The 108,623-nt window shown below is 70.3% G+C and carries 111 protein-coding genes and 2 pseudogenes; 63 read left to right on the top strand and 50 right to left on the bottom strand.

What is annotated here, in order from left to right:
* Positions 1-153: 153 nt before the first annotated feature.
* Together IEX89_RS05105 and IEX89_RS05100 are read left to right on the top strand one after the other, a co-directional pair.
* A complete protein-coding gene (locus IEX89_RS05105; protein WP_188910312.1) occupies positions 154-2,043 on the top strand; it encodes a M3 family oligoendopeptidase in 1,890 nt (629 codons plus the stop codon).
* A 445-nt stretch (positions 2,044-2,488) separates the two neighbouring features.
* Positions 2,489-7,735 (top strand): hypothetical protein, encoded by a 5,247-nt coding sequence (locus tag IEX89_RS05100; protein WP_188910310.1) that lies wholly within the window; start codon positions 2,489-2,491, stop codon positions 7,733-7,735.
* Between the two features lie 36 nt (positions 7,736-7,771).
* Here IEX89_RS05100 and IEX89_RS05095 read toward each other — a convergent pair whose 3' ends face one another.
* Genes IEX89_RS05095 through IEX89_RS05080 form a run of 4 tightly spaced genes read right to left on the bottom strand, consistent with a single transcriptional unit; the run spans position 7,772 to position 10,645 of the window.
* Positions 7,772-8,611 carry an SAM-dependent methyltransferase gene (locus IEX89_RS05095; RefSeq protein ID WP_188910308.1) on the bottom strand — a complete coding sequence of 280 codons (840 nt, stop codon included), beginning with the start codon at positions 8,609-8,611 and terminating at the stop codon, positions 7,772-7,774.
* Between the two features lie 50 nt (positions 8,612-8,661).
* Entirely contained in the window at positions 8,662-9,168 is a 507-nt protein-coding gene (locus IEX89_RS05090; protein WP_188910306.1) for a MaoC/PaaZ C-terminal domain-containing protein, read from the bottom strand.
* A complete protein-coding gene (locus IEX89_RS05085; RefSeq protein WP_188910304.1) occupies positions 9,165-9,425 on the bottom strand; it encodes an acyl carrier protein in 261 nt (86 codons plus the stop codon). The genes IEX89_RS05090 and IEX89_RS05085 overlap by 4 nt, the downstream gene beginning before the upstream one ends.
* Positions 9,422-10,645 carry a YbfB/YjiJ family MFS transporter gene (locus IEX89_RS05080; protein ID WP_188910302.1) on the bottom strand — a complete coding sequence of 408 codons (1,224 nt, stop codon included), beginning with the start codon at positions 10,643-10,645 and terminating at the stop codon, positions 9,422-9,424. Before IEX89_RS05080 ends, IEX89_RS05085 begins: the two co-directional genes overlap by 4 nt.
* Positions 10,646-11,051: 406 nt before the next feature.
* On the opposite strand from IEX89_RS05080, the gene IEX89_RS05075 reads away from it, so the two are divergent.
* The gene (locus tag IEX89_RS05075) at positions 11,052-13,187 is read left to right on the top strand and encodes a S8 family serine peptidase (protein ID WP_188910299.1); all 2,136 of its coding nucleotides are present in this window, start codon (positions 11,052-11,054) and stop codon (positions 13,185-13,187) included.
* Between the two features lie 93 nt (positions 13,188-13,280).
* On the top strand, positions 13,281-13,823 hold the full coding sequence (locus tag IEX89_RS05070; protein WP_188910297.1) for a hypothetical protein: 543 nt from the start codon (positions 13,281-13,283) through the stop codon (positions 13,821-13,823).
* A gap of 9 nt (positions 13,824-13,832) precedes the next feature.
* Here IEX89_RS05070 and IEX89_RS05065 read toward each other — a convergent pair whose 3' ends face one another.
* Positions 13,833-14,924: a DUF2336 domain-containing protein gene (locus tag IEX89_RS05065; protein WP_188910295.1), complete on the bottom strand. Its 1,092-nt coding sequence runs from the start codon at positions 14,922-14,924 to the stop codon at positions 13,833-13,835.
* Between the two features lie 184 nt (positions 14,925-15,108).
* On the opposite strand from IEX89_RS05065, the gene IEX89_RS05060 reads away from it, so the two are divergent.
* Both IEX89_RS05060 and IEX89_RS05055 read left to right on the top strand, forming a co-directional pair.
* The gene (locus tag IEX89_RS05060) at positions 15,109-15,531 is read left to right on the top strand and encodes a GNAT family N-acetyltransferase (protein WP_188910293.1); all 423 of its coding nucleotides are present in this window, start codon (positions 15,109-15,111) and stop codon (positions 15,529-15,531) included.
* A gap of 34 nt (positions 15,532-15,565) precedes the next feature.
* Positions 15,566-16,090 carry a GNAT family N-acetyltransferase gene (locus tag IEX89_RS05055; RefSeq protein WP_188910291.1) on the top strand — a complete coding sequence of 175 codons (525 nt, stop codon included), beginning with the start codon at positions 15,566-15,568 and terminating at the stop codon, positions 16,088-16,090.
* A gap of 165 nt (positions 16,091-16,255) precedes the next feature.
* Here IEX89_RS05055 and IEX89_RS05050 read toward each other — a convergent pair whose 3' ends face one another.
* The 3 genes from IEX89_RS05050 to IEX89_RS05040 form a co-directional block, all read right to left on the bottom strand.
* Entirely contained in the window at positions 16,256-16,726 is a 471-nt protein-coding gene (locus IEX89_RS05050; RefSeq protein ID WP_188910288.1) for a GNAT family N-acetyltransferase, read from the bottom strand.
* Entirely contained in the window at positions 16,723-19,488 is a 2,766-nt protein-coding gene (mutS, locus tag IEX89_RS05045) for a DNA mismatch repair protein MutS (RefSeq protein WP_188910286.1), read from the bottom strand. The genes IEX89_RS05050 and mutS overlap by 4 nt, the downstream gene beginning before the upstream one ends.
* A 115-nt stretch (positions 19,489-19,603) precedes the next feature.
* Positions 19,604-20,605 (bottom strand): MaoC family dehydratase, encoded by a 1,002-nt coding sequence (locus tag IEX89_RS05040; protein WP_188910284.1) that lies wholly within the window; start codon positions 20,603-20,605, stop codon positions 19,604-19,606.
* Positions 20,606-20,749: 144 nt separating this feature from the next.
* Between IEX89_RS05040 and IEX89_RS05035 the strand changes: the two genes are divergently transcribed.
* A complete protein-coding gene (locus IEX89_RS05035) occupies positions 20,750-21,238 on the top strand; it encodes a flavodoxin family protein (RefSeq protein WP_188910282.1) in 489 nt (162 codons plus the stop codon).
* Positions 21,239-21,256: 18 nt separating this feature from the next.
* On the opposite strand, the gene hrpB is transcribed toward IEX89_RS05035, so the two are convergent.
* Positions 21,257-23,728: an ATP-dependent helicase HrpB gene (hrpB, locus tag IEX89_RS05030; RefSeq protein WP_188910280.1), complete on the bottom strand. Its 2,472-nt coding sequence runs from the start codon at positions 23,726-23,728 to the stop codon at positions 21,257-21,259.
* Positions 23,729-23,855: 127 nt separating this feature from the next.
* Between hrpB and IEX89_RS05025 the strand changes: the two genes are divergently transcribed.
* The gene (locus IEX89_RS05025; protein WP_188910278.1) at positions 23,856-24,449 is read left to right on the top strand and encodes a hypothetical protein; all 594 of its coding nucleotides are present in this window, start codon (positions 23,856-23,858) and stop codon (positions 24,447-24,449) included.
* Positions 24,450-24,636: 187 nt separating this feature from the next.
* Here IEX89_RS05025 and erpA read toward each other — a convergent pair whose 3' ends face one another.
* Entirely contained in the window at positions 24,637-24,963 is a 327-nt protein-coding gene (erpA, locus tag IEX89_RS05020) for an iron-sulfur cluster insertion protein ErpA (protein ID WP_188910276.1), read from the bottom strand.
* An 80-nt stretch (positions 24,964-25,043) separates the two neighbouring features.
* Here erpA and IEX89_RS05015 point away from each other — a divergent pair, with 80 nt between their 5' ends.
* Complete coding sequence (locus IEX89_RS05015) at positions 25,044-26,258, top strand: deoxyguanosinetriphosphate triphosphohydrolase (protein ID WP_188910274.1); 1,215 nt, start codon at positions 25,044-25,046, stop codon at positions 26,256-26,258.
* A gap of 11 nt (positions 26,259-26,269) precedes the next feature.
* Positions 26,270-28,132: a bifunctional 2',3'-cyclic-nucleotide 2'-phosphodiesterase/3'-nucleotidase gene (locus IEX89_RS05010; protein WP_188910272.1), complete on the top strand. Its 1,863-nt coding sequence runs from the start codon at positions 26,270-26,272 to the stop codon at positions 28,130-28,132.
* A gap of 123 nt (positions 28,133-28,255) precedes the next feature.
* Here IEX89_RS05010 and cydB read toward each other — a convergent pair whose 3' ends face one another.
* From cydB to IEX89_RS04995, 3 genes are all read right to left on the bottom strand, one after another.
* Complete coding sequence (gene cydB, locus IEX89_RS05005) at positions 28,256-29,299, bottom strand: cytochrome d ubiquinol oxidase subunit II (RefSeq protein WP_188910270.1); 1,044 nt, start codon at positions 29,297-29,299, stop codon at positions 28,256-28,258.
* Positions 29,300-29,312: 13 nt separating this feature from the next.
* Complete coding sequence (locus IEX89_RS05000; RefSeq protein WP_188910268.1) at positions 29,313-30,764, bottom strand: cytochrome ubiquinol oxidase subunit I; 1,452 nt, start codon at positions 30,762-30,764, stop codon at positions 29,313-29,315.
* Between the two features lie 183 nt (positions 30,765-30,947).
* Entirely contained in the window at positions 30,948-32,495 is a 1,548-nt protein-coding gene (locus IEX89_RS04995; protein ID WP_188910266.1) for a phospholipase D-like domain-containing protein, read from the bottom strand.
* Between the two features lie 201 nt (positions 32,496-32,696).
* On the opposite strand from IEX89_RS04995, the gene IEX89_RS04990 reads away from it, so the two are divergent.
* Positions 32,697-33,239 (top strand): hypothetical protein, encoded by a 543-nt coding sequence (locus IEX89_RS04990; protein WP_188910264.1) that lies wholly within the window; start codon positions 32,697-32,699, stop codon positions 33,237-33,239.
* A 55-nt stretch (positions 33,240-33,294) separates the two neighbouring features.
* Here the strand turns inward: IEX89_RS04990 and IEX89_RS24225 are convergent, their stop codons facing one another.
* Positions 33,295-33,456, bottom strand: a complete 162-nt coding sequence (locus tag IEX89_RS24225; protein WP_210317580.1) for a hypothetical protein — start codon at positions 33,454-33,456, stop codon at positions 33,295-33,297.
* Between the two features lie 171 nt (positions 33,457-33,627).
* On the opposite strand from IEX89_RS24225, the gene purS reads away from it, so the two are divergent.
* Both purS and purQ read left to right on the top strand, forming a co-directional pair.
* On the top strand, positions 33,628-33,867 hold the full coding sequence (gene purS / locus IEX89_RS04985) for a phosphoribosylformylglycinamidine synthase subunit PurS (protein WP_188910972.1): 240 nt from the start codon (positions 33,628-33,630) through the stop codon (positions 33,865-33,867).
* Positions 33,867-34,553 carry a phosphoribosylformylglycinamidine synthase subunit PurQ gene (purQ, locus tag IEX89_RS04980; RefSeq protein ID WP_188910262.1) on the top strand — a complete coding sequence of 229 codons (687 nt, stop codon included), beginning with the start codon at positions 33,867-33,869 and terminating at the stop codon, positions 34,551-34,553. The genes purS and purQ overlap by 1 nt, the downstream gene beginning before the upstream one ends.
* Positions 34,554-34,584: 31 nt before the next feature.
* Here the strand turns inward: purQ and IEX89_RS04975 are convergent, their stop codons facing one another.
* The 8 genes from IEX89_RS04975 to ftsE all read right to left on the bottom strand — a co-directional run bounded on the left by IEX89_RS04975 (position 34,585) and on the right by ftsE (position 41,956).
* Positions 34,585-35,412 carry a carbohydrate kinase family protein gene (locus IEX89_RS04975; protein WP_188910260.1) on the bottom strand — a complete coding sequence of 276 codons (828 nt, stop codon included), beginning with the start codon at positions 35,410-35,412 and terminating at the stop codon, positions 34,585-34,587.
* A 2-nt stretch (positions 35,413-35,414) separates the two neighbouring features.
* A complete protein-coding gene (locus IEX89_RS04970; RefSeq protein ID WP_188910258.1) occupies positions 35,415-36,257 on the bottom strand; it encodes a carbohydrate ABC transporter permease in 843 nt (280 codons plus the stop codon).
* Positions 36,250-37,137, bottom strand: a complete 888-nt coding sequence (locus tag IEX89_RS04965) for a carbohydrate ABC transporter permease (RefSeq protein ID WP_188910256.1) — start codon at positions 37,135-37,137, stop codon at positions 36,250-36,252. The genes IEX89_RS04970 and IEX89_RS04965 overlap by 8 nt, the downstream gene beginning before the upstream one ends.
* Complete coding sequence (locus IEX89_RS04960; RefSeq protein ID WP_188910254.1) at positions 37,137-38,399, bottom strand: extracellular solute-binding protein; 1,263 nt, start codon at positions 38,397-38,399, stop codon at positions 37,137-37,139. Before IEX89_RS04960 ends, IEX89_RS04965 begins: the two co-directional genes overlap by 1 nt.
* Positions 38,400-38,539: 140 nt before the next feature.
* On the bottom strand, positions 38,540-39,307 hold the full coding sequence (locus IEX89_RS04955) for a lysophospholipid acyltransferase family protein (RefSeq protein WP_188910252.1): 768 nt from the start codon (positions 39,305-39,307) through the stop codon (positions 38,540-38,542).
* Between the two features lie 57 nt (positions 39,308-39,364).
* Complete coding sequence (locus IEX89_RS04950; protein ID WP_188910249.1) at positions 39,365-40,051, bottom strand: YdcF family protein; 687 nt, start codon at positions 40,049-40,051, stop codon at positions 39,365-39,367.
* 184 nt (positions 40,052-40,235) lie between these two features.
* On the bottom strand, positions 40,236-41,282 hold the full coding sequence (locus tag IEX89_RS04945) for a cell division protein FtsX (protein WP_244645099.1): 1,047 nt from the start codon (positions 41,280-41,282) through the stop codon (positions 40,236-40,238).
* Between the two features lie 8 nt (positions 41,283-41,290).
* Positions 41,291-41,956 (bottom strand): cell division ATP-binding protein FtsE, encoded by a 666-nt coding sequence (gene ftsE / locus IEX89_RS04940; RefSeq protein ID WP_188910968.1) that lies wholly within the window; start codon positions 41,954-41,956, stop codon positions 41,291-41,293.
* Positions 41,957-42,100: 144 nt separating this feature from the next.
* On the opposite strand from ftsE, the gene IEX89_RS24345 reads away from it, so the two are divergent.
* From IEX89_RS24345 to IEX89_RS04925, 3 genes are read left to right on the top strand one after another with little or no spacing between them, the layout of a single operon-like run.
* Complete coding sequence (locus IEX89_RS24345; protein ID WP_188910248.1) at positions 42,101-42,928, top strand: zinc-ribbon domain-containing protein; 828 nt, start codon at positions 42,101-42,103, stop codon at positions 42,926-42,928.
* Positions 42,929-42,943: 15 nt separating this feature from the next.
* Positions 42,944-43,507, top strand: a complete 564-nt coding sequence (gene hpt, locus IEX89_RS04930; protein ID WP_188910246.1) for a hypoxanthine phosphoribosyltransferase — start codon at positions 42,944-42,946, stop codon at positions 43,505-43,507.
* A 48-nt stretch (positions 43,508-43,555) separates the two neighbouring features.
* Positions 43,556-43,921 carry a response regulator gene (locus tag IEX89_RS04925; protein WP_188910244.1) on the top strand — a complete coding sequence of 122 codons (366 nt, stop codon included), beginning with the start codon at positions 43,556-43,558 and terminating at the stop codon, positions 43,919-43,921.
* 22 nt (positions 43,922-43,943) lie between these two features.
* Here IEX89_RS04925 and IEX89_RS04920 read toward each other — a convergent pair whose 3' ends face one another.
* Together IEX89_RS04920 and IEX89_RS04915 are read right to left on the bottom strand one after the other, a co-directional pair.
* The gene (locus IEX89_RS04920) at positions 43,944-44,201 is read right to left on the bottom strand and encodes a hypothetical protein (RefSeq protein WP_188910242.1); all 258 of its coding nucleotides are present in this window, start codon (positions 44,199-44,201) and stop codon (positions 43,944-43,946) included.
* Positions 44,202-44,344: 143 nt separating this feature from the next.
* Positions 44,345-45,760: a malonyl-CoA decarboxylase gene (locus tag IEX89_RS04915; RefSeq protein WP_188910240.1), complete on the bottom strand. Its 1,416-nt coding sequence runs from the start codon at positions 45,758-45,760 to the stop codon at positions 44,345-44,347.
* A 233-nt stretch (positions 45,761-45,993) separates the two neighbouring features.
* Here IEX89_RS04915 and IEX89_RS04910 point away from each other — a divergent pair, with 233 nt between their 5' ends.
* Positions 45,994-47,055, top strand: coding sequence for a lysylphosphatidylglycerol synthase domain-containing protein (locus IEX89_RS04910; RefSeq protein ID WP_188910238.1), 1,062 nt, complete (start codon positions 45,994-45,996; stop codon positions 47,053-47,055).
* On the top strand, positions 47,052-48,452 hold the full coding sequence (locus IEX89_RS04905) for an ATP-binding protein (protein WP_373290550.1): 1,401 nt from the start codon (positions 47,052-47,054) through the stop codon (positions 48,450-48,452). Before IEX89_RS04910 ends, IEX89_RS04905 begins: the two co-directional genes overlap by 4 nt.
* Before the next feature lie 5 nt (positions 48,453-48,457).
* On the opposite strand, the gene IEX89_RS04900 is transcribed toward IEX89_RS04905, so the two are convergent.
* The 9 genes from IEX89_RS04900 to IEX89_RS04860 all read right to left on the bottom strand — a co-directional run bounded on the left by IEX89_RS04900 (position 48,458) and on the right by IEX89_RS04860 (position 57,495).
* Entirely contained in the window at positions 48,458-49,543 is a 1,086-nt protein-coding gene (locus IEX89_RS04900; protein WP_188910236.1) for a zinc-binding metallopeptidase family protein, read from the bottom strand.
* 48 nt (positions 49,544-49,591) lie between these two features.
* Complete coding sequence (locus tag IEX89_RS04895) at positions 49,592-50,536, bottom strand: 2-hydroxyacid dehydrogenase (RefSeq protein ID WP_188910234.1); 945 nt, start codon at positions 50,534-50,536, stop codon at positions 49,592-49,594.
* Between the two features lie 3 nt (positions 50,537-50,539).
* Positions 50,540-51,856, bottom strand: a complete 1,317-nt coding sequence (gene deoA / locus IEX89_RS04890; RefSeq protein WP_188910233.1) for a thymidine phosphorylase — start codon at positions 51,854-51,856, stop codon at positions 50,540-50,542.
* A gap of 1 nt (position 51,857) precedes the next feature.
* Positions 51,858-52,658, bottom strand: coding sequence for a deoxyribose-phosphate aldolase (deoC, locus tag IEX89_RS04885; protein ID WP_188910230.1), 801 nt, complete (start codon positions 52,656-52,658; stop codon positions 51,858-51,860).
* Between the two features lie 12 nt (positions 52,659-52,670).
* The gene (locus tag IEX89_RS04880; protein ID WP_188910964.1) at positions 52,671-53,468 is read right to left on the bottom strand and encodes a purine-nucleoside phosphorylase; all 798 of its coding nucleotides are present in this window, start codon (positions 53,466-53,468) and stop codon (positions 52,671-52,673) included.
* Positions 53,469-53,491: 23 nt separating this feature from the next.
* Entirely contained in the window at positions 53,492-53,917 is a 426-nt protein-coding gene (locus IEX89_RS04875; RefSeq protein WP_188910228.1) for a cytidine deaminase, read from the bottom strand.
* A gap of 2 nt (positions 53,918-53,919) precedes the next feature.
* Complete coding sequence (locus tag IEX89_RS04870) at positions 53,920-54,825, bottom strand: ABC transporter permease (protein ID WP_188910226.1); 906 nt, start codon at positions 54,823-54,825, stop codon at positions 53,920-53,922.
* A 3-nt stretch (positions 54,826-54,828) separates the two neighbouring features.
* Positions 54,829-55,941 carry an ABC transporter permease gene (locus IEX89_RS04865; protein ID WP_188910224.1) on the bottom strand — a complete coding sequence of 371 codons (1,113 nt, stop codon included), beginning with the start codon at positions 55,939-55,941 and terminating at the stop codon, positions 54,829-54,831.
* A gap of 168 nt (positions 55,942-56,109) precedes the next feature.
* Positions 56,110-57,495, bottom strand: coding sequence for a leucyl aminopeptidase family protein (locus IEX89_RS04860; protein WP_188910222.1), 1,386 nt, complete (start codon positions 57,493-57,495; stop codon positions 56,110-56,112).
* A 210-nt stretch (positions 57,496-57,705) separates the two neighbouring features.
* Between IEX89_RS04860 and IEX89_RS04855 the strand changes: the two genes are divergently transcribed.
* Complete coding sequence (locus IEX89_RS04855; protein WP_188910220.1) at positions 57,706-58,731, top strand: GNAT family N-acetyltransferase; 1,026 nt, start codon at positions 57,706-57,708, stop codon at positions 58,729-58,731.
* Positions 58,732-58,738: 7 nt separating this feature from the next.
* Here the strand turns inward: IEX89_RS04855 and IEX89_RS04850 are convergent, their stop codons facing one another.
* From IEX89_RS04850 to IEX89_RS04835, 4 genes are all read right to left on the bottom strand, one after another.
* On the bottom strand, positions 58,739-59,113 hold the full coding sequence (locus IEX89_RS04850) for an HVO_A0114 family putative DNA-binding protein (RefSeq protein WP_188910218.1): 375 nt from the start codon (positions 59,111-59,113) through the stop codon (positions 58,739-58,741).
* Positions 59,110-59,553 (bottom strand): toxin-antitoxin system TumE family protein, encoded by a 444-nt coding sequence (locus tag IEX89_RS04845; RefSeq protein ID WP_210317579.1) that lies wholly within the window; start codon positions 59,551-59,553, stop codon positions 59,110-59,112. The genes IEX89_RS04850 and IEX89_RS04845 overlap by 4 nt, the downstream gene beginning before the upstream one ends.
* Positions 59,554-59,624: 71 nt before the next feature.
* Positions 59,625-61,823, bottom strand: coding sequence for a 3-hydroxyacyl-CoA dehydrogenase NAD-binding domain-containing protein (locus tag IEX89_RS04840; RefSeq protein ID WP_188910216.1), 2,199 nt, complete (start codon positions 61,821-61,823; stop codon positions 59,625-59,627).
* A 20-nt stretch (positions 61,824-61,843) separates the two neighbouring features.
* Complete coding sequence (locus IEX89_RS04835; protein ID WP_188910214.1) at positions 61,844-63,052, bottom strand: acetyl-CoA C-acetyltransferase; 1,209 nt, start codon at positions 63,050-63,052, stop codon at positions 61,844-61,846.
* A 202-nt stretch (positions 63,053-63,254) separates the two neighbouring features.
* Between IEX89_RS04835 and IEX89_RS04830 the strand changes: the two genes are divergently transcribed.
* On the top strand, positions 63,255-63,920 hold the full coding sequence (locus IEX89_RS04830; RefSeq protein ID WP_188910212.1) for a hypothetical protein: 666 nt from the start codon (positions 63,255-63,257) through the stop codon (positions 63,918-63,920).
* An 86-nt stretch (positions 63,921-64,006) separates the two neighbouring features.
* Here the strand turns inward: IEX89_RS04830 and IEX89_RS04825 are convergent, their stop codons facing one another.
* Positions 64,007-65,785 carry an acyl-CoA dehydrogenase C-terminal domain-containing protein gene (locus IEX89_RS04825; RefSeq protein WP_188910210.1) on the bottom strand — a complete coding sequence of 593 codons (1,779 nt, stop codon included), beginning with the start codon at positions 65,783-65,785 and terminating at the stop codon, positions 64,007-64,009.
* A gap of 231 nt (positions 65,786-66,016) precedes the next feature.
* On the opposite strand from IEX89_RS04825, the gene IEX89_RS04820 reads away from it, so the two are divergent.
* The 3 genes from IEX89_RS04820 to IEX89_RS04810 are packed head-to-tail and all read left to right on the top strand — an operon-like array spanning position 66,017 to position 70,231.
* On the top strand, positions 66,017-66,733 hold the full coding sequence (locus IEX89_RS04820; protein WP_188910208.1) for a hypothetical protein: 717 nt from the start codon (positions 66,017-66,019) through the stop codon (positions 66,731-66,733).
* Complete coding sequence (locus tag IEX89_RS04815) at positions 66,730-67,278, top strand: hypothetical protein (protein WP_188910206.1); 549 nt, start codon at positions 66,730-66,732, stop codon at positions 67,276-67,278. Before IEX89_RS04820 ends, IEX89_RS04815 begins: the two co-directional genes overlap by 4 nt.
* Positions 67,241-70,231: a calcium-binding protein gene (locus IEX89_RS04810; RefSeq protein ID WP_188910204.1), complete on the top strand. Its 2,991-nt coding sequence runs from the start codon at positions 67,241-67,243 to the stop codon at positions 70,229-70,231. Before IEX89_RS04815 ends, IEX89_RS04810 begins: the two co-directional genes overlap by 38 nt.
* Here the strand turns inward: IEX89_RS04810 and IEX89_RS04805 are convergent.
* Entirely contained in the window at positions 70,194-71,150 is a 957-nt protein-coding gene (locus IEX89_RS04805; RefSeq protein WP_210317578.1) for a DMT family transporter, read from the bottom strand. The genes IEX89_RS04810 and IEX89_RS04805 overlap by 38 nt on opposite strands.
* Positions 71,151-71,319: 169 nt before the next feature.
* On the opposite strand from IEX89_RS04805, the gene IEX89_RS04800 reads away from it, so the two are divergent.
* Positions 71,320-72,486, top strand: a complete 1,167-nt coding sequence (locus IEX89_RS04800; RefSeq protein ID WP_188910202.1) for an acetyl-CoA acetyltransferase — start codon at positions 71,320-71,322, stop codon at positions 72,484-72,486.
* 19 nt (positions 72,487-72,505) lie between these two features.
* Here IEX89_RS04800 and IEX89_RS04795 read toward each other — a convergent pair whose 3' ends face one another.
* Positions 72,506-73,342, bottom strand: a complete 837-nt coding sequence (locus IEX89_RS04795) for a protein-disulfide reductase DsbD domain-containing protein (RefSeq protein ID WP_188910200.1) — start codon at positions 73,340-73,342, stop codon at positions 72,506-72,508.
* A gap of 229 nt (positions 73,343-73,571) precedes the next feature.
* On the opposite strand from IEX89_RS04795, the gene IEX89_RS04790 reads away from it, so the two are divergent.
* Together IEX89_RS04790 and IEX89_RS04785 are read left to right on the top strand one after the other, a co-directional pair.
* Positions 73,572-74,153: a YqgE/AlgH family protein gene (locus IEX89_RS04790; RefSeq protein WP_188910198.1), complete on the top strand. Its 582-nt coding sequence runs from the start codon at positions 73,572-73,574 to the stop codon at positions 74,151-74,153.
* A 140-nt stretch (positions 74,154-74,293) separates the two neighbouring features.
* Positions 74,294-75,679, top strand: a complete 1,386-nt coding sequence (locus IEX89_RS04785; protein ID WP_188910196.1) for a glutamate--cysteine ligase — start codon at positions 74,294-74,296, stop codon at positions 75,677-75,679.
* Positions 75,680-75,731: 52 nt separating this feature from the next.
* Here IEX89_RS04785 and IEX89_RS24720 read toward each other — a convergent pair.
* Positions 75,732-75,908 (bottom strand): annotated as a pseudogene (locus IEX89_RS24720) (DUF6894 family protein); the annotation flags it as partial.
* A gap of 341 nt (positions 75,909-76,249) precedes the next feature.
* On the opposite strand from IEX89_RS24720, the gene IEX89_RS04780 reads away from it, so the two are divergent.
* Positions 76,250-76,723, top strand: coding sequence for a hypothetical protein (locus IEX89_RS04780; protein ID WP_188910194.1), 474 nt, complete (start codon positions 76,250-76,252; stop codon positions 76,721-76,723).
* A gap of 68 nt (positions 76,724-76,791) precedes the next feature.
* Positions 76,792-77,727, top strand: a complete 936-nt coding sequence (locus IEX89_RS04775) for a DMT family transporter (protein ID WP_188910192.1) — start codon at positions 76,792-76,794, stop codon at positions 77,725-77,727.
* Between the two features lie 21 nt (positions 77,728-77,748).
* Here the strand turns inward: IEX89_RS04775 and IEX89_RS04770 are convergent, their stop codons facing one another.
* Positions 77,749-78,012 (bottom strand): accessory factor UbiK family protein, encoded by a 264-nt coding sequence (locus IEX89_RS04770; RefSeq protein ID WP_188910189.1) that lies wholly within the window; start codon positions 78,010-78,012, stop codon positions 77,749-77,751.
* 230 nt (positions 78,013-78,242) lie between these two features.
* Here IEX89_RS04770 and lgt point away from each other — a divergent pair, with 230 nt between their 5' ends.
* The 3 genes from lgt to pgeF are packed head-to-tail and all read left to right on the top strand — an operon-like array spanning position 78,243 to position 80,970.
* Entirely contained in the window at positions 78,243-79,106 is an 864-nt protein-coding gene (gene lgt / locus IEX89_RS04765; RefSeq protein ID WP_188910187.1) for a prolipoprotein diacylglyceryl transferase, read from the top strand.
* On the top strand, positions 79,103-80,188 hold the full coding sequence (locus IEX89_RS04760; protein ID WP_188910185.1) for a class I SAM-dependent methyltransferase: 1,086 nt from the start codon (positions 79,103-79,105) through the stop codon (positions 80,186-80,188). Before lgt ends, IEX89_RS04760 begins: the two co-directional genes overlap by 4 nt.
* An 11-nt stretch (positions 80,189-80,199) precedes the next feature.
* Entirely contained in the window at positions 80,200-80,970 is a 771-nt protein-coding gene (gene pgeF, locus IEX89_RS04755; RefSeq protein WP_188910958.1) for a peptidoglycan editing factor PgeF, read from the top strand.
* Between the two features lie 6 nt (positions 80,971-80,976).
* On the opposite strand, the gene IEX89_RS04750 is transcribed toward pgeF, so the two are convergent.
* From IEX89_RS04750 to IEX89_RS04730, 5 genes are all read right to left on the bottom strand, one after another.
* Positions 80,977-81,735, bottom strand: coding sequence for an SDR family oxidoreductase (locus IEX89_RS04750; protein ID WP_188910183.1), 759 nt, complete (start codon positions 81,733-81,735; stop codon positions 80,977-80,979).
* Positions 81,736-81,801: 66 nt separating this feature from the next.
* Positions 81,802-82,401 (bottom strand): glutathione S-transferase family protein, encoded by a 600-nt coding sequence (locus tag IEX89_RS04745; RefSeq protein WP_188910181.1) that lies wholly within the window; start codon positions 82,399-82,401, stop codon positions 81,802-81,804.
* A gap of 79 nt (positions 82,402-82,480) precedes the next feature.
* The gene (locus IEX89_RS04740) at positions 82,481-83,326 is read right to left on the bottom strand and encodes a 23S rRNA (adenine(2030)-N(6))-methyltransferase RlmJ (protein WP_188910179.1); all 846 of its coding nucleotides are present in this window, start codon (positions 83,324-83,326) and stop codon (positions 82,481-82,483) included.
* A complete protein-coding gene (gene trpE, locus IEX89_RS04735; protein WP_188910177.1) occupies positions 83,323-84,843 on the bottom strand; it encodes an anthranilate synthase component I in 1,521 nt (506 codons plus the stop codon). The genes IEX89_RS04740 and trpE overlap by 4 nt, the downstream gene beginning before the upstream one ends.
* Entirely contained in the window at positions 84,843-86,747 is a 1,905-nt protein-coding gene (locus IEX89_RS04730) for a peptidylprolyl isomerase (RefSeq protein ID WP_188910175.1), read from the bottom strand. Before IEX89_RS04730 ends, trpE begins: the two co-directional genes overlap by 1 nt.
* A 171-nt stretch (positions 86,748-86,918) precedes the next feature.
* On the opposite strand from IEX89_RS04730, the gene IEX89_RS04725 reads away from it, so the two are divergent.
* Positions 86,919-87,434: a disulfide bond formation protein B gene (locus IEX89_RS04725; RefSeq protein ID WP_188910174.1), complete on the top strand. Its 516-nt coding sequence runs from the start codon at positions 86,919-86,921 to the stop codon at positions 87,432-87,434.
* A gap of 4 nt (positions 87,435-87,438) precedes the next feature.
* Here the strand turns inward: IEX89_RS04725 and IEX89_RS04720 are convergent, their stop codons facing one another.
* Together IEX89_RS04720 and IEX89_RS04715 are read right to left on the bottom strand one after the other, a co-directional pair.
* Positions 87,439-88,008 (bottom strand): HNH endonuclease, encoded by a 570-nt coding sequence (locus IEX89_RS04720; protein ID WP_244645097.1) that lies wholly within the window; start codon positions 88,006-88,008, stop codon positions 87,439-87,441.
* Positions 88,009-88,241: 233 nt separating this feature from the next.
* Positions 88,242-88,469, bottom strand: coding sequence for a hypothetical protein (locus tag IEX89_RS04715; protein WP_188910172.1), 228 nt, complete (start codon positions 88,467-88,469; stop codon positions 88,242-88,244).
* Between the two features lie 558 nt (positions 88,470-89,027).
* Here IEX89_RS04715 and rpsL point away from each other — a divergent pair.
* The 31 genes from rpsL to rplQ all read left to right on the top strand — a co-directional run bounded on the left by rpsL (position 89,028) and on the right by rplQ (position 108,044).
* On the top strand, positions 89,028-89,399 hold the full coding sequence (rpsL, locus tag IEX89_RS04710) for a 30S ribosomal protein S12 (RefSeq protein ID WP_029032354.1): 372 nt from the start codon (positions 89,028-89,030) through the stop codon (positions 89,397-89,399).
* Between the two features lie 36 nt (positions 89,400-89,435).
* A complete protein-coding gene (gene rpsG, locus IEX89_RS04705) occupies positions 89,436-89,906 on the top strand; it encodes a 30S ribosomal protein S7 (protein ID WP_188910170.1) in 471 nt (156 codons plus the stop codon).
* Positions 89,907-89,942: 36 nt separating this feature from the next.
* Complete coding sequence (gene fusA / locus IEX89_RS04700; protein WP_188910162.1) at positions 89,943-92,024, top strand: elongation factor G; 2,082 nt, start codon at positions 89,943-89,945, stop codon at positions 92,022-92,024.
* Positions 92,025-92,081: 57 nt separating this feature from the next.
* Positions 92,082-93,272 carry an elongation factor Tu gene (gene tuf, locus IEX89_RS04695; protein ID WP_188910160.1) on the top strand — a complete coding sequence of 397 codons (1,191 nt, stop codon included), beginning with the start codon at positions 92,082-92,084 and terminating at the stop codon, positions 93,270-93,272.
* A gap of 104 nt (positions 93,273-93,376) precedes the next feature.
* Entirely contained in the window at positions 93,377-93,685 is a 309-nt protein-coding gene (rpsJ, locus tag IEX89_RS04690; protein ID WP_029031924.1) for a 30S ribosomal protein S10, read from the top strand.
* Between the two features lie 49 nt (positions 93,686-93,734).
* Entirely contained in the window at positions 93,735-94,484 is a 750-nt protein-coding gene (gene rplC / locus IEX89_RS04685; RefSeq protein ID WP_188910157.1) for a 50S ribosomal protein L3, read from the top strand.
* A complete protein-coding gene (gene rplD / locus IEX89_RS04680; protein ID WP_188910155.1) occupies positions 94,484-95,104 on the top strand; it encodes a 50S ribosomal protein L4 in 621 nt (206 codons plus the stop codon). The genes rplC and rplD overlap by 1 nt, the downstream gene beginning before the upstream one ends.
* On the top strand, positions 95,101-95,397 hold the full coding sequence (locus tag IEX89_RS04675) for a 50S ribosomal protein L23 (protein ID WP_188910153.1): 297 nt from the start codon (positions 95,101-95,103) through the stop codon (positions 95,395-95,397). Before rplD ends, IEX89_RS04675 begins: the two co-directional genes overlap by 4 nt.
* Before the next feature lie 16 nt (positions 95,398-95,413).
* A complete protein-coding gene (gene rplB, locus IEX89_RS04670; RefSeq protein WP_188910151.1) occupies positions 95,414-96,253 on the top strand; it encodes a 50S ribosomal protein L2 in 840 nt (279 codons plus the stop codon).
* Between the two features lie 10 nt (positions 96,254-96,263).
* The gene (rpsS, locus tag IEX89_RS04665) at positions 96,264-96,542 is read left to right on the top strand and encodes a 30S ribosomal protein S19 (RefSeq protein ID WP_188910149.1); all 279 of its coding nucleotides are present in this window, start codon (positions 96,264-96,266) and stop codon (positions 96,540-96,542) included.
* Position 96,543: 1 nt separating this feature from the next.
* Positions 96,544-96,921: a 50S ribosomal protein L22 gene (gene rplV / locus IEX89_RS04660; protein ID WP_188910147.1), complete on the top strand. Its 378-nt coding sequence runs from the start codon at positions 96,544-96,546 to the stop codon at positions 96,919-96,921.
* Between the two features lie 10 nt (positions 96,922-96,931).
* Entirely contained in the window at positions 96,932-97,675 is a 744-nt protein-coding gene (rpsC, locus tag IEX89_RS04655; protein ID WP_188910141.1) for a 30S ribosomal protein S3, read from the top strand.
* Positions 97,676-97,699: 24 nt separating this feature from the next.
* Positions 97,700-98,113 (top strand): 50S ribosomal protein L16, encoded by a 414-nt coding sequence (rplP, locus tag IEX89_RS04650; RefSeq protein WP_188910139.1) that lies wholly within the window; start codon positions 97,700-97,702, stop codon positions 98,111-98,113.
* 11 nt (positions 98,114-98,124) lie between these two features.
* Entirely contained in the window at positions 98,125-98,340 is a 216-nt protein-coding gene (rpmC, locus tag IEX89_RS04645; protein WP_188910137.1) for a 50S ribosomal protein L29, read from the top strand.
* A gap of 12 nt (positions 98,341-98,352) precedes the next feature.
* Positions 98,353-98,595, top strand: coding sequence for a 30S ribosomal protein S17 (gene rpsQ, locus IEX89_RS04640; protein WP_188910135.1), 243 nt, complete (start codon positions 98,353-98,355; stop codon positions 98,593-98,595).
* A 159-nt stretch (positions 98,596-98,754) separates the two neighbouring features.
* Positions 98,755-99,123 (top strand): 50S ribosomal protein L14, encoded by a 369-nt coding sequence (rplN, locus tag IEX89_RS04635; RefSeq protein WP_188910133.1) that lies wholly within the window; start codon positions 98,755-98,757, stop codon positions 99,121-99,123.
* Positions 99,123-99,440 carry a 50S ribosomal protein L24 gene (rplX, locus tag IEX89_RS04630; RefSeq protein ID WP_188910132.1) on the top strand — a complete coding sequence of 106 codons (318 nt, stop codon included), beginning with the start codon at positions 99,123-99,125 and terminating at the stop codon, positions 99,438-99,440. Before rplN ends, rplX begins: the two co-directional genes overlap by 1 nt.
* Complete coding sequence (rplE, locus tag IEX89_RS04625) at positions 99,433-99,993, top strand: 50S ribosomal protein L5 (RefSeq protein ID WP_188910129.1); 561 nt, start codon at positions 99,433-99,435, stop codon at positions 99,991-99,993. Before rplX ends, rplE begins: the two co-directional genes overlap by 8 nt.
* 39 nt (positions 99,994-100,032) lie before the next feature.
* A complete protein-coding gene (gene rpsN, locus IEX89_RS04620; RefSeq protein WP_188910128.1) occupies positions 100,033-100,338 on the top strand; it encodes a 30S ribosomal protein S14 in 306 nt (101 codons plus the stop codon).
* A gap of 12 nt (positions 100,339-100,350) precedes the next feature.
* Positions 100,351-100,749, top strand: coding sequence for a 30S ribosomal protein S8 (gene rpsH, locus IEX89_RS04615; protein WP_188910120.1), 399 nt, complete (start codon positions 100,351-100,353; stop codon positions 100,747-100,749).
* A 34-nt stretch (positions 100,750-100,783) separates the two neighbouring features.
* Positions 100,784-101,317, top strand: coding sequence for a 50S ribosomal protein L6 (gene rplF, locus IEX89_RS04610; protein WP_188910118.1), 534 nt, complete (start codon positions 100,784-100,786; stop codon positions 101,315-101,317).
* Between the two features lie 11 nt (positions 101,318-101,328).
* Complete coding sequence (gene rplR / locus IEX89_RS04605; RefSeq protein WP_188910116.1) at positions 101,329-101,691, top strand: 50S ribosomal protein L18; 363 nt, start codon at positions 101,329-101,331, stop codon at positions 101,689-101,691.
* A gap of 197 nt (positions 101,692-101,888) precedes the next feature.
* Positions 101,889-102,449, top strand: a complete 561-nt coding sequence (rpsE, locus tag IEX89_RS04600; protein ID WP_188910114.1) for a 30S ribosomal protein S5 — start codon at positions 101,889-101,891, stop codon at positions 102,447-102,449.
* A gap of 11 nt (positions 102,450-102,460) precedes the next feature.
* A complete protein-coding gene (gene rpmD / locus IEX89_RS04595) occupies positions 102,461-102,646 on the top strand; it encodes a 50S ribosomal protein L30 (protein ID WP_188910112.1) in 186 nt (61 codons plus the stop codon).
* A 13-nt stretch (positions 102,647-102,659) separates the two neighbouring features.
* Positions 102,660-103,136: a 50S ribosomal protein L15 gene (gene rplO / locus IEX89_RS04590; protein ID WP_188910110.1), complete on the top strand. Its 477-nt coding sequence runs from the start codon at positions 102,660-102,662 to the stop codon at positions 103,134-103,136.
* A 134-nt stretch (positions 103,137-103,270) separates the two neighbouring features.
* Positions 103,271-104,611 (top strand): preprotein translocase subunit SecY, encoded by a 1,341-nt coding sequence (gene secY, locus IEX89_RS04585; RefSeq protein ID WP_188910108.1) that lies wholly within the window; start codon positions 103,271-103,273, stop codon positions 104,609-104,611.
* 98 nt (positions 104,612-104,709) lie between these two features.
* Positions 104,710-105,300 (top strand): adenylate kinase, encoded by a 591-nt coding sequence (locus tag IEX89_RS04580; RefSeq protein WP_188910106.1) that lies wholly within the window; start codon positions 104,710-104,712, stop codon positions 105,298-105,300.
* A gap of 229 nt (positions 105,301-105,529) precedes the next feature.
* The gene (rpsM, locus tag IEX89_RS04575; RefSeq protein ID WP_188910104.1) at positions 105,530-105,898 is read left to right on the top strand and encodes a 30S ribosomal protein S13; all 369 of its coding nucleotides are present in this window, start codon (positions 105,530-105,532) and stop codon (positions 105,896-105,898) included.
* A 78-nt stretch (positions 105,899-105,976) separates the two neighbouring features.
* Positions 105,977-106,366: a 30S ribosomal protein S11 gene (gene rpsK / locus IEX89_RS04570; RefSeq protein ID WP_188910102.1), complete on the top strand. Its 390-nt coding sequence runs from the start codon at positions 105,977-105,979 to the stop codon at positions 106,364-106,366.
* Between the two features lie 117 nt (positions 106,367-106,483).
* Positions 106,484-107,500 (top strand): DNA-directed RNA polymerase subunit alpha, encoded by a 1,017-nt coding sequence (locus IEX89_RS04565; RefSeq protein ID WP_188910100.1) that lies wholly within the window; start codon positions 106,484-106,486, stop codon positions 107,498-107,500.
* A 124-nt stretch (positions 107,501-107,624) separates the two neighbouring features.
* Positions 107,625-108,044, top strand: coding sequence for a 50S ribosomal protein L17 (rplQ, locus tag IEX89_RS04560; protein ID WP_188910098.1), 420 nt, complete (start codon positions 107,625-107,627; stop codon positions 108,042-108,044).
* A 144-nt stretch (positions 108,045-108,188) separates the two neighbouring features.
* On the opposite strand, the pseudogene IEX89_RS04555 reads toward rplQ, so the two are convergent.
* Positions 108,189-108,506: pseudogene (locus tag IEX89_RS04555) on the bottom strand (endonuclease domain-containing protein); the annotation flags it as partial.
* Positions 108,507-108,623 lie beyond the last annotated feature (117 nt).

Below are 108,623 nucleotides of genomic sequence, written 5' to 3'. Positions count from 1 at the left end.
TAAGAGGGTGTTGACGCGGGGCGACGGGGTTGTGGATGGCGGGTGCCATCGTCGCGCGCAGCCGATGGCCGCGGAGGCGATGGTTGCGCCCCGGCGCCGGGCGGCCAATATGGCGACGACGCTCACGCTCTCGATCACGGGGACGAACACCGCATGACGATCCACCGCCAGATCCGCCACACGGCCGCCGCCGCACCGGAGGCTCTCTCCGGCCGGGCCTTCTCGCCGAGCGTCGCCACGGCCGCCGCCGAGGCGACCGAGTTCGGGACGCTGCCCGAGTGGGATCTCGGCCATCTCTATCCCGGCATGGACAGCACCGAGTTCGCCCGCGACCTCGCCGCCGCCAAGGACGAGTGCGCGGCGTTCGCGCAGGCCTATCGCGGCAAGCTCGCGGAGATGGCGGCGGGCGAGGGCGCGGCGCAGGCGCTGCACGACGCCATCGCGCGCTTCGACGCGCTGGAGGACCTGCTCGGGCGGCTCATGTCCTATGCCGGCCTCGTCTATGCCGGGGACACCACGGACCCGAAACGCGCGAAGTTCTACGGCGACACGCAGGAGCGGCTCACCTCCGCCACGGCGCAGCTCCTGTTCTTCACCCTCGAGCTCAACCGCCTCGACGACGCGCGGGTGGACGCGCTGGTGCGCGAGGCGCCGCTCTCGCGCTACCGCCCCTGGATCGAGGACCTGCGCCGCGACAAGCCCTTCCAGCTCGAGGACCGCATCGAGGAGCTGTTCCACGAGAAGTCGGTGACCGGGCGCGGCGCCTGGAACCGGCTCTTCGACGAGACGATCGCCTCGCTGCGCTTCGAGGTCCGCGGCGAGGAGCTCGCCATCGAGCCGACCCTCAACAAGCTGCAGGACCGCGACGAGACCGTGCGGCGCGACGCGGCGATGGCGCTCGCCGACACGTTCCGCGAGAACCTGCGCACCTTCACGCTGATCACGAACACGCTCGCCAAGGACAAGGAGATCTCGGATCGCTGGCGCGGCTTCACGGACGTCGCCGACCAGCGCCATCTCGCCAATCGCGTCGAGCGCGAGACGGTGGAGGCGCTCGTCGCCGCCGTGCGCGAGGGCTATCCGCGCCTGTCGCACCGCTACTACAAGCTCAAGGCCAAGTGGTTCGGCCGCGAGACGCTCGCCTTCTGGGATCGCAACGCGCCGCTTCCCAAGGTGGAGCAGCGCACCATCCGCTGGGACGACGCCCGCGACACCGTGCTCGAGGCCTATGCCGGCTTCTCGCCGAAGATGGCCGACATCGCCCGGCGCTTCTTCGACGAGGGCTGGATCGACGCGCCGACGCGCCCCGGCAAGGCGCCGGGCGCCTTCGCGCACCCGACCGTGCCCTCCGCGCACCCCTACGTGCTGCTCAACTACCAGGGCAAGCCGCGCGACGTGATGACGCTCGCCCACGAGCTCGGGCACGGCGTCCACCAGGTGCTCGCGGCGCCCCAGGGCGCGCTGATGGCGCAGACTCCGCTGACGCTGGCCGAGACCGCGAGCGTCTTCGGCGAGATGCTCACCTTCCGCCGCCTCCTCGACCAGACGACGAAGCCGGCCGAGCGCCGCGCCATGCTCGCCGCCAAGGTCGAGGACATGATCAACACGGTGGTGCGCCAGATCGCCTTCTACGAGTTCGAGCGCAAGGTGCACCTCGCGCGGCGCGAAGGCGAGCTGACGACGGAGGATCTCAACGCCGCCTGGATGTCGGTCCAGGCGGAATCGCTGGGGCCCGCGATCACGCTCTCGGAGGGCTACGAGACCTACTGGGCCTACATCCCCCACTTCATCCACTCGCCCTTCTACGTCTACGCCTACGCCTTCGGCGACTGCCTCGTGAACTCGCTCTACGGCGTCTACGAGAACGCCGCCGACGGATTCGTCGAGCGCTATTTCGAGCTCCTCTCCGCCGGCGGCACGAAGCATTACGGCGAGCTCCTCGCCCCCTTCGGCCTCGACGCCACGACGCCCGAGTTCTGGGACATCGGCCTGTCGATGATCGAGCGGCTGATCGGGGAGCTGGAGGCGATGGAGGCCGCTTGAGCCGACGGCAGGTCCGTACGATTTCCTGCTTGAACGCGTAATCTCGGAAACCCGCTCCGCCGACCCGAGCGGACTATCGTGTCCTGCGTCCGTCTCTTCGCCGACCCGTGCCGCGAGGCGGCGACAGGCTGCGCGGCGAGACCGAACGCCGGACACGGTGACCGGGCCGAGCTTCGTGACGAGCGCACCTCGCGACGCTCCCGAGCGTTGCGGCGATGCTGGCCGGATCGACGCATATCGGTCCGTGATCGCCCACGACCAGCCTTGAACGCCGATGCATCGGCGCGCAACCAGGCCTTCCGACCACAAAAGTTTTTCGCATATACAGATCAGAATTATATTATTTCAAGTTATTTGACTGTTATTAGATTCATATATATAGTTAAAGATAATGCAAAACTGATAGACGCTAAATGCGTCAATCATCTTATCAGGAGTTGCCCCGATGGTGATCATGGGTCCTCACTTCAGCGATGCCGAAACCGATCGACCGAACCACGACACGTTCGTTCAGCCGCACTTCACGCTTGCGCAGAGCATCGGCAACGAGAGTGGCGGTACCGGCTTCTGGGAGTGGCTGGCAGGGCTGGGTGTCGCCGCCATCGGGGCGGCTGGACAAGGCGTGCAGGACTTCGTCACCTTCTTTCAACAGCGATCGAGAGAAAGCTTCACGGGCGACGAAGCTCAATCGACGTGGAATGCTCTGGTCGACCTCGTCGGTTCTGCGAATGTCGGCACCAATTCAGCCGGCAATCCGACTATATTCGGCCCAGACGGGCGCCCACTCATGGCCTACACCAACGAAGGAATTGTAGTAGACCAAAATATGACGCTTGGTCAGCTATCAGCATTACTGGAGAGGAGCAGTCCCGGCAGGACCGTGACGGTGCCAGATCTAGATCTGTCGACACCCATCGATGGCAATTTTGTCGTCGATGGACCGCTCTGGCCTCGATCGCCGACGGAGATCCGTGCCGACACCGTTTTCCAGCAGCTGACGAGCGGGCTTTCGCCGGAGGACGTGCAGCTGGTGCGAGAGCTGATCGGGCGGCAGTGGCAAGAGGACACACAAGATCCCGCAAAATCTCCCGGAACACTGCAGCAATTTATCGCGAACCTCCTCACGACGAATTCCGAGACAGGCGAATTGGCCTGGAGCAACGTCGCCGACGAGATACTGTCCGAAGCAGTCGCGCAGCGGCGTTCCGAGGCCGCGAGAAGCGTCTTCGGAGAAGAGCCGTCTGCCGAACAAATGTATGCGGTCGAACGAGCGACGACGGAGCAAATCATTGGTCCGGACGGCATGTTCTACGTCGCACGTCAAATGCAACATCTTCAGAGCATGATCGCCGACCCGAGCAGCGCAAACCCGCTCGTGCAGCGTACCTTCGAGTTCGTGAACAGTGCCGGTGACACGGGATCGAGCGCCGGTAGTGGGTCTCAGGTCGACGGTCAAACTAGAGGTAGCGAATACGACAAGCCTGCTCCAGAGATCGAGCCGGTGACAGTTCCGGCACGTGTCTTTACGCTACCGTTCATGCCGAAGAAAGAACTTGCCGGATACAGCAGAATGGCAGTCATGGCGAACAGTGCAGGTGACTGGTATTTCAACGGAAACACGAATCTGATCAAAATCGATCAAGATGTAAGCAATGAGATTGTTGGGCGCTTCAATCACAGAACGAGAGTCGGTGATAAATTTGAAACATTCGGACATGACTGGTCCCATCTGTGGGGATTCATGGGCATTCTCAACCCAATCGAAGCAGTCAAGTTGGCGGGGGGGACGAATTATCCGAATACGTGGATAAATATGATGCAAAACAACCTTTCGGAGAAGGATCAGCTGCCTCGCTCGACGCTTCATGCCGAAGATGTGAATGATGGTCTCTGGAATGCGATGCGCCCGATCATCGAAGACGTCGTCAATTCGATGGCCGGCACGAAGTATCAGCATCCAACCTCGCTCGCCTTTTTCGATGCGCGGCAGAGAACCGGCGGCGGTAGCGTGAGCATCGAGATCGAACCGGGTACAAAGCTCTTCGAGCAAGCAGAGCAGTTGCAAGCCGAGGGGTTTGGGAATATAGAGCTCCGTAATGGCGAAAATGGAGCAGATGATTACTATGTATATTCACCGAAAGATAATGCTGTTTCATACTACACGCGCGAATTCACGATGACTCTCTTGAACAATCCCCAAATACTCCAAGAAATGAAGAAAAATGTCGAGAATACAGTAATTTGGACTGCGCAGGCGGTCATCGCAGAGAAAGAAGGTCTGCCCCCGCCCCCGCCGCTGCACCTGTATCTCTCGCAGAGTGCAACCAAGGAGCTGCTCGGTGCCACGATGCGTGCCATGGAAGCCAAGATGGCGGATCACGGTCCGCAGCCGAGCCTTCTGCAAGTGTATACGATGTATCGCGATTTATACATGCGGCAAACGACTTTCGACCCGACGGTCGTACAAAAGGAAGACGAGTCCATCCTCGCGAGCGCGGGTGTCTCCGACATCGACCCGGAGCTCTACGGCTTCGGGGGCGACGGGTTGGACATCACATCCGACAAGTTCATCCCGAGCGAGCATCTGCGGGTGGACGAGCTCGGCAAGATGACGATCGCGACGGAGGGGTTGACGGTCGCCGGCGTGAACGACGCGGCCAACTTCATGACGAAGGTGCTCGGCATGCCGGCGCACGAGGTGGCCAAGGCGATGGGGCTGCCGATCAACGACGTGGTGACCGGCTTCGAGCAGGATCTGGGCCGCATCCGCAACAACCCGCATTTCAACGCGATCCTCACGAACTTTCCCGACGGGCCGATCAAGAAGGCGATCCTCACGGGCATCGTGGGAGCCGACATCGCCAACGACATCGTTACGATCGGCGATCCCGGCTCGGTGCAGGACGTCATCAAGGACGGCCTGTTCCTGGGCATGCAATTCGCCCCTCCGCACGTGCGCGACGAGCTGGGCCTCGTCGCGAGCGCGCTCGATACCTACGTCGCGAGCCAGCTGCAGCCGGGCTTCGTCCTGACGCCGGACGGCCTCCTGTCCATGTCGGTGGGCGACCGCCTGCTGCCGGCGCCCGGCGTCGACCCGATCGCGCACGGTGCGCTCGTCGACCAGGGCCTGACACCGCTCGAGGCGCTCGACGAGCTCTCGACGCCCGCGGCCGAGAGCGCCAAGAAGGCGATCGCCGAGGCTCAGTTCCAGCAGGGCTTCGCCTTCGTCGCCGACAGCGTCGCCTACCTGGCCCCCGAGACGCAGAAGGTCGTCGACGTGGTCAAGGCGGGCGTGGGCGTGTGGCTCAACCCCGACCCCACGGCGATCGGCACGCTCGCCAACGCGTTGATCGAGGCCACCGGGCTGCCCAAGGAGCTCAAGATCGCGGTGGGCCTCGCGGTGGCGCTCGGCGGCGCAGGCACCTGGATGCTCGCGGGCGCCCTCTCGGAGGTCCTGTTCGGCGAGGAGCCGCCGAAGACCTTCCCCATCGGCCAAGCCAACGTCTTCGAGGGCGCGGGCCTGTCCGAGCTGATGTTCGACCCGACCACGGGCAAGATCGAGATCGAGGGTCCCGATGGGAAGACGCACCGATTCGACCCGGCCGAGGGCGTGTCGACGCTCGCCTCCGCGGAATACGGCGCGGGCGGCGTAGCGGGCCGGCTGATCTTCACGGCCCACGAGAACGACATCGAGGAGGGCTTCGACCTGACGCGCGACTTCGCGGGGGTGGAGTACATCCAGGCCGGCTTCGCGGCGGACCTGGATTTCGAGGCGATCAAGAACGGGGCGGGCGTGCGCTGGCACATCGAGAGCCCGGACGCGCTCACCACCGTCAACGAGCACGGTGTCGACGTGCACGTGGCGATGCTGATGTCCTCGCCCTTCATCGATCCGAGCCAGACGACGCTGGAGGATCTGGAGAACGGGGACAACCGTGGCTTCTTCATGCTGACGGGCAACCTGCTCGCCAACGGGACGCCGATCATCGACGTGCCGGCGGGCACGGTGTTCTCGGCCTCGCCGACGCCCGGAGGCGAGGCCGTCCCCGTTCCCACGGCGGGCTGGAACGCCACGGCGCTCGTGACCACGGGGCGGCTGCGCTTCGCGGCGGAGTTCCTGGCGCGACCGGAGAACATGGGCTCGGCGCACTTCCCCGACGCGGTGACGGCGGACAAGAGCGACGCGCAGCTGGGCAAGGAGTTCCTCGATTCGGGTCGCTCGAGCGTCTACCACGTGGACGTGGTGCGTCCGCAGGCGCCGGAGGGAGCCGCGCCGGAGACGGTGCCCTCGCCCTATGCCGGGCTCTACCGCCTCAACCCGGACGCCACGGTGAGCGTGGAAGTGCAGAACGTGCTGCGCTCCAACGAGATCGTGACGCGGCCCGACGGGTCGCGTGATCCGGCGCCGGGCGCGAAGGTCGAGCAGATCCTCCCGCCTGTCACCTTCACCAACGAGGACGAGGCGCGCCGCTTCCTCTCGGAGGTTCCCGACCTGCTCGCGTGGATCGCCTCCGATCCGGAACGCGCGCCGCTGCTCGATACGTCGGCGGGGCTGCGCAGCGCCTACGATCAGATGATGGGCGTGAAGCTGGCGAACCCCGACGGGGATGCGGGGATCGTGTTCGACGCGATGGCGTACATGCGGGCGAACCCGGACGTGGGGGCGGCCTTGAACTACGACGCCCTCAAGGCGACGAAGCATTACGTCGAGTTCGGCCGCCACGAGGGCCGCGACATGGGCCTCTACGAGGTCGCGGGCGAGGACGGGACGCAGACGGTGCTGCGCACCCGGATGGAGAACGTGCCCGGGGCCGCGCTGCAGATGGCGGCCGAGCAGTTCGCCGTGGACGAGAACGGGCAGGCGATCGGGGTGATCGACCCGCTCTGGTCGAACCTGCAGGCGATCGGCGGGATGCCGTTGCCGCGGATCGTGTTCCGGGACCAGGGCCAGGCGCAGGACTTCGCGGCGCGCATCGACGACGTCATGGCCTGGATCGCCTCCGACCCGTCGCGGGCCGGGATGCTGTCCGCCGAGGGCGGTCTTCTCGCCGCCTACGAGGCGGTGGCGGCGGGCGAGGTCCCGAGCTTCGACGCCGAGGCCTATCTCGCGGCCAATCCGGACGTGCGCGAGACGCTGGGGTCGAGCGCGGCCATGGCGGCGATGCACTATGTCGAGTTCGGGATCGCGGAGGGCCGGCCTCTCGCCCCGCCGCAGCCGGCGCCTCTGGTGACGCGTCTCGACGGCACGGCTCTGGCGACGCCGACCCTCGACGATTCGGCGTTCGCGGCCGACTTCGCGGCGCGCCTGCCGGAGATCCTGGCGCTGGTGGCCTCCGATCCCGCCCGCGCGGCGGCGATCGGCGATCCCGCGACCCTCGCGGGCGCCTATGCCGACCTCCTGGCCGGTGCCGCCCCGAGCTTCGACGCGAGCGCCTATCTCGCCGCGAACCCGGACGTCGCCGCGGTGCTCGGAGAGGACCCTGTGAAGGCGGCCATGCACTACATCGAGTTCGGCATGGCCGAGGGGCGGTCGATGGGAGCGCCCGCGGGATCGGCCGACATCGTGGAGCCCGGGAGCGGTGACCAGCTGATCCCCGGCTTCCTCGGCGGCTCCGCCGGCATCGGCCTCCCGGCGCTCGTGGTGTCGAACGACGATCTCGTCCCGGGAGACGCCGAGCAGCTCACCGCCTGAGGCGCGCGCCCGAGGCGGCGACGGACAGGGTCGGCGCTAGGTGGCGCCGCCCGCTCCCGGCTCGGCCACCACGAGCCAGGAGCGGGCGGCGCCCGTCACCTCGCGCGGCTGGGGCGTGTAGGGCCAGCGGCCTTCGCCGGCGCCGGGCGCGCCCGGCTCCTTCACCACGAGGGGCGTCCAACCCGTGGTCTCGAGGAAAGCCTCGGGCTCGTCGGTGCCGAAGCGCCACGGGTTGCCGTCCGCCTCGAGCGTCGCCAGGAAGGCGCGGGTGAAGGGGCTGCGCAGGAGCGCTGCGCTCGTCATGTCGACGACGAGCCGGCTGCCCGGCGCGCTGAGGCTCCGGCAGGTGGAGAGCACGTGCCGGGCCTGGTCGTCCGTGAGGAAGAAGAGCAGGCCCTCGACGAGCCACAGCGTCGGCGCCTGAGGATCGAAGCCCGCGCTCTTCAACGGCTCCACCCAGTCCACCGCGAGATCGGCGGGTACGGGTGCGCGCGCCACCCGCGCGGTCGCGCCGAGCGTGGAGAGCCGCCGCGCCTTCTCGTCGAGGAGCGGGGCGTGGTCGACCTCGTAGACCCGCGCGTCCGCCGGCCAGTCGAGCCGGAAGGGGCGCGTGTCCATGCCCGCCGCGATCATCGCGACCTGGCGCAGGTCGGGCGCCTGCGCCAGCGCGGCGGCGGCCTGATCGTCGAAGAAGCGCGTGCGGATGACGACGAAATCCTGCACGCCCGCGCCGCGATAGCGCTCGATGAGGCGGAAGCCGTCCGGCTCGGAAAGGGCGCGGGCGAGGGGATCGGAAAACAGCGCGTCCTCGGCGCGCTCGGTCTCGAGCGCGCGGATCGCGGCGGTCCACTGCGCTGTGTAGGATACCGGCTGCATCGTCCTGGCTCCTCGAATGGCGGATGTCGCGGGGAGAGCGTCGGGTGCGCTCAACGTGTGGGATCGGTGGACGCCGGGCGGCGCAGCATGCGGGCGAGGAGGACGAGCGTCATGACGGGCTTCGTCTCGCCCTCGCGCAGGAGGCTGCCCAGCTTCTTCACGGTGACGAGGTCCTTGCGGAAGGGGTTGGGCACGATCTCGCCGACCTCGCACCGGCCGTGGAGGACGTCCCCCGGGCGAACCGGCGCGTGCCAGCGCAGGCTCTCGAGCCCCGGCGAGCCCTCCACCTTCGCGCCCTCGAGCATGGCGCGCACGTAGAGCCCCATCCAGATCGCGCCCGTGTGCCAGCCGCTGGCGACGAGGCCGCCGAAGAAGGAGGCCGCGCCAGCCTGCGCATCGAGATGATAAGGCTGGGGATCGTAGGAACGGGCGAAGGAGACGATCTCCTCCGCCGTGACCCTGTGCGCGCCGAGCGAATGCACCGCGCCCGTGACGTAGTCCTCCGCGTGCGGCAGCCGGTGCACCGGCGCGCCCGGCTCGGCGAAGCCGTCCGTCACGGGACGGCCTCCGCGCCGGACGACACGCCCGCGAAGAACGTCGCGCGGATGCGGTCGATGGTGCGGAACTGCTCGATGTCCACGGTGTCGAGCGGAATGTCGCGCTCGCACAGCTCCGAGACCAGCAGCACGAAGTCCACGAATTGCAGGGAATCGACGTAGCGGCCCTCGATGAGGTCGGTGTCGTCGGCGAAGGGGCGCTTCTCGCGCTGGCGTTCCTCGATGAAGGCGCGGATGCGGGCGATGGGGTCGCTCATGTCGGGTCTCCCGGTCGAGAGGGGGGCTGCTCGGCCGCGCGCGGGCTCACGAGCGGCAGGATCGCCGCGGCGCCGAGCAGGCAGGCGCCGAAGCCGAGGGATCTGGAGAGGCCGCTCGCGTCGCCGATCAGCCCCGCGGCGACGGGGCCGATCGCCTGGCCGAGCGCGAAGAGGATCGTGAAGAACGTCATGCCCTTGGCGAGATCGGCGGGGGGCATGGCGCGCCGCACGACGAGCGCGACGGAGGCCGGGGCGATGAAGACGCCGAGCCCGAAGGCGAGCGCGGAGACGACGAGGGCGAGGGCGGAGGTGTCGAGGAGGAGGATGCCCGTCCCCGCGAGGCAGGCGGCGCAGCTCGCCGCGAGGGTGTGCCGCGGGTCCCAGCGCTCCAGCGCCGGCCGCCAGGCGAAGGGCGAGATCGCGACCGCAGCGCCGAGCACGAGCCAGATCGCGGTGGCGCCGTGCCAGGACCAGCCCTCCTCGCGCAGGAAGGCGAGGATGAAGGTCATGTAGACGATGTAGCCGGCCGCGAAGAGGAAGTAGCTCGCGAGCGGCCTGAGCAGCCCCGACAGGGAGAGCGGGCCCGGGCGCGCGTCGCTCGCCGCGCCGCCGCTCCCCCGCCGCGCCTCGACGAGCGGCCAGGCCGAGAGCGCCACCGCGAGCGCGCCGAGCGCGAGCCAGGCCTGCGGCCAGCCGCCGACGCCGGTGGTCGCGAGGAGCGGGTTCACGGCGAGGCCGGCCGCCGCGATGCCGATGCCGGCGCCCGCGAAGAACAGGCCCGTCGCCGTGCCCATCACCTCGGGCCGGCCGCGATAGCGCATGGCGACGAGCGCGCCGCCGCAGGAGAAGGCCCAGGCCGCGCCGATGCCGGCGAGGAGCCGCGTCGCCGTCAGCCAGATCTCGTCGGCGAGGAGCCCCGTCGCGAGGAGGCTCGCCATCGTGAGCCAGAGCCCCGAAGCGAACAGCCGCGCCGGCGCGACGCGGCGCAAGAGCACGTATCCGGCGGCGGCGCCGATCACGTAGCCCAGCGCGTTCGCCGTGTTGAGCCAGCCGGCCTGCGTGTAGGTCCAGCCGAGATCGTCCTGCATGGCGGGCAGGACGAGGGCGTAGGCGAAGCGCGCGAGCCCGTTGCCCACCGCCACGGCGAGCCCCAGCCCGAAGGCCGGCCACAGCGAGACGGCCTTGTCTGGAGCGGAGGCTGAGAGGGCGGGCGCGGACATGCGACGACGGTATGTCGCAGGTATGATGCCTGTCAATGATTGTGTTAGCTGACGCTAGGTCATTTATGCATTGCGGCATGGCGGAGCGCGGACGCGCGCCTCACGGTATCGCCGCGCTCCGCTCAGGAGGTGCCCAGGCCTCGTCGTTTGCGGGTGGAATGGTTATCGCCGTAGAAATCATCACGGTAAACAGTAAGTTGATACGATACGACGGCTTTTCCGGCTAATTCAAATCGGACTTCAATGCGGATCTGCAAGTATCTGCCTCGGGACACGGGGAGGCGGATCAATGCAGAGCGATCTCTTTACCACGACGTTTGCTTCTCTGGCTGGGCGGGCGTCCAGCGGGAACCTGCCTTGGCATCTGCTGAACGCGCGCAACGGAGTCGATCTCCGGGTGACGCCCGTGTGGGAGGATCACCTCGGCGCGGGCGTGCGCGTCGGCATCTTCGACGACGGCTCGCGCGTGGCGAATTCCGCGCTGAGCAGCGCCTTCTCCACCGGCTCCGGCGGGGTCGACGGGCGGCACGCGACGGCGGTCGCGGGGATCGTCGCCGCCGACGGGCGCGGCGGCGCCGTCGGCATCGCGCCGCTGGTCGAGGGACGGTTCGTGCAGGTCCTCGGCACGTCGATGCTGCAGATCAGCCAGGCGATGAACGATCAGGACGGCTTCGACGTCGTCAACCATTCCTGGGGCTGGACGCGCGACCTCTACGTCGACCGCACGGACCCGCTCTTCTCGACCTTCTTCGCGGGCATCGACGAGGCCGCGCGCGAGGGGCGCGGGGGGCTCGGCACGATCATGGTCGCCGCCGCCGGCAACGACGGCGCCCGCGGGGGCGACGCCAACCTCTCCCATTTCCCCAGCGACCGAAAGGTGATCGCTGTCGCCGCCGTCACTGATGCGGGAACGGTCGCCGACTTCTCGAACACGGGCGCCTCGATCCTCGTCTCGGGCCTCTCCGGCGGTGGCGCGCGTGGCATCACCACGACCGACATCGCCGGCTCGGAGGGCTATTCCACCGGCGACGTCACGGATCGCTTCAGCGGCACCTCCGCCGCCGCGCCGACGGTGACGGGCGTCGTCGCGCTCATGCTCGACGCCAATCCGGCGCTCGGCTGGCGCGACGTGCAGGAGATCCTGGCGCTCACGGCACGCGGCGTGAGCGGCACGCGCTTCGTGGAGAACGAGGGCACCGGCTGGAACGGCGGCGGGCTCGCCTTCTCGACGGACGCCGGCTTCGGCCTCGTGGACGCCCGCGCGGCGGTGCGCCTCGCCGAGACCTGGAGCGCGCGCTCCACCTCCGCCAACGAGGCCTCCCTCGCCGGCGAGATCGACGTCGCCGCGACGCCGCTCGTCACGGGTGCGACCGTCGTCCTCGACGTCGCGCTCTCGGGCGCGGCCCTGCTCGCCGAGACCGTGGAGCTCACGCTCGAGGGCGTGCACGGGCGCATCGGCGATCTCCTCGTCGAGCTCGTCTCCCCCACGGGCACCGTCGCGAGCGTGCTCGACAGCACGCGGCTCACCGCCGCCTTCGACGGCTGGACCTTCGCGGTCAACGCCTTCCGCGGCGAGATCGCGAACGGCACCTGGAGCGTGCGCGTGACGGACCGCCTCGGCGGGACCGACGGCGTCCTCACCGGTGCGCGCATCGAGGCCTACGGCCGCGCCGAGGACGAGAACGACGTCTACGTCTACACCGATCGCTTCTCCGAGCTGCGCGGAGGCGATCGCGGCACGCTCGTCGACGGCGCGGGCCACGACGTGCTCAACGCCGCTGCCGTCTCGTCCGATCTCGTGATCGACCTCGCGCCGGGCGCGACCTCGCGGATCGCGGGGCGGGACGTCACCATGGGCTCGCAGACGCTGATCGAGGACGTGTTCGGCGGCGACGGCGACGACACGATCTCCGGCAACGACCTCGACAACCTCATCGTGGGCGGCCGCGGCGACGACACGCTCTTCGGCCACGGCGGCAACGACGTGATCCGTCCCGGACAGGGGGACGCGACCATCGACGGCGGCGCGGGCTTCGACACGGTGCGGATCGACGGCGTGCGCGCCGACTGGGAGGTCGTCCGCGCGCCCGACGGCGCGCTCGTCGCGACGGGTCGCGAGGGTGCGCGCATCGAGATGGTGTCGATCGAGCACGTCACCTTCGGCGACGCCGAGCTCGTGATGCCGACGACCTCCGCCCAGCTGCAGGTCGCCGACCTCTACGTCTCGATCCTCGGGCGCCCGGCCGACGGCGCGGGGCTCGCGGGCTGGAGCACCGGCGTCGAGCGCGGCACCCTCGGCCTCGCCGACGTCGCGCAGGCGCTGATGGAGAGCGCCGAGTTCGGCGCGCGTGCCCTCGATGCGAGCGGGATCGTGTCCGGCCTCTACCGCGAGGCGCTCGGGCGCGAGGCCGCATCCGCGGAGGTCGCTTCCTGGCTGGACGCGGTCCGCGAGGGTGGGCTCTCGCTGGCCCAGGTCGCCGCCCATGTGGTCTCTGCGCCCGAGACGAGCGGGCTGAACGCGCCTGTGGAATACTGGCTGTGAGGGCGCGCAGGCGGCGCGCGCCCGCGATGCGTGCTTGCGTGCGCCGCTGGAGCGGTCGATAAGGAAGGAAGACTTCTTTCCTGCGAGGACGCGATGATCGCTCGTCATGCTCGGATCGTGGCGACCCTGGTCGCCGCCCTCGCGCTCGGCGCCTGCGGGCAGACCGCAGCGGACGTCTCCCGCTCCCTCGACCGGCAGGCGATGCAGGCGCAGATCGGGCGCGATTATCTCGCCGTCACAGCCCGCGCCGCGCCGATGTTCCTCGCCCCCGACGCTCCGGCGCCCTACGGCGAGCCCATCGGTACGACGGTCCTGCCCGACGGGGACGTCCTCCACCGCCGCCTCGCGCGGTCCGTGGGCGAGCGGTCGTCGACCGATTTCCTCGGGATCGTGAGCACGAGCAGCGAACGGATCGTCTACCGGCTCTACTATTTCAAGGTCGACGAGACCGGCACGATCGTCGATACGGCCAACGGCATCCTGCGCGGCGAGCAGTCCGATTGCGTCGGCTACGTGGGCGGGCTGTTCCAGCGCTGCGAGGATCCCGGCGCGCTCGCGCGCGACATCGCCTTCTTCGACACGCTGGTGCGCACGCGCGCGGGCGCGCCGCTCTCCGCCTGGGGGCTCGACGGCTGAGCGCCGGTCTCAGCCGCGCGACCGCTCCTTCGCCACGGCCGCGCGCAGCACGCGGCGCGCGGTGGCGGGGCCGAGCCGCTCGAAGGTCGAGCGCGCGTCCTCCGCGAGCACGTCGGGCAGGGCCCGGCCGAGCTTGGCGTGGAGGAGGTGGTGCACCGTCTTCCAGCGGAAGTCGCAGGCGCGCGCGATGACGAGGATCGGCGCGTAGGTCGAGGCATGGTAGGCGCGTGCCACGAATTCCACGGGCACGCCCTGCATCACCGCCATGACGCACAGGGTCTCGGCGATCTTGCCGTCGAGCAGGGCGCCGAGCGCGTCGAGCTCGGCGAGGCCGGTGTCGCCGGCGCGCTCCTGAACGCTCGTCATCGCGTCGGTGAACTGGCCCAGCAGCGTGCGCTTGTCGCCCTTCTCGGCGATCTCCCCGCCGATGCGCGAGACCAGGGCCTCGATCAGCTCGGGATCGGCGCCCGTCTCCCGCGAGAGCGTCTCGCGCACTCGCGCGCGCGCCTTCGAGACGAGGGTCGCGACGCGCCCGGCGAAGGCGTCGTCGCGCGAGGCGAGGGCGCGCACCAGCGCGTCGTCGGTCTGGGCGCGGGCGACGAGGATCGCCGTCCCGTCCGGAGAGAAGGTCGCGCCGGGATTGCCGGCGGCGGTGGCGACGACGCGCCTCCCGCCGCGATCGAGCAGCACGTCGGTGACGCTCTCGGGCACGTGGGCGCGCTTGGCGATGGCGCACAGATGGTCCTGGCCCTTGGCGCGCGCGATGGCGAGGAGCGCATCGACGTCGAGGCGGCTCGAACGCTCGAGCACGGGCCCCGCCACGCGGATCTCGTCGTCGGTGCCGAAGAGGAAGGTGACCTTGCGCGGCGCGTTGGGGCAGTCCGCGAAGCGCTCGGAGAGGGCGACGCGGGCACGGAACGTCAGATCGCCGACGAGCTTCTCGAGCACGTCGTCGAAGAGCGCCACGTGCTCCTCCGAGAGCGCGGGCGCGCGCTCGAAGAACAGCTCGGCCAGCCGCTCGCCCGCCAGCGCGCGCTCCGCCGTGTCGCGGGCGGCGAGCGCGCCGTCGAGATCGGCCAGCGTCGTTCGATCGACGGACATGCGCGGTTCACTCCCTTCCGCACCGACGTTAGGGCAAGATGGTTAACGCTTCGCGACCGCGATCGGCGAGCCCGCGGCGCGCGTCCATCCGGGGAGGGCACGCGTGTGGCAAGGCGGCGACAGCGCCCGCGCGCGCCGGGTGCTACGCACGATCGCTCGCACCGCACGCATCCGGAGCCGCCCCGTGCCGACGATTCGCCAAGCCCGCGCCGAGGACCTCTCCCGCATCGCCGAGATCCGCCTCGGCGTGACCGAGAACCGCCTCGCCGATCCCACCGCGATCTCGGACCAGGAGGTGTTCTGGTATCTCGGCCAGGGCGTCTTCCTGGTGAGCGAGGACGATGCCGGCCGGCCGCAGGGCTTCGCCTGCGCCAATCCGCTCAACGGCTACGTCTGGGCGCTCTTCGTCATCGATCCCGAGCAGGGCAAGGGCCACGGTACGGCGCTGCACGACGCGATGCTGGCTTCCTTGAAGAACGCGGGTCATGCGCAGGCCTGGCTCGCCACCGGCGCCGGCACCAAGGCGATCGGCTTCTACGAACGCCGCGGCTGGCGGATGACGGGGACCGGGCTCGACGGGCAGGCGGTGCTGGTGCGCGCTCTCTGAAGGGCGTCCCTCCTCCCGATCGGGCTCGCGTCCCATGCTCCACGATCTCTCCCGCATCCCGGTCCTAACGACCGAGCGCCTCGTCCTGCGCGGCTTTCGCGCGGACGATCTCGGCGCTTTCGCCGCAATGCTGGCGGACCCCGCGGTCGGGGCACCCAAGGGCTTCCCCGCCGGCGCCGATCGCGGGCAGGCATGGGCCGGCCTCGCCAACGTGCTCGGCCATTGGGCGCTCCGAGGCTTCGGGCTCTTCGCGGTGACCCTCGGGGAGGACGGGACCTTCGTGGGCGCCGTCGGCCTGATCGCGCCGGAAGGCTGGCCTGCGCCCGAAGCGACCTGGACGATCGCGCGCCCGCACCAGGGCCGCGGCTACGCCCGCGAGGCCGCGGCCGCCGTGCGCGACCACGGCTTTCACGCGCTTCGACTCGAGCGCATCGTCAGCTTCGTTCCGCCGGGCAACGAGCCCTCCCGCAGGGTCGCCGCCGCCATCGGCATGCGCGCGGAAGGGACCGTTCGGGTATTCGGCGACGAGGCGGAGATGTGGGTGGTGGAGGCGGGGTGAGCGGGCACGCGCGCCGTGTCTCCCTCCCTGTAGGGGAGGGGAATGCCGCCGCAGGCGGCTAGGGGTGGGGTCCGCCGGCTGATCGAGCGGCGCCCGAGTTCGGCTCCGCCGAGCACGCGTTCCGCGTGCCCCATCCGTCACCGGCTGCGCCGGCGCCACCTTTCCCTACAGGGAAGGAGGAGAGAGGACGTGCTTCTCCATGTACACCCGCCGCATCGGCGGCTCGCCGGCTTCGTGGGTGGCCACGTAGCCGTGGCGGGCGTAGAGGGCGATGTTGTCGCTCATCAAGGCGTTGGTGTAGAGGCGCAGCCGCGAACGCCCGAGGCGGCGCGCCTCGTCCTCGGCGAAGGCGAGGAGGCGGCGGCCGAGCCCCGTGCCGCGCAGGTCCGGGCGCACGGCGATCGTCTCGACGAGCAGCGCGTCGGGCTCCGCGACGAGCCGGGCGACGGCGGCGAGCGCGCCGCGCGCATCCTCGAGAACCGACACCTCGCCCGCCGCGACGCAGGCCGGCCAGTCGTGGCCCATCGGCCCGGGCTCGCGGCCGAGCCTCGGCACGTGGATCGCGAAGGCGGCGCGCACGAGATCGCGCACGGCGAGGCCCTCGTCGGGGCGTGCGGGGCGCAGGCCGTTCGTCACGACGCGCCCACCTTCGCCGCCGCCTTGAGCGCGTAGAGCGCCTCCAGCGCCTCCTTCGGCGTCATCTCGTCGGGATCGAGCGCCCCGAGGACCTCGCGCAGCGCGTCGCGCGCGGGCTGAGGAGGCGCCGGCGCGGGTGCGCGGCGAACGGGCGCGGCGAAGAGGGGGAGGTCGTCGAGGCGCGCGGCGCGGGGATGCTCGCGCTCCGTGCGCTCCAGCTCGGCGAGAATCTCGCCGGCACGCGCGACGACGCTCAAAGGAAGGCCCGCGAGCTTGGCGACCTGGAGCCCGTAGGAGCGATCGGCCGCGCCCTTCACCACCTCGTGCAGGAAGATCACCTGGCCCGCGTGCTCGGCGACCTTGAGCGTCAGCGTGTCGATGCGCGCGAAACGCTCGGTGAGCCGCGTCAGCTCGTGGAAATGGGTGGCGAACAAGGCCCTGCAGCGATTGTCCTCGTGCAGGTGCTCGATCGCGGCCCAGGCGATGGAGAGCCCGTCGAAGGTGGCTGTGCCGCGGCCGATCTCGTCGAGGATGACGAGGGAGCGGCGCGTCGCCTGGTTCAGGATGGCGGCGGTCTCCACCATCTCCACCATGAAGGTCGAGCGCCCGCGCGCGAGGTCGTCCGCCGCGCCCACACGCGAGAACAGCCGGTCGCACACGCCGACATGGGCGCGCGAGGCGGGGACGAAGGCGCCCATCTGCGCCAGCACGACGACGAGGGCGTTCTGGCGCAGATAGGTGGACTTGCCGCCCATGTTGGGGCCGGTGATGACGGCGATCGCGCCCGCATTCTCGCCCGAGAGATCGCAGGCGTTGGCGATGAACGGCTTGCCCTCGCGGGCCAGCGCCGCCTCGACGACGGGGTGGCGTCCGTCCTCGACGAGGAAGGCGAGGCTGTCGTCGACCTTGGGGCGCGACCAGGCGCGCTCGCTCGCGAGATCGGCCAGAGACGCGGCGACGTCGATGGCCGAGAGCGCGTCTCCCGCAGCCAGGATCGTGGGGCGCTCGGCGGCGAGCATCGCCGCCAGATCCGTGAAGATCGACAGCTCGATCGCCACCGCCCGCTCGGACGCGGACGCGATCGCCCGCTCGAGCTCGCCGAGCTCCAGCGTGGTGAAGCGCATGGCGTCGGACATGGTCTGGCGGTGGATGTAGTCGCCCTTGAGCGGCCCGCGCAGCAGCTCCTCGCCGAAGGCCGCTGGGACCTCCAGGTAATAGCCGAGCATCGCATTGTGCTTGATGCGCAGCGTGCGGCAGCCGGTCTCCTCGGCGTAGCGCGCCTGCAGCCCGGCGATGAAGCGGCGCGAATCGCTGCCGAGCGCCCGCGCCTCGTCGAGGGCGGCGTCGATGCCTTGCGCGACGAAGCCGCCGTCGCGCTTGGACAGCGGCAGCTCGTCCGCCAACGTCTGCGCGAGGCGCGCCTCGAGCACCGGGTCGAGATCGCGCAGCGCGCGGCAGGCGGCCTCGATCTCCGCGGGGAGATCGCCGGCCTCGCCGAGGAGCGCGGCGATGCCCTTGGCGGCCGCGAGCCCGTCGCGCACGGCGGCGAGGTCGCGCGGCCCGCCGCGATCGAGCGCGAGCCGGCCGAGCGCGCGCGACATGTCCGGCGTCGAGGCGAGCCGCTCGCGCAGGCGATCGCGCAGGAGCGTGTCCTCGACGAGGCGGGCCACCGCGTCCTGGCGCGCGCGGATCGCGGCGATGTCGGTGAGCGGGCCCGCCAGCCGCTCCGCGAGGAGGCGCCCGCCGCCGGGCGTCAGGGTGCGGTCGATGGCGGCGAGGAGCGAGCCCGCGCGCTCGCCGGACAGCGTACGGGTGAGCTCGAGATTGGCCCGCGTCGCCGCGTCGATGACGAGCGAGCCGCTCGCGTCCTCCCGCGCCGGCGGGCGCAGCGCCGGGCGCGCGGCGATCTGCGTGCGCTCGACATAGGCGAGGACGGTGCCGGCGGCGGCGATCTCCGCGCGGGTGAACGCGCCGAAGGCGTCGAGCGTCGCGACGCCGAAGGTCTCCTTGAGGCGCCGCTCGGCGGAGGCGGCGTCGAGGCCGTCGCGCGGAAGCGGATAGAGCGGCGCGCCGATCTCGCGCCACACGCCCGCGAGATCGGGATCGTCGTGGAGCGTGTCTGCGAGCACGATCTCGCGGGGCTCGAGCCGCGCCAGCGTCGGGCCGAGCCCGGCGCGGGCGGTCTCCACCACCTGGAAGACGCCCGTCGTGATGTCGACGGCGGCGATGCCGTAGGCGTGCTCGTCGTCGGACACCTTGCGGCGCGCCACCGCGACGAGGAGCGAGGCGCGGGCGGGCTCGAGCAGGCGCTCCTCGGTGATGGTGCCCGGCGTCACGAGCCGCACCACGTCCCGGCGCACGACGGCCTTGGCGCCGCGCTTTTTCGCTTCCGCAGGGTCCTCCATCTGCTCGCAGACCGCGACCCGGTGGCCGAGCCCGATCAGGCGCTGGAGGTAGTCGTCGGCGCGCTCGATGGGCACGCCGCACATGGGGATGTCCTGGCCCAGATGCTTGCCGCGCTTGGTCAGGACGATGCCGAGCGCCCGCGAGGCGATTTCCGCGTCCTCGAAGAACAGCTCGTAGAAGTCCCCCATCCGGTAGAACAGAAGGCTGTCGGCGTTGGCCGCCTTGATCTCCACGTATTGCGCCATCATCGGCGTGACGCGCTCCTCCGCGGCCGGCGTCGCGGCGGCGGGCGCGCGCTTGCGAGGGGCCGGCGCGGGAGGAGGCTCGTGCGTGCGGAGCGCGGGATCGGCGGTCATGACGATGAGGTGTACCAGCGCCGATCCCACGAGGGGAGGGGGCGGGGCGCCCCGCAGGGCGGGCGTCCACAGACACGGCGCCGCGCTTCGCCGGGCGCGAAGCTTGAAGCCGGCCTCAGGCGCCCGCGCCCTCCCAGAACACGGCGCCGTCGAAGGCGAGCACGGTCTCGCCGTCCTGGTTCACGCCCTCGTTGCGATGGCGCACGAGCCCCCAGCCCGGGCGTGAGCGCGCGGCGCGCACGTCGACGATGGTGGAGGTGTAGGTGATCGTGTCCCCGGCATAGACCGGGCGCGACCAGGCGAGGTTTCGGAAGCCGGGCGAGGCGCCCAGCCGCACCGGGATGCGCCCGGCCGCGCGGGCGGCGTCCTCCTGGCGCCTGCGATGCGCGACGAGGGTGCGCATGAAGGCGGCGTTCGTATGCCAGCCCGACGCGCACAGCCCGCCGAACCGGCTCTTCGCCGCCGCCTCCGCGTCGACATGGAAGAGCTGTGGATCGAAGGCGTGGGCGAAGGCGACGATCTCGTCGGCCGAGAAGCAGTGCGTGCCGAGCACCTCGCGCGTGCCGGGCACGAGCGCCTCGAAGGGAAGGGCGGGAGCGGCCTCCTCCAGAGCGAGCGGCTCGGGCGTCGACGTGCCGGTGGGGCGTGCCATCGGCGAGGGCGCCGGCGCGTCGCGGCGGCCGAAGAGGATCCAGTTCACCTGCTCGAGCAGCGTCTCGTCGCGCTCGTCGACGAGGCGGAAGCGGAAACGCACGAGCCCCATCTGCGGCTTCGAGCGCGAGGCGCGGGTCTCGAGCACCTCGTGCGCGCCGCCGATGCGCGTGCCCGGCAGGACGGGCGCGCGCCAGCGCACCTCCTCGATGCCCGGTGCGCCCAGCGAGGTCGCGTCGAGGATGAACGCGTCGGCGATCATGCGCATCAGGATCGCGCAGGAATGCCAGCCCGAGGCGATGAGCCGCCCCGCGAAGGTCTCCCGCGCCGCCGCCGCGTCGAGATGGAAGGGCTGCGGATCCCAGTCGTGCGCGAAGGCCACGATCGCCGCCTCGTCGAGGAGAACGGGCGCGTAGCTCATGGTGTCGCCGGGGCGAAAATCCTCGAAGGCGAAGCGGGGCGTCATGGCGGCGGGTCCGGCGAGAGGAAGGTGCTTTGCGTTCCTGCCATGCCTCGGGCCCGTGCGACAGGCCCACCGACGACGCAAGGACTTGCGCAGGGCCGCCGACCCGTGCCCACTTCCGCACCGGGGGGATCTGGAGGTGAGGCCATGGCCGGCATCCTCGTCGCCTATCATTCCCGCACCGGGCACACGCGCCGCGCGGCGGAGCGCTTCGCGGCGCTCGTCGGAGCGGACCTGACGGAGATACGCCCGCGGGCGCCGGAGCGCTATCGCGGGGCGATCGGGCTCGTTCGCGCCGCCTGGGGGGCGCGCCGCGCGCGCCCCTGCGCGATCGAGCCGATGGAGGCGCCGATCGAGCGCTACGAGCTCGTCGTCGTGGCGACGCCGATCTGGGCGGGGCACGTGACGCCGCCGGTCCGCGCCTTCCTGAAGGCGAACCGCGACCGGCTGGCGGACTACGCCACTCTCTACACCCATGGCGGCGGGCAGAGCGAAGCCGGCGAGGACATGGCGCGCCTCTGCGACCGCTCGCCGCGCGCCGTCGTCGACCTGCGCAATCGCGAGGAGGGCACGCCCGCCTACGACGACAAGCTCGCCGCCTTCGTCCGCGAGCTCGCCGTCGCCCCGCCGGGCTAGGTGTCGCGTCCGAGGCGGTCACGTGCCGCGCGGCTTGGCGCGCGTGGTCGGCGCGGCGCTCGCGGGATCCTCGGGCCAGGGGTGCTTGGGGTAGCGTCCGCGCATCTCGGCGCGGACCTCGGCCCAGGAGCCGCGCCAGAAGCCCGGGAGGTCGCGGGTCACCTGGATCGGGCGATGGGCCGGCGAGAGCAGCTCGAGCACGAGCGGGCGGCGTCCGCCGGCGAGGGAGGGGTGTGTCGAGAGCCCGTAGAGCTCCTGCACGCGGATGGCGATCGAGGGCTCCTCGCCGTCCCAGTCGACGGCGACCGACGAGCCGGTGGGCGCGCGCCAATGCGTCGGCGCCTCCGCGTCGAGGCGCCGGGCGAGATCCCAGGGCAGGAGCGCGCGCAGGCCCTCGATCAGGTCTCCCGGCTCGATCTGCGCGAGCGCCGTCTTTCCCGCGAGCATGGGCGCGAGCCAATCCGCGATCGTCTGCGTCAGCGCCGCGTCCGAGACGTCGGGCCAGGGCTCGCCCTCCGCGGCGCGCAGGAAGGCCATGCGCCGGCGTAGCTGCGCCGCCCCCTTCGACCAGGGCAGCGCGTCGAGGCCGAGCCGCGCGACGCCGCGGGCGAGGATCTCCGCCGTCTCTGGCGCGGCGGAAAGCGAGATCGGCCGCTCGGACAAGACGACGGAGCCCAGCCGCCGCACGGCGCGCCCGCGCACGGCCCGCGCCTTCGCATCGAAGGCGACCTCGTCGCGAGAGACGATGCGCTCGGCATGGAGCGCCTCGATCTCGTCGGGCGTGAGCGCCGCCGCGGCCAGGACCCGGGCGTTGCCCGCCGCGCCCGCGATCTCGGCCACCGAGAGGAGCGGCTCGCGGGCGAGCGCGAGATGCGGCTCCAGCGCCGCGCCGCGACCGTTGGCGAGGACGACCTCGCCGGGGCGTCCGCGGGCGCGCGCGATGCGGTCGGGATAGGCCAGGGAGACGAGCGCGCCGATCGACAGCCCGTGCGCCTCCCGCGGCGCCACCCCGCTCGTCGCCTCGCGGGCCCAGCCCTCGGCGAGGCGGCGCATGTCGGCGGCGCGCCCGCCACGCTCGCGCACGAAACGGTCGAGGCGATGGGAGAGATCGACGTCCTCCCCGCCGAGCCCGCGCTCGACGAGGAGCGCGGCGACCTGCGCCGCACGTGCCGCTTCTCCCGCGTCCGCGGCACGGATCAGCATGGCGGCGAGCCGCGGCGGCAGCGGAAGCGCCCGCAGGCGCGCGCCGAGGGGGGTGAGGCGGGCATCCGCGTCGAGGGCGCCGATCTCGGAGAGCAGCGCACGCGCCTCCGCCAGAGCGGGCGCCGGCGGCGGATCGAGGAAGGCGAGCGAGGCGGGGTCCGTGACGCCCCAGGCGGCGCAATCGAGGACGAGGGAGGAGAGGTCGGCGGCCAGGATCTCGGGCGTCGAGAAGGGCTGGAGCGCTCCGGTGCCTGCTTCCTCCCACAGGCGATAGCAGATGCCGGGCTCGGTGCGCCCCGCGCGCCCGCGCCGCTGGTCGGCGGAGGCGCGCGAGACGCGCACCGTCGCGAGCCGGGTGAGCCCCACGGCCGGCTCGTAGACCGGCACGCGCGAGAGCCCCGAATCGATCACGACCCGCACGCCCTCGATGGTGAGCGAGGTCCCCGCGATTGCCGTGGCCAGCACGACCTTGCGCCGCCCGGCGGGAGCGGGCGAGACCGCGCGATCCTGCTCGGCGCGCTCCAGCGCCCCGTAGAGCGGCGCGATCTCCACCGCGGGATCGCGCACGCGCTCCGCGAGCAGGGCCGCGGTACGGCGGATCTCGGCCTGGCCGGGCAGGAAGACGAGGAGCGAGCCGGCTTCTTCCGCGAGCGCGCGCACGACGACGCTCGCGATCGCCTCCTCGATGCGCTGGCGCGGATCGCGGCCGACGTGACGGGTCTCGACGGCGAAGGCGCGGCCCTCGGACGAGACGACCGGCGCCTCGTCGAGGAGCGCCGCCACCCGTGCGCCGTCGAGCGTCGCCGACATGACGAGGAGGCGCAGGTCCTCGCGTAGCCCCGCTTGGGCGTCGCGCGCGAGGGCGAGGCCGAGATCGGCGTCCAGCGAGCGCTCGTGGAACTCGTCGAAGAGCACCGCTGCGACGCCCTCCAGTGTCGGGTCGTCGAGGATCATGCGGGTGAAGACGCCCTCGGTGACGACCTCGATGCGGGTGCGGGCCGAGACCTTGGTGCCCAGCCGCACGCGCAGGCCCACCGTCTCGCCGACCCGCTCCCCCAGCGTCTCGGCCATGCGCTGCGCCGCGGCGCGCGCGGCGAGGCGGCGGGGCTCGAGCACGATCAGCTTGCCGCCCGCGGTCCAGGGCTCGTCGAGGAGGGCGAGGGGCACGCGCGTCGTCTTGCCCGCGCCGGGCGGCGCCACGAGGACGGCGCTCGACCGCTCGCGGAGCGCTCGGTCGAGGTCGGGCAGGGCCGCGTCGATGGGCAGAGGCGTGTCGAAGGCGCGCATGGCGCGGTGATGGCGCGGCGGGCGGCGGGGATCAAGTGGCGCGACCGCGTGGCAGCGCCGGAGCCTGTCGTCGCCGGCTCCGCCGCGTGCTATATGCTCGGGCAATCTCCCATGGAGCGAAAGGCGTATGAAGGACCTTCGGCGTCTGCCCCTGTCCCAGGTGAAGGGCCCCACCGGCGTCGACGGCGTCCGCCCCGGCGACCGGCAGGATATCGACGAGCGCGAGGCAGCGCGCGCCTTCCAGCAGGCGCTGCGGCACGAGTACCTGGATCATCATCTCGTCAAGCGGCGTGCGCGCGACGTGGTCGTCGGCTTCGAGGAGCGGGTGATCGTCTCCGGCGAGCGGGCGGCGGAGACCATGTCCTACCTCGAGGACCTCGTGCGGATCTCGCCCACCTTCCGCGGGGTGATGGATGCTTCGCTCGCGCAGAACGACACGATCTGGATCCGCGTCGGCTGGGGCGGCGGCTATTCCTGGGCGACGATCGGCGCTCAGGACGAGAAGGTCTACATCAACCTCGAGCAGGGCGATCTCCTCGACCTCCTCATCCACGAGTGCGGGCACGCGCTCGCGAAGCTGGAGGACGGCCCGCTCGGCGGCTTCGGCCCCAACCAGCGCTTCCAGGCGGTGGTCAAGCGCGAGATGGAGATGGCCGGCGCGGAGCTGAAGGCCTACGGGCTCGAGGTCCGCCAGGAGCCGGGGCCGATGCGCGAGGGGTGAGGGCCGCTTCCCTCCCTGTAGGGGAGGGGAACGCCGCCGGAGGCGGCTAGGGGTGGGGTCCGTCGCCTGCCGGCGAAGCGCCGCATTCGGCTCGCCGAACACGCGTTGCGCGTGCGCCATCCGTCACCGGCTTTCGCCGGCGCCAGCTTCCCCTATAGGGCCAGCTTCCCCTATAGGGAAGGAGACTTCAGATCGTGAAGCTCACGCCGCAGCCGCAGCTCGCCTGGGCCTGGGGGTTCTCGATCTTGAAGGACTGGCCGATCAGGTCGTCGACGAAGTCGATGACGGCGCCCTCCATGTATTGCAGCGACATCTCGTCCACGAGCACGCCCGCCCCGTCGCGCTCGACGACGACGTCGTCGTCCTGGCGCGCGGCGTCGACGTCGAAGGCGTACTGGAAGCCCGAGCAGCCGCCGCCCTGGACGGAGATGCGCAGCATCGAGCCTGCGGGCTCGTCCTTCATGATTTCGGCGATGCGGCGCGCCGCGCGCTCCGTCAGCTCGATGCCGGCCATCTCGTCTCGTTCCTCGAACTTGCCAAAGCCATTGCCCGGAATGTAAGTCGAGGAGGATCGCACCGCAACGGGGAGGGGTCATGCGCTCGGGCGGCGACAGGTGGCGGGCCCCATGGGCCTGCGATCCCGGCGCGAGCCGCGGGCGCCAGCACGGGGCGAGCGCGTCGCCGACGCGCTCGGAATTCCAGCGCGACCGCGACCGCATCATCCATTCCTCGGCCTTCCGACGCCTCAAGCACAAGACGCAGGTCTTCGTCTTCCACGAAGGCGACCATTTCCGCACGCGCCTCACGCACACGATCGAGGTGGCGCAGATCGCCCGTGCCATCGCCCGCTCGCTGGGCCTCGACGAGGATCTGGCGGAGGCGCTCGCGCTCTCCCACGATCTCGGCCACACGCCCTTCGGGCACACCGGCGAGGACGCGCTCGACGACCTGATGGCAGGCCATGGCGGCTTCGACCACAATGCGCAGGCGCTGCGCATCGTCACGCGGCTCGAGCGGCGCTACGCCGAGCACGACGGGCTCGACCTCACCTGGGAGACGCTCGAGGGGCTCGTGAAGCACAACGGTCCCCTCGTCGACGAGGCCGGGCGCCCCCGCGAGCGCTACGCCGCCCACGGCGTGCCGGGTGCGATCCTCGATTTCGACCGCGAGTTCGGCCTGGAACTGTCGACCCACGCCTCCGGCGAGGCGCAGGCCGCGGCCATCGCCGACGACATCGCCTACGACGCCCACGACATCGACGACGGCCTGCGCGCGGGGCTGTTCTCGGTGGACGACCTGAAGGCGATCCCCTTCCTGGCCGAGCTCCTGGCGGAGGTGGACGGGCGCTATCCTGGTCTCGAGACGCCGCGGCGCATCCACGAGCTGGTGCGGCGCGTGATCACGCGCATGGTCGAGGACGTGATAAACACGAGCGAGGGCCGCCTCGCCGAGGCCGCGCCGCAGAGTGCCGAGGACGTTCGCCGCGCCGGGCGCACGCTGGTGGGCTTCTCCCCCGCGATGGCGGCGGCGGACCGGGCGATCAAGGGCTATCTCTATCCCAACATGTACCGGCATCCGAAGGTGAAGGCGGTGCGCGCCGACGCCGATCGGATCGTGCGCGACCTGTTCGCGCGCTTCACCGCCGAGCCCGCGGCGATGCCGGAGGAATGGCGCGCCGGGCTCGACGGCGCCGAGGAGGGGCGCATCGCGCGGCGCGTCGCCGACTACATCGCCGGCATGACGGACAGCTACGCGCTCACCGTCCATAGCGCGCTGTTCGGCACGACGCCGAACCTGAAGCTCCGCTGAGGCGCCCCCGCATGCCACGCCTGCGCCTCGTCGCGACCTCCGATCTCCACGCCCACGCCCAGCCCTGGGACTATCTGCGGGACCGCCCCAACCCGCGCACCGGGCTCGTCGCGGCCGCAGCCGCGATCGCGATCGCGCGCGAGGAGGCGGCGCGCGACGGGGCGGCTGTCCTCCTCGTGGACAACGGCGATCTCCTGCAGGGCGCGGCGCTCGGCGATCTCGTGGGGAGCGCCGGGCTCGGCCCCGGCGAGAGCCACCCGATGATCGCCTGCCTCGACGCGCTGGGCTGCGACGCGGCGGGGCTGGGGAACCACGAGTTCAACTACGGCCTCGCCTTCGCCGAGGCGGCCTACGGGCGCGCCTCCTTCCCGGTCGTATGCGCCAATCTCGCGCGCGCGGACGGGTCGGCGCTCCTTCCCGCCTTCACGATCCTGGAGCGCGCCGTGCCCGGCCTCGCGCGCAAGCTTCGCGTCGGCGTCACCGGCGTCGTGCCGCCGCAGGTGCTGATGTGGGACAAGGCGCTCGTCGGCGACGAGCTTTGCGCCGAGGACATGGTGGACGCGCTGGCGCGCACCGTGCCCGCGATGCGCACGGCGGGCGCGGACCTCGTGATCGCGCTCTGCCACGCGGGCATCGCGGAGGGGCCGCGCGTGGGTGGCGAGGAGAACGCGGCCCTGTTCGTGGCGCAGATCCCCGGCATCGACGTCGTCGTCGCGGGCCATCTCCACCGCGTCTTCCCGGGCGGGCGCGACTTCGCCCACATTCCGGGCGTCGACGCCGATGCCGGCCGGCTGCACGGCGTGCCGGCGGTGATGCCGGGCTTCTACGGCTCGCATCTGGGCATCGTCGATCTCGATCTGGAGATGACGGGAGAGGACGGCATCCGCGTCGCCGCCGCGCGTTGCGAGGCCCGTCCCGTTCCGCCGCTCGCCGAGCCCGCGCCGCCCGCGGCGGCGGCGCTCCTCGACCTCACGGCGGACGTCCACGCCCGCACGCTCGCGCATGTCCGAAAGCCGGTGGGCGAGACGCGCGCGCCCATCGACACCTATTTCACGGCGCTCGGCGAGGATCGCGATCTCGCGCTGCTGTGCGCGGCGCAGGAAGCTTTCGTGCGTCGGGCGATCGCCGGGAGCGACCTCGCGGCGCTGCCGCTGCTCTCGGCCGCCGCGCCCTTCCTCGCGGGCGGTCGCAACGGGCCCGCGGGCTACGTCGACATTCCCGCCGGGCCGCTGGCCATGCGTGACCTCGCGGCGCTCTACCCCTATCCGAACGCCGTGTGCGCCGTGCGGCTCACCGGGGCGCTGGTGGTCGCCTGGCTCGAGCGGGCGGCGGGGCTCTTCGCGACGATCGACCCGCACGCCGCGGGCCCGCAACGCCTCGTCGATCCGCTCTTCCCCTCCTACCATTTCGACATGATCCGCGGGCTCGCCTACACGATCGACCCGACCGTGCCCTCCCGGTTCGACCGCGACGGGGATCTCCTGAACCCGGACGCGCGGCGGGTGCGCGACATCGCCATCGACGGGCGCCCTCTGCGCGAGGTCGACGTCGTGCTGGTGGCGACCAACACCTACCGCGCCGGCGGGGGCGGGCGCTTCTGCGGCGGACGGCTCGAGACGGTCTTCACCTCGACGACGCTGGTGCGCGAGGCGCTCCACGCCCACGTCGAAGCCGAGATCGCCCGATCCGGCGCGCTCGCGCTGGAGGAGCGCCTCGCCTGGCGCCTCGCCGATCTGCCCGATACGGCCGAGATCCTCTACGCCACCGGTCCCGGCGCGCGGGGGCGCGAGCCCGCGGACCTCGTGCTGGAGGATCGCGGGCTCGACGAGCGGGGGTACCGCGTCTACCGCCATCGCGGACGGCGCGGGCCCTGACGCACCGTCCTCACACGCCGACGATGATCGCGCGAAGGCCGTAGACGACGGCCATGAAGACCGCGCCGCCGGCGACGTAGAGCCCCACGAACCAGGCGATCCGGCGTCTCGTCTCGGCGCGCATCAATGGTATCCGCTCTCTTCGAGCGTCTCCGCGACCTTGCCCCGGAAGACCCAGTAGACGTAGACCGTGTAGGCCAGGATCACCGGGATCACGATGGAGAACCCGACGAGCGCGAAGAGCTGGCTGTTGACCGTGTTCGCCGCCTGCCAGATCGTGATCGAGGGCGGCACGATGTAGGGGAAGAGGCTCACGCCCAGCCCCAGGAAGCCGAGCAGGAAGAGCGCGATCGTCAGGAAGAAGGGCGGGTAGTGCCGCCCGTTCTCGAGCGTGCGCCAGATCATGAAGGCGACGAGCGCCGTCAGAAGCGGGATCGGCGCGAGGTAGAGGATGTTGGGCATGGCGAACCAACGCGCCTCGATCTCGACGCCGAGGAAGGGCACCCACACGGACACGATCGTCATGGCGAGGATGGTACCGAGAAGGTAGCGCTTGGCCTTGCGCCGGGCCCAGAGCTCGAGGTCGCCCGTCGTCTTCATCACGATCCACGTCGCGCCCAGAAGCCCGTAGCCGGCGACGAGGCCCACGCCCGTCATCATGGCGAAGGGCGTCGCCCAGTCGAACGTGCCGCCGGCGAACTCGCGCCCCGTCACCTCGAAGCCCTGCACGAAGGTGCCGAGCACGACGCCCTGGGCGAAGGTCGCGACGATCGAGCCGTAGTGGAAGGAATTGTCCCACAGGAACTTCGAGGCGTCCGCCTTGAAGCGGAACTCGAAAGCCACGCCGCGGAAGATCAGCGCCAGCAGCATCACGATGATGGGGATGTAGAGCGCCGGCATGAGGAGCGCGTAGGCGAGGTGGAAGACGGCGAAGAGCCCGCCGCCGCCGAGGATGAGCCAGGTCTCGTTCCCATCCCAGATCGGCGCCACCGAGATCATCATCCGGTCGCGCCAATTCTCGCGCTGGGCGGGGCGGAAGAGGATGCCCACGCCGAGATCGAAGCCGTCCATGATGACATACATGATCACGGCGAGCGCGATCAGCCCCGCCCAGATCAGCGGCAGCCAGAGCGCGAGGCCGTTGAGGCCGTCGGCATATCCGTACATGTCTGCCTCTCCTCTATTCGGCGGGGGTGCGGGCGCGGTCGCCCTCGCGATCGGGCAGGCGCTCCTCGGCGGCGGAGAAGGGCCGCTTGGGGCGCTCGGCCGCGGTCTGGCCGGGCATGACCTCGTGCTCGTCCGGCCCGCGGCGCAGGAGCTTGAAGAGGTAGTAGGTGCCCGCCGTGAAGACGATCGCGTAGACGACGAAGAAAGCCACGAGCGAGCTCGCCACCGCGCCGGTGGTGACGGGCGAGACCGCGTCGATCGTGCGCAGGAGCCCGTAGACCACGTAGGGCTGGCGGCCGATCTCGGCGGTGAACCACCCCGTCAGCACGGCGATGAAGCCCGACGGCAGCATGGCGACGCACGTCCACAGGAAGGCGGGGCTTTCCGCGAGGCGGCCCTTGAGGCGCAGGTACACCGACCAGATGCCGACGAACAGCATCAGCATGCCGATCGCCACCATGACGCGGAAGGAGTAGAAGACAGGCCAGACCGGCGGGCGCATCTCCGGCGGCACCTCCTTCAGCCCCGGCACGACGCCGTCCCACTCGTGGGTGAGGATCAGCGAGCCGAGCTTGGGGATGCCGATCTCGAAGCTGTTCTCCTCCGCTTCCTCGTCGGGAATGGCGAACAAGAGCAGCGGCGCGCCGGCCTGCGTCTCCCAATTGCCCTCCATCGCGGCGAGCTTGGTGGGCTGGTAGGCCAGCACGTTGAGGCCATGGAGATCGCCCAGGAAGATCTGCACGGGGGCGAAGATCGCGGCGAAGGCGGTCGCCATCGACAGCGAGCGGCGCGCGCCCTCCATCCGGAGCGTCTGACCCATGGCGAGCCCCTGCCTACGCCCGCGCAGCAGCATGTAGGCGGACATCCCCGCCACCGCGAAGGCGGTGGTCAGGTAGCAGGCCATGACCATGTGGGCGAAGCGGTTGGGGAAGGACGGGTTGAAGACGATCGCGAACCAATCGACCGGGACGGCGACGCCGTTCTCGATCGCGAAGCCCGCTGGCGTCTGCATCCAGGAATTGGCGGACAGAATCCAGAACGCCGACATCAGCGTGCCCAGCGCCACCATGCAGGTGGCGAAGAAGTGCAGCTTGTCGCCGACCTTGTTCCAGCCGAACAGCATGATGCCGAGGAAGGCCGCCTCGAGGAAGAAAGCGGTGATCACCTCGTAGGCGATGACGGGCCCGAGCACGTTGCCGGTGAAGTCCGAGAAGCCCGACCAGTTCGTGCCGAACTGGTAGGACATCACGATGCCGGAGACGACGCCGAGCCCGAAGGAGACGGCGAAGACCTTCACCCAGAACTTGTAGAGGTTCTTGAAGACCGGGTTGCCCGTGCGCAGCCACCGGAATTCCAGCGCCGCGAGCCAGCTCGCGAGGCCGATGGTGAAGGCCGGGAAGATGATGTGGAACGCCACCGTGAACGCGAACTGGATCCGCGACAGGATGAAGGCGTCGAATTCCATGGGGTTCCCCTCACGTGCTCGACGGCGCACGCCCGGGATGGGGCGCGCGAGGACGAACGCGACGCGTCGGGGGCCGCATCCGCGTGTCTGCCGAACGACGCTGGGGAGGCGTCGGTTCCTAGCGTGGCCGCGCGACCGTCGGACGCGCGGCCGAACGGCACGCGCTTCGGGGCCGTTCCTCCCTCAGTCCGGTCGGCGCAGGCGATCGAGCAGGCGGCGCGTCTGCGCGGCGAGGCGCTGCTCGGCGAGGCGCACGCGCCTGCGTCCGCGCACGAGGCGGATGAAGAGCGCGAGCGCGATCCAGCCGAGCGTGACGGAGACGGTGAAGCCGAGGATGCCGGGCCACAGCGCCACGGCGACCGCCGCCACCGCCGCCATGGCGGCGAGCGTCGCGGCCGACGCCGCCTCGAGCCGCGAGAGCGGCTTTCGTTGGGCGATCGCCGAGACGACGACGCGCCCGATGGAGGCCGCGCTCTCCCGCCAGCGCCCTTGCGCGAAGCGGCGCGCGAGGCTGCCCGAGCGCGCATCGAGGGAGACGGGCCGCGGCAGGGCCGGCGCGCCGCGCTTGTCGGCGAGCACGATCTCGGTGGCGCCCGCGAGATCCTGCGCGAACATCGCCTCCATGGCGGCGCCGAAGCCGGGATCGTCGACGACGACGTCGAGCTCGTAGTTCCCGAACCAGCTCGCCGGGTTGAGGTTGGTCGAGCCCACCCGCGAGAGCCGGCCGTCGAACACGGCCGTCTTGGCGTGGAGCATGGGCCCGGTCCACTCGTAGACGCGCACGCCCCCCTCGATGAGCTCGCGATAGGCGGTGCGCACGAAGGCGGGCAGCGTCGGCACGTCGTTGGCGCCGGGCACGAGCAGGCGCACGTCGACGCCGCAGCGCGCGGCGTCGAGGAGCGCCTCGCGATAGGCGCGGGTGGGGAGGAAATAGCTGTCCGTGAGGAAGGCGCGCGAGCGTGCCGTGGCGAGGGCGAGGAGATCGAGCCGATAGAGCCGCCGGTCTCCCGGGCGGCCGTGGGCGATGCGGACCGGCACCGCATCCGGTGGCGCGAACGGCGAGAAGTCGCCGACGTGGACCTCTCCCCCATGCGCGGGCGTGGCCGCATTCTCGGGGAGCGGCGGGTCGTCGTCGCCCTCGGCCTCCGCCCAGGTCTCCGCGAAGGCGGCGTCGAGCCCCGCGACCGCGGGACCGGCGAGCGCGATGCCGGTGTCGCGCCAGGGCGCGACCCCGTCGCGGCCGGTCCAGTGGTCGGAGACGCACAGGCCCGAGACGAAGCCGCGCGTGCCGTCGACGGTGAGGAGCTTGCGATGATCGCGCACGAACCAGTGCGGCCGCGAGGGCCGCAGCGGCCCGTAGACGCGCACCGCCACGCCCGCCTCGCGCAGCGCTCGCCGGTAGCCGCGCGAGCTGCGCGCCGCCGAGCCGAGCCAATCGTAGAGGAAGCGCACGCGCACGCCGGCGCGGGCGCGCTCCATCAGCGCCTCGGCGAAGACGCGGCCGGTCTCGTCGTCGGCGACGATGAAATTCTCGAAGTCGATCCGCTCCCGCGCGCCGCGTATCGCCGCGAGCCAGGCGGGGTAGTTCTCGCCGCCGTCGCGCAGGAGCCGCAGGTCGTGCGCCGGCGCGCCGGGATCGGCGAGGACGCGGCCGAGCGCGTCGGCGAGGCCGACGGCGGGCCAGGACGACCCGACGGGAGGGACGGAGGAGATCACGCTGGCGTCGTCCATGGGAGTTCTTCCGGCACCGCGCGCCCGCGGCTCTTCCCATAACGCGCGAGAGGCCCGCCGGGTCTCACCCTCGTGGTCTCGCTGTGCCGGCGCTCGAGCCATCGCCTCGCGCGACCGTGTGACGCGCGCGCCCCGCGCGACGGGAAAAGCGCCCGCCCGCTCTGGCGGTCGGTGCGCGAGCGTGCTTTCGTCCCGGGCACCATGCCGCGTTTCCGACTCACCCCTCTCGCAGCGGGCCTCGCCCTTCTCGCCCTCGCGGGATGCATCGCGGGCCCGCGCCTCGTCGCGGGCCTTCCCGACGAGGGCGGCTGGCTCGTGCTGCCGGTGCAGAACTGGGCGGCGGTCGAGCGCGGCGAGCCCGAAGGCGTCGCCGCCTGCCTGACGGACGAGTGCCCGGAGCGGCTGATGGTCTCCGTCCTGCGCCTGCGGGGCGAGGCCGCGGCGGAGGTGCGCGCCGTCCTCGCCGATCCCCAGCGCCTCGCCCGCTTCATCGCCGAGCGCGATCGTACGGACGAGAACGAGGAGCGCCGTGGGATCGAGACGCGCATCGAGACGCGCCCGCTCGCCGTCGGCGGCCTGCGCGGCTTCGCCGTGACCATCGGCGCCGCCGCGACGGGCCGCGTCGCCCACGGCGCGACGCTCGCCCGCGAGGAGGGCCGCGAGGTACGCCTCGCCCTCGTCGTCGGCGACGACGCCGCCGCCGTCGAGGCCGCCCTGCGTCAGGTGGCCGAGGAGGCGTTCTAGAGGGTGGCTGATCCCCCAGCGCAGGGCCGTCAGGCGGCCTCTCGGAGGAGGCGTTTCACGTGCTCCGGGTCTTCTTGCGCCCAGGTTTTCGGCCGCGCGCTCCGTCATCCGGAGCTTTGGCGATCGCATGCAGCCTCTCGGGAGGGGTCTCCCCCCGAGCGATGTCGATCGCTTCGCGCAAGCCCTCCGCGATCTTCTCGAAGGCGCGCCGTGCCATGTGCCGCTCCTGCCCGACGAACTACACCGCTCCCCCAGCGCCCCGAGGATACCGCCTCTCGCGAAAGGCTGCGACCATCATTTGCCGACGAGCACGACCTCGCCCTTGCCCTGCGAGCCGGCGCGCTCTAAGCCGTCCTCGACAGACCGCAGGATCAGGACCCGCGCAATGATGAAGGCCCGCGTCACCGTCACCCTGAAGACCGGCGTGCTCGATCCGCAGGGCAAGGCCATCGAGGGGGCGCTCGGCTCGCTCGGGATCGAGGGCGTCGCCTCCGTGCGGCAGGGCAAGGTGTTCGACATCGAGCTCGACGCCGGCGACGAGGCCTCCGCCAAGGCCGCGCTGGAGCGCGCCTGCGAGCGGCTCCTCGCCAACACCGTCATCGAGAACTACCGGGTCGAGCTCGTCTGATGCGCGCCGCGATCGTCGTCTTCCCCGGCTCCAACCGCGACGCGGACATCGAGCGGGCGCTCGTGCGCGCGGGTGCGCAGACCGTGCGCGTCTGGCACGCGGAGCCGGAGCTTCCCGCGGGCGTGGACCTCGCGGTACTGCCCGGCGGCTTCTCCTACGGCGACTACCTGCGCTGCGGCGCCATCGCCGGGCGCGCGCCCGCGATGGAGGCTGTGCGCCGGCACGCGGAGCGCGGCGGCCTCGTGCTCGGCGTGTGCAACGGCTTCCAGATCCTGTGCGAATCGGGGCTCCTGCCCGGCGTGCTCATGCGCAACGCCAACCTGCGCTTCCTCTGCCATCGCCAGCATCTGCGGGTCGAGCGCACGGACACCGCCTTCGCCTCCGCCTACGCGAAGGGCCAGGCGATCGACGTGTGCATCGCCCACGGCGAGGGCAATTACTTCGCCGATCCGGATACGCTCGCGCGGCTCGAGGACGAGGGGCGCGTCGCCTTCCGCTATTGCGATGCGGACGGCTCGTTGACGAAGGACGCCAACGTCAACGGCTCGATCAACGCCATCGCCGGGATCTACTCGCAGAACCTGCGCGTGCTCGGCATGATGCCCCATCCCGAGAACCTCGTGGACGGCCTCGTCGGCGGCACGGACGGGCTCGGCCTCTTCGAGAGCCTCGCCAAGGCCGCCTGACGCGGGCGGGCCGACGCGGGCGGCCCGAAACTCACCACGACGTGCGCGCCTCGAGCAGGAGCGCCGTGCCCGCGGAGGCCTCGGCGCAGGCGTCCGCGACGGCGCGCCCGCGGGCCAGCGCCAGCACCAGCGCGCCCGCGAAGAAATCGCCCGCTCCCGTCGTGTCGAGCCCCGAGATGGGCCGCACCGGCACCTCCGCCGCGACGCCGTGGGCGTCGAGGACGCGGATCGGGCGCGGGCCGTCGGTGAGGACGAGGCGCTCGACGCGCCCGCCCGTCGCCCTCGCCGCGGCGCGCCACACTTCATCCGGCGCGACGTCGGGGCGCTCGTCCGCCGAGGCGATCACGAGAGGCGCGGGATGCGTCGCCTCGGCTTCGCGCCCGCCATGGACGAGGGGCAGCTGCGCGAGGATCGGCCCGCCGGGGCGTACGAGCGCGGGCGCGTGCGTCGGCATCGGCGCGTGCGTGTTGACGTAGAGGCCGTCGAAGGGCGCCGTGCTCGCGTCCGGCCAGGTCGCGGCGGCGCCGGCGCCGGGCTCGAACAGGATCGTGCGTCGCCCGTCCGGCTCGACGAGGATCTCGAGGGGCGTCGTGCGGGGATGATCGCGCACGATCGTCTCCGTGCGGATCTCCCGCGCGCGGACGTCGGCGAGGAGCTGGTCGCCGCGCGCGTCGGGCGCGATGCGCGCCGAGAGCACCGCCTCCCCGCCGAGCCGCGCGATCGCGGCTCCCGCATGATACCCCGCGCCTCCGGTCCGCTCCGTCACCGAGGCGAGCGGATGCCGGCCTCCCGGGCGAAGCGCCTCGCGCAGGACGAGGACCCGATCGCAATTGGCGTTGCCGACGACGAGGATGCGCATGCTCACCTGTTCGCGAAAGCCCGCTCGATGGAGCGCCGTGCGACGAGGAAGACGACGAGGACGGGCAGGATGGCGAGGCTGTTCACCGCCATCAAGGGCCCCCAGCTCGATTGTGCGCCTTCGATGTCGGAGAACAGCGCCACGCCCACCGCCAGCGTCTTGTTCTCGACGCTCGCGAGCGTGAGCTGGCCCCACAGGAAGATGTTCCAAGCACCGAGGAAGGCGAAGGCCGCGAGCGCGGGCACGACGTGCGCGACGTTGGGAAGGGCTATGTCGACGAACTGGCGCAGGAAGCCCGCCCCGTCGAGGCTCGCCGCCTCGAACATCTCGGGCGGCAGCGCCTTCATCGCCTGCCGGAAGAAGAAGACGTAGAAGCCGATATAGGGGATCGAGGGCACGATCAGCGCCGGCAGCGTGTCGACGAGGCCGAGCCGCACGACGGCGAGATAGGTCGGTACGATCACCATCACCGTCGGGAACGCCATGGTCACGATCACGAAGCCGAAGGCGGCGTCGCGCCAGCGGTGGCGCCCCCGGGCGAAGGCGTAGGCCGCGGGAAGCGACAGCGCGAGCTTGCCGGCGGTGACCGCCGCCGCCGCGAGCAGCGAGTTCCACAGCCAGCGCCAGATCGGGTAGGCCTCGCTCGCGGCGGCGAAGTTCGCGAGCGTCGCCTGCTCCGGCCAGAGCCGGAAGGGGCGCGCGAGGATCAGGTCGTTGGGCGTGAAGGCTGCGGCGAGCATCCAGACGAGCGGGAACAGCGTCGCCGCCGAGGCGATGGCGAGCGCGCCGTGGACGAGGAGGCGCGCCGTGCGCCGGCGGCGTTCGGCGGCGGCGACCTCACGCATAGGTCACCCGCCGCTCGACGAAGCGGAACTGCACGAAGGTGAGCAGCGCCACGATGGCGATCGTGACGAGCGCGACGACGCTCGCCTGCCCGAACTGGAAGAAGACGAGCCCCTTCTGCCAGAGGAGATAGGGCAGGTTCGTCGTGCGCTCGAAGGGCCCGCCGCCGGTGAGCACGTCGATGATGCCGACGATGTCGTCGAGCGTGGTGAAGACGGTGGTCACCAGGATGAAGAAGGCGGTGGGGGAGGCGAGCGGGATGTCGATGTCGCGCACCCGCCGGAAGAAGCCCGCGCCGTCGATGCGCGCCGCCTCGATCTGCTCCCTGGGGATCGTCATCAGGGCCGCGTACCAGAGCACGAGGTTGAGCCCGAAGGTCTTCCAGAAGGTGACGACGCAGACCACCCAGAGCGCCGCGCGCGCATCCGTGTGCCAGCGCGACGGAGGCAGGCCGATGGCGATCAGCATCTCGTTGAGGACGCCGTTGATCGGGTTGAGAAGCGGCAGCCAGACCGCGCCGGCGACGGAGAAGCTCACCAGCGTCGGCGCGAACAGGCATGCGTAATAGACGGGTGCGAGCCGCGAGCCCGCGATCTCGCGCAGGCCGAGCGCGAGGAGGAGCGGGACGACGACCTGCGCCGGGACCAGCACGAGGCAATAGACGAGCGTGTTCCAGGCGGCGACCCGGAAGGCGGGATCGCGCCAGACGGCCTCGATGTTGGCGAGCCCCGCATAGGAGAACGCGCGCGTCGCGGGGTGATAGTCGAGCACCGCGAGGAGGCCCGAGGCCGCGATCGGCAGGTAGAGGAAGACGGCGACGGCGAAGAATGCGGGGGCGACGAGCCCCGCCGTCTGCAGGCTTCCGCCGTGGGCGCCGCGCATCAGGCGGAGACGAGCGCGGTGATCTCGTCCTGCGCCCGCGCCATCGCCTCCGGGATCGGGTCGACGCGCTCGAGCATGCGCGAGACCCAGTTGCGCCAGGCGTTCTGCGCCTCGAAGCCGCGGGTGCCGGGCCAGATCGTCTCGGCGGTGAGCCCGTCGGCGAGCTGCGCCTGCGCCGCCGCGATCAGCGGCGTGACCGGCGGGATCTCGTGGATCGAGGAATTGAGGTAGCCCACGCCCGACCAGAGCTCCTGGCCCTCGCGCGAGGCGCAGAACTCGAGGAAGCGCATCGCCGCCTGCGCCTGCTCCGCATCCTGCGCGTAGACGCCGAGGAAGTTGCCGCCGCTGTTCATGCGGCGCTCGCGACCCGGCACGCCGGGAAAGCGCGTCGTCGCCACCTCGAACGGCGCCGATTGCGGGTACGCGATCACGCGCGTCGAGCTCGTCGTGACGATGGAGAGCGCGCCGGAGACGAAGGCGGCGTCCTGCTCGCGGCTGCCGACGGGGATCCACAGGCCCTCGTGCGCGGGCGCGCAGAACAGCTCCATGCCGGCGATGGATTCCGGACGGTCGAGACCCACCGTGCCGGTCTCGTCGATGACGGCGCCGCCGGCGTTCTGGACGTAGGACTGGCTCGTCCACTCGTTGTTCGACAGCGAGAGCGCCGAGCGGAAGGTCGGATGCGCGCCGCCGCCGAGCGCCGCGTCGAGGGCGCGGGCGCGCTCGTAGAGCCAGTCGGTGTCGATGGTCTCGGGGATCGTCTCCTCGAGCCCGGCCGCGCGCCAATGCTCCATGTTGATGAAGGTGATCGGCGTCGACATCGCCCACGGCACGCCGACGAGCGCGTCGTCGACGGTGACGAGGGGATGGACCGAGGGAACGAAGTTGGCGATCAGCGCCTCGGCGGCGTCGGCGTCGATCTCGCGCAGGTCCCGGGCGCCGAGCGTGCGCTTGGCGTAGTAGCCGAACTTCCAGCCGGTGGTCATCAGCGCCGGAGGGCGGCCGGCGGAGATCGCGGCCAGCGTCTTGGCGGTGGCCTCCTCGTAGTTCCCGTCGAACTGGTTCACGGCCTCGACGCCGAGCTCCTTCGCGTTGAAGGCGTCGACCACGGCCTGGAAGGCGGTCTCCGGCCCGAAGTTCGAGGAGATCACGATGCGCGCGTCGCTCGCGCGCACGGCCTCGGCGCGCAGGATCGCGGGTGCGGCGACGCCGGCGGCGAGACCGGCGAGGAGCGAGCGGCGGGTGAGCGGGAGCGTCTTCACGGGCGAGGCCTCCTGTCTGGCGGACGGCCTCACCTCTAGCGTCCATCGGCAACGTTAATATGACAATAATTTATAGCTAGCTCATCATTCAATGCATGAATGTATCGCGAGCATCGCCCCACCCGAGGTGACGCGGAGCGTCAGGTCCGCGGCCGCTCGTCGACCGTCCCGGGCGAGCCCTCTTGAGCGAGCTCGGCGCGGCCTTCGGCGAGGAGGCGGTTCGAGGCCGCCTCGATCGTCGCCTGCAGCTCGGCGAAGAAGACCTCCTTCGGCTTGCCCGGCAGGATCGGCGGCATGACCTCGACGACGATCGTGCCCGGGCGGCGCAGGAACTTGCGGCGCGGCCAGTAGAGGCCTGAATTGAGCGCGATGGGCAGCACCGGCGCGCCGAGCCGGTCGTAGAGGTGCACGATCCCCCACTTGTAGGCCGGCTCCGCGCCGGGCGGGCGTCGCGTGCCCTCGGGAAAGAGGATGATCTGGCGCCCGTCGGCGAGCGTGCGCTCCGCGGCGACGGCGAGATCGGCGAGCGCGGCGGAGCGGCCCTTGCGGTTGATCGGCACCGAGCGCGCCTTCCAGGCGTACCAGCCGAAGAACGGGATCCACATCAGCTCGCGTTTGAGGACGAACGCAGGGTCGTCGAGGATGACGAGGAGCGCGAAGGTCTCCCACAGGGACTGGTGCTTCGACGCGACGAGCATGGCTCCCGGCGGGATGTTCTCGAGCCCGCGCCACTCGACCTTCGTGCCCGCGACGACCCGCAGCAGCCACAGGGAGGAATGCGCCCAGACCCGCGCCACCTCCCGGAAGGCGCCGCGCGGCATGGCGAGCGTCGGCAGGATCACGATCATCCAGACGATCAGGTTCACGTAGTAGAGCGTGTTGAAGGCGAGCGAGCGCAGGACGAGCATCGGGAGCTTTCGAGCGGGTGCGGGTGCGCCGCTCTTCTAGCCCCTCGCGCCGGCGAATCAAATCGCCGCGGCGATCGCCGGTGCGCTCGGGCGCTGGAAGCCGCTCATCATGTGGGCGGCGGGCGAGCGCTCGGGGTCGCCCTCCACGGCGGTGCGCAGCCACACGGCGATGAACTTGAGGTACTCGATGCCGAGCAGCCGCGCCGCATTGGGATCGCGCCACCATTCGTCGGTGTCGAGGCCGGCGGGCGCGACGGCGTAGGGAACGAGGACGAGGTCCGGCAGCGCGTTCTCGAGCTCGAGCAGCGTGCGCGGCATGTGGTAGTTCGAGGTGACCACGATCAGCGAGGAAAAGCCCCGCTCCTCGGCCCAGCGGCGGGTCTCTATCGCGTTGCCGATCGTGTTTCGGGCGCGGTGGTCGAGATCGACGCAGCAGCCCAGGAGGTCCTCGCGGCCGGGATTGAGGCGAGCGATCTCCTCCACCGTCGTGGTCTCGTGCACGCCCGAGATGAGCAGCCGCCCGCCCTTGCCGCGGGCGAGGAGGTCGAGAGCGTCGGTGACGCGCTGGGAGCCGCCGGTGAGCGCCACGATGGCGTCGGCGCGCTCGGGCTCCACCATGTGGCGCTCGAGCGTCGCGGCGAAGACGAGAAAGCCGAGGCCGACGACGAGGGCGCCCAGGAACGCGCCACCGACGAGCGTCCCGGCGAGCCGGCGCGCGAGCGAACGACGCGGGCGAGGCTTCATCAGAGCCGTCTCCCCCCCGTCGAGGATTTCAGCGGACGCCGGGCCCGCGGCAGCCATGCGCGTGTGTCGAGCCATGTCACCGCACGAGGATAGCCTCGATTGCGGCAGCCCGGTGACCACCCTGCGGCTTTCGCGCGAAGCCGTGCCGGCGCGCTCATTGCCGGCGCGCTCATGGCCGACGCAATCATTGCGACGCGCCCGCGAGCATGCGCTTCACCGACAAACCCGAGACGATCGCGGTGACACCCGAGACCGCGAGCGCGATGACGACGATGACGGCCGCCCCCCGCCAGCCGACCTCGAAGCCGCCGAACAGCGCCTCGATCTGATCGCCCGCGGGCGAGGCCCGCCAGGAGGCGGAGAGCCGGCCGAACAGCGCGAACAGGAGAACCGCCAGCCCGCCGCCGATCGCGGCGCCCTTGAGCCCCATGCGCAGGAAGCGGTTCTGGAACTCGCGGGCGATGAAGCCGTCGTCGGCGCCGACATAGTGCAGCACCTCGACGATCTCGCGATTGCCGGCCATGGCGCCGCGGGTGGCGAAGGCGACCGCGAGACCCGCGGCGACGAGGACGAGCACGACGAGCGCGACGCCGACGGCGACGACCGTGTTCGCCATGGCGGAGAGCCGCGCGATCCATTGTCCGTGATCGTCGAGGCTCGCGCCGGGTATGTCGGCGAGCGCGGCGCGCAAGGCGGTGAAGTCCGGGTCGGCACCGGGCTCGAGGCGAACCACGACGAGGCGCGGCACCGGCAATTCCCCCAGATCGAGGCCGGCGCCGAGCCAGGGCTCGAGCAGCTGCGCCGATTCCTCGGCGCTGTAGGGCTCCGCCGCCGCGACGCCCGGCGTCTCGCGCGCCAGCGCGGCCGCCTGGGCGACCAGCGCCTCGATGTCGATCTGCGCGCGCGGGCGGATCTGGATCGTCGCCTCGCGCGCGACGCTCGCGCGCCAGGCCGAGGAATTGGCCGCGACGATCTCGGCGGCCCCCGCGCACAGCGCCGCGAGGAAGGTGAGAATGGCGATCACCGCCATCAGCGCGCGGCTCGCGGCGGAATCGACCGGCACGAGGGGCGCGTCGCGCGTCAGCGCCGGCGTCGCGACCGAGGAGGGCTCGATCACCCGGGCCTGCGGCGCGCCGTGGCCGATGTCGAGGGGCGTCTGGCGGGGATCGGAGGCGTCGAGCGGGTCGAGGGCGTCCTCCTCGAACGGGTCGGGCGTGTGCGTGCGGCGCATGCGTCGTCCTACTCGTCGATGAGGAGATGGCCGTCGCCGAGCACCAGCCGGCGCGCGTCGACGAGATCCATCAGGGTGAGGTCGTGGGTGGCGATGACGACCGAGGTGCCCAGCCGGTTGAGCTCGATGAACAGCCGCAGCAGCCGCCGGGCGAGGCCGGGATCGACGTTGCCGGTGGGCTCGTCGGCCAGCAGCAGCTCGGGCTGGGTGATCAGCGCCCGCGCGATCGCCGCGCGCTGCTTCTCGCCACCCGAGAGGACCGGCGGCATCACGTGCATGCGACGCCCGAGCCCCACCCAGTCGAGGAGCTCGGTCACCTCGGCGCGATAGCTCGCGTCCTCGCGCCCCTGCACGCGCAGCGGCAGCGCCACGTTCTCGTAGAGGGTGAGGTGGTCGAGGAGGCGGAAGTCCTGGAAGACGACGCCCATGCGTCGCCGCAGCCCCGTGAGCCCCTCCTTGTCGATGCGGCTCACCTCCTCGCCGAAGATGGTGACGAGCCCGCGCGTCGGCGCGATCGACATCAGCATGAGGCGCAGGAGCGTCGTCTTGCCCGCGCCCGAAGGCCCGGTGAGGAACTGGAACGAGCGCGGGCCGATGGAAAAGGTGAGGTCGCGCAGGATCTCTGGGCCGAGCCCGTAGCGCACGCCCACGTTCTCGAAATGCACGACGGGAATGTCCTCCGCATCCGTGTCGAGGAGCGGCGGCGGAGCATCGTCGTCGAGATCGTCGAATTCGTCCTTCACGCGCCCTTAACCGAAACGCTCGCCAATGGGAGGGCCGCACCCGCACCGAGCGGGGCGCGCCCGACCTGATTCGCCATGCTGATCACCTGTCCGTCCTGTGCAAGCGAATACGTCATCGACCCGGCGCATTTGAGGCCGAACGGCCGAACGGTGCGCTGCGCGTCGTGCCGCACGACGTTCTTCGCCGAAGCCGAGCCGGAGACGGACGAGCTGATCTACGACGCGCCCGAGATCGAGGACGATGCGGCGGACGCCGCCGCGGGGCTCGGCCAGAACGACATCGACGCCGCCTTCGCCATGGCGGAGGCGATGGAAGGCGGGAAAGACGACGAGGATCCCGACGGGCCCGATCTCGTGGTCGACGCGCAATCGCGCCGCTCGCGGCCATCCGTCGCGGCGGCGCGCGGGAAGATCGGGGCGAAAGGCGCCTCCGTCCTCGCGGGCCTGCGCGCGCGCCTGCGCCCGGCGCCGATCGCTGCGGCCGTCGTCGTCCTCGCGCTCGCCGGCGTGCTCGTCGCCCGCGAGAGCGTCGTGCGCGCCGTGCCGTCCACGGCGGGGCTCTTCCGCATGGTGGGGCTCGAGGTGAACCTCGCCGGCGTCGCCATCGCCGAGGTGGTCTCCACCCGCTTCGAGGAGGGCGGGCAGCGCGTGCTCGAGGTGCAGGGCGTCCTCGTCAACGTGACGGGAGAGGCGCGCCCGGTGGCGCCGCTCGCCTTCTCGCTGCGCGACGCGACGCACACGGCGCTCTATTCCTGGACCGTCGAGCCGCCCCGCGGCGATCTCGCGCCGGGGGAAAGCGCGCCCTTCCGCGCGCGCCTCGTTGCGCCGCCGGCCGAAGCGCGGCAAGTATTGGTCAGATTCGCGCCCGTTTCCCAGGCCACCGTCGCCGGGACGAGCCCCTGACGAGAAGGTCCCATCATGCCCGAGACACGCGTGCGCGTGCTGTTCGACGAGGAGACGATCGCCAAGCGCTGCGAGGAGCTCGCCGCCGAGATCGTCGCCGCCGCGCCGAAGGACCTCCTGGTCGTCGCCGTCCTCAAGGGAAGCTTCATGTTCGCCGCGGACCTGATCCGCGCGCTGCATCGCGTCGGGCTCCAGCCGCAGGTGGAGTTCATGCACCTGTCGAGCTATCGCGCGGCGACGGTGTCGTCGGGCCAGGTGACGATCCTGCGGGACGTCGAGAGCGCCATCGAGGGGCGCGACGTGCTGCTCATCGACGACATCCTCGAATCCGGCCGCACCCTCGTCTTCGCCAAGGACCTGCTCGCCGCCCGCGGCGCGCGCCGGGTGCTCTCCACGGTGCTGCTCGAGAAGCCGGGCAAGCGCGCCGTGCACATCGACGCCGACTTCGTCGGCTTCCGCTGCCCCGACATGTTCGTCGTCGGCTACGGGATGGACATCGCGCACTCCTATCGCCAGCTTCCCTTCGTGGGCGTGATCGACACCGCCTCGAGCGCGCCCGACCTGTTCGAGCCCAAATGACGGCCCGGGCGTGACGCGACACCGAGAGAAGAACACACGAGGCCTGCCATGGCGATGATCCTGCTCGTCGACGACGAGGAGCCGGTGCGCGGCTTCCTCAAGCGCGGCCTCGAGCTCGACGGCCATTCCGTCGAGACGGCCGAGAACGGCGCGGACGCGCTCGAGATGCTCGTGGCCGAGGGCGCCGCCTACGACCTCCTCGTCACCGACATCCGCATGCCGATCATGGACGGCATCGCGCTCGCCCTCTCGGCCAAGCGCGAGCGCCCGGACCTGACGATCCTCCTGATGACGGGCTACGCCGAGCAGCGCGAGCGCGCCCGCAACCTCGACGCCATCGTCACCGACGTCCTGACGAAGCCGTTCTCGCTGCAGGACGTGCGGGACGCGGTGGCGAAGGCTTTGGCGGGGTGAGAGGACCGGCTGAGCCGCCTCCTCAATGCCGCGGAGCCGTCGAGAACCCTCCGGAGCGGATGCGGTCGACGAGGCTCTGGGCGTAGTCCGCCGCCGCGTCCTCGCCGTAGGTGGAGACGAGCTCCTCGAAGCCGGAGAAGATCGCCGCGTGCGCCAGGCAGTCGGGGTCGAGCCCTTCGAGCCGGCCTTCGGCGAAGGCTTCCGCCAGGAGGTCGAGCGCGAACCGCTTCTCCGCGGCTGCGAGCTCGTCGTGTTCGTCGTGTCTCGGTTGTTGATTCATTGCCCGTCCGGTCCCGCTCCCGCGCGGTATCGAGGGGACCCTATGAGATTCGCGCCGGGGCGCGAAGACATGGTTTACGAAAGGGTTAACGCGCTCCACCGGATATGTGGAAAAGCCTTGCGGGAAAACGGCTGCACACGCGCTCAGCCGCTCTCCTTCGCCGCCTCCCGCTCCGGGCTCCTCGCGTCGGGCGACGGCGTGCCGCGCGCCGGCGTCAAGGCGCGCGTGCCCTTGGCGAGGCGGCGAACCTCCCCCGAGATCGCGACCTCGCCGCGCTCGGCATAGGCCTCGTGATTGCGCTCGATCGTGTCGAGATCGTAGAGATAGTTGACCATCGTCCCCGCCGCCTGGGAGAGGCCCTTCTCCGAGAGGTCCCCGAAGGCGTTGACACGCTCCAGCCGCGCGCCGTTGCCGAGATGGAAGCGGGCCACCGGGTCGAGCGGCTTGCCCGAGGGGCCCCGGGCGCGGGCGAGATAGGTGGCGCAGGCGGCGCGCAAGGGCTCGCGCAGAGCCTCGCGAGCGGGCTCGCGGGTCTCGAAGCCGTCGGCCCAATGGGCGGCGAGCGCCGCGCGCTCCTCCTTCGAGAGCGCCGGGTCGGTATCGTCCGCGAGCGTGCGCCGCAGCCAGGCGGCGAAGCCGGGAACCGGCGAGAGGGTGGCGAAGGTGCGAAGCCCCGGCAGGTCGCGGCGGAGCTCCTCCACCACCTGCTTGATCAGGAAGGAGCCGAAGCTCACCCCCGCGAGCCCTTTCTGGCAGTTCGAGATCGCGTAGAACACCGCGATCGTCGCGTCGTCGGCGGAGACCGGCGTGCGCGCCGGCGCCAGGATGCCGGCGATGGCGCCGGGGATCTCGCGGGTCAGCGCCACCTCGACGAAGATCAGCGGCTCCTCCGCCAGCGCGGGATGGAAGAAGGCGTAGAGCCGCCGGTCCGGCGGCGCGAGGCGGCTCTTCAGGTCCTCCAGGTTCTCGATGCGATGCACCGCTTCGTAGGCGACGATCTTCTCCAGCACGTTGGCGGGGCTCGTCCAGTCGATGCGCCTCAGCGCGAGGAAGCCGCGGTTGAACCAGGAGGCGAAGAGGTGGCGAAAATCGGCGTCGACATCGGCGAGCGCCGGCTCCTCGGCCATGAGCGCGAGCACGTCCTCGCGCATGCGCACGAGGGCGAGCGTGCCGCCCGGCGCGCGGTTGAGCTTGCGGAAGAGGTCCTGCCGGCGCGGCTCGGCGGCGAGATGCAGCGCCATCGCCATGCGCGGGCCCGGCGCTTGGGCGTAGGCCTCGATGGCGTGGGCGATGCGCTCCTCCACCGGCCCGAAACGGCCCGCCAGGAGGACGAGGAAGCCGCGCCGCACGGGAAGCGGCGCCGCCGCGTAGGCCGCGAGCAGGTCGCCCGCGCGCGCCACGCTCGTCGCCTCGCCGACGCCCGACAGGAGGTCCTCGGCGAGTGCCGCCAGCGCCTCGGCGCTGCGCGGCTCGACCCGCCCGCCGGAGACGAGCGAGCGTCCGCGCTCGGCGATCTGCTGGAGCATGTCGGTGAAGAACGAGATCGTGCCGCCGGCCATCGGCTCCCCCTTCGCGCGCCTCGGTTTCGTCGGCGCCCTCGCTCGTGCCGTCCCCGCCCGCGCGGGAGGATAGGCGAGGGGGCCGGCCTCCGCCATGCCGCGGCGGCTCCTCCCTTCGGCGGAGGCGGCGCATTGCAAGCCGCGTCCGCCCGGCCTATGTGACGCGGCAGGCACGCGCCCAGCCGGCGAGACTCGTCGCGTCGGCCGCACACAGACGGACCTCCTTCTTGCGGATGAGCGACGAGACCAAACCCGACGGCGCGCCGGACGAGGCCGCCGGGCCACCCCGCGCCGAGGCGCGGCCGACGGGCGCCGTCAACCGCATGCCGCAGGGCTCGCGACGCTTCGCCTGGATCGGCACGGCGCTCGGCGTCGTGCTCTTCGCGGCCTCCATCGCCTTCCTCTGGCACGTGGTCTCGGATCTCGACTGGGCCGAGCTCAAGCGCGCTTTCGTCGCGGCCAGCGCCGAGCAGCTCTGGGCGGCCATCGGCTTCGCCACGCTCTCCTACGCGCTGCTCACCTGCTACGACGCGCTGGCGCTCAAGCAGCTGCACTTGCGCGTGCCCTACCGCACGACGGCGCTCGCCTCGTTCACGAGCTACGCGGTGAGCTTCAACCTGGGCTTTCCGCTCCTGACGGGCGGGACCGTGCGCTACTGGATCTACGCGCCCAAAGGCCTGCGGGCGAGCCGGGTGGCGAGCCTCACCGTCATCGCCGGCATCACCTTCTGGCTCGGCATGGGCCTCGTCCTGACCTGGACGCTGCTGTCGGAGGCCGGCGCCGTCGCCGCCCTGACGCGGCTCGGCTCGCTCATCGTCCAGGCCATCGGTATCGGCGTCGGCGTCGCGCTCGTCGCCTACATGGCCTTCGTCTCCATCAAGCGCCGCGGCGTGACGATCCAGGGCTGGCGCCTCGAGCTGCCGGGCTTCCGGCTCTCGCTGGGGCAATCCTTGATCGGCGCCGCCGAGGTCTGCGCGGCGAGCGCCGTGCTCTACGTGCTGCTGCCCGCCGGCCACGGCATCGGCTTCGAGGTCTTCCTCGCCGTCTACGTCGTCGCGGTGATGCTCGGCATCGCCTCGCACGCGCCGGGCGGGCTCGGCGTGTTCGAGGCGACGATCCTCATCGCGCTCTCGCATCTGCCGCGCGAGCAGGTGCTCGGGGCGCTGATGCTGTTTCGAATCTGCTACTATTTCCTCCCGTTCGTCCTGGCCTTGGCGCTGCTCGGCGCGTATGAGATCACGCGGCGCCTGAAGGCCCTGCGCACCGTGCTGGAGCCGGAGGAGCCGCTGGCGTGACGTACGCGTCGACGCAACCCGAGCACGAAGGCGACGACCAGGGGATGGATCGGCCTAATCTCGAGGGACCGGACGAGGACGAGAGCGGCGTCGCCCGCGACCGCGCCTCGCGTCGTGCGGTCGCCTCGGGGGCGCTCATCGCGACGGGCCTGCTCTTCCTCGTCGCCGCCGCCACCGAGGGCGTGAACCTCTGGCTCGTCGTCTCGATTCCCGTGGCGGTCGCAGCCGCCGCCGTCGCCGTGGGCGAGCGGGTCCAGGCGCGACGCGTGAAGAAGCTCGTCGCCGCCGGCCGGCGCCTCGCCATCGTCGAGGCGCTCCTCGAGAACATCCCCGATCCCGTGGTGATGGTGGACCGGCGCGTCATCGTGCGCGAGACGAACGGCGCCGCCCGCGCGCTCCTGCCGGCGATCCGGCTCGGCCACCCGCTCTCCTTCGCGCTGCGCACGCCGCAGGTGCTCGACGGCGTCGAGGAGGCGCTGCGCACCGGCGAGCGGGTGCGCGTGGAATACGCCGAGCGGGTGCCGACCGAACGCGTCTTCGAGGTGATGATCGGTCCCCTCGACATGGAGGCCGAGCGCTCCGAGAGCGCCGGCATCGAGCGGCCCGCGAGCGAGCGCAGCGTCGTCCTGTTCTTCCGCGACCTGACCTCCGCGCGCCGCCTCGAGACCATGCGCGTCGACTTCGTGGCCAACGTGAGCCACGAGCTGCGCACGCCGCTCTCCTCGCTGCTGGGCTTCGTCGAGACTTTGCAGGGGCCCGCCAAGAACGACGCGAACGCGCGCGAGCGCTTCCTCGAGATCATGCGCGTGCAGGCCCAGCGCATGAGCCGGCTCATCGACGACCTGCTCTCGCTCTCGCGCATCGAGCTGCGCGCCCACGTCGCGCCGCAGACGCCGCTCGACGTCGCCGCCGTCGCGCGCCAGATGATCGACACGCTCACCCCGCTCGTCCGCGAGAAGGGGGTTGAGATCGTGTTCTCCGCGCCGACCGAGCCGGCGCGCATCGCGGGCGAGCGCGACGAGCTCCTGCGCGTCGTCGAGAACCTCGTCGAGAACGCCGTGAAATACGCCGATACCGGCAAGAGGGTGGAGGTGTCGGTCTCGCGCGGACGCGGGGAGGCCGGCGAGACGATCCGGCTCGCCGTGCGCGACCATGGCCCGGGCATCGCGCCCGAGCACCTGCCGCGCCTCACCGAGCGCTTCTACCGCGTCGACGTCGCCGCGAGCCGCGAGAAGGGCGGCACGGGGCTCGGCCTCGCCATCGTCAAGCACATCGTCGCGCGCCATCGCGGGCGCCTCGTCATCGAGAGCGAGCCGGGCGAGGGCGCCCTCTTCGCAGCGGACTTTCCGGCTCTCCCGCCGGAGGCGGCGAAGATGCCGGCTCCGGCGGCGGAATAGGGCCTTCAGCCCGACGCCGCCACGGCGTGGACGCGGGCGTGGACGAAGGCGAGCTTCTCCACCGCCGCCGGCGCGACGGTGAAGGGGTAGAGATCCGCCTGGCCCATGGAGCGATTGAGCGCGTTCACCGCGAAGGTGAGCGGGCCCCAGGCGTCGACGAGGCGGGCGAGATCGGGCTCGTGATGCGGATCGAAGGGGATCGAGGTCGCGAGCTCCTCGCCGCCCGGCAGCTTCGGGCGTAGGCGCAGGCCGAACGTGCCCGCCGTCTCCAGCGTATCGACCATGTGCAGGTAAAGCGCGAAGGTCTCCGCCCAGTCCTCCCACGGATGCGCGCTGGCATAGGCGCTGACGTGGCGCTGCTCCCAATCCGCCGGCGGGCCTTCCGAATAATGGCGCTGGAGGGCGCTACCGTAATCGGTCCGCTCGTCGCCGAAGAGAGCCCGGAAGCCGTCGAGGGCGCCGGGCTCCTGGACGAGCTTCGTCCAGTAGTAGTGTCCCACCTCGTGGCGCAGGTGCCCGAGCAGCGTGCGATAAGGCTCGCCCATGGCGCTGCGGCGCGCCTCGCGCTCGCTGTCGTCGGCTTCCGCGATGGCGATGGTGACGAGCCCGTCGGCATGGCCCGTCATCACGCCCGGCTCGTCGTGGACGGGTGAATCCGCCAGGAAGTCGAAGGCGAGCCCGGCCGGGTCGTCCGGCCGCTGGGTCAGGGGCAGGCCGAGATTCATCAGCGTGTAGAACAGCCGCTTCTTGGCGGCTTCGAGCTTGCGCCAGCGGCCGGCATTCGTGTCCTGCGTCAGGTCGGGAATGGTGCGATTGTGGCGGCAGGCGATGCAGAAGCGACCGTCGCCGGCCTCCTCCTCCGGGACGAGCCAGGTGCAGGCGCCGTAGGCGGCGTTGGCGCAGAAGAGATGGCGCGCCGGCCGCCCCGGACCCGCATCGTCGCCGACGGGCACCCACGCCTCGCCGTCGAGGCGCAGCGCCGCGAGGCGGCGCTCGCGCGGCAGGAATCCGAGCCGCGTCCCGCAGGAGGGGCAGGCGCTCTCCTCGAATTGCAGCGGCGCGCCGCAGACGGCGCAGGCGAAGAGCTTCATGACGGAGTGTCCCAGGTGTCGGCGCGGAAGGGCCGCACCAGGAGAACTCTAGTACCCCGCCTGCGGGTCCACCACGTTCGTCAACGCGCCGCCGCTCTCCAGCCGGGCGATCTGGTCGGCGATGAGCCGCGAGATCGTGTCCGGGTGGCTCATGGCGGCGTTGTGGGGCGTGACGATCACGCGCGGATGGGTCCAGAGCGGGCTCTCGGCGGGCAGGGGCTCCACCTCGAACACGTCGAGGGAGGCCGCCTTCAGCACGCCCGATTCGAGCGCGGCGAGGATGTCGCCCTCGACCTGCAGGCCGCCGCGCCCGGCGTTGATCAGGATGGGGCCGCCCAGCGGGCCGTCCTTCGCGAGCTTGGCGAAGAGGTCGAGGTTCAGGATGCCGCGGGTCGCCTCGGTGAGCGGCAGCAGCACGACGAGGATGTCGGTGCGCGCCAGGAAGGCGTCGAGCCCCTCCTCGCCGGAATGCGTCTCCACGCCGTCCATCGTCCGGCCGGTGCGCGACCACCCCGCCACTCGGAAGCCCATGGTGCGCAGCTTCGCGGCCGCGTCGCGACCGAGCTCGCCGAGCCCCATCACGCCGACGCGCACGTCGCCCGCGCAGGGCTGGAAGCGGTCGTCCTCCCACGTGCCGGCGCGCTGCTGGGCCATGTAGCGCGGCAATTGGCGCATGTGCGCGAGCGCGTGGAGCACGACGTACTCGCTCATGCGCGTCGTCAGGTCCGCGTCGACGACGCGCACGACGGGCGCGTCCGGCAGGCGCGGATCGGCCATGATGTGGTCGACGCCGGCGCCCAGCGAGAAGATCGCGGCGAGGTTCGGCAGGCCCGAGAGCGCGCCGTGCGGGTGCTTCCAGGAGACGACGTAATGCACCTCGCGCCGATCGAAGGGCTCGTCCAGGGTGACGACCTTGCGCTCGGGAAAGAGGCGCTGGAAGCGCTCCACCCAGGACGGGACGTCCCAGCCTTCGATCGCCACGAGGATCGACATGGATCAGCCCTCCACCCGTTCGAGCACCGGCGCGGCGCCCGCCGCCGGTCCCTCGCCGACCCGGTAGGCCGCGCGGAGCGCGCGGGCCGCCGCCTCCGCGGAGGCCGCGTCGCGGGCGTGGACGAGGGCGAGCGGGCGGCTCGCATCCACGGTGTCGCCGACGGCGGCGAGATCGGTCAAGCCCACGGCGGGGTCGATCGTGTCCTGCGCCCGTGCCCGCCCGCCGCCGAGCGCCACGACGGCCATGCCCACCGCGCGGGTCTCGATGCGGGTGATCGTGCCGGACGCCTCGGCGTGGACCGGCATCGTGACGGCGCTCTTCGCGAGATGCGCGTCCGGCCGCTCGAGGATGTCCTTCGGCCCGCCGAGCGCCGCGACCATCTTGGCGAAGGCCTCCGCCGCGCGGCCCGACGACACCGCCTCCTCCATCATCGCGGCGCCCGCCTCGCGATCGGCGGCGAGGCCGCCGAGCAGCAGCATCTCGGCGCCCAGAGCGACGGTGACCGCGTGGAAACGCGGCTCGCGGCGCTTTCCGGTGAGGTAGTCGATGCAATAGGCGACCTCGACCGCGTTGCCGGCGGCGGACGCCAGCGGCTGGTCCATGTCCGTGAGAACCGCGTGCGTGCGCAAGCCCGCGCCGTTGGCCACGGCGACGAGGCTTTCCGCCAGCGCGCGGGCGTCGTCGCGCGCCACCATGAAGGCGCCCGAGCCCACCTTCACGTCCATGGCGAGACCCTGGAGGCCGGCGGCGAGCTTCTTCGACAGGATCGAGGCGGTGATCAGGTCGAGGCTCTCCACCGTCGCCGTCACGTCGCGGATGGCGTAGAGGCGCTTGTCCGCGGGAGCGAGGTCCGCCGTCTGGCCGATGATGGCGCAGCCGGTCTCGCGCACGACCCTTCGGAAGGTCTCGATGTCGGGCTGCGTGACGTAGCCTGGAACGGAATCGAGCTTGTCGAGCGTGCCGCCGGTATGGCCGAGCCCGCGCCCCGAGATCATCGGCACGAAGCCGCCGCAGGCGGCGATCGCAGGGCCGAGCGGCAGCGACACGCAATCGCCGACGCCGCCGGTGGAATGCTTGTCGAGGACGGGGCCGGGCAGGTCCCAGGTCAGCACCTGGCCCGAGGCCATCATCGCGCGGGTGAGCGCCACGCGCTCGTCGAGCGAGAGCTTATTGAAGAAGATCGCCATGGCGAGCGCCGCCGCCTGGCCCTCGGTGACCCGCCCGTCGACGAGGCCCGCGACGAAGGCTTCGATGTCGGCGGCGGCGAGCGTCCCGCCGTCGCGCTTGACGCGGATGATCTCCTGAGGAAGCAGCGTCATCTCAATAGCTCCCGCCCTGCGGCGCCGGCGCATCGCCGGACGACGCTCCGCCGAGCGCCGCGACGAGGGCACCGTGCAGCCCGCTCGCGCCGAAGCGGAAGGTCTCGGGCCGCGCCCAGCCCTCGCCCATGATCTCGGCGGCGAGGTCGAGATAGGCGCGTGCCTGGTCGAGCGTACGGATGCCGCCCGACGGCTTGAGGCCGACGCGACGGCCGCCCGGGGCGGCCTCGATCGTCTCCAGCATGATCCGCGCGGCCTCCGGCGTCGCCGAGATCGGCGTCTTGCCGGTGGAGGTCTTCACGAAATCCGCGCCCTCGGCGATGGCGAGCGTGCTCGCGCGGCGGATGGCGTCGGCGTCCTTCAGCTCGCCCGTCTCCAGGATGACCTTGAGCACGCGCTCGGCCGGCACGCGCTCGCGCACGGCGGCGAGCATGCCGCGGGCCTCCTCCTCCTCGCCCGCGAGGAAGGCGCGGTAGGGCAGGACGAGGTCGATCTCGTCGGCACCGTCGCGCAGCGCCTCGCGCGTCTGCTCGACCACGCGCTCCACGTCCTCGTCGCCGGTGGGGAAGTTCACGACGGTCGCGACCCGCACGCCCGAGCCCCGCAGCGTGGCCTTGGCGCGGCTGACGAATTGCGGCCAGACGCACACGGCCGCGACGGGCGGCACGCCGTCGCCGCCTTTCGCCTTGGCGCAGAGCGCGTCGATGGCGCTCTCGGTGCAGGTCTCGTCGAGATTGGTGAGGTCGGTGAGCCCGATCGCGCGCCGCGCGAGGTCGCCGTCCGAGGGAGGGGTATCGCTCATGGTCTCCAAAGCTCAGTCGAGGAGGGCGACGAAGGCGCGAACCAGGCGCTCGAGCATCGGGCCGGCCTCGGCGCCGATCTCCTTCGTCTCCGTGTGGCTGGGATTCGAGCCCTCCAGCCCCGCCGCGAGGTTCGTCACCGTGGCGAGCCCCGCGACGCGCAGGCCGTAGAAGCGCGCCAGGATCGCCTCGGGAACGGTGGACATGCCCACGAGATCCGCGCCCAGCGTCTGCGCCATGCGGATTTCGGCGGGCGTCTCGAAGGAGGGGCCGGACGCCCAGAGGTAGACGCCCTCGCGCAGGGCCACGTCCGCGTCCCGCGCCGCGCGGGCGAGGGTCTGGCGCAGGCCCGGATCGTAGGCGTCCGTCATCGGCACGAAGCGTTTGTCGTCGCTCTCGCCGATGAGCGGGTTCTTCCCGAACAGGCTGATGTGGTCCGACATGGCGACGAGCGCCGGCGGGCGGATGTCGAGGCGCGTCGAGCCGGCGGCGTTGGTGAGCAGCAGCGGCGGGGCGCCGAGCGCGGCGATGGCGCCGATCGCGACGCGCATCACGGCGGGATCGCCGTGCTCGTAATAATGGGCGCGTCCCTGCAGCGCCAGGACGCGCTTGCCTTCGAGCCGCCCCGCAACGAGCCGGCCCACGTGCCCGGAGACGCCGCTCCTGGGAAAATGGGGGATCTCGGCGAAGGGCAACGCGACCGCGTCCTCCAGCTTGTCGGCCAGCGGACCGAGCCCGGTGCCGAGCACGATCGCGCAGGCGAAGGGCCCGTCGATGCCGGCCGCGCGGATCGCCGCGACGGCCTCGCTCACGCGCTGATCGTAGGAGAGCTCGCTCACGAGGCGCCTCCGGCGGTATCGAGGTTGTCGGGGCCGAACGAGAAGGGGAGGAGCTCGTCCAGCGTGAAGCTGCGGCGCACGCCCTCGGGCCCGGCGATGTGCACCGGCGTGCCGGGGCGGGCGAACTCGCGGATGCGCTGGCGGCAGCCGCCGCAGGGCGTGCACAGCATCGCGCCCTCGCCGACGACGAGGATCGCCTCGATGCGCCGCCCGCCCTCGGCGATCATGCGGGAGATGGCGCCGGCCTCCGCGCAGGCGCCCTGCGGGTAGGCGGCGTTCTCGACGTTGCAGCCGGCATGCACGCGCCCCGCCTCGTCGCGGATCGCCGCGCCGACGGGGAAGCGCGAATAGGGCACGTGCGCACGCGCCTGCGCCGCGCGGGCGGCGGCGAAGAGCTCGTCGATCGCGGAGGCGTCCGTCATCGTCAGCGCTCCTTCACGTAAGGTTGCCCGGCGGCGCGGGGCGGGATCGCGCGCCCGACGAAGCCCGCGAGCAGGATCACGGTCATCGCGTAGGGCAGGGCCTGGATCGCCTGGACCGGCACCTCGCCGAGACCCGGCACCTCGACGCCCTGCAGGCGAATGGAGAGCGCCTCCAGGAAGCCGAAGAGCAGGCAGGCGCCGAGCGCCGGCCAGGCGCGCCACTTGGCGAAGATCAGCGCGGCGAGCGCGATGAAGCCCTTGCCCGCCGTCATGCCCGGCAGGAAGCCCGCGGAGAGCGCCGTGCCGATGAAGGCGCCGCCGATGCCGCAGAACACGCCCGCGATGATCACGGCGACGTAGCGCAGGCCGACCACCGAGATGCCGGCGGTGTCGACGGCGGCCGGCTTCTCGCCCACGGCGCGCAGGCGTAGGCCGAAGCGCGTCTTGGCGAGCACCCACCAGGTGAGCGGCACGAGGGCGAGCGCCACGTAGACGAGGATCGAATGGCCCAGGAAGAACTCGGTGAAGCGCTGGTCGCCCTCGAGCGGCGGCGTGCGTCCGCCCTGGCCGTACCACGCGTTGCCGATGACGGCGGTGAGGCCCGCCGCCAGCATGTTGATGGCCACCCCCGAGACGATCTGGTTGCCGCGTTGCGAGATCGAGGCGAAGCCGTGGACCAGCGCGAACAGCACCGAGGCGCCGATGCCGGCGAGGAGGCCCCAATAGGCGCTGCCGGTGGCGTAGCTCGCCGAGGCGGCGGCGAAGGCGGCGATGAGGAGCTTGCCCTCCAGCCCGATGTCGATTACGCCCGAGCGCTCCGACCAGAGACCGGCGAGGCAGGCGCAGAGCAGCGGGATGGAGAGGCGAAGGCTCGATTCGGCGAGCGCGAGGAGACCGGCGGCATCCATGGCTCAGGCCTCCTTCGCCACGGGCTGGTGCGCGCGCGCCGCGAAGGCGGCGGCGACGAGGCGCTTGAACAGGCCGTCGAGCGCGCCGGCGAAGAGGATCAGCACGCCGCCGATCACGACGATCATGTCGCGGGTGATGGCGGGCACCTCGAAGGCGAGCTCGGCGCCGCCCTGGTAGAGCATGCCGAAGAGGAGCGAGGCGAGGATGATCCCCACCGGATGCCCGCGCCCCATCAGCGCCACCGCGATGCCGACGAAGCCGTACCCGGAGGTGAATTCCAGGATCAACCGGTGCTGGTAGCCCATCAGCTCGTTGACGGCGAGGCCGGCGGCGAGCGCGCCCGAGATCGCCATGGCGATGACGGTGACGGCGCGCGGCGAGATGCCGGCATAGACCGCGGCGGTGGGGTTCGCGCCAACCGTGCGAATGGCGTAGCCGAGCCGGGAGCGGAAGATCAGGAGCCACACGAGCCAGGCCGCGATCAGCGCCAGGAAGAGCGAGGCGTTGAGCTGCGAGCGCGGCAGCTCGAGGCCGACCAACGCGCCGAGCTCGTGCATCGCCGGCAGGAACGACGCCTCGGGGAAGAGCGGCGTCTCAGGGTTCATAGAGGTCGGCGGGCGCAGGACGTTGACGAGCAGGTAGACCGACAGGATCGAGGCGAGCCAGTTGAACATGATCGTCGTGATGACGATGTGACTGCCGCGATAGGCCTGCAGGTATCCGGGCACCACGCCCCAGAGGGCGCCGAAGGCGGCGGCGGCGAGGATGCCGAGCGGGATCGCGAGGAACGCGGGCACGGGCAGGAACAGCAGCGCGAGCGCGAGCCCGATGCCGCCGAGCAGCGCCTGGCCCTCGCCGCCGATGTTGAACAGCCCCGCGTGGAACGCCACCGCCACCGCGAGCCCGGTGAAGATGAAGTTCGTCGCGTAGAACAGCGTGAAGCCCAGCGAGTAGCCCGTGCCGAGCGAGCCGTAGATCAGCACGCGCGTGACGGTGAGCGGGTCCTCGCCGATGAAGAGCACCACGATGCCGGCGACGAGGAAGGCGGCGACGACGCTCACCGCCGGGACGAGGGCGACGTCCGCCCAGCGCGGGAGCTTCAGCGGCGCGGCCATCGCGCACCCTCCCGCTCCGTCCCGATCCATCCCCGCGTCATGCCACTCCTCCGCGCCGGCTCCGATACGCTACACAAGCAGCCTTGCGCGCGTCCCGCCAGTGGCATTGCGCGCATTATCCGGACAAATCCACGGCTCGGGCCTCTTCCGCGTCGCGTCGCCGCAGCGTCAGCCGCGCCCGTAGCGCTCGGCCACGAGGGCGTGGACGAGGCGCCCCGCCTGCACCTCCCCGCCCTCCGGGCGACCGGGCTTGGCGCTCGGGTTCCAGGCGAAGAGGTCGACGTGGGCGTAGGACTTCGCCTTCGACACGAAGCGGCGCAGGAAGAGCCCCGCCGTGATCGCCCCCGCATGAGGCCCGCCGGAGATGTGGTTCACGTCGGCGATCTTCGAGTCGAGCAGCTTGTCGTAGGGCTTCCAGAAGGGCAGGCGCCAGACGGGATCGTGGACGGCCTCGGACAGGCGCGCGAGGTCGGCGGCGAGCGCCTCGTCGTCGGTCATCACGGCTGGGAGATCCGGCCCGAGCGCCACGCGCGCCGCGCCGGTGAGGGTCGCGAAGTCGATCAGGAGATCGGGCGTCTCCTCGTCGGCGAGCGCGAGCGCGTCGGCGAGGATGAGGCGGCCCTCCGCGTCGGTGTTGCCGATCTCGACGGTGAGCCCCTTGCGGCTCGCCAGCACGTCGCCGGGACGGAAGCTGTCGCCGGAGATGGAATTCTCCACCGCCGGCACGAGGACGCGAAGCCGCACCGGCAGGTTCGCCGCCATGATCATCGCCGCGGCGGCGATCGCGGCGGCGGCGCCGCCCATGTCCTTCTTCATCAGGAGCATGGCCGAGGAGGGCTTGATGTCGAGCCCGCCGGTGTCGAAGGCGACGCCCTTGCCCACCAGCGTCACCTTCGGCGCGTCGGAGGCGCCCCAGACGAGATCGACGAGCCGCGGCGCGCGCGAGGCGGCACGCCCCACCGCGTGGATCATCGGGAACCCGCGCTCGAGCAGCGCCTCGCCCTCGATCACCGAGACGGACGCGTTGTGGCGCGCGGCGAGATCGACGATCGCCGCGGCGATGCCGTCGGGCCCGAGATCGTTCGCGGGCGTGTTGACGAGATCGCGGCCGAGCGCGACCGCGTCGGCGATGTTGGCGACCGCGTCAGCCGCGACACCGTCGGGCACGACGAGGCGCGCGCGCGGCGCGTCCTCGCCCGCGGCCGACTTGTAGCCGCGGAAGCGATAGCTGCCGAGCGCGAAGGCGAGCGCCGCGAGCTCCGCGCGGGCGGGCGCCGGATCGAGCCGGTAGGTGCCCGCCGGCAGCGCCGTCGCGAGCCGGCCCGCGGCGAAGGGATCGCTCGGATCGAGGCAGGCGAGGACGCGGCCGATGCCGCCGTCCTCGTCCGGCAGCACGACGATCTTGCCGGGCTTGGGCGAGAAGCTCTGCGCCTCGGCGAAGCGTCGCTCGCGCGGGGCGAGGCTCTCGGCCAAGGCCGGCCAGCTCTCCGTGTCGACGCAATGGACGGGGATCGCCGGGGCGGCGCGGTCGGTCTCGAAGGCTGCGTGCGGCATGGTCTCTCCGGGCGGGGTCGCGTCCGGTTATCGGCTCGGGGTCGCGCGATGGCAAGAGCGCGGGGGCAAGAGCGCGGGGCAGGGAGGCCGACCGGCGCCCACCCCCGGCCGCGGCTGGCATGGTTTCTGAAACGTGAACGGCGCGGAGCGCTTTCGAGCGATCCGCCGTCCCGAAAGGGGACGCTCGTGCCAGCGTGGAGTATTCGAGCCATGTTCCTGTTCGCGTCGACGTCCGGCCTCTCGTCCCGCGGCGGTACGCACCGTGCGCCCGCCGCTTCGCCGATTCCGCGCATCCCGGTGGGCGGCTTCGGCATCGAGCTGCGCGCGAGCCTCGACCTCGATCAGGTGGCGAGCGCCTGGACCGCGCTCGCCCGCCGCGCCCTCGTCGCGAGCCCCTTCGCGGAGCACGCCCTCCTCGCCGCGGCGGCGCGGCACCTGCCCGAGGGGCGTCGCCTGCAGACGCTGCTCGTGTGGAGCGGCGAGACGCTCGTCGGGGTCGCGCCGACGCAGCTCGCGCGCTCGGGGCTCGGCCAGCGCCGGCTCGTGCCCTGGCGGGTCGATCTCCTGCCGGCGGCGACGCCGCTTCTCGACCGCGAGGTCGCGGGCCCGGCCATCGAGGCGATGCTGCGCTTCGCCCGCGAGCGCGGCACGCCGCTCGTCCTCGCCGACGCGCCGCAGGGCACGGCGCTCGCGCATCTCCTGCGCGCCGCCGGCCTCGCCGCCACTCCGTGTCCCGAGACCGTGCCGCAGGCCCTCGCCCCCGAGACGATGGCAGAGCCCACGGCCGCCATCGGCCTCGACATCCACGTCGCCCGCCACGCGAGCGAGATCCGCGACGCGGTGGAGACCTTCCTCGCGCTCGACGCGGAGACCGCGGGCGCCCAGCGCGAGCCCTTAAAGCGCGAGCCGATCGTGCGCGATCCCGGCCGGGCGAGCCTCGTTCGCACGGCGACGCGCCGGGCCGCGCGCGAGCGCGCCTGCCGCGTGGCGATCGCCCGCAGAGCGGGAGCGCCCGTCGCGGCGGCGATCCTCGTGCGCGATCACGTCTGGCTCACCGCACGCTCGCCGGAGAGCGCCCCGGCGCTCGCCGCGCTCCTCGCGCGCCGTCCGCCGATCGCGCCCACGCCGCGTACCGACTGGGCCGCGCTCCCCGCGGCGGCCCCGCGCCCCGCGATCCCGGGCCGCGCCCTGGCCGCGGCCCGCCGCCTCCTGCCGCAGCCGATGCGCGCGTCGTGAGGCGGCGTCAGGCGGCGGTGTAGGCTACCTTGTCGCTCATTGCGAACGGATCGATCTCAACGGTGATCGCACTCACGCGAGCGACCGGCACTCTCCGGTTTGCGACACGATCCATCGTGACGAGACCGATTGTTTCGAGCTTCGACAGCGTGCGAAGGACGTTCGGCTCGGCTCTTCCAGCCATGCGCGCGAGCTCCGCCACAGACCGGGGCTTACGATCGCGGATGACACTCAGCAGCTTGCGGTTCTCCGGTGTAAGCAACCGAACCAGCACTTCGGCCGACTCGACGCTGGGTAGAGCCGCGTCTGCGGGAGCCTCGCGCTCTCCGCGTGCGACCGCCCGCATCTCCGACGCGAGTTCTTTCATCGACTGAATTTTCATGGCTTGCGCGCTCCCATCTCGCCTTCATCGATCACGATCGTGGAGAGGCCTCTCTCGCTGAGATAGCGCTCGCACTCCGTGAAGAAGTCGTCCACGAGCTTATCCGCAGTGGTGAACGCGTATGGGCGCCCAGGATCGTCAGAGGTCCGATGCCAGTGATCATGCTCCCTGCTCGGCGAGCTGTGGCGGCCCGGCTTCACCGCATGTGCGTTGTCGAAGCCGATCACGCGACGTCCGAATTTGTCGTGCAGCGTGAACGAGTAACGTAGCCCATGCGGTCGTTCCGACGTGGGAGCGATCCGCCGGATCTCGAATTTCATCCAGTAACCGCCGTCCAGATGATGAATTCGGCCATCGAACGCGAGGAGGAACTCGATCGTATGGTCATCCGTGCGCGGCGAACCTAATTTCATATCCTGATATGATAGTGATTTATCCAACCGCGTCAACCTGGTCGGGTTTACGCGACACGTGGGACCGGGCGCGAAAGCTCGCGCCCGGTTGTCTCGTCTCACGCCGCCGGCTTCATCCGGCCGTAGAACGTCTCGCCGGTCTGCGCCATCTGCCGCAGGAGCGCGGGGACGCCGAAGCGGGCGCCGTGGACCGTGGCCAGGCGATCGGCCTTCTCGACGAAGGCCGTCGCGCCCATGAAGTCGATGTAGGAGAGCGCACCCCCGGTGAAGGGCGAAAAGCCGAAGCCGAGGATCGAGCCGACGTCCGCCTCGCGCGGGTCGACGATCACGCCTTCCTCCACGGTGCGGGCCGCTTCCAGCGCTTGGGCGACGAGGAGGCGGTCCTGCAATTCGGCGAAGTCGATCGTCTCACCCTCGCGCGTCGCCTTCGCCATGGCGGAGAGCCCCGGCCAGAGCCGCTTCTTGCCGCCTTCCGGGTAGTCGTAGAAGCCCTGTCGGTTCTTGCGCCCGAGCCGGCCCTCGCCCTCGACCATGGCAACGAGGAGCGCCTTCTGGTCGGCGTCCACGGCGCCCGCGCCGAGCTGCGCCTCGGTGGCCTCGACGATCTTGAGGGCGAGATCGAGCGCCACCTCGTCGTTGAGCGAGAGCGGGCCGACGGGCATGCCCGCCGCCTTGCCCGCGTTCTCGATCATCGCCGGCGGCACGCCCTCGACGAGCATCTTGTGCCCTTCGAGGATGTAGGCGCCCACGCAGCGATTGGCGAAGAAGCCGCGGGCGTCGTTGACGACGATGGGCGTCTTCTTGATGGCGCGCACGAAGTCGAGGGCGACCGCGAGCGCCTCGTCGCCCGTCTGCTCGCCCATGATGATCTCGACGAGCATCATCTTCTCCACCGGCGAGAAGAAATGGATGCCCACGAAGCGCTCGGGCCGCGCGGAGGCCTTCGCCAGCCCCGAGATCGGCAGCGTCGAGGTGTTGGAGCCGAAGATCGCCCGCTCGCCCACCGCCGCCTCGACCTTGGCGATCACCTCGGCCTTAACCTTCGGATCCTCGAACACCGCCTCGACCACGAGATCGCAGCCGGCGAGCGCGGCGTAGTCGTCGCAGGCGGTGATGCGCGCGAGGAGCGCGTCGCGATCGGCGGTCTTGGCGCGGCCCTTCATGACCTGGTCGGTCATGAGCTTGTGCGAGTAGGCCTTGCCCTTCTCCGCGGCCTCCATGTCGCGATCGACGAGGACGACCTCGAAGCCCGCGTTGGCCGAGACGTAGGCGACGCCCGCCCCCATGAAGCCCGCGCCGACGACGCCGATCTTCTCGAGCTTCGTCTCGCCGACCGAGGCCGGGCGCCGGGCGCCCTTGTTGAGCTCGCCCATGGAGACGAACAGCGTGCGGATCATCGCCGCCGCCTCCTTCGAGCGCAGGATCTGCGCGAAGTAGCGGGACTCGACCTTCAGCGCGAGGTCCATCGGCAGCTGCAGGCCCTCGTAGACCGATTGCAGGATGGCCTTGGCAGCGGGGTAGTTGTCGTTGGTCTCGCGGCGGTAGATGGCGTTGGCGGCGGGCCAGATCTGCATGCCGGCCGGCGAGTAGACCTTGTTCGAGGGCAGCTTGAAGCCCTTCTGGTCCCACGGCGCCACCGCGGAGCCGCCGTCGCGGATCCAGGCCTTGGCCGTGTCGACCAGCTGCTCGTGCGGCACGACCTGATGAACGAGGCCCATGTTGCGGGCCATCAATCCCTTGATCTGCTGGCCCTTGAAGAGCATCTGCAGCGCGTCGCCGGTCTGCATCAGCCGCGCCACGCGCTGCGTGCCGCCGGCGCCGGGGAAGAGCCCGACCTTGATCTCGGGCAGCCCGACCTTGGTGCGGTCGTGGTCGCACACGATGCGCTGATGGCAAGCCAGCGCGAGCTCGAAGGCGCCGCCCAGGCAGGTGCCGTGGATCGCCGCGACGAACGGCTTCCCGCAGGTCTCGAGCCGCCGGTAGAGCAGGGTGAGCCGGCGCGATTCCTCGAAGAAGACGCGCATCGCCTCCTCCTCGCCCTTGTCGGCGGCGAGCTTCGCATGCATGGCGCGCAGGCCCTGGAGCATGGTGAGGTCGGCGCCGCCGGAGAAGTCCTTCTTGCCGGACGCGATCACGCAGCCCTTGATCGCGTCGCTCGCGGCGACGTGCTCGATCACCTGCGAAAGCTCGTCCATCACCTGGGGGGTGATGACGTTCATCGAGCGCTCGGGCATGTCCCAGGTGAGGAGCGCGATGCCGTCGGAATCGGTCTCGAAGCGGAAGTTGGTGAGGTCCATGGTCGTGTCTCCCGGCTCTCTCAGACGCGCTCGATGATGGCGGCGGTGCCCATGCCGGCGGCGACGCACAAGGTCACGAGCGCCGTCTGCTTGCCTTGGCGCTCGAGCTCGTCGAGCACCGTGCCGAGCACCATGGCGCCGGTGGCGCCCAGCGGATGGCCCATGGCGATGGCCCCGCCATTGACGTTGACGATTCCCGGATCGAGGTCGAAGGCCTGGATGTAGCGCAGCACCACCGAGGAGAACGCCTCGTTGATCTCGAAGAGATCGATGTCGTCCTTCGTCATGCCCGCCTTCTTGAGCACGAGCTCGGTCACGTCGACGGGACCCGTGAGCATCAGCGCGAGATCCGAGCCGATGGAGGCGAAGGCCTTGATGCGGGCGCGGGGCGTGAGGCTCGCCATCTCGCCGGCCTTCTTCGAGCCCACCAGCACGGCGGCCGCGCCATCGACGATGCCCGAGGAATTGCCCGCGTGGTGGACGTGGCGCACCGCCTCGACGTCGGGATGCGCCGCGATCGCCACCGCGTCGAAGCCCGCCATGTCGCCCATCTGCTCGAAGGCCGCCTTGAGGCCGCCGAGCGACTGCATGTCGGTCGACGGCCGCATGTGCTCGTCCTTGGCGAGGATCGTGAGCCCGTTCACGTCGCGCACCGGCACGACCGACCTGGCGAAGCGACCCTCGTCCCAGGCCTTGGCCGCGCGCTTCTGGCTCTCCACGGCGAAGGCGTCGACGTCGTCGCGCGAAAAGCCGTACTTGGTGGCGATGAGGTCCGCCGAGATGCCCTGGGGAAGGAAATAGGTGTCGATGGCGAGCTTCGGGTCGACCGGCCAGGCGCCGCCGGAGGCGCCCATGCCGATGCGCGACATGGATTCGACGCCGCCGCCGATGGCCATCTCCTTCATGCCGCTCATCACCTGGGCGGCGGCGAAGTTGACGGCGTCGAGGCCCGACGCGCAGAAGCGGTTGATCTGCACGCCCGGCACCTCCTTGCCGAAGCCGGCCTTGAGCGCGGCGGCGCGGGCGATGTCGCCCCCCGCCTCGCCCACGGGATCGACGCAGCCGAGCACGACGTCCTCCACCATCACCGGCGGCAGGTGGTTGCGCTCCTGGATCGCCTGGAGCGTGGTGACGGCGAGATCGACGGCGGGCACCTCGTGCAGGGATCCGTCGGGCTTGCCGCGCCCACGCGGGGTGCGGACGTGATCGTAGATGTAGGCCTCGGTCATGATGTTTCCTCGCGCTTCCTCGTCGGGTATGGATGAGTGCTGATTGTAGAAGCTATTTACTATAACCTTTTCGCAGAATGCATTCTCATGGACCTAGTGAGATAGAGTTTACCAAACTCAAAGTTATCAATATTATCTGGAATCATGACTCCCAAATGTTGTATGCATCCGATGCGGCATACAGACGACGGGAGCATATGGCATGACCTCTACGATGAATGTGGGTACCGAGAATCGGGTGGATTCCACCCGTGATCGGGAGCGTACGAACGTCCAGAGCACCTCCGATTTCCAGCGCGCTTTCGGCGAGGAGCTCGGCCTCGGCGATGCCGACGGTGAAACCTCCGCCGATGGAGACCTCGGCTTCGATGCGCAGCGGCTCTTCGATCGCATCGACACCAACGACGACGACGTCGTCGATCGCGACGAGCTGACCACGTTCCTCACCGACCTGATCCCGGGTCTCCAGGGAGTGCTCGACCCCGAGGAGCTGTCGGCCGAGGAGGAGGCCGCCGCCGAGGAGGCCGCGCCCGCGCCCGCGCCCGCGGCGGCCCCCGCTGCCGGTCCCGCTCCCGCTCCCGCCGGAGAGAGCGCGGAGGCGGGAGGTCTCGACAAGCTGATCGAGGCCCTCGACCTCAACGGCAACGGCAAGCTCGATCCGGAAGAGCTCATGATGCTCATCGCGCTCCTCGTGAAGCTCGGGCCGGAGGGCCTCGAGGCCCTGCAGGGTATCGAGGGCATAGAGGATCTCCAGGGCCTGCTCGGAGAGGACGGTCTCGGCACGCTCGGCGAGGGCACCGGCATCGACCTCTCCTCCATGCTCGGCATGACGCCCGGCACCTCCACGCCCACCGGCACGATGCTCTGAGCCGGCGGCGAAACGATGAGCACCGAGGCGCCGAATGCGGGGAGGGGGAGCGATCCCCCTCCCGGGAACGACGGCACCGGCGCTCCTCAGAACGCGTCGGCGGCGAGCGCCATCGTCGTGTCCGCGCCCGCCGAGATGCGCGCCAGCTGGGCGGCGGTCTCGGGCATCAGGCGCTCCATGTAGAAGCGCCCGACGACGAGCTTCTCCGCCATGCCCGGCTCGCCTTCCTTCGCGAGCGCGGCCTTCGCCATCAGGCCCCACATGTAGCCCATGGCGACGAGGCCGAACATGTGCATGTAGTCGGTCGCGCCCGCGCCCGCATTGTCGGGCTTGGCCATGGCGTTGTTCATGAACCACATGGTCGCCTGCTGGAGACGGCCGAGACCCTCGCCGAGCGGGCCGACATAGGGCTGCATCGCGGGGTCGGAGGCGTTCGCCTTGCAGAAGGCCTCGACCTCGCCGAAGAACGTCATCACCGCGCGCCCGCCGTCCTTGGCGAGCTTGCGGCCGACGAGATCCATGGCCTGGATGCCGTTGGCGCCCTCGTAGATCATGGTGATGCGCGCGTCGCGGACGAACTGGGACATGCCCCATTCCTCCACGTAGCCGTGCCCGCCGAACATCTGCTGGGCCTTCACGGCGTTGTCGAAGCCGAGATCGGTGAAGACGCCCTTCACCACGGGCGTCATCAGGCCGAGGAAGTCGAGCGCCTTCTGGCGCGCGGCCGCGTCCGGGGAGCGGTGGGCGATGTCGCTTTCCAGCGCGGTGCGCAGGATGAGCGCGCGCGCCGCCTCGTTGATCGAGCGGATCGTCATCAGCGTGCGGCGCACGTCCGGGTGGACGATGATCGGGTCGGCCGGGCCGTCGGGGTTCTTCGGGCCGGTGAGCGAGCGGCCCTGCAGGCGGTCCCTCGCGTAGGCGACGGCGTTCTGGTAGGCGACCTCGGAGACCGCGAGCCCCTGGACGCCCACCGCGAGGCGCGCCTCGTTCATCATCACGAACATGGCGGCGAGGCCGCGATTCTCCTCGCCGACGAGCCAGCCGGTGGCGCCGTCGTAGTTCATGACGCAGGTGGCGTTGCCGTGGATGCCCATCTTGTGCTCGAGCGAGCCGCAGGAGACGCCGTTCCTCTCGCCGAGCGACCCGTCGTCGTTCACGAGCACCTTGGGCACGACGAAGAGCGAGATGCCCTTCGTGCCCTGAGGCGCGCCCTCGATGCGGGCGAGCACCAGGTGGACGATGTTCTCGGTGAGGTCGTGCTCGCCCGCCGAGATGAAGATCTTCGTGCCGGTGATGGCGAACGAGCCGTCGCCGTTCGGCACGGCCTTGGTCTTGATCAGCCCGAGATCCGTGCCGCAATGGGGCTCGGTCAGGTTCATCGTGCCCGACCAGGTGCCCTCGACCATCTTGGGCAGGTACCTCGCCTTCTGCTCGGGCGAGGCGTGCTCGATCAAGGCGGCGACGGCGCCCATGGTGAGCCCCGGATACATGGCGAGCGCCAGGTTCGCCGCGGAGGCGAATTCCTGCATCACCGTGTTGAGCGTGGAGGGCAGGCCCTGCCCGCCGAGCTCCTCGGGCACGGAGAGCCCGAGCCAGCCGCCCTGGACGTAGGCGTCGTAGGCCTCGCGGAAGCCCTTGGGCGTCGTCACCCGCCCGTCGGCGTGGCGCGTGCAGCCCTCCTGGTCGCCCGACAGGTTCACGGGCGCGAACGACGTCTCCGTGAGCTTGGCGCCCTCCTCGAGGATCGCGGCGACCGTGTCCGGCGTCGCCTCGGCGAAGCCCGGCAGGTCCGCGTGACGCGACAGGTCGAGCACGTCGTGGAGGATGAAGGACGTGTCCGCGACGGGGGCCTTGTAGACCGGCATGGGCTCTCTCCCTCTCAGCGTTCGGGACGCCCGACCGGTGTCGGCGCCCCGTGGATGGTTCATATGTAAACTATCTCGGCGGGGTTGGCTAGGGGGAGGGGTGGGGCGTTCGTGTGGCGCAGTCGCGAGCCCGGAGACGTCCCACCGCCGGATGTCGTATTTTACGGTTGCAGGCCCGGATGGGATGCGCTATCACGAGCGCAATCTCTGGTTTGCGTTCCCGAGTTGGCTATGAACCGTCTCCTCAACGAGATCGCCTACCGTGGCTTCTGCACGTGGATGGCACTCGCCACCGTCTGGGCCTACAGGATTCAGTCCCCTCTGAGCTGGACCATGATCGGGCTGGCCGCCGCGGTCGATATCGCGGCGCTCGTGGTGCCGCGGAGGCGAAGCGAGGGGCAGCGTTTTCGTGTGCCGATCACCGACGTTGTCGCCGCAGCTACGATTGGTGTACTCGCCCTGTTAGCGGTGACGGCGCCGTTCATACAAAATCTATGCGACACAACGACTGTATCGAATCTCAATAGATACGTTCCTATTATTGATATCCAGCTTAACGTCTTCGGAGGTGCCTGCGAAGCTCATTTTGGCTATTCAGTTGCGTGGAGTATTTTTGTTTTCTTTTTTTCGATAAATGCAATTACTGTGATCTCAAGGATTCATAATTTGTTCGCGCGCCCTGTTCCGATAGGTTTGGGCGTGATGCCAATGTTAGTAAACCCCAAAAAGGTGCGTTCTCCAGGTGTTTGGCTATTGGCTATTGGTGTGATAGGACTTGCATTATTCGCAACATTAAGTTTTGATCCGGAAGGAAGAAGTATTGTCTATATTGCACCGATGCGTATCCTAGATTTGTTTGTAGTATCATTTGTTATGTCACTGACACTTATGTTAGTGAATTCGCTTTTCGTTGTGTGGGAAGATCGAAATTGGGGTATAAAGCGATGACGACGAGCCAAACGAATCAGAATTCCTTTTTATACGACCCGCGTTACTGGGGTGGAACTGCTATAGGTTTTGGTGGAGGCGCGTACAGCGTCCTGCGCGAGATTGGCATCGCAGCTCTCGGCAACGTGCCGCAAGCTAGGCTTGCCAAAACACTGTTCGAGATCAATGGAATCGTGATCTCCTTGGGTCTTGGAGCTGCTGGTGGCGGCCTTGCAGGCAGCCCGATCAACGGCATCGCTGCGAGTGCGCTCGGGATTGCTGCTACAGGCGCGTTCGCCGCTGCTCTGGGCGGTGGAGTAACGGCTATTGCAGTCGGCGTTCTCGCGGCTGCCGCCTTCGATTTGGTTTTGACTCAGAACGGGATCGATCTTGGAAACTTGGTCGATCCGAATTCTTCCGAACGGCAGAAAATCGACGATTTCTCACAGGCTATTCAGGATCTCGTGTCCGATGGTCTGAACAGCGCTAGCCAAAGACATCTCTCTCAGAGACGCCTTCAACACGGCTTTGCAAGCGCTCGGCCAATGGCTCCTCGACGTCGGTGAAGACTTCCTCAGCGACCTGTGGGATCTGCTCGACCCGTTCAACACCGATCAGCGCATCCCGGACTGGCTGCGCGACCTCTTCGACAATCCTCCGATCTCGCCGCTCGTGCTCGACCTCGACGAGGACGGGATCGATCTCGTCACGCTCGACGAATCGAGCGCGTATTTCGACCTCGACGTCGACGGCTTCGCCGAGAAGACCGCCTGGATCGCGGCCGACGATGCGTTCCTCGCCTACGACAGGAACGGCAACGGCGTGATCGACGATCGCTCGGAGCTGTTCGGCGGCGAGACCGAGGACGGCTTCACCGCCCTCGCACGCGAAGATTCCAACGGCGACGGCATCATCGACGCCGCCGACCCCGTCTTCGCGAGCCTCCTGCTCTGGCGCGACGCGGACGGCGATGGCGTGACCGATCCGGGCGAGCTCCAGAGCCTCGCGGACGCCGGCATCGTCTCCATCGACCTCGACGCCGCCTTCATCGACCGCTGGATCGGCGGAAACTGGTTCAGCCACGAGAGCACCTACACGCTGGTCGACGGTACCAGCGCGTCGGTGGTCGACGTCTGGTTCGAGAACGATCAGCTGCTCACGCTCTACACCGGGGGCGGCGCGTCCACGCTCGACCCGGCCGCCGCGCGCCTGCCCGACCTCGCCGGCTACGGCACCGTGCCGGACCTCTCCATCGCCCTGTCGCAGCAGCCTGCGCTGGCGCAGGCGATCCGCGACCTCGTCCTCTCGGCATCGTCGAGCACCGTCGAGCAGATGCGCGACGGCTTCGAGGCCGTCTTTCTCGCCTGGACTGGTGCAGACGGCGCGGACCCCGACGGGCGCGGCTTCTTCATCGACGGTCGCCATCTCGCCGCGCTCGAAGCGTTGCACGGCCGCAGCTATATCGCCTTCGACGGTACGACCACGCCAGGTAACCGCGCGGGCAGCATGCTCGAGGCGTATTACGACGAAGTCATGCAGGGTATGTTCGCCCGGTTCATGGCTCAGGTTCCGTATTCGCACGCGCTCTTGCTGCTTGAGGGGGGCGCTTCGGCCGAGCTCGCCCTCGACCTGCCATTCGCGTCGGTGCGGTACCTCGACTACGATGTGCGCTCGGACTCGCTCACCGCGGACTACGGCTCGATCGTCCCGGTGATTATCGACGCCTTGCTGGGCACGGCCGACGACGAAGACGTCGCGGCTCTGGACATCGGCGCCAATCTTGCCCAGCTAGGTGCTATTCTCGGCTCCGGATCGGAGCTTCTCGAGCTGCAGCTGGCCAACGAAATTCGTGCGGCGGCCGACGCCGTCGGGCTCGGTGCGGTCATCGAGATGCTGATTCCGAACCTCGTCACCGGCCGTATGGTCGCGACGACGTCCGGTGACGACGTTGTCGTCGGCGGCAGCGCTTCGGATGTGCTCGCTGGCGGGCTGGGAGACGACGTGCTGCGGGGCGACGACGGAAGCGATAACTACGTCTGGTCCCACGGCGACGGCGCGGACGTGGTGGAGGACGGGCTCTACGACGGCCGCACCGACCGGCTGATCCTCGCCGACGTGGCGGCGGGCTCGGTGAGCCTCTCGCGCGACGGCAACGACCTGATCGTCACCATCGCGGAGAGCGCGCCGGCCGCCGGCGACGGCGGCTCGGTCCGGCTGGTGGATTCCATCGACGACGACCGTGAGACCGGCGTCGAGCAGATTGTGCTCGGCGACGGCGAGGTCTGGGATCGGCAGCGGTTCCGGGTCGAGCTCGTCAGCGCGAGCGAAGGTGACGACCTCCTCTACGGCGGCGAGGCGGGCGAGAGCTTCGATGGTCTGGGAGGTAACGACCAGATCTTCGCCGCGGGGGGTAACGACGATCTGAACGGCGGCACCGGCGACGATCTCCTCGACGGCGGCGCCGGGGACGACGTGCTCGCCGGCGGGGAGGGGGCGGATACGCTCGTGTTCCGGCTGGGCGACGGGCAGGACCAAGTCTGGGGCTTCGATCCGAGCGTGGATCGCATCGCGCTCGACGGGCTCGCGCCGCAGGACATCCGGTTCGAGGATTTCGGCGGCGCCTCCCAGATCACCGGCGCCGACGGGACGCATTTCTACTTCCACGGCCTCACCGGCATCCTGCGCAGCGACATCGTCTTCGTCTCGGCCGCGGACGGGAGCGTGCTCGACGCCTCCGCGCCCCGCGAGATCGTCGGCGGCACGGGCGACGACGTGCTCGTCGGCGGTGCCGAGCCCAACACCCTCCTCGGTGGTGCGGGGAACGACACGTTGAACGGCATCGCGGGCGCGAACACGCTCGACGGAGGTGCCGGCAACGACACGCTGATCGCGGGCTCGGGGGCGGATACGCTCGTCTTGCGCCTCGGCGGCGGGCAGGACGAGGGCTGGGCCTTCGACCCGACGACCGACCGCATCGCGCTCGACGGGCTCACGCCCGATCAGGTGACGTTCGCGGATTTCGGCAACGCCTCGCAGATCACCGCCGCCGACGGCAGCTTCGTCTACTTCCACGGCCTCACCGGGTTCGCCAAGGAGGATCTCGTCTTCGTCGATCTCGCCACGGGCGCCGTCCTGCCCGTCGGAGCGACGGCGATCGACGGCACGGCGGGCGACGACAGCCTCGTCGGCACAGGCGCGAACGAGATCATCTCGGGGCGCGCGGGCGCGGACTTCCTGTGGAGCAACGGCGGGACGGACACGCTCGACGGCGGGACGGGCGACGACTTCCTGCGCGCCGGGTCCGGCGCGGACACGATCGTGTTTCGCTCGGGCGACGGCGCGGACGTCGTCGAGCTGTTCGACCTCGCCAGCGATCGCATCGACCTCGTCGACGTGGACGAGGCGGATCTCGCCTTCTGGGAGGACACGACCGGCACGCTGATCTCGGCGCCCGACGGCACCTCCCTGTGGCTGATCGGGATCACGGGGGTGCAGCCGGGCGGGTTCGCGTTCGTGTGAGGGCGCGCCGTGCGGATCTTCCTGCGCGCCGTGCGACCTGCCGCTCGCGCAGGAAGATGTACACGCCCGCGCCCACGATGATCATCGCGCCGATCACGAGGGCGGGGCGGGGGACGTCGCCGAAGACGAGCCAGCCGAGCACGCCCGCGAAGAGGAGCAGCGTGTACTGGTAGGGGACGACGGTGCCGGCGTCGGCGAGCTTGAAGGCGCGGTTCACGCAGATGTGGCCGAGCATGGACAGCACGCCGAGCAGCGCGAGCAGCCCCACGTCGAAGGGCGTCGGCGAGACCCAGGCGAAGGGCGCGAGCACGAGCCCGGCCAGCCCCGCGCCGGTCGTCTGCCACAGGACGAGCGTCGTGTCCGGCGTGCCGCGCAGGACGCGCGACAGCAGCATCATGCCCGCGAACGCGAGGCTGCCGACGATGCACACTCCGGCCGCCGGCGAAATGCTCGCGCGCGAGGGCTCGAGCGCGACGAGGACACCGACGAAGCCCACCGCGATGGCGCTCCAGCGCCGCCAGCCGATCCGCTCGCCGAGCACGAGCGGGGAGAGCGCCGCGACCCAGATGGGCGCCGCCATCCAATAGGTCAGCACGTCCGCGAGCGGCAGCGCCGAGACGGCGACGTAGAAGCAGAACACTTCGAGGGTCGAGAGCGCGACCCGCAGCGCCTGGAGGCCCGGCCGCTCCGGGGCGAGGAGCGCCCGCGGGCTTGCGCGCATCAGGAAGGGCGCGAGCACGATCAGCGCCGCGAGGCTGCGGATCAGCAGCACCTGCCCGGCGGAATAGGTCGCCACCAGCCATTTGCCGAGCGTGTCGTTGATCGCGAAGATCAGCATGGCGGCCAGCATCACGAGGATGCCGGCGCGCGCGCCGGGCGTGCCGAAGGCGGAGAGCGCGGAGGCGCCGGGGGCGGGCATCGGGGAGGGTCTCGAGACGGGTTGTCGTCACCGACCCTAGCGCGTCTCACGAACCGTGAGAACGGCTCGGCGCGCATGCCCCTCGCTCCGGACCCCTTGCTCGGCGCGTTCGGCGAACGCACATTGAGCCCGCAACGAACAGCGCGATCCGCGTCCGGGAGAGAACGCCATGAAAGCCGCCATCGTGGGCTGGGCCCACACGCCCTTCGGCAAGCACGACGCCGAGACCGTCGAGAGCCTGATCGTGCGCGTCGCCCGCGAGGCGCTGGAGCACGCCGAGATCGGGGCCGAGGACATCGACGAGATCGTGCTCGGCCATTTCAACGGCGGTTTCTCGGCGCAGGACTTCACCGCCGGGCTGGTGCTGCAGGCCTCCGACCTCTTCCGCTTCAAGCCCGCGACGCGCGTCGAGAACGCCTGCGCGACGGGCTCCGCCGCCGTTCAGCAGGCGTTGAAGACGATCGAATCGGGCCGGGCGCGGCGCGTCCTCGTGGTGGGCGTCGAGCAGATGACGACGACGCCCGGCCCCAAGATCGGCGAGACCCTGCTCAAGGCCTCCTACCTGCCCGAGGACGGCGACACGCCGGCGGGGTTCGCGGGCGTCTTCGGCAAGATCGCGGCGGCCTATTTCCAGCGCTGGGGCGACCAGTCCGACGCGCTCGCGGGCATCGCCGCCAAGAACCACGCCAACGGCGTCGAGAACCCCTACGCGCAGATGCGCAAGGATCTCGGCTTCGACTTCTGCCGCGCCGAGAGCGAGAAGAACCCCTTCGTCGCCGGCCCGCTGAAGCGTACCGACTGCTCGCTCGTGTCGGACGGTGCGGCGGCGCTCGTGATCGCCGACATGGACGCTGCCGCGACGGCGCCGCGCGCCGTGGGCTTTCGCGCCACCGCGCACGCGCAGGACTTCCTGCCGATGTCCAAGCGCGACATCCTGAGGTTCGAGGGCTGCGCCGTCGCCTGGCAGCGCGCGCTCGCGGAAGCGGGGATCACGCTCGACGACCTCTCCTTCGTCGAGACGCACGATTGCTTCACCATCGCCGAGCTCATCGAGTACGAGGCGATGGGCCTCGTGCCGGAAGGGCAGGGCGCCCGCGCCGTCGCCGAGGGCTGGACGCGCAAGGACGGCCGGCTGCCGGTCAACCCGTCCGGCGGCCTCAAGGCCAAGGGGCACCCGATCGGCGCCACGGGCGTGTCCATGCACGTGCTCTCGGCGATGCAGCTCGTCGGCGAGGCCGGCGGCATCCAGGTGAAGGACGCGCGCCTCGGCGGCATCTTCAACATGGGCGGCGCCGCGGTGGCGAACTACGTCTCGGTGCTCGAGCGCGTGCGCTGAGCCCGTTGGCGCGGACCGCTCAGTCCAGCAGCGCGGACGTCTCCACCTCGATGGCGGCGTCCGCGCCGATCAGCGTGAGGCGCAGCGGGAAGGGGCCCTGCGCGCCCCGCGGACGATGGACGACGTCGAGGCTGAAGACGCCCTCGGCATCGGCGGCCTCGGAGGCGGCGAGGAACCAGCTCCCGTCCGGCCCCTCCGCGAGGAGCATGGCGTCGCGCGGCGCGCGCACGCGCACCGCGAGCGTGTCCTCGCCCGTGGGCGAGACGTCGAGGATCGCGAGCGGCCCCTCGGTCTCGCCGAGCGGGGTCGCCTCGGGCACGGTGGCGAGCGCCTGCGCGACGGCGGGCGTGCTCGCCGCCGGCTCGGGCGGCAGCGTCAGGGAGACGTCGGCGGTGGCGGGAATGCAGATCTCCTTGCACACGCCGTAGAAGAGCGACAGCGAGAGCGTCGCCGGACGCGCGGGATCCTCGGGCGTCACCTTCACCGGCACCACCACGTGCTCGAGATAGCCGTAATAGAAGCCGAACGGGTCCTCGAAGCGCGCCGGCGCCGGCCAGAGCACCTCGACGTCCGCCACGTTCTGCGAGCCCGACCAGTCGAGCTCCGCCGGGATGCCCGAATCGCCCGGCGTGCGCCAGTAGGTCTTGTAGCCCGCCTCCATCTCGATCTCGATTCCCGCCCAGCGCTCCTGCGGCACGGCGTCGCCCGAAACGAGGCGGGCGCGGGAGGCGTGGTCGTCGGACCATTGCGACGCCCCCGTCGGCGCGGCCTCGGCGCCGGGCGCGACGACGCCCACCAGGGCGAAGGTCGCCGCGGCGAGGAGGAGGTTCGGCAGGAGCGAGGGGATGAGGGACATGGCGAATGCGGTCTCGCGTTCACTTCGAGAGGGCGCGGGGATCGCGGCGGCGGAACTCCCGGCGTCACCCACGGCTTCAATGTCGGCATCGGCCCGGCGTTTCGCCACCCACGTTCGCGTGAGCGATGCTCACGTGCGTGCAAGGGCGGCGCGCCGGGCTCTTTTCGCGGCGCGCGCCGCGGCGTAGCATGACGCTCGTGATGCACGGCTCGCGGAAGGGATCGCGCCCATGGCCGCCTATCTTGACGGACAGCTCCTCCTCGCCATGCCCGGCATGGGCGACGAGCGGTTCGAGCGAACGGTGATCTACCTCTGCGCTCATTCGGCGGAGGGGGCGATGGGCATCGTCATCAACAAGCCCTCGGGGGACGTGAAGCTGCCCGATCTCCTGGTTCAGCTCGAGATCATCCCCGCCGAGGAGACGATCCGCCTGCCTGCGCGGGTGGGCGACATGAAGGTGATGATGGGCGGGCCCGTCGAGACCACCCGCGGCTTCGTCCTGCACTCGCCGGACTTCTTCCTCGATCAATCGACGCTGCCCATCGACGGCGACATCTGTCTCACGGCCACGGTCGACATCCTGCGCGCCATGGCCCGCGGGCGCGGACCGGACCGCGCGATGTTCGCGCTCGGCTATGCCGGATGGGGCGCGGGGCAGCTCGAGACGGAGATCCAGAAGAACGGCTGGCTCTCCTGCCCGGCGGATCCGGACATCGTCTTCGGCGCGAGCGCGGAGACGAAATACGAAAGTGCGTTTCGCAAGATCGGGGTCGATCCCGCGATGCTCTCGCCCGTCGCCGGGAACGCCTGATCGCGCGTCGCCTTGCTCCCTCCTGGCGTAGATGCCGATCGGCATGCGCGCGAGCGCAATTGCGGCGCTGGGCCGAAGCGCCTAAGTACACGCTCCGGCGCGCTCCCGAGAGCCGTCATGGTCCCCGACGAGGTTCGTACATGGCCCGCGACGTTTCCGATGCGACGCCGATCACCTCGCGCGACGCCCTCGTCGCGTGGGTCGCGGAGGGGGAGAAGCCCCGCTCCGCCTGGCGGATCGGGACCGAGCACGAGAAGATCCCCTTCTACCGCGCGGATGCGAGCCCCGTCCCCTTCGCGGGCGACAACGGCATCGAGGCGCTGCTCGCGGGGCTCCAGCGCGAGACCGGCTGGGAGCGCATCGAGGACGACGGCAACCTCATCGGCCTGTTCGAGGGCGAGGGCGGCGGCGCCGTCTCCCTCGAGCCGGGCGGCCAGTTCGAGCTTTCCGGCGCTCTCCTCTCCGACGTGCACGAGACGCGCGACGAGCTCGACACGCATCTCGCCCAGACATTCCGCGTGGCGGAGCCGCTCGGCATCGGCTTTCTCGATCTCGGCATGAGCCCGCTCTGGCGCCGCGAGGCGACGCCGATCATGCCCAAGAGCCGCTACCGCATCATGATGGGCTACATGCCCAAGGTCGGGCGCCTCGGGCTCGACATGATGCTGCGCACCGCGACCGTGCAGGTGAATCTCGACTTCTCGAGCGAGGCGGACATGGTCAAGAAGCTGCGCGTGTCGCTCGCGCTGCAGCCCGTCTCGACGGCGCTCTTCGCCAACTCCCCCTTCAGCGACGGCGCGCCCAACGGCTTCCTCTCCATGCGCTCGCAGATCTGGACGGACACCGATCCCGATCGCACGGGCATGATGCCCATCGCCTTCGAGGACGGCTTCGGCTACGAGCGCTACGTCGATTGGCTGCTCGACGTGCCGATGTATTTCGTCAAGCGCGAGCGCTACCACGACGTCGCCGGCGCGAACTTCAAGGACCTGCTCGCGGGGCGCCTGCCGCAGCTGCCCGGCGAGATGGCGACGCGCTCGGACTGGGCGAACCACGTCTCGACCGTGTTCCCGGAAGTGCGCATCAAGCGCTTCCTGGAGATGCGGGGGATGGATGCCGGGCCGCGCAGCCATCTGATCGCCGCGCCCGCCCTGTGGGTGGGGCTCCTCTACGACGACGTCGCGCTCGACGCCGCCTGGGACCTCGTCAAGGGCTGGAGCGCGGAGGATCGCGAGCGCCTGCGCGCCGACGTGCCGCGTCTGGGCCTAGACGCCACCGTCGCGGGACGGCCGCTCGTCGAGGTCGCCCGGGAGGTTCTCGCCATCGCGCGCGCGGGTCTCGCCCGGCGCGGGATCACGGATGGGCTTCGTCGTGACGAGAGCGCGTATCTCGATCCGCTGGACGAGATCGCGCAGTCCGGGCGGCCGCGGGCGCGCGTTCTGCTCGAGCGCTATCGCGATGCGTGGAACGGCTCCGTCGCGCCCGCCTTCCGGGAGTGTGCGCTGCTCGATCCTGCGCCCGCGTGAGCGTGGTCTCGCGCGCCTCTGCGAAGCCGACGCGATCGCACTCGCCGGCCTCGTCGTAGACGTAGACCGCCCATTCGTCCCAGCGCGGGTAGTGCGGCAGCAGCGCCATCATCTCCCGCGCGAAGGCGATCGCGCCTGCGCGCATCTCGCCGGTGCGGCGGGAGCGGCGGCCTTCGCGGTCGACGACGAGGTGGACGCCGTCGCTTGCGTGTAGGTAATGGACGTTCACGGATGCCTCCGTTGGTTCGACGTCCCGACTGCACCCCCGGTCTTCCCTTTGTTACCTTTACGATTCGGCCTGACGCCGCGAAATGCACGCGTCTGCGAGTCGCTTTTGCGCACTCTCCCCGGCTTCCCCGTTATCCACAGGGGTGACAGCCGCGTTTTGCCGGCGATGCACCCGCTGCGCGATCCGGCGACCCCCGTCTTTCGGAGCCGTTGCCGGCAATCCGGTGGAACCCTATCTTCACGTCCGGGAAGCAGAATCGCGAAGCGGCGCTTCCCCAAGCCGATGGCCGTGAGAACACGGCCGGGACCGGGCGGAACGTCGCCGATGGGGGAATTCGAGAGATGCTGACGCGAAGCGACCTTCCCGAGGAGCCCGTGGCCCTCACGATCCGCGGGGCCGAGGGGCACGAGCACAAGGTCACCGTCGGCCGTCGTGCCGCGGGTGGCGTGAGCCTCACCTGTTCGTGCGCGATGTTCTCGCGCGAGACCTGGTGCCGCCATACGGTGGACGTGCTGTGCATGCGCCTGCGCGCCCTCGGGATCACCGATCCGGACGCCGAATTCGCGCTCGAGACGGCGGTCATGGGCACCAAGGCCGAGGACGTGGCGCACGAGCTCGACCGCGCGCTCATCGCCTATTCCCGCGCGCTGGAGCGCCTCGACGCGAGCCGCTCGGCGAGCCTCGCCGCCGACGCCATCGAGACGATGGCCGGCATCGCCCGCGATCTCGCGGACGCGGCGACGACGTTGGCGGACGCGGCGCTGCGCTTCCGCCGCGCCCTGGCGGCCGCCCCGGAGACCGATCGTTTGCCATAAGCGGCGTTGACGCCTGGCATCACTAGAAGTCGTTTGCCACGGCTCGTTGCGTCGACTAGCACGGAGCGATGAAGGACATCGCCGCCGCGCCCGCCGCATCCTCGACGCCAGCACCGTCCCGAGACCTCGATCTCGGGGCGATCGGGCTCTACGTCACCGTGGTTTTCTCCTGGGGCGTGAGCTGGATCGCGCTCAAGGCGCAGCTCGGCGTCGTCGCGCCCGAGGTGTCGCTGCTCTGGCGCTTCCTGATCGCGGCCGCGATCATGCTCGTGTGGGTAGGCTTCCGCCGCGATCGCATGCGCTGGCCGCTGGGCGTCCACCTGCGCTTCGCCGCGGCCGGCTGCCTGATGTTCTCCATGAACTTCGTGATGTTCTACTATGGCGGGCTGCAGATCCCCTCGGGCCTGCTGGCCGTCGTGTTCTCCCTCGCCTCGATCTCGAACCTCGTCCTGGGTGCGCTCGTCCTGAAGCAACCGCTGGAGACGCGCGTCGCGCTCGGCGGCGCCATCGGGGTGGCTGGCGTCGCGCTGCTCTACTACCCGCAGATCGCGGGCTCGGGCATCGATCTCGCCGCCGCGGCGGGGCTCGGCCTGTGCCTCGCGGCCACGCTCTCGTTCTCGCTCGGCAACATCGTCTCCGCGAGCCTCCACGGACGCGGCGTGCCGCTGCTGGCCGCAAACGCCTGGAGCATGGTCTACGGCGCCACCGCGCTCCTCGCGCTGAGCCTCGTGCGCGGCCAGGACTTCATCGTCGAATGGACCTGGCCCTATCTCGGCGGGCTCGCCTTCCTCGCGATCTTCGCCTCCGTCATCGCCTTCGCGTCCTACGTGACGCTGCTGCGGCGCATCGGGCCGGCGCGGGCGGGCTACGCGACCGTCATGTTCCCCATCGTCGCGCTCGCCGTCTCGACGGCGGTGGAAGGCTACGTCTGGACGCTGCCGGCCGTCCTCGGCGCGGCGCTGGCGCTGGCCGGCAACGTCGTCGTCCTGGCGCGCCGGCGCTAGAGCGTGCCGGCCCCGTCCCGCTCAGTCCGGCCGGCTCGTGAGCTTGACGAGGCGCGCCTCGAGCTCGTCGACGCGCAGCGCGAGCTTCTGGGCCTCCTCGCGCGCGGCGATGGCGATCTCGCGGGTCGCCTCGTATTCCTCGCGGGAGACCACGTCCATGTCCTTGACGATCCGCTCGAGCTGAGCGCGCATCACGGCGTCGATCTCGCGCCGCACGCCTCCCGCGGCCCCGGCCGCGTCCGAGAACAGGCGGGAGAGGTCGTCGAGAATGCGGTTCTGGTTCATGGTTCGCCGTCCTTCTTACGCCGTTCGGGTCGAAGCGCGGCACGCGGGTGCCGCCACGCGATACATGGCGGCACGGGCTGCCGGACGCAACAGGTCGCGCCGAGCCGTCACGCCGTGCAGCGCGTCGTGCACCGCGTCGTCCTGCGGCCCTTGACGCCCTTGCGCAAACCCTGCACCTCCGCGACCATCCGATTCGCGCCCGCGACGCGGGCGCAAGGTTGCGAGGCCGCATGCCGTTTCCCGACATCGATCCGATCGCCATCGCGATCGGTCCCATCGCCATCCGCTGGTACGCGCTCGCCTATATCGCGGGGCTGACCATCGGCTGGTGGGGCGCGCGGCGGCTCGTGCGGGCGGACGGGCTCTGGGGCGCCGTGCGCCGGCCGGACGGCGTCGCCATCGACGATCTCGTCGTGTGGGTGGCGCTCGGGCTCATCCTGGGCGGGCGGCTCGGCTACGTGCTGTTCTACAATCTGGAGGCCTATCTCGCGAACCCGCTCGAGATCCTCGCCGTCTGGCGCGGGGGCATGGCCTTTCACGGCGGCCTCGCCGGCGCCATCGTGGCGATGATCCTGTTCGCCCGCGTGCGCGGCTTGCCGGTGCTGCCGATCTTCGACGTCGTGGCCGTGGTGACGCCCATCGGGCTCTTCTTCGGGCGCATCGCGAACTTCATCAACGGCGAGCTCTGGGGCCGGCCGGCGCCGGACTTCCCCTACGCCGTCGTCTTCCCGCATGGCGGCGACGTGCCGCGCTACCCCTCCCAGCTCATCGAGGCGGGCACGCAGGGCGTGATCCTGCTCGTCGTCATGCTGATCGCGGTGAAGATCGCGGGATTCCGCAGGCCGGGCCTGATCGCGGGGATCTTCGGCATCGGCTACGCCGTCGCGCGCATCGTGTCCGAATTCTTCCGCGAGCCGGATCCGCAGCTCGGCTTCCTGTTCGGGCGCGAGGTGGATGCGCTGTCGGGCGGCATAACCATGGGCATGCTCCTGTCGATCCCCGTCCTGCTGGGCGGCATCGCTCTCGTCGTCGTCGCCCGCTCCGGCGCGACCCGCCGTGGCGCCCTCGCGGACGGGGAGGCGCCCTCCGCATGACGCCGCTCGAGCGCGAGATCCGCACGCTCATCGCCGTCGAGGGGCCGATCCCCGTGTCGCGGTACATGGCGCTGTGCCTCGGCCACCCGACGCACGGCTACTACATGACCCGCGACCCCATCGGCATGGCGGGCGACTTCGTCACCGCCCCCGAGATCAGCCAGATGTTCGGCGAGCTCGTCGGCTTGTGGGCGGCGCAGACCTGGATCGACCTCGGCCGCCCCTCGCCCTTCGCCCTCGTCGAGCTCGGCCCGGGACGCGGCACGCTGATGGCGGATGCGCTGCGCGCGGCGAAGGTGGCGCCGGGCTTCCTCCAGGCGGCGGCGGTGCACCTCGTGGAGACGAGCCCCGTCCTGCGCGCCCGCCAGCGGGCGACGCTCGCGAGCCCGCCCGCGGCGCTCGGCGGCGGCGTGCACTGGCACGCGAGCTTGGACGACGTGCCCGACCGCCCCGTGATCGCGCTCGCCAACGAGTTCTTCGACGCGCTGCCGATCCGCCAGGTGGTGCGCGATCGCGGCGCCTGGCGCGAGCGGCTGGTCGGCATCGACGCCGGCGGCGCGCTCGCCTTCGGCCTCGCCCCGGACGCCGACCCGAGCGTCTCGTACGATGCGCCCGACGGTGCCGTGCTCGAGATCGCGGCCGCCGGCGCCGCGGTGATGCGCGCGCTCGCGGCGCGGATCGTGGCGTGCGGCGGCGCGGCGCTCGCGATCGACTACGGCCACGCCCGCACCGGCTTCGCCGACACGCTCCAGGCCGTGCGGCGCCACGCCTTCGCCGATCCGCTGGTGGATGCGGGGGAGGCGGACGTGACGGCGCATGTCGACTTCGCCCAGCTCGCGCAGGCCGCGCAGGATGCGGGGGCGCGGGTCTTCGGGCCGGTCACGCAGGGCGCGCTCCTGCGCGCGCTGGGCATCGAGCACCGCGCCCGCACGCTCGCCTCGCGGGCGAGCGCGAAGGCCTCCGAGGAGATCGGCGCCGCGCTGACGCGGCTCGCCGGGGAGGGGGAGGACGACATGGGCGTCCTGTTCAAGGCGCTCGCCGTCGCGCATCCGCGGCTTTCGGCCTGCGCGGGTTTCGCATGAGGATCGATGGAATGGTGATCAGCGCGCAGGCTCTCCCGGGCGACGGCCCCGTGCGCCACGCCTTCTTCACCCGCGAGGGCGGCGTGTCGGAGGGGCTCTACGCGAGCCTGAACGGCGGGCTCGGGTCCGCGGACGAACGCGCGCGCGTGCTGGCGAATCGTGCGCGCATGGCCGAGCATCTCGGCGTCGCTCCCGAGGCGCTGGTGAGCCTGCATCAGGTGCATTCGCCCGACGTCGTCGTCGTCGAGGCGCCGATCGCGGCGGACGCGCGGCCCAAGGCCGACGCCATGGTGACGCGCAAACCCGGCCTCGCCCTCGCGATCCTCACCGCCGATTGCGGGCCGATCCTCTTCGCGGACGCGAAGGCGGGCGTCATCGGCGCCGCGCATGCGGGCTGGCGCGGCGCGCTCGGCGGCGTCGCGGAGGCGACCGTGGACGCCATGGAGCGCCTGGGCGCCGCGCGCGAGCGCATCGTCGCCGTCCTCGGCCCCACGATCGGGCAGGGGGCCTACGAGGTCGGGGGCGAGCTGCGGGACGCCTTCCTGGCGGACGACGCGAGCGCGGAGCACGTCTTCGCGCCGGGTGCCCGGGAGGGCAAATGGCAGCTCGACCTGCCGGCCTACATTCTCGCGCGTCTCGCCCGCGCCGAAGTGGGCGCGGCACACGACCTCGCGCGCTGCACCTATTCGGACGAGGGCCTCTTCTACTCCTACCGCCGCGCGACGCATCGCGCCGAGCCGGATTACGGCCGCCTCGTCTCGGCCATCGCGCTCACGGCGTGATGCGCCTCACTCGCGGATGCCGACAACGTCCGGCGTCTCCCAGGCGAGATGCTGGCCGCCGTCCAACGCGATCATCTGGCCGGTGACGCTGCGCGCGCGCGTCAGGTAGATCAGCGCCTCGCAGACTTCTTCCGGCGAGGAGGACCGGCGCAGCGGCACGGCCGCGAACTGCTTGGCGAAATCCTCGTCCCCCTGGCGCGGGCTCGTCAGAGTCGGCCCCGGGCCGATGGCGTTGACGCGGATGCGCGGGGCGAGCGCGCGGGCCATGGTGCGCGTCGCCGTCCAGAGGGCGGACTTGGCGATCTGGTAGGAGAAGAAGTACGGCGTCTCCTTCCACACCCGCTGATCGAGGATGTTGACGACGAGGCCCTCGGTGTCCTCCGGCAGCTGCGCGGCGAGGTCGCGGGCGAGGATCAGCGGGGCGGTGAGGTCGACGGCCAGCGTGCGCTGGTAGCGCGCGAGATCGAGGGTCTCGATGCGGTCGTCCTCGAATTCGCTCGCATTGTTGACGAGGAGGTCGAGGGGGCCGAGCGCGGTGGTCGCCGCCGCGATCATGCCGGCGACGGCGTCGGCATCCGAGAGGTCCGCCTGGACGACCGTGGCGCGCCCGCCCGCCGCGCCGATGGCCTGCGCCAGCGCCTCCGCGTCGACGACGGAGGCGTTGCAATGGATCGCCACGCGATAGCCTTCCGCGGCGAGCCGCTCGACGATCGCCCGGCCGATCCGCTTCGCCCCGCCCGTCACCAGAGCCGCCTTCGGCGCCATTGCGTGTCTCCCGCGTCACGTGTGCAGGAGATACGCGCGATCGGCGCCGATGGATGCGCGAAAGCCTCAGGCCGGCGTCGTCTTGCCGTAGGCCGGGACGCGGGCGGTGAAGCCGTCGAGCCAGGCGACGAGGTTCGGGTAAGACGCGCGCCAGGTGCCCTGGAAGCGGAAATCGAGATAGCCGAGCGCGCAGGCGAGCGCGATGGTGCCCGCATCGAGCGCGTCGCCGATGGCGCCCACCTTCGCCTCCAGATGATCGAGCGCGCGCGTGACCTTCTCGGCCTGATAGGCGACCCACGTCGCCTCGCGGCGCTCCTCGGGACGGTAGCGAACCTCGTAGACCTGAAGGATCGCCGCGTCGATCAGCCCGTCCGCCAGGGCCTGCAGCGTGAGCACCTGGAAGCGCCCGGTGCCCGCCGGGATCAGCCTGCCGCCACCGGCCACGTGGTCGAGAAACTCGACGATGACGGGCGAATCGTAGAGCGCCGTGCCGTCCTCGGTGAGGAGGACCGGGATCTTGCCCACGGGATTCTGGCGGCGCAGGTCGTCGTTCGGGTCGGACGTGTCCGCGGGCACGATCTCTATCCGATCGGAGAGACCGAGCACGGAGGCGGCGATCTTGACCTTGCGGCCGAACGGGGAAGCGGGCGACGTACGCAGGATCATCGGGACATCCTCGACCTTGGAGACGGCAGGGACCCCTTGTCACACGCGGATGCGCGCGCCGGCAAGCGCGCGCCCGGGCTCACGGCGCTGCGCCTATGCGCACGACGCGCGACGAGCCCTTGCCCGCGCGACCGAGCCGCTGCGCCAGCGCGGGCAGCAGGAGCCGCGCCTCGTCCTCCAGCGTGAAGGGCGGGTTGATGACGAAGAGCCCGCAGCCGTTCAGCCGGTCGACGCGCTTCGTGTCGTCGACGAGGAGCTCTAGCCGCAGGCCCGGCCTTGCGAGGCCCCGGAACTGCGCGGCCGCGCGATCGGCCTCGCGCGGATCCTTGATCGGGTACCAGCCGGCATAGACGCCGGTGGGCCATTTGCCCGTGGCGGCGACGAGTGCGCGGGCGAGGCGGTCGAGCTCGCCCGGCGCCTCGAAGGGCGGATCGACGAGGACGAGGCCGCGCTTCTCCTTGGGCGGGATGAGGCTCGTGAGCGCCGTCCAGCCGTCGAGAGCCAGCACCTTGAGGTTCGCCGCCGTCTCGTAGCGGGCGGTCAGCGTCGCCGCGTCCTGCGGATGCAGCTCGACGAGGATGCCGCGGTCCTGCCGGCGCAGCATCTCGCGCGCGAGGGCGGGCGAGCCGGGATAGGCGCTCTCGCCGTGGCGCGCACGCACGGCGGCGAGCGCTTCGCGATACGGCGCGAGCAGCGCCTCCACCTCCGGCGCGAACGGCTCGTCGAGACGCCCGATGCCGGCCTGCGCCTCGCCCGTACGCTGCGCCTCGTCGGCGGCGAGGTCGTAGAGGCCGATACCCGCATGCGTATCGATGTAGCGGTAGGCGGCCTCCTTGCGCGCGAGATAGGCGTGGAGGCGCGCGAGAACAGCGTGCTTCATCACGTCGGCGAAATTGCCGGCATGGAAGGCGTGGCGATAGTTCATTGGCCGCGGCGCGCGCGGCTGGCGAAGCGCACCGCGTCCTCGGCGGCGCGGAAGAGCGCCTTCGCCTTGTTGACGCATTCCATGCGCTCGGAGGCGGGAACGCTGTCGTAGACCACGCCCGCGCCCGCCTGGACGTGCATGCGCCCGTCCTTAACCACGGCGGTGCGCAGCACGATGCAGGTGTCCATCTCGCCGTCGGCGCCGAAATAGCCGATGCAGCCGGCATAAGGCCCGCGCTTGTCGCGCTCGAGCTCGTCGATGATCTCCATCGCCCGCACCTTGGGTGCGCCGGACACCGTGCCCGCCGGGAAGCCGGCCACGAGCGCATCGAGCGCGTCGCGGCGCGGGTCGAGGCGCCCGACCACGTTCGAGACGATGTGCATGACCTGAGAATAGTATTCGAGGAAGAACGAATCCGTCACCCGCACGGAGCCGAGCTCGGAGACGCGCCCCGCATCGTTGCGCCCGAGATCGAGCAGCATCAGGTGCTCGGCGCGCTCCTTGGGATCGGCGAGGAGATCGCGCGCATTCGCCTCGTCCTCTGCGGGCGTCGCGCCGCGCGGGCGCGTGCCGGCGATGGGGCGGATCGTCACCTCGCCCGCCCGCACGCGCACCAGGATCTCCGGCGAGGAGACCACGATCTGGTAGTCCTCGAAATCGAGGTAGCACAGGAACGGCGAGGGATTCGTGCGCCGGAGCGAGCGATAGAGCGCCAGGGCGGGCAGCGGGAAGGCCGCCTCGAATCGCTGCGAGAGCACCACCTGGAAGATGTCGCCGGCGCGGATGTATTCCTTCGCCCGCTCGACCATGCCCTCGTAGACGTCGTCGGGCGTGTTCGAGACGATGTCGATCGCCGTCGTGTCGGCGATCTCGGCGCGCGCCTCCGCGGGAAGCGGCGCCTCCAGCGCCTCGACGACGCTCTCGAGCCGGCCGAGCGCACTCTCGTAGGCCGCCTTCGCCGAGGTGCCGGGCTTGGGGCGAACGGGGGCGACGAGGCTGATCTCGTCGCGCACGGCGTCGAAGACGATCATCACGGTGGGGCGCACGAGCACGGCGTCCGGCACGTCGAGCACGTCGGGATTGGGCGGGCCGAGCCGCTCCATCTCGCGCACCATGTCGTAGCCGAGATAGCCGAACAGTCCCGCCGCCATCGGCGGCAGGTCGCCCTCGTGGGGAATGCGGCTCTCGGCGATGAGGGCGCGCAGGCTGTCGAGCGGCGCGCGCGCGTCGGGCTCGAAGAGCCCTTCGCCCGAGAGCGCGGCGCGGTCGATGGCGCACGCCCCGTCGCGGCAGCGCCAGATCAGGTCCGGCGCGACCCCGATCATGGAATAGCGTCCGCGGGTCGCGCCGCCCTCCACCGATTCGAGCAGAAAGGCCGGCCCGGTCTTCGCCCGCCGCAGCTTCAGGAAGGCGGCGACGGGCGTCTCGAGGTCGGCGACGAGGCGCGTCGCGACGAGGGAGGGCCGCCCCGCCTCGTAGGAAGCGGCGACCTCCTCGAAGGCGGGGGCGACCTCCATCAGAAGGCTCCGCCGCGCACCGCCGCATCGAAGGCGGCCTGATCGATCTCGGCGCCGAGCTCCGTCTGCAGATAGGCGAGGTACTGCTCGAGCACGTCCTGCGTCAGGAACTCGGACATGCGCGCGTCGATCTCCTCGGCCTGCGGCGTGGTGGTGAGGTAGTCCGGCGCGCTCGCCTCGGTGACGCGGTAGACGACGCGCTCCGTCTCGCCGAGCGGCGCAGAGCCGGGCTCGCCGACGCGGGTGGCGAAGAGGCGCGTCACCGCGGGCTCGGTGAGGGGCGCCGCCGCCTGGCCGCGGGCGAGGCCTTCCGCGCGCGCGACGGTCAGCCCGGTCTCGGCGGCGACGTCGTCCAGCGTCGCGCCGCCCTCCAGCTGCTCGACTATGGTGCGCGCGCGCTCCGTGAGCGCCTCGGCCACCTGCTCGTCGCGCCACGCCGCGACTACCTCGTCGCGCACCTCCGAGAGCTCGCGGTCGCGGGCGGGCTCGATGGCGGTGACGTCGTACCAGACGTACCCGCCGCCCTCGGTGCGGAGCGCGAGGTTGTCGACGCCGATACCGGTCTCGTAGAGCGCCGGCAGCAGCCCCTGGCGTGCCGGCAGCTCGACGGGCGTGCCCTCCGGGCCGAGGCCCTGGCGATCCACCGCTTCGATCGTCAGGAGATCGAGGCCGCGCTCGGCGGCGATGTCGGAGAGCGGGATCGCGGCGGCGCGCTGGTCCTCCACCGCGTCGTAGACGTCGCGGATGCGGTCGGTGGCGCGCTCGAGCGCGATCTCCATGCGCAGCGCCTCGTCCACCTCGTCGATAGGCTGCACCGATTCGGGCTCGACCGCGGTCACGCGCACGAGCGAGGACCCGAAGCGCCCGGCGACGGGCTCGCTCACCGCGCCCTCCTCGAGGCCGAAGGCGGCCTCGGCCACGGCCGGGTCGAGGATCTCCGAGCGGGCGAGCGTGCCCAGGTCGAGGACGTCCGGCGCGACCTCGCGCTCGGCGGCGAGCGCCTCGAACGTGGTCTCGCCGCTCGCGATGCGCGCGGCGGCCGCCGCGGCTTCCTCCTCGCTCGGGAAGGGGATGCGCTGGATGGTGCGGCGCTCGGGCGTGCCGAATCGCGCCGTCGCCACGTCCTCGTAGCGCGCCGCGACGGCGTCGTCCTCGATCGACGCGGGATCGGCGATGGCCTCCGGCGAGATCGCCAGCACCTGGGCCGCGCGGTATTCCGGCGCGCGCCACTGGCTGCGGCGCTCGGAGAAGAAGCTCTCCAGCGTCGTCTCGTCGGGCTCGGCGATCTCGCCGGCGAGGCTTTCGGGCAGCACGACGTAGTCCGCCGCACGGCGCTCCGAATCGTAGCGGTGGATCGCCTCCTGCGCGGCCACCGGTGCGCCGATGCCGGCGCCCACCGCCTCGACGATGGCGCGGCGCTCGAGCTCGCGCGCCTGCTCGAAGACGAACATCTGCTCGGACATGCCGGCGAGCGAGAGGAAGCGCCGGAAGGCATTGGCGTCGAACTGGCCACCCGCCTGGAAGGTCGGATCGTCGGCGATGGAGCGCGCGACGAGGGCATCGCCCGCGCGGATGCCGAGCTCGCGGGCGCGCTCGCTCAGCACCGCCTCCGTCGCGATCTGCCCCAGCACCTGCTGATCGATGCCGAAGAGCTGCGCCTGCTCGGGCGTGATCGGCTGGCCGAGCTGCGCCGACAATCGCCTGATCTGGCGCGTGTAGGCGTCGCGCACGGTCTGCGCGTCGATCTCGGTATCGCCGACGCGCACCACCGTGGTCGAGGCGCCGCCGCGGAAGATGTCGCCGATGCCCCACACGGCGAAGGAGAGGATGAGCAGCGTGAAGAGCACGGCCGCGACGGCCTTGCCGACCCAGGTCTTACCGACGTTGCGAAGGTTCTGCAGCATGGGGCGTCCCGTTGTTCCAGACGGGAGCGATTAGCGCATAAAGCGCCCCCGCGAAAGCCCGCGACGGCGCGACGCTTCCGTCGGCGCGCCCGGCGCGCTATTGAGCCGCCGGATTCCCCTGCCCGAACCCCGCTAACGGGCCCCTCGCATCGGAGCGCGCGGCACGACCTCATGACAGCCTCTCCCGTCGACCTCCTGCGCGACCGGCGTCTCGTCGCGCTGCTGATCACCCTCGTCGCGGGGGCGACGATCGCCACCGCGCTCGTCTTCCAATACGGGCTCGGCTACCTGCCCTGCGCGCTGTGCCTCCTGCAACGCTGGCCCTATTACGTCGCGCTGCCGCTGGGGCTCGTGGCGATCGCGCTTTCGGGCCGGCCGGCTGCGGGGCGCGGGCTCGTGGCGCTGCTCGGGCTCGTCTTCGTCGTGTCAGCCGGGCTCGGCATCTACCATGCGGGCGTCGAATGGGACTTCTGGCTCGGCCCGGCCGATTGCGGCGGGGCGGCCGCGCCGGCGGCGGCGTCCATGGACGACTTCCTCGCCCAGCTCGACACCGTGCGCGTCGTCTCCTGCACGGACGCGGCGTGGCGCTTCCTCGGCCTCTCCATGGCCGGCTGGAACGCGGTGATCTCCGCGGGGCTCGCGATGATCGCGTTCGCGAGCGCGGCCATGGGTGCCCGGCGCACCTGAGCCCTCACGGTTCCAGCTCGGTGTCCCAGTAGAGGTAGTCCATCCAGCTGTGGTGGAGGTAGTTCGGCGGGAAGTGCCGGCCGTTCTGGTGGAGATCCGCCAAGGAGGGCGCGAAGGGCGCCTGGCGGGGAATCATCTCGGCGTCCCGCGGCAGGCGGTCGCCCTTGCGCAGGTTGCAGGGCGAGCAGGCGGCGACGACGTTCTCCCAGGTGGTCTGCCCGCCCTTGGAGCGGGGAATCACGTGGTCGAAGGTCAATTCCTCGCGGGCGCCGCAATATTGGCAGGTGAATCGGTCGCGGAGAAAGACGTTGAAGCGCGTGAAGGCCGGGATGCGCGTCGGCTTCACGTAGGTCTTGAGCGAGACGACGGAGGGAAGCCGCATCTCGAAGGTGGGACTTCGCACCGTCTTGTCGTAATGCGAGACGATGTTCACCCGATCGAGAAACACCGCCTTGATGGTGTCCTGCCAGCACCAGACCGACAGGGGATAATAGCTCAAAGGCCGATAATCGGCGTTGAGCACGAGGGCCGGACAGGCGTCCGGCCGGACGATCGGCTGAACGTGTACGCTCACGTCACCTCCTCCGGCGGGGAGGGGATCGCTCCACGCTCCCGTCCGGAAAATCTACTCCCATCGTGACAGCCTTGTGAAGGCTCGTTCGCGCCGCAGGCCGTGCGGGGCGACGAAAGTGTGAGAGCCGGCGCGCACGAACGCCCGCGAGCGCGCCGGGGAGCGCGCGCGGGCGGCGCGGAAAGCGTGGCAAAGATTTAAGAATGCGCGTCGCAGCGCGCGGACGCCCGCGTGCCTCAGGCCATCGTGTCGACGTAGCGGCCCTGGCCGGGCGGAGGCGGCGCCGGCTCGCGCGGGGGCGCCGCGGCGGGTTCGGCATTGGCCTCTTGCATGGTGGCGAGGCTCGCCTCGACCAGGCGATTCGCGTCCGCGGTCTCGCCGGCGCGCTTGAGCGCCTGCATGGCGAAGTCGGTCCGGCTCGAGGACCAGGCGGCCGACAGGCCCGCCGTCGCGTCGATGCTCATGGCTGTCTCCTCTCGCCCGTCCCGATCCGTCTCCTTAAGCAACGCCCGTGAATCCTTCGTTGACGGCGAGCACGGCATGCGCGACATCGTGCGGGCGCCACGAACGGGGTGCGACCGCGCGAAACGGGGGCGAAGTCTCGGTTTTCCGGTTGACTCGGGGTTCGACCACCCTTATGTAGCGCGGACTTCCGGCGGGCCGTAGGTTCGCAGAGTCGATGCGCCGAGCGTCGACCCAAGCGTCCTAGACGCCGCCGAAACTCAATGATCGTCTCACAGACGTCATCTTTTGGGGCACGACCGCGGGTCTCACGATCCTCGGTCCTCTGCGTGGCGTCGCGCCTCAGGTCTCACCCGGACCCGACGGCGCGAATTCGCTTTGCGTCGACGGTCGCCGGAACACGGGCAAGTCCCGTCGGCGACCCGAACGATGCGGCGCGCTGCGCGACGGTGAATGCGTGAAGGGCCCGGGCGGGCCGCGGGACGGGGGTTCCGAGGTCGCCGGGTTCGGGTTCGAGGAACGAGCGGCCGCCGCGAGCGGCCGAGACGAGAGGGCAGAGGATGCCGACCATCTCCCAGCTGATCCGCAAGCCGCGGACGGCCCAGAAGGCGCGCAACAAGGTCCCGGCGCTGGAAGCGTGCCCGCAGAAGCGCGGCGTGTGCACCCGCGTCTACACGACGACGCCGAAGAAGCCGAACTCCGCGCTGCGCAAGGTCGCGAAGGTGCGCCTGACGAACGGCTTCGAGGTCATCGGCTACATTCCGGGCGAGGGTCACAACCTCCAGGAACACTCCGTGGTGATGATCCGCGGCGGCCGCGTTAAGGACTTGCCGGGCGTGCGTTACCACATCCTGCGCGGCGTCCTCGACACCCAGGGCGTCAAGAACCGCAAGCAGCGCCGTTCCAAGTACGGCGCCAAGCGTCCGAAGTAATCCGGTCGCCGAGAAGTTTCAGGACGGAGCCATCGCATGTCCCGCCGCCACAGCGCCGAAAAGCGTGAAATCAACCCGGATCCGAAGTACGGCGATCTCGTGCTGTCGAAGTTCATGAACTCGATCATGTACGACGGCAAGAAGTCGGCCGCGGAGACGATCGTCTACGGCGCCTTCGACCTCGTCGAGAGCCGCATGAAGACGGACCCGCTGGAGGTCTTCAAGGCCGCCCTCGAGAACGTCGCTCCGGCGATCGAGGTCCGCTCCCGCCGCGTCGGCGGCGCCACCTACCAGGTGCCGGTCGAGGTTCGTCCGGAGCGTCGCCAGGCGCTCGCGATCCGCTGGCTGATCACGGCGGCGCGCGCCCGCAACGACCGTACCATGGTCGAGCGTCTCGCCGCCGAGCTGTCGGACGCCGCTCAGAACCGCGGCAGCGCGGTCAAGAAGCGCGAAGACACGCACCGCATGGCCGAGGCCAACCGCGCCTTCTCGCATTACCGCTGGTAATCGAGACGCGGACACGAGATCGAACGGAGAGACGTGATGCCTCGCGAGCACGACATCAAGGACTACCGTAACTTCGGGATCATGGCCCACATCGACGCGGGCAAGACGACCACGACGGAACGGATCCTCTTCTACACCGGCAAGTCCCACAAGATCGGCGAGGTGCACGACGGCGCCGCGACGATGGATTGGATGACGCAGGAGCAGGAGCGCGGCATCACGATCACGTCCGCCGCGACGACGTGCTTCTGGCGCGGTCACCGCCTCAACATCATCGACACCCCCGGGCACGTCGACTTCACCATCGAGGTCGAGCGTTCGCTGCGCGTGCTCGACGGCGCGGTGTGCGTCCTCGACGGCAACCAGGGCGTCGAGCCGCAGACCGAGACGGTGTGGCGCCAGGCCGACAAGTACGACGTCCCGCGCGTCGTCTTCGTGAACAAGATGGACAAGATCGGCGCCGACTTCTTCAAGTGCGTCGCCGACATCGTCAAGCGCGTGGCCGGCAAGCCGGTCTGCCTGCAGCTGCCGATCGGTGCCGAGAGCGACTTCAAGGGCGTGATCGACCTCGTCCGCATGAAGGCGATCGTCTGGCTCGAGGAGTCGCTCGGCGCCAAGTTCGTCGAGGAGGCGATCCCCGCCGACCTCGAGGAGCTGTCGAAGGAATACCGCACGAAGCTGGTCGAGGCCTGCGTCGAGCTCGACGACGACGCCATGGCCGCGTATCTCGAGGGGCAGGAGCCCTCCGAGGAGGAGCTCGTGCGCCTCATCCGCAAGGCGGTGCAGGATCGTGCCTTCCACCCGGTCCTGTGCGGCTCGGCCTTCAAGAACAAGGGCGTTCAGCCCCTGCTCGACGCGGTGGTCGACTACCTGCCGTCGCCGCTCGATCGCGGCGCGGTGAAGGGCCTCGTGCCCGAGTCCGACCCCGAGGAGCCGCTGACGCGCGAGCCCGACGACAAGGCGCCGTTCTCGCTGCTCGCCTTCAAGATCATGGACGACCCCTTCGTCGGCACGATCACCTTCTGCCGCATCTATTCCGGCACGGTGCTCGCGGGCTCGACGGTGCTCAACTCCACCTCCGGCAAGAAGGAGCGCATCGGCCGCATGCTGCTGATGCACGCCAACAACCGCGAGGACATCAAGGAGGCCTCCGCCGGCGACATCGTCGCCATCGCGGGCCTCAAGGAGACGCGCACCGGCGACACGCTGTGCGATCCGCTGAAGCCGGCGCTCCTCGAGAAGATGGAGTTCCCCGAGCCCGTCATCGAGATCGCCATCGAGCCGAAGTCGAAGGCGGACCAGGAGAAGCTCGGCATCGCGCTCTCGAAGCTCGCCGCCGAGGACCCCTCCTTCCGTGTCTCGACGGACTCCGAGTCCGGCCAGACCATCCTCAAGGGCATGGGCGAGCTCCATCTCGACATCAAGGTCGACATCCTGCGCCGCACCTACAAGGTCGACGCGAATGTCGGCGCCCCGCAGGTGGCCTATCGCGAGACGATCACCCGCAAGGCCGAGATCGACTACACCCACAAGAAGCAGACCGGCGGCACGGGCCAGTTCGCCCGCGTCAAGCTCGTGGTCGAGCCCAACGAGGCCGGCGGCGGCTACCAGTTCGAGTCGAAGATCGTGGGCGGCTCGGTGCCGAAGGAGTACATCCCCGGCGTCGAGAAGGGCATCAACTCGGTCATGGGCGCGGGCGTCGTCGCCGGCTTCCCGATCGTGGACTTCAAGGTGCAGCTCATCGACGGCGCCTTCCACGAGGTCGACTCCTCGGTGCTGGCCTTCGAGATCGCCACCCGCGCGGCCATGCGCGAGGCGCTCCAGAAGGGCGCGTCGGTGCTGCTCGAGCCGGTGATGAAGGTCGAGGTCGTGACCCCCGAGGAGTACACGGGCTCGGTCATCGGCGACCTGAACTCGCGGCGCGGCCAGATCCAGGGCCAGGACATGCGCGGCAACGCCGTGGTGATCAACGCCTTCGTGCCGCTGGCCAACATGTTCGGCTACGTGAACACGCTGCGCTCCATGAGCCAGGGGCGCGCGAACTACACGATGCTGTTCGATCACTACGAGCAGGTGCCCTCGAACGTGGCCGCCGAGGTCCAGGCGAAGTTCGCGTGAGCGAGCGTCGCCGGATCTCATCCCTGCTAACATCTTCAAGAACGAATGGGTGCCACCATGGCTAAGGCAAAATTCGAGCGTACGAAGCCGCACTGCAACATCGGGACGATCGGTCACGTCGATCACGGCAAGACGTCCCTGACGGCGGCGATCACGAAGGTTCTGGCCGAGACGGGCGGTGCGACGTTCACGGCGTACGACGCGATCGACAAGGCTCCGGAGGAGAAGGCGCGCGGCATCACGATCTCGACGGCGCACGTCGAGTACGAGACGTCGAACCGCCACTACGCGCACGTCGACTGCCCCGGGCACGCCGACTACGTGAAGAACATGATCACGGGTGCGGCGCAGATGGACGGCGGCATCCTCGTTGTGTCGGCGGCGGACGGCCCGATGCCTCAGACGCGCGAGCACATCCTGCTCGCCCGCCAGGTGGGCGTGCCGGCGCTGGTCGTGTTCATGAACAAGGTGGACATGGTCGACGACGAGGAGCTCCTGGAGCTCGTCGAGCTCGAGATCCGCGAGCTGCTGTCGTCCTACGAGTTCCCGGGCGACGACATCCCGATCACCAAGGGCTCGGCTCTGATGGCTCTCGAGGACAAGCGTCCCGAGATCGGCAAGGAGGCGATCCTCAAGCTGATGCAGACGGTCGACGAGTACATCCCGACGCCGGAGCGCCCGATCGACCAGCCGTTCCTGATGCCGATCGAGGACGTGTTCTCGATCTCGGGCCGCGGCACGGTGGTGACGGGTCGCGTCGAGCGCGGCATCGTGAAGGTTGGCGAGGAAGTCGAGATCGTCGGCATCCGCGACACCGTCAAGACGACCGTCACGGGCGTCGAGATGTTCCGCAAGCTGCTCGACCAGGGCCAGGCCGGCGACAACGTCGGCGTGCTTCTGCGCGGCACCAAGCGCGAGGACGTCGAGCGCGGCCAGGTGGTCTGCAAGCCGGGCTCGGTGAAGCCGCACAAGAAGTTCACCGCCGAGGCGTACATCCTCACCAAGGAGGAGGGCGGTCGTCACACGCCGTTCTTCAACAACTACCGCCCGCAGTTCTACTTCCGCACGACGGACGTGACCGGCATGGTCAAGCTGCCCGAGGGCACCGAGATGGTGATGCCGGGCGACAACGTGCAGATGGAGGTCGAGCTGATCGCGCCGATCGCCATGGAGGAGAAGCTGCGCTTCGCCATCCGCGAGGGTGGCCGCACCGTGGGCGCCGGCGTCGTCGCCGCGGTCCTGGACTGAGGCTCGAGGCAGCGTGAGGACGCGGCCGCGAGCGACGCGGCCGCGTTTTCCGTCCCGCGGCGGGGATCACCCGCGCGGGTCACGTGAGGAAGACGGGGCAACCCATGAACGGTCAGAATATTCGTATCCGCCTCAAGGCGTTCGATCACCGGGTGCTTGACGCCTCGACGCGCGAGATCGTGTCGACCGCGAAGCGGACGGGGGCGCAGGTTCGTGGGCCCATCCCGCTGCCGACGCGTCTCGAGCGCTTCACGGTGCTGCGCTCGCCGCACATCGACAAGAAGTCGCGCGAGCAGTTCGAGATGCGCACGCACAAGCGCGTCCTGGACATCGTGGACCCCACCCCGCAGACCGTGGACGCGCTCATGAAGCTCGACCTCGCCGCGGGCGTGGACGTGGAGATCAAGCTCTGAGGCCCCAGGGGCTCTCAGAGACAGGCATCAACGCCGAGAGGGAACGCACATGCGCTCAGGCGTCATCGCGCAAAAGATCGGCATGACCCGCGTCTTCACCGACGCCGGAGAGCATGTCCCGGTCACCGTCCTCAAGCTCGACCAGTGCCAGGTCGTGGCTCATCGGACGATGGACAAGAACGGCTACGTCGCGCTGCAGGTCGGCGCCGGCCTCGCCAAGGTGAAGAACGTCTCCAAGGCCGAGCGCGGGCGGTTCGCCGTCGCCAAGGTGGAGCCGAAGCGCAAGATCGCCGAGTTCCGCGTGTCCGAGGACGCGCTGATCCCGGTCGGCGCCGAGATCACCGCGGACCACTTCGTCCCGGGGCAGTTCGTCGACGTGACGGGCACCTCGAAGGGTAAGGGCTTCGCGGGCGGCATGAAGCGCTGGAACTTCGCGGGCCTTCGCGCCTCGCACGGCGTGTCCGTGTCGCATCGCTCGATCGGCTCGACCGGCGGTCGTCAGGACCCCGGCAAGACGTTCAAGGGCAAGAAGATGCCGGGTCACCTCGGCGTCGATCGCGTGACGACCCAGAACCTGCGCGTCGTCCAGACCGACGTCGAGCGCGGCCTGATCCTCGTCGAGGGCGCCGTTCCCGGCGTCGACGGCGGCTGGATCTTCGTGCGGGACGCCGTGAAGCGCGCGCTCCCGGCGGATGTGCCGATGCCCGGCAAGTTCCGTGAGAACGGGGCCAGCGAGGCGCCGGCCGAGGCCGCGCCCGATTCCCAGGCTCCTCTCGCTCAGACCGAGGAGAACGCGTGATGAAGCTCGCGATCACCACGTTGGACGGCGGCAGCGCCGGCGAGGTCGAGCTCGACGACGCGATCTTCGGTCTCGAGCCCCGCGCCGACATCCTGCAGCGCATGGTCCGCTGGCAGCTCGCCAAGCGCCAGGCGGGGACCCACAAGGTCAAGAACCGCGGCGAGATCGCCCGGACGACCAAGAAGGTCTACCGTCAGAAGGGCACCGGTAACGCCCGCCACGGCTCGGCGCGCGTCGCCCAGTTCCGCGGCGGCGGACGCGCCTTCGGTCCGGTCGTGCGCTCGCACGCCCACGACCTGCCCAAGAAGGTCCGCGCGCTGGCTCTGCGCCATGCGCTGTCCTCCAAGGCCCAGGCCTCCTCGTTGATCGTCGTCGACGACATCGTGGCGAACGAGCCCAAGACGAAGGCGCTCCGCGAGCGCTTCGCCAAGCTCGATCTCACGAACGCGCTGATCATCGGCGGTGCCGAGCTCGACGTGAACTTCAAGCTCGCCTCGCGCTCGATCCCGAACATCGACGTCCTGCCGATCCAGGGCATCAACGTCTACGACATCCTGCGCCGCGAGAAGCTCGTGCTGACCAAGGCCGCCGTCGATGCGCTGGAGGCGCGGTTCAAATGAGCATGGATCCACGCCATTACGACGTGATCGTCGCTCCCGTGATCACGGAGAAGTCGACGAACCTGTCCGAGCAGAACAAGGTCGTGTTCAAGGTCGCCATCGACGCGACCAAGCCGCAGATCAAGACGGCCGTCGAGAAGCTCTTCGACGTCAAGGTCAAGGCCGTGAACACGCTCGTGACCAAGGGCAAGACCAAGGTCTTCCGCGGCACGCGCGGCCGTCGCTCGGACGTCAAGAAGGCGATCGTGACCCTCGAGGAGGGGCACTCGATCGACGTCACCACGGGCCTGTGAGGAAGGGATCTCCACAATGGCTTTGAAGCATTTCAAGCCCATCACGCCCGGCCTCCGTCAGCTCGTCATCGTCGACCGCAAGGGCCTCTACAAGGGCAAGCCGGTCAAGGCGCTCACGGAAGGCCTGTCGCAGAAGGGCGGCCGCAACAACACGGGCCGGGTCACCGTCCGCTTCCGCGGCGGCGGCCACAAGCGGACCTACCGCGTCGTCGACTTCAAGCGCCGCGCGCGCCTGGGCGAGACGGCGACGGTGGAGCGGATCGAGTACGATCCCAACCGCTCGGCCTACATCGCGCTGATCCGATACGAGGACGGGACGCAGTCCTACATCCTCGCGCCGCAGCGCCTCTCGGCGGGCGACACGGTCACCGCCGGCGACAAGTCCGACATCAAGCCGGGCAACGCCCTGCCGCTGTCGGCCATCCCCGTCGGCACGATCGTGCACAACATCGAGCTGAAGATCGGCAAGGGCGGCGCGATGGCGCGCTCGGCGGGCTCCTACGGGCAGATCGTCGGCCGCGACCAGGGCTACGTCTCCATCCGGCTGACGTCGGGCGAGCAGCGCCTGGTCCACGGCCAGTGCTTCGCGACGGTGGGCGCGGTCTCGAACCCCGACCACATGAACACGTCGATGGGCAAGGCGGGCCGCAATCGCTGGCTCGGCCGTCGCCCGCACAATCGCGGCGTCGCGATGAACCCGATCGACCACCCGCACGGCGGCGGCGAGGGCCGCACCTCGGGCGGCCGTCACCCGGTCACCCCGTGGGGCAAGCCCACCAAGGGCCGCAAGACGCGGTCCAACAAGCGGACGGACAAGTTCATCGTCTCGAGCCGCCACGCCCGCAAGAAGAGGTGAGGACAGAGCCATGGCGCGTTCCATCTGGAAGGGTCCGTTCGTCGACGGCTACCTTCTCAAGAAGGCCGAGGCGGCCCGCTCGTCCGGTCGCAACGAGGTGATCAAGATCTGGAGCCGTCGCTCCACGATCCTGCCTCAGTTCGTCGGCCTCACCTTCGGGGTCTACAACGGTCAGAAGCACATTCCCGTCTACGTGACGGAGGAGATGGTGGGTCACAAGTTCGGCGAGTTCTCGCCGACCCGCACCTTCTCCGGCCACGCGGCGGACAAGAAGGCGAAGAGGCGCTGACATGGGCAAGCCCGCTCAAACCCGCTCGCTGCCGAGCAACGAGGCCCGGGCCGTGCTGCGCATGCTGCGCATCAGCCCGCAGAAGCTCAATCTCGTCGCGGGTCTCATCCGCGGCAAGAAGGTCGGCGTCGCGCTCGCGGATCTCGAGTTCTCCAAGAAGCGCATCGCGCGCGACGTGAAGAAGTGCCTCGAGAGCGCCATCGCCAACGCCGAGAACAACCACGACCTCGACGTCGACGATCTCGTCGTCAAGGAAGCGTTCGTGGGCAAGGCGCTCGTCATGAAGCGCTTCCACGCTCGTGCCCGCGGGCGCGGCGCGCGGATCATGAAGCCCTTCTCGAACCTCACGATCGTGGTTCGCGAAGAAGCGCAGGCCTGAGGAGGATACGATGGGTCACAAGGTCAACCCGATCGGGCTGCGTCTGGGCATCAACCGCACCTGGGACAGCCGCTGGTTCGCCGAGAAGGGCGAGTACGCCCGGCTGCTGCACGAGGACATCGCCATCCGCGACGCCCTCATGAAGCAGCTCAAGCAGGCGGCCGTCTCGCGCATCGTCATCGAGCGTCCGCACCGCAAGTGCCGCGTCACGATCCACTCGGCTCGCCCGGGCGTCGTCATCGGCAAGAAGGGCGCGGACATCGAGAAGCTCCGCAAGCTCGTCGGCCGCATGACCAAGGCCGAGGTGACGATCAACATCGTCGAGGTGCGCAAGCCCGAGACGGACGCGACGCTCATCGCCGATTCGATCGCCCAGCAGCTCGAGCGCCGCGTGGCGTTCCGTCGCGCCATGAAGCGCGCCGTGCAGTCGGCGATGCGTCTGGGCGCCGAGGGCATCCGCATCAACTGCGCCGGCCGTCTCGGCGGCGCGGAGATCGCGCGCCTCGAGTGGTATCGCGAGGGCCGCGTGCCGCTGCACACGCTGCGCGCGGACGTGGATTACGGCGTCGGAACGGCGTTCACCACCTACGGCACGTGCGGCATCAAGGTGTGGGTGTTCAAGGGCGAGATCCTCGAGCACGACCCGATGGCGCAGGAGCGCCGCATGACCGAGGAGAGCGGCCGCCCGGGCGGCGATCGTGAGCGTGGTCCGCGTCGCGAGCGCGACCGGGATCGCGAGCGCGAGAGCGCCTGACGCTCGAGGCATCTGGAGGCAGCCATGTTGCAACCCAAGAAGACCAAGTTCCGTAAGCAGTTCAAGGGGCGCATCCATGGCGCCGCCAAGGGCGGCACGGAGCTTAACTTCGGCCAATACGGCCTCAAGGCCGTGGAGCCGGAGCGTATCACCGCGCGCCAGATCGAGGCCGCCCGTCGCGCCATCACCCGTCAGATGAAGCGTCAGGGTCGCGTCTGGATCCGCGTGTTCCCGGACGTCCCGGTGACGGCGAAGCCGACCGAGGTGCGTATGGGTAAGGGCAAGGGCTCGCCCGAATATTGGGCGGCCCGCGTCAAGCCCGGGCGCATCATGTTCGAGATCGACGGCGTCGCCGAGGACATCGCCCGCGAGGCGCTGCGCCTCGCCGCGGCGAAGCTGCCGATCCGCACGCGCTTCGTGCAGCGCATCGCCGATTGAGGAGGGATGAGATGAAGTCGAACGAGCGTCTGTCCGACATCAAGGCGATGACCGCGGACCAGCTGCAGGACGAGCTCCTGAAGCTGAAGAAGGAGCAGTTCAACCTGCGCTTTCAGCGGGCCACGGGGCAGCTCGAGAACACCGCGCGCGTGGCGCAGGTCCGCAAGGACATCGCCCGGGTCAAGACGATCCAGCGCCAGAAGCAGGCCGCCGAGGCCGCCGCCTGAGGATACGAGATCATGCCGAAGCGCGTTTTGCAGGGCGTCGTCGTCAGCGACAAGCAGGACAGGACCATCGTCGTGAAGGTCGAGCGACGCTTCACGCACCCGCTGCTGAAGAAGACCGTCCGCCGCACGAAGAACTACCACGCTCACGACGAGAACAACTCGGCCAAGGTCGGGGACATCGTTCTCATCGAGGAGACGCGGCCCATGTCGAAGCTGAAGTGCTGGGCGCTCGTCCAGCCCGAGGCGCAGGGCTGAATCTCTCCGTGAGAGACTTGTGCGGGACGGGCGCTTCCTGTATGGGAGCGCCCTTCTCGCGATCATGAGCAGGGGGCGCGAGACCCCCGTCAGAAGTAGTCCGGCCGGGCAATCCCGCTCGCGCCGGAAACCTTTTGAGACAAGGAAAGGATCAAGGCCATGATCCAGATGCAGACGAACCTCGACGTCGCCGACAATTCCGGCGCCCGTCGCGTGATGTGCATCAAGGTCCTGGGCGGCTCCAAGCGCAAGTACGCCTCCGTGGGCGACATCATCGTCGTCTCCGTCAAGGAAGCCATTCCGCGCGGCCGCGTGAAGAAGGGCGACGTGATGAAGGCGGTCGTGGTGCGCACCGCCAAGGACATCCGCCGCGCCGACGGGTCGGTCATCCGCTTCGACAAGAACGCGGCCGTCCTCATCAACAACAACAAGGAGCCGGTCGGCACCCGTATCTTCGGACCGGTCCCCCGCGAGCTGCGCGCGAAGAACCACATGAAGATCATCTCGCTGGCGCCGGAGGTGCTGTGATGGCGGCGAAGATCAAGAAGGGCGACCAGGTCGTCCTCCTCACCGGCCGGGACAAGGGCAAGAGCGGCGAGGTCGTCCGCGTCATGCCCAAGGAGACGCGCGCCCTCGTGCGCGGCGTCAACCTCGTGAAGCGCCACCAGCGCCAGACGGCGCAGCAGGAGGGCGGCATCGTCACGAAGGAGGCGCCCATCCACCTGTCGAACCTCGCGATCAGGGATCCGAAGGACGGCAAGCCCACCCGCGTCGGCTTCAAGGTCCTGGACGACGGGCGCAAGGTCCGCTTCGCGAAGCGCTCGGGAGATCTGATCGATGGCTGAGATGAACGGCTACACGCCCCGGATGAAGCAGCACTACGACGAGGTGGTGCGCCCGGGCCTGATCGAGAAGTTCGGCTACAAGAACCCCATGGAAGTGCCGACGATCGAGAAGATCGTCATCAACATGGGCGTGGGCGAGTCGACCGCCGATTCCAAGAAGGCGACCTCGGCCGCGGGCGACCTCGCCCTCATCGCCGGTCAGGCGCCGGTGATCACCCGGGCCCGCAAGGCCATCGCCACCTTCAAGGTGCGCGAGGGCATGCCGCTCGGCTGCAAGGTCACCCTGCGCAAGACGCGCATGTACGAGTTCCTGGACCGCATGGTCACGATCGCGCTCCCGCGCGTTCGCGACTTCCGCGGCCTCAACCCCAAGTCCTTCGACGGCCGCGGCAACTTCGCCATGGGCATCAAGGAGCACATCGTGTTCCCCGAGATCAACTACGATCGCGCGGAGCAGATCTGGGGCATGGACGTCATCGTCACGACGACCGCCAAGACCGACGACGAGGCGCGCGAGCTGCTGCGCCTCTTCAACTTCCCGTTCCGGCAGTGAGGCCGTTCGGTCTCAAACGCGGACACCGGAGAGGAATTCATGGCTAAGAAGTCTCACATCGAGAAGAACAAGCGCCGCCAGCGCATGGTCAAGCAATGGGCCGGGCGGCGTGAGCGGCTCCTCGCGACGGCCAACGACGAGTCGTTGCCGATGGAGGAGCGCTTCGAGGCGCGCCTCAAGCTCGCGGAGATCCCGCGCAACGCCAACCCCACGCGCGTTCGCAATCGCTGCGAGGTGACGGGTCGGCCGCGTGCGTACTACCGCAAGCTCGGCATGTCGCGCGTCGCGCTCCGCGAGCTCGGGTCCCGGGGTCTCATCCCCGGCCTCGTGAAGTCGAGCTGGTAAGGAGGACGCATCATGGCGATCAACGATCCGCTCGGCGATATGCTCACCCGCATCCGCAACGCGCAGCTGCGCCGCCGTCCGTCCGTGTCGACGCCCGGCTCGAAGCTCCGCGCGCGCGTTCTCGACGTGCTCAAGTCCGAGGGCTACATCCGCGACTACTCGGTCGCGGAGTTCGGCAACGGCCGGACCGAGTTCTCGATCGAGCTCAAGTATTACGACGGCGCTCCGGTCATCAAGACCATCGAGCGCGTGTCGAAGCCCGGCCGCCGGGTGTACATGTCCATCGACACGATGCCCCGCTTCGCGGACGGCCTCGGCACGGTGATCCTGTCCACCTCTCGCGGCGTCATGGCCGACCACGAGGCGCGCGACGCCAACGTGGGCGGCGAAGTGCTCTGCCGCGTCTTCTGACGCGCGGGCGATCTCGGAACCGAAGGAGAGCGACATGTCTCGCGTAGGCAAGAAGCCGGTCCCGGTCCCGCAGGGCGTCACCGCGTCCGTGGACGGTCAGACCGTGAAGATGAAGGGGTCGAAGGGCGAGCTCTCGTTCGTCGTCCCCGAGGAAGTGTCGGTCGCGATGGAGGACGGCGCCGTCGCCGTCCAGCCCCGCGAGACGACGAAGGTGGCCCGCTCCAAGTGGGGCCTCTCGCGCGCCATGATCGCGAACATCGCGACGGGCGTGTCCAAGGGCTTCGAGCGCAAGCTCGAGATCAACGGCGTCGGCTACCGCGCCGCGGTGCAGGGCAAGACGCTCAAGCTCGCGCTCGGCTACAGCCACGACGTCGATTTCGCGATCCCCGCGGACATCAACATCGTGACGCCCAAGCCGACCGAGATCGTGATCTCGGGCATCGACAAGCAGCGCGTCGGCCAGGTGGCGGCGGTCATCCGCGGCTATCGCGGTCCCGAGCCCTACAAGGGCAAGGGCGTGAAGTACGCCGACGAGACGATCTTCCGCAAGGAAGGCAAGAAGAAGTAAGGACGCGAGCCATGGCGAAGAACCTCGATGCCGTCGCGCGCCGCAAGGCCCGCGTCCGCAAGGCCATCAAGTCGGTGGCCAACGGCCGTCCGCGTCTGTCGGTCTTCCGTTCGTCGAAGCAGATCTACGCTCAGATCATCGACGATGCGCAAGGGCACACGCTCGCGTCCGCGTCCTCCCTCGAGAAGGACCTGCGCGAAAAGCTGAAGACCGGCGCCGACACGGCGGCGGCCGCGGAGATCGGCAAGCTCGTCGCCGAGCGTGCCAAGGCCGCCGGCGTGACCAAGGTCGTGTTCGACCGGTCGGGCTACATCTATCACGGCCGCGTCAAGGCGCTGGCCGATGCGGCTCGCGAGGGCGGGCTGGAATTCTGATCGGGATGGGCGTATAGCCCACCCGTGATCGAGACGGCAGCGCGCGGGAGGGCCATCGAGCCCGGCCCGCGCGGAGCCATGACGGCGGCAAGCAACAAGGGGAGGGGGCGCGCCTGCGCTCCCGGGCGCGCGGGACTCCTCCCGGCGCCGATCCCCGGCAGCGAGCGGGAGCCGCCGCCCGCGCCAGTGAGAGAGACATGGCGAGAGAAAGAGACAGGCAGGATCGCGAGGAGCGCGACAGCGAGTTCGTCGACCGCCTCGTGCACATCAACCGTGTCGCCAAGGTGGTGAAGGGCGGCCGGCGCTTCGGCTTCGCCGCCCTCGTCGTCGTCGGCGACCAGAAGGGCCGCGTCGGCTTCGGCCACGGCAAGGCCCGCGAGGTCCCCGAGGCGATCCGCAAGGCGACGGAAGCGGCCAAGCGCGGCCTCGTGCGCGTTCCGCTGCGCGAGGGTCGCACGCTCCACCACGACGTCGCGGGCCGTCACGGCGCCGGCAAGGTGGTGATGCGCGCGGCGCCCGCGGGTACCGGCATCATCGCCGGCGGCCCGATGCGCGCGGTGTTCGAGGCGCTCGGCGTCCAGGACGTCGTGTCGAAGTCGCTCGGCTCCTCGAACCCCTACAACCTCGTGCGCGCCACCTTCGACGCGCTGAAGTCCGAGGACAGCCCGCGCTCCGTCGCGGCGCGTCGCGGGCTCAAGGTCTCGGCTCTGCAGGCGCGCCGTCCCGGCGGCGGCGCCGACGTCGCGGCCGAAGGCTGAGGGAGGGCGACATGGCTGAGAAGACCGTCACCGTCGAGCAGATCGGCTCCCCCATCCGCCGCGAGGCTCGTCAGCGCCAGACGCTGATCGGGCTCGGGCTCAACAAGCTGCACCGGCAGCGGACCCTCCCCGACACGCCCGCGACCCGCGGGATGATCGAGGCGGTGAAGCACCTCGTGCGCGTCGTCGAGAAGTGAGGAGGCGCACGTCATGAAGCTGAACGAACTTCGCGACAACGAAGGCGCGACCAAGAACCGCATCCGCGTGGGTCGCGGCATCGGTTCGGGCAAGGGCAAGACCGGCGGGCGTGGCGTCAAGGGCCAGAAGGCCCGTTCCGGCGTCCGCATCAAGGGCTTCGAGGGCGGTCAGATGCCGATCTATCGGCGTCTGCCCAAGCGCGGGTTCAACAACCCCGGCGCCCGCGATCTCAACGAGGTCAACGTGGGCCGCATCCAGCAGGCCGTCGACGCGGGCAAGCTCGCCACCGACGCGCCGGTCACGGTCGAGGCGCTCGTCGCCGCGGGCGTGGTCTCGCGGGTGCGCGACGGCGTCAAGATCCTCGGCGTCGGCGAGCTGACGGCGAAGCTCACCTTCCAGGTGACCGGTGCGTCGAAGTCGGCGCGCGAGGCCATCGAGAAGGCGGGCGGCAGCCTGACCCTCCTCGACGAGGCCGTTGCGCAGGCATGAGCCTGACCCCATCTTGAACGAAGCGAGCGGCGGCCCGTACGCGCGAGCGTGCGAGGCCGCCGTTCACGTCTCACAGACGTCTATCCACAGACATCACGCACGACCGATATCAGGCGCGCCTCGAGGAGGGGACGATGGCCTCAGCAGCCGAGCAGCTCGCTGCGAACTTGAACTTCGGGGCGCTGGCGCGCGCCGAGGAGCTGAAGAAGCGCATCTGGTTCACCCTGGGCGCCCTGATCGTCTATCGGCTGGGGACCTACATCCCGCTGCCGGGCATCGACCCGCAGGCGCTCGCGCAGTCCTTCGAGGCCGCGTCGACGGGCGTGCTGGGCATGTTCAACATGTTCGCCGGCGGGGCGGTGGAGCGCATGGCGATCTTCGCGCTCAACATCATGCCCTACATCTCCGCGTCGATCATCATCCAGCTCCTGACGGCGGTCTCGCCGTCGCTCGAGGCCCTCAAGAAGGAGGGCGAGAGCGGGCGCAAGGTGATCAACCAGTACACGCGCTACCTCACCGTCGTCCTCGCCGTGTTCCAGTCCTGGGGCATCGCGGTGGGGCTCTCGGCGTCGGGCGGCATCGTCGTGAACCCGGGCCCGTTCTTCATCGTCACGACGGTGATCACGCTCACCGGCGGCACGATGTTCCTGATGTGGCTGGGCGAGCAGATCACGTCGCGGGGCATCGGCAACGGCATCTCGCTCATCATCTTCGCCGGCATCGTCGCGCATCTGCCGCAGGCGACGGCGGGGCTGCTCGAGCTCGGCCGCCAGGGGGCGATCTCCACCGCCTTCATCGTCGGCGTCATCGTCATGGCGGCGGGCATCATCTACTTCGTGGTGTTCATGGAGCGCGCCCAGCGCCGGCTCCTGATCAGCTACCCGAAGCGCCAGGTCGGCAATCGCATGTACGACGGCCAGACCTCGTTCCTGCCGCTGAAGCTCAACACCGCGGGCGTGATCCCGCCGATCTTCGCCTCCTCGCTGCTGCTGCTGCCCACCACGGTGGCGAGCTTCTCGGCGGCGCAGGGCGGCGACGGCATCCTCAACACCATCGCCATCTATCTCGGCCACGGCCGGCCGGCGTTCATGGTGCTCTACGCCTCGCTGATCATCTTCTTCGCCTTCTTCTACACGGCCATCGTGTTCAACCCGGCGGAGACGGCTGACAATCTCAAGAAGCACGGCGGCTTCATCCCGGGCATCCGCCCGGGCGAGCGCACGGCGGACTACATCGACTACGTGCTCACCCGCATCACGGTGATCGGCGCGCTCTACCTCACCGTGGTTTGCCTGATACCCGAATTTCTCATTTCCTACGCGGCGCTGCCGTTCTATCTCGGCGGGACGTCGCTGCTCATCGTCGTCACGGTGACGATGGACACGGTGGCGCAAGTGCACGGGCACCTGCTCGCCCACCAGTACGAGGGCCTCGTCAAGAAGGCGAAGCTGAAGGGCGCGCGGCGCGGCCGCTGAGGCCGCCGCCCGCCTCCTCGGCGGGCGGACGTGACGGCAACGATGCGGCTTCGCGCGTGGAAGACGCGCAGGCGCGAGGAAACGCGAAGGGGACAGGGATGAGGCTGATCTTCTTGGGGCCGCCGGGCGCCGGCAAGGGCACGCAGGCCGCACGCGTCTCGGAGCGCTGGGGCATTCCCCAGCTCTCGACGGGCGACATGCTGCGCGCCGCCGTCGCCGCCGGAACGCCGGTGGGACGCGAGGCCAAGGCGATCATGGATTCGGGCGCGCTGGTGCCGGACGCGGTGGTCGTCGGCATCGTCGCCGACCGCATCGAGGAGCCCGACGCCAGGAAGGGCTTCATCCTCGACGGCTTTCCCCGCACGGTGGCCCAGGCCGACGCGCTCGACGCGATGCTCGCCGGCAAGGGCCTCGCGCTCGACACGGTGGTGGAGTTCGTCGTCGACGAGGGCATCCTCGTCGAGCGCATCGCCACCCGCGCCCGCGAGACCGAGGCGCGCGGCGAGCCCGTGCGCAAGGACGACAACCCCGAGGTCTTCAAGACTCGGCTCGAGGCCTATCGCCAGCAGACGGCGCCGCTCTCGGCGCATTATGCCGGCAAGGGGAAGATCGAGCGCATCGACGGCATGAAGCCGATCGACGAGGTCACCGAGGATCTGACGGCGCTCCTCTCGAAATACGAGAGCTGAGCGGCACGAGACGGCTTGACGCGCCGCATGCACCCGTGTATGCGGCGGTCTTCCAGCGTCGACGACGGTCCCGGCGGGCTTCGTGAGAAGCCGACCGGGACTTTGCGTGCTTCGACGACGGGTTCGCGAGAGCCCGATCCATCGCGCGAGGGCCGGCCTCCACCGGACGCGCGAGACATCAACCCGCCGCCGCCCGCCCGGGTTCGCGCGGCCCACATGGAGACGAGACGTGGCTCGTATCGCAGGCGTCAACATTCCCACCGGCAAGCGCGTGGTCATCGCGCTCCAGTACATCCACGGCATCGGGGCCAAGAAGGCCGAGGAGATCTGCGCGAAGGTCTCGATCCCGGCCGAGCGCCGCGTGAACGAGCTCACCGACGCCGAGGTGCTGCAGATCCGCGAGACCATCGACCGCGACTACGTCGTGGAGGGCGACCTGCGCCGCGAGGTGTCCATGAACATCAAGCGCATGATGGATCTGGGCGTCTATCGCGGCCTGCGTCACCGCCGCAACCTGCCGGTCCGCGGCCAGCGCACGCACACCAACGCCCGCACCCGCAAGGGCAAGGCGAAGCCGATCGCCGGCAAGAAGAAGTGATTTCCGGGCGGCCCTCGGGGGCCGCCCTTCATCCCGAGCGCCTGGAACTACGGGCGCGCCAGAAGGACACGAGAAGAGATGGCTCGAGACACCACCCGCGTCCGCCGCCGCGAACGCAAGAACATCGTTTCCGGCGTCGCGCACGTGAACGCGTCGTTCAACAACACGATGATCACCATCACCGACGCGCAGGGCAACACGATCTCCTGGTCGTCCGCCGGCATGATGGGCTTCAAGGGCTCGCGCAAGTCGACCCCCTACGCCGCCCAGGTCGCGGCCGAGGACGCCGCCCGCAAGGCCGCCGAGCACGGCATGCGCACCCTCGAGGTCGAGGTGTCGGGTCCCGGCTCCGGCCGCGAGTCGGCGCTGCGCGCGCTCCAAGCCGCGGGCTTCACGGTCACCTCCATCCGCGACGTCACGCCGATCCCCCACAACGGCTGCCGTCCGCGCAAGCGTCGCCGCGTCTGACGCGCCGTCGCCTCGCACGCCGCGCGTCCGTGCCCCGCTCTCGGGCCGGCGCGGCGCGCATCATCGGTTCGGCGCGCAGCGCCGCTCCGCCATGCCCGTCTCACGAGAGGTGAGGTCGTGATCCAGAAGAATTGGCAAGAGCTGATCAAGCCGAACAAGCTTCAGGTCAGCCCGGGCGACGACCCGAAGCGCGTCGCCACTGTCGTCGCCGAGCCCCTCGAGCGCGGCTTCGGCACTACCTTCGGCAACGCGCTGCGGCGCGTGCTCCTGTCCTCGCTCCAGGGCGCGGCCGTCACCGCCGTCCAGATCGACGGCGTGCTGCACGAGTTCTCGTCGATCCCCGGCGTGCGCGAGGACGTTACGGACATCGTCCTCAACATCAAGGCGATCGCCATCCGCATGCAGGGCGACGGGCCCAAGCGCATGACGCTGCGCAAGACGGGCCCCGGCCTCGTCACCGCGGGCGACATCAACACGGTCGGCGACGTCGAGATCCTGAACCCCGAGCTCGTTCTGTGCACCCTCGACGAGGGCGCGGAGATCCGGATGGAGTTCACGGTCGACACCGGCAAGGGCTACGTCTCGGCCGACCGCAACCGTCCCGAGGACGCGCCCATCGGCCTCATCCCGGTCGATGCGCTCTACTCGCCGGTGCGCAAGGTCTCCTACCGCGTCGAGAACACCCGCGAGGGCCAGATCCTCGACTACGACAAGCTCACGATGACGGTCGAGACCGACGGCTCGCTGACGCCGGACGATGCGCTCGCCTACGCGGCGCGCATCATCCAGGACCAGCTCGCGATCTTCGTGAACTTCGAGGAGCCCCGCAAGGACGAGCCGGCGACCGTCTCGCCGCAGCTGCCCTTCCCGCCGGCGCTGCTCAAGAAGGTGGACGAGCTCGAGCTCTCGGTTCGTTCGGCGAACTGCCTGAAGAACGACAACATCGTCTATATCGGCGACCTGATCCAGAAGACGGAAGCCGAGATGCTGCGCACGCCGAACTTCGGCCGCAAGTCCTTGAACGAGATCAAGGAAGTGCTCGCCGGCATGGGCCTGCACCTGGGCATGGAAGTGCCGGGCTGGCCGCCGGAGAACATCGAGGATCTCGCCAAGCGCTTCGAGGAGCACTACTGAGATCCCACCGCCCGCGCGGTCGCCCGCGCGGGCGCGACACCGGGACGGCGCGCACGACGCGCGCATCCCACGAAGAGGCTCGGCCGTTCCTTGGCACGGCGGCCGGCAATCAAGGAGAGCCACCATGCGTCACGGTTTCCGCGGTCGTCGTTTCAGCCGCACCCCCGAGCATCGCAAGGCGATGTTCAAGAACCTGTCCCAGGCCCTGATCAAGCACGAGCAGATCGTCACGACGCTGCCGAAGGCCAAGGACCTGCGCCCCGTCGTCGAGAAGCTGATCACGCTCGCCAAGCGCGGCGACCTGCACGCCCGTCGCCAGGCGATCGCCCGCATCCAGGACGAGACGCTGGTCACGAAGCTGTTCGACGTGCTCGGCCCGCGCTATGCGGACCGTCCGGGCGGCTACACCCGCGTCCTCAAGGCCGGCTTCCGCTACGGCGACAACGCGCCGATGGCGGTGATCGAGCTCGTGGATCGCGATCCGGATGCCAAGGGCAAGGACAGCGGCCCCTCCGCCGAGGCGGACGAGGCCGAGGCGGCCTGAGGTCGCCCGCGCCCCGCTTATCGATGATCTCGGAAGGGCGGCCCATGGGCCGCCCTTTTCGTTCGTGCGCTCGATTCTGCGGCGGGCCGCCGCGCCGCTCTCGCGAAGCTCCTCCAGGCGTCTTCCCGCCCCTTCCGGCGAGCCTCAGCGCGTGCTCGGCACGGGAGCGCCGCGTAAGCTGCCTTCGATCGTCCGGAGGACGCCCGCGAGATCCCGCTCGATCTCAATCTCGAAGAAGCGCAAGGAACGAAACCCGGCACGCGCGAGCGCCTCCGCCCGAGCCGCGGCGTCGTCATCGGCTGCCATCACCTCCCGGGCGCTGGTCTCGACCTCGACGACGAGCCGCTCGCGCAGGCAAGCGAAGTCGACGATGCGGCCGGCCAGCGGCGTCTGGCGCCGGAAGGCGTAGCCCTCGCCCCGCAGCCGTCGCAAGGCGCTCCACAGCCGCTTCTGCGCCGGCGTGGCATCCCGCCGTGATCATGTCCCGAGGCGTGGTGTAGCTGACGCGGTGCCATGGACGATCCTGGGCGTGGCCGGATCGTTCGTCAGGGCTCCATCGCTGGCAGGCTGACGGCGGGA

Origin of the sequence: Salinarimonas ramus, assembly GCF_014645695.1 — a bacterium.
Taxonomy (GTDB): domain Bacteria; phylum Pseudomonadota; class Alphaproteobacteria; order Rhizobiales; family Beijerinckiaceae; genus Salinarimonas; species Salinarimonas ramus.
This window is presented reverse-complemented; position numbering and strand designations above follow the sequence as displayed.

What these genes read in the sequence shown, in the direction of transcription:
- IEX89_RS05105 (WP_188910312.1), top strand. Translation starts at nt 154, where the DNA reads ATGACGATCCACCGCCAGATCCGCCACACGGCCGCCGCCGCACCGGAG.
- IEX89_RS05100 (WP_188910310.1), top strand. Translation starts at nt 2,489, where the DNA reads ATGGTGATCATGGGTCCTCACTTCAGCGATGCCGAAACCGATCGACCG.
- IEX89_RS05095 (WP_188910308.1), bottom strand. Translation starts at nt 8,611, where the DNA reads ATGCAGCCGGTATCCTACACAGCGCAGTGGACCGCCGCGATCCGCGCG.
- IEX89_RS05085 (WP_188910304.1), bottom strand. Translation starts at nt 9,425, where the DNA reads ATGAGCGACCCCATCGCCCGCATCCGCGCCTTCATCGAGGAACGCCAG.
- IEX89_RS05080 (WP_188910302.1), bottom strand. Translation starts at nt 10,645, where the DNA reads ATGTCCGCGCCCGCCCTCTCAGCCTCCGCTCCAGACAAGGCCGTCTCG.
- IEX89_RS05070 (WP_188910297.1), top strand. Translation starts at nt 13,281, where the DNA reads ATGATCGCTCGTCATGCTCGGATCGTGGCGACCCTGGTCGCCGCCCTC.
- IEX89_RS05065 (WP_188910295.1), bottom strand. Translation starts at nt 14,924, where the DNA reads ATGTCCGTCGATCGAACGACGCTGGCCGATCTCGACGGCGCGCTCGCC.
- IEX89_RS05055 (WP_188910291.1), top strand. Translation starts at nt 15,566, where the DNA reads ATGCTCCACGATCTCTCCCGCATCCCGGTCCTAACGACCGAGCGCCTC.
- mutS (WP_188910286.1), bottom strand. Translation starts at nt 19,488, where the DNA reads ATGACCGCCGATCCCGCGCTCCGCACGCACGAGCCTCCTCCCGCGCCG.
- IEX89_RS05040 (WP_188910284.1), bottom strand. Translation starts at nt 20,605, where the DNA reads ATGACGCCCCGCTTCGCCTTCGAGGATTTTCGCCCCGGCGACACCATG.
- IEX89_RS05035 (WP_188910282.1), top strand. Translation starts at nt 20,750, where the DNA reads ATGGCCGGCATCCTCGTCGCCTATCATTCCCGCACCGGGCACACGCGC.
- hrpB (WP_188910280.1), bottom strand. Translation starts at nt 23,728, where the DNA reads ATGCGCGCCTTCGACACGCCTCTGCCCATCGACGCGGCCCTGCCCGAC.
- IEX89_RS05025 (WP_188910278.1), top strand. Translation starts at nt 23,856, where the DNA reads ATGAAGGACCTTCGGCGTCTGCCCCTGTCCCAGGTGAAGGGCCCCACC.
- erpA (WP_188910276.1), bottom strand. Translation starts at nt 24,963, where the DNA reads ATGGCCGGCATCGAGCTGACGGAGCGCGCGGCGCGCCGCATCGCCGAA.
- IEX89_RS05015 (WP_188910274.1), top strand. Translation starts at nt 25,044, where the DNA reads ATGCGCTCGGGCGGCGACAGGTGGCGGGCCCCATGGGCCTGCGATCCC.
- IEX89_RS05010 (WP_188910272.1), top strand. Translation starts at nt 26,270, where the DNA reads ATGCCACGCCTGCGCCTCGTCGCGACCTCCGATCTCCACGCCCACGCC.
- cydB (WP_188910270.1), bottom strand. Translation starts at nt 29,299, where the DNA reads ATGTACGGATATGCCGACGGCCTCAACGGCCTCGCGCTCTGGCTGCCG.
- IEX89_RS05000 (WP_188910268.1), bottom strand. Translation starts at nt 30,764, where the DNA reads ATGGAATTCGACGCCTTCATCCTGTCGCGGATCCAGTTCGCGTTCACG.
- IEX89_RS04995 (WP_188910266.1), bottom strand. Translation starts at nt 32,495, where the DNA reads ATGGACGACGCCAGCGTGATCTCCTCCGTCCCTCCCGTCGGGTCGTCC.
- IEX89_RS04990 (WP_188910264.1), top strand. Translation starts at nt 32,697, where the DNA reads ATGCCGCGTTTCCGACTCACCCCTCTCGCAGCGGGCCTCGCCCTTCTC.
- IEX89_RS24225 (WP_210317580.1), bottom strand. Translation starts at nt 33,456, where the DNA reads ATGGCACGGCGCGCCTTCGAGAAGATCGCGGAGGGCTTGCGCGAAGCG.
- purS (WP_188910972.1), top strand. Translation starts at nt 33,628, where the DNA reads ATGAAGGCCCGCGTCACCGTCACCCTGAAGACCGGCGTGCTCGATCCG.
- purQ (WP_188910262.1), top strand. Translation starts at nt 33,867, where the DNA reads ATGCGCGCCGCGATCGTCGTCTTCCCCGGCTCCAACCGCGACGCGGAC.
- IEX89_RS04975 (WP_188910260.1), bottom strand. Translation starts at nt 35,412, where the DNA reads ATGCGCATCCTCGTCGTCGGCAACGCCAATTGCGATCGGGTCCTCGTC.
- IEX89_RS04970 (WP_188910258.1), bottom strand. Translation starts at nt 36,257, where the DNA reads ATGCGTGAGGTCGCCGCCGCCGAACGCCGCCGGCGCACGGCGCGCCTC.
- IEX89_RS04965 (WP_188910256.1), bottom strand. Translation starts at nt 37,137, where the DNA reads ATGCGCGGCGCCCACGGCGGAAGCCTGCAGACGGCGGGGCTCGTCGCC.
- IEX89_RS04955 (WP_188910252.1), bottom strand. Translation starts at nt 39,307, where the DNA reads ATGCTCGTCCTGCGCTCGCTCGCCTTCAACACGCTCTACTACGTGAAC.
- IEX89_RS04950 (WP_188910249.1), bottom strand. Translation starts at nt 40,051, where the DNA reads ATGAAGCCTCGCCCGCGTCGTTCGCTCGCGCGCCGGCTCGCCGGGACG.
- IEX89_RS04945 (WP_244645099.1), bottom strand. Translation starts at nt 41,282, where the DNA reads ATGCGCCGCACGCACACGCCCGACCCGTTCGAGGAGGACGCCCTCGAC.
- IEX89_RS24345 (WP_188910248.1), top strand. Translation starts at nt 42,101, where the DNA reads ATGCTGATCACCTGTCCGTCCTGTGCAAGCGAATACGTCATCGACCCG.
- hpt (WP_188910246.1), top strand. Translation starts at nt 42,944, where the DNA reads ATGCCCGAGACACGCGTGCGCGTGCTGTTCGACGAGGAGACGATCGCC.
- IEX89_RS04925 (WP_188910244.1), top strand. Translation starts at nt 43,556, where the DNA reads ATGGCGATGATCCTGCTCGTCGACGACGAGGAGCCGGTGCGCGGCTTC.
- IEX89_RS04920 (WP_188910242.1), bottom strand. Translation starts at nt 44,201, where the DNA reads ATGAATCAACAACCGAGACACGACGAACACGACGAGCTCGCAGCCGCG.
- IEX89_RS04915 (WP_188910240.1), bottom strand. Translation starts at nt 45,760, where the DNA reads ATGGCCGGCGGCACGATCTCGTTCTTCACCGACATGCTCCAGCAGATC.
- IEX89_RS04910 (WP_188910238.1), top strand. Translation starts at nt 45,994, where the DNA reads ATGAGCGACGAGACCAAACCCGACGGCGCGCCGGACGAGGCCGCCGGG.
- IEX89_RS04900 (WP_188910236.1), bottom strand. Translation starts at nt 49,543, where the DNA reads ATGAAGCTCTTCGCCTGCGCCGTCTGCGGCGCGCCGCTGCAATTCGAG.
- IEX89_RS04895 (WP_188910234.1), bottom strand. Translation starts at nt 50,536, where the DNA reads ATGTCGATCCTCGTGGCGATCGAAGGCTGGGACGTCCCGTCCTGGGTG.
- deoA (WP_188910233.1), bottom strand. Translation starts at nt 51,856, where the DNA reads ATGACGCTGCTTCCTCAGGAGATCATCCGCGTCAAGCGCGACGGCGGG.
- deoC (WP_188910230.1), bottom strand. Translation starts at nt 52,658, where the DNA reads ATGAGCGATACCCCTCCCTCGGACGGCGACCTCGCGCGGCGCGCGATC.
- IEX89_RS04875 (WP_188910228.1), bottom strand. Translation starts at nt 53,917, where the DNA reads ATGACGGACGCCTCCGCGATCGACGAGCTCTTCGCCGCCGCCCGCGCG.
- IEX89_RS04870 (WP_188910226.1), bottom strand. Translation starts at nt 54,825, where the DNA reads ATGGATGCCGCCGGTCTCCTCGCGCTCGCCGAATCGAGCCTTCGCCTC.
- IEX89_RS04865 (WP_188910224.1), bottom strand. Translation starts at nt 55,941, where the DNA reads ATGGCCGCGCCGCTGAAGCTCCCGCGCTGGGCGGACGTCGCCCTCGTC.
- IEX89_RS04860 (WP_188910222.1), bottom strand. Translation starts at nt 57,495, where the DNA reads ATGCCGCACGCAGCCTTCGAGACCGACCGCGCCGCCCCGGCGATCCCC.
- IEX89_RS04855 (WP_188910220.1), top strand. Translation starts at nt 57,706, where the DNA reads ATGTTCCTGTTCGCGTCGACGTCCGGCCTCTCGTCCCGCGGCGGTACG.
- IEX89_RS04850 (WP_188910218.1), bottom strand. Translation starts at nt 59,113, where the DNA reads ATGAAAATTCAGTCGATGAAAGAACTCGCGTCGGAGATGCGGGCGGTC.
- IEX89_RS04840 (WP_188910216.1), bottom strand. Translation starts at nt 61,823, where the DNA reads ATGGACCTCACCAACTTCCGCTTCGAGACCGATTCCGACGGCATCGCG.
- IEX89_RS04835 (WP_188910214.1), bottom strand. Translation starts at nt 63,052, where the DNA reads ATGACCGAGGCCTACATCTACGATCACGTCCGCACCCCGCGTGGGCGC.
- IEX89_RS04830 (WP_188910212.1), top strand. Translation starts at nt 63,255, where the DNA reads ATGACCTCTACGATGAATGTGGGTACCGAGAATCGGGTGGATTCCACC.
- IEX89_RS04825 (WP_188910210.1), bottom strand. Translation starts at nt 65,785, where the DNA reads ATGCCGGTCTACAAGGCCCCCGTCGCGGACACGTCCTTCATCCTCCAC.
- IEX89_RS04820 (WP_188910208.1), top strand. Translation starts at nt 66,017, where the DNA reads ATGAACCGTCTCCTCAACGAGATCGCCTACCGTGGCTTCTGCACGTGG.
- IEX89_RS04815 (WP_188910206.1), top strand. Translation starts at nt 66,730, where the DNA reads ATGACGACGAGCCAAACGAATCAGAATTCCTTTTTATACGACCCGCGT.
- IEX89_RS04805 (WP_210317578.1), bottom strand. Translation starts at nt 71,150, where the DNA reads ATGCCCGCCCCCGGCGCCTCCGCGCTCTCCGCCTTCGGCACGCCCGGC.
- IEX89_RS04800 (WP_188910202.1), top strand. Translation starts at nt 71,320, where the DNA reads ATGAAAGCCGCCATCGTGGGCTGGGCCCACACGCCCTTCGGCAAGCAC.
- IEX89_RS04795 (WP_188910200.1), bottom strand. Translation starts at nt 73,342, where the DNA reads ATGTCCCTCATCCCCTCGCTCCTGCCGAACCTCCTCCTCGCCGCGGCG.
- IEX89_RS04790 (WP_188910198.1), top strand. Translation starts at nt 73,572, where the DNA reads ATGGCCGCCTATCTTGACGGACAGCTCCTCCTCGCCATGCCCGGCATG.
- IEX89_RS04785 (WP_188910196.1), top strand. Translation starts at nt 74,294, where the DNA reads ATGGCCCGCGACGTTTCCGATGCGACGCCGATCACCTCGCGCGACGCC.
- IEX89_RS04780 (WP_188910194.1), top strand. Translation starts at nt 76,250, where the DNA reads ATGCTGACGCGAAGCGACCTTCCCGAGGAGCCCGTGGCCCTCACGATC.
- IEX89_RS04775 (WP_188910192.1), top strand. Translation starts at nt 76,792, where the DNA reads ATGAAGGACATCGCCGCCGCGCCCGCCGCATCCTCGACGCCAGCACCG.
- IEX89_RS04770 (WP_188910189.1), bottom strand. Translation starts at nt 78,012, where the DNA reads ATGAACCAGAACCGCATTCTCGACGACCTCTCCCGCCTGTTCTCGGAC.
- lgt (WP_188910187.1), top strand. Translation starts at nt 78,243, where the DNA reads ATGCCGTTTCCCGACATCGATCCGATCGCCATCGCGATCGGTCCCATC.
- IEX89_RS04760 (WP_188910185.1), top strand. Translation starts at nt 79,103, where the DNA reads ATGACGCCGCTCGAGCGCGAGATCCGCACGCTCATCGCCGTCGAGGGG.
- pgeF (WP_188910958.1), top strand. Translation starts at nt 80,200, where the DNA reads ATGGTGATCAGCGCGCAGGCTCTCCCGGGCGACGGCCCCGTGCGCCAC.
- IEX89_RS04750 (WP_188910183.1), bottom strand. Translation starts at nt 81,735, where the DNA reads ATGGCGCCGAAGGCGGCTCTGGTGACGGGCGGGGCGAAGCGGATCGGC.
- IEX89_RS04745 (WP_188910181.1), bottom strand. Translation starts at nt 82,401, where the DNA reads ATGATCCTGCGTACGTCGCCCGCTTCCCCGTTCGGCCGCAAGGTCAAG.
- IEX89_RS04740 (WP_188910179.1), bottom strand. Translation starts at nt 83,326, where the DNA reads ATGAACTATCGCCACGCCTTCCATGCCGGCAATTTCGCCGACGTGATG.
- trpE (WP_188910177.1), bottom strand. Translation starts at nt 84,843, where the DNA reads ATGGAGGTCGCCCCCGCCTTCGAGGAGGTCGCCGCTTCCTACGAGGCG.
- IEX89_RS04730 (WP_188910175.1), bottom strand. Translation starts at nt 86,747, where the DNA reads ATGCTGCAGAACCTTCGCAACGTCGGTAAGACCTGGGTCGGCAAGGCC.
- IEX89_RS04725 (WP_188910174.1), top strand. Translation starts at nt 86,919, where the DNA reads ATGACAGCCTCTCCCGTCGACCTCCTGCGCGACCGGCGTCTCGTCGCG.
- IEX89_RS04715 (WP_188910172.1), bottom strand. Translation starts at nt 88,469, where the DNA reads ATGAGCATCGACGCGACGGCGGGCCTGTCGGCCGCCTGGTCCTCGAGC.
- rpsL (WP_029032354.1), top strand. Translation starts at nt 89,028, where the DNA reads ATGCCGACCATCTCCCAGCTGATCCGCAAGCCGCGGACGGCCCAGAAG.
- rpsG (WP_188910170.1), top strand. Translation starts at nt 89,436, where the DNA reads ATGTCCCGCCGCCACAGCGCCGAAAAGCGTGAAATCAACCCGGATCCG.
- fusA (WP_188910162.1), top strand. Translation starts at nt 89,943, where the DNA reads ATGCCTCGCGAGCACGACATCAAGGACTACCGTAACTTCGGGATCATG.
- tuf (WP_188910160.1), top strand. Translation starts at nt 92,082, where the DNA reads ATGGCTAAGGCAAAATTCGAGCGTACGAAGCCGCACTGCAACATCGGG.
- rpsJ (WP_029031924.1), top strand. Translation starts at nt 93,377, where the DNA reads ATGAACGGTCAGAATATTCGTATCCGCCTCAAGGCGTTCGATCACCGG.
- rplC (WP_188910157.1), top strand. Translation starts at nt 93,735, where the DNA reads ATGCGCTCAGGCGTCATCGCGCAAAAGATCGGCATGACCCGCGTCTTC.
- rplD (WP_188910155.1), top strand. Translation starts at nt 94,484, where the DNA reads ATGAAGCTCGCGATCACCACGTTGGACGGCGGCAGCGCCGGCGAGGTC.
- IEX89_RS04675 (WP_188910153.1), top strand. Translation starts at nt 95,101, where the DNA reads ATGAGCATGGATCCACGCCATTACGACGTGATCGTCGCTCCCGTGATC.
- rplB (WP_188910151.1), top strand. Translation starts at nt 95,414, where the DNA reads ATGGCTTTGAAGCATTTCAAGCCCATCACGCCCGGCCTCCGTCAGCTC.
- rpsS (WP_188910149.1), top strand. Translation starts at nt 96,264, where the DNA reads ATGGCGCGTTCCATCTGGAAGGGTCCGTTCGTCGACGGCTACCTTCTC.
- rplV (WP_188910147.1), top strand. Translation starts at nt 96,544, where the DNA reads ATGGGCAAGCCCGCTCAAACCCGCTCGCTGCCGAGCAACGAGGCCCGG.
- rpsC (WP_188910141.1), top strand. Translation starts at nt 96,932, where the DNA reads ATGGGTCACAAGGTCAACCCGATCGGGCTGCGTCTGGGCATCAACCGC.
- rplP (WP_188910139.1), top strand. Translation starts at nt 97,700, where the DNA reads ATGTTGCAACCCAAGAAGACCAAGTTCCGTAAGCAGTTCAAGGGGCGC.
- rpmC (WP_188910137.1), top strand. Translation starts at nt 98,125, where the DNA reads ATGAAGTCGAACGAGCGTCTGTCCGACATCAAGGCGATGACCGCGGAC.
- rpsQ (WP_188910135.1), top strand. Translation starts at nt 98,353, where the DNA reads ATGCCGAAGCGCGTTTTGCAGGGCGTCGTCGTCAGCGACAAGCAGGAC.
- rplN (WP_188910133.1), top strand. Translation starts at nt 98,755, where the DNA reads ATGATCCAGATGCAGACGAACCTCGACGTCGCCGACAATTCCGGCGCC.
- rplX (WP_188910132.1), top strand. Translation starts at nt 99,123, where the DNA reads ATGGCGGCGAAGATCAAGAAGGGCGACCAGGTCGTCCTCCTCACCGGC.
- rplE (WP_188910129.1), top strand. Translation starts at nt 99,433, where the DNA reads ATGGCTGAGATGAACGGCTACACGCCCCGGATGAAGCAGCACTACGAC.
- rpsN (WP_188910128.1), top strand. Translation starts at nt 100,033, where the DNA reads ATGGCTAAGAAGTCTCACATCGAGAAGAACAAGCGCCGCCAGCGCATG.
- rpsH (WP_188910120.1), top strand. Translation starts at nt 100,351, where the DNA reads ATGGCGATCAACGATCCGCTCGGCGATATGCTCACCCGCATCCGCAAC.
- rplF (WP_188910118.1), top strand. Translation starts at nt 100,784, where the DNA reads ATGTCTCGCGTAGGCAAGAAGCCGGTCCCGGTCCCGCAGGGCGTCACC.
- rplR (WP_188910116.1), top strand. Translation starts at nt 101,329, where the DNA reads ATGGCGAAGAACCTCGATGCCGTCGCGCGCCGCAAGGCCCGCGTCCGC.
- rpsE (WP_188910114.1), top strand. Translation starts at nt 101,889, where the DNA reads ATGGCGAGAGAAAGAGACAGGCAGGATCGCGAGGAGCGCGACAGCGAG.
- rpmD (WP_188910112.1), top strand. Translation starts at nt 102,461, where the DNA reads ATGGCTGAGAAGACCGTCACCGTCGAGCAGATCGGCTCCCCCATCCGC.
- rplO (WP_188910110.1), top strand. Translation starts at nt 102,660, where the DNA reads ATGAAGCTGAACGAACTTCGCGACAACGAAGGCGCGACCAAGAACCGC.
- secY (WP_188910108.1), top strand. Translation starts at nt 103,271, where the DNA reads ATGGCCTCAGCAGCCGAGCAGCTCGCTGCGAACTTGAACTTCGGGGCG.
- IEX89_RS04580 (WP_188910106.1), top strand. Translation starts at nt 104,710, where the DNA reads ATGAGGCTGATCTTCTTGGGGCCGCCGGGCGCCGGCAAGGGCACGCAG.
- rpsK (WP_188910102.1), top strand. Translation starts at nt 105,977, where the DNA reads ATGGCTCGAGACACCACCCGCGTCCGCCGCCGCGAACGCAAGAACATC.
- rplQ (WP_188910098.1), top strand. Translation starts at nt 107,625, where the DNA reads ATGCGTCACGGTTTCCGCGGTCGTCGTTTCAGCCGCACCCCCGAGCAT.